Origin of the sequence: Duganella sp. Root1480D1 (genome assembly GCF_001427305.1) — a bacterium.
GTDB lineage: Bacteria > Pseudomonadota > Gammaproteobacteria > Burkholderiales > Burkholderiaceae_D > Rugamonas.
Genome location: NZ_LMFZ01000013.1, coordinates 1 through 91,837, shown reverse-complemented (window position 1 = coordinate 91,837; position 91,837 = coordinate 1). Strand labels below are relative to the sequence as shown.

91 protein-coding genes, 1 tRNA gene and 5 pseudogenes are annotated in these 91,837 nt (G+C 62.0%); 55 read left to right on the top strand and 42 right to left on the bottom strand.

Translation table 11 applies throughout. The annotated features are described in order from the left end of the window. Positions 1-16 precede the first annotated feature (16 nt). From ASD58_RS32775 to ASD58_RS16150, 12 genes and pseudogenes are all read left to right on the top strand, one after another. Positions 17-909, top strand: a pseudogene (locus ASD58_RS32775) (condensation domain-containing protein); the annotation flags it as partial. Between the two features lies 1 nt (position 910). Further along, positions 911-1,783: condensation domain-containing protein (locus ASD58_RS32255; RefSeq protein ID WP_229210002.1), on the top strand; the 873-nt coding region annotated here is incomplete at its 5' end. After that, a pseudogene (locus ASD58_RS32770) lies at positions 1,750-2,449 on the top strand (AMP-binding protein); the annotation flags it as partial. The gene ASD58_RS32255 and the pseudogene ASD58_RS32770, both read left to right, overlap by 34 nt. A 1-nt stretch (position 2,450) precedes the next feature. Then, positions 2,451-3,052: pseudogene (locus ASD58_RS32245) on the top strand (AMP-binding protein); the annotation flags it as partial. 72 nt (positions 3,053-3,124) lie between these two features. Further along, positions 3,125-3,400, top strand: a pseudogene (locus ASD58_RS32240) (hypothetical protein); the annotation flags it as partial. 41 nt (positions 3,401-3,441) lie between these two features. After that, entirely contained in the window at positions 3,442-5,625 is a 2,184-nt protein-coding gene (locus ASD58_RS32710) for a non-ribosomal peptide synthetase (RefSeq protein ID WP_057262203.1), read from the top strand. A 53-nt stretch (positions 5,626-5,678) separates the two neighbouring features. Next, a complete protein-coding gene (locus ASD58_RS16175) occupies positions 5,679-6,257 on the top strand; it encodes a DUF6817 domain-containing protein (protein ID WP_057262202.1) in 579 nt (192 codons plus the stop codon). A 46-nt stretch (positions 6,258-6,303) separates the two neighbouring features. Beyond that, the gene (locus tag ASD58_RS16170; protein ID WP_057262201.1) at positions 6,304-7,950 is read left to right on the top strand and encodes a cyclic peptide export ABC transporter; all 1,647 of its coding nucleotides are present in this window, start codon (positions 6,304-6,306) and stop codon (positions 7,948-7,950) included. Between the two features lie 78 nt (positions 7,951-8,028). Next, complete coding sequence (locus ASD58_RS16165; RefSeq protein ID WP_057262200.1) at positions 8,029-9,669, top strand: tryptophan halogenase family protein; 1,641 nt, start codon at positions 8,029-8,031, stop codon at positions 9,667-9,669. A 4-nt stretch (positions 9,670-9,673) separates the two neighbouring features. Beyond that, complete coding sequence (locus tag ASD58_RS16160; RefSeq protein WP_057262199.1) at positions 9,674-10,954, top strand: cation:proton antiporter; 1,281 nt, start codon at positions 9,674-9,676, stop codon at positions 10,952-10,954. 41 nt (positions 10,955-10,995) lie between these two features. Further along, positions 10,996-13,284 (top strand): M20/M25/M40 family metallo-hydrolase, encoded by a 2,289-nt coding sequence (locus tag ASD58_RS16155; RefSeq protein WP_057262198.1) that lies wholly within the window; start codon positions 10,996-10,998, stop codon positions 13,282-13,284. Between the two features lie 15 nt (positions 13,285-13,299). After that, the gene (locus ASD58_RS16150) at positions 13,300-13,740 is read left to right on the top strand and encodes a ParB N-terminal domain-containing protein (protein ID WP_057262197.1); all 441 of its coding nucleotides are present in this window, start codon (positions 13,300-13,302) and stop codon (positions 13,738-13,740) included. A 10-nt stretch (positions 13,741-13,750) separates the two neighbouring features. Here ASD58_RS16150 and ASD58_RS16145 read toward each other — a convergent pair whose 3' ends face one another. Together ASD58_RS16145 and ASD58_RS16140 are read right to left on the bottom strand one after the other, a co-directional pair. Further along, positions 13,751-14,458, bottom strand: coding sequence for a 4'-phosphopantetheinyl transferase (locus ASD58_RS16145; RefSeq protein WP_057262196.1), 708 nt, complete (start codon positions 14,456-14,458; stop codon positions 13,751-13,753). A 28-nt stretch (positions 14,459-14,486) separates the two neighbouring features. Next, positions 14,487-14,903, bottom strand: coding sequence for a rhodanese-like domain-containing protein (locus tag ASD58_RS16140; protein ID WP_057262195.1), 417 nt, complete (start codon positions 14,901-14,903; stop codon positions 14,487-14,489). 97 nt (positions 14,904-15,000) lie between these two features. Here ASD58_RS16140 and ftrA point away from each other — a divergent pair, with 97 nt between their 5' ends. Together ftrA and ASD58_RS16130 are read left to right on the top strand one after the other, a co-directional pair. Next, entirely contained in the window at positions 15,001-15,975 is a 975-nt protein-coding gene (gene ftrA / locus ASD58_RS16135) for a transcriptional regulator FtrA (RefSeq protein ID WP_057262194.1), read from the top strand. 31 nt (positions 15,976-16,006) lie between these two features. Next, positions 16,007-16,366: a DUF1428 domain-containing protein gene (locus ASD58_RS16130; protein WP_057262193.1), complete on the top strand. Its 360-nt coding sequence runs from the start codon at positions 16,007-16,009 to the stop codon at positions 16,364-16,366. On the opposite strand, the gene pabB is transcribed toward ASD58_RS16130, so the two are convergent. Genes pabB through ASD58_RS16115 form a run of 3 tightly spaced genes read right to left on the bottom strand, consistent with a single transcriptional unit; the run spans position 16,352 to position 19,438 of the window. Beyond that, the gene (gene pabB / locus ASD58_RS16125; protein WP_057262192.1) at positions 16,352-18,169 is read right to left on the bottom strand and encodes an aminodeoxychorismate synthase component I; all 1,818 of its coding nucleotides are present in this window, start codon (positions 18,167-18,169) and stop codon (positions 16,352-16,354) included. The genes ASD58_RS16130 and pabB overlap by 15 nt on opposite strands. Next, on the bottom strand, positions 18,166-18,741 hold the full coding sequence (gene slmA, locus ASD58_RS16120; protein WP_057262191.1) for a nucleoid occlusion factor SlmA: 576 nt from the start codon (positions 18,739-18,741) through the stop codon (positions 18,166-18,168). Before slmA ends, pabB begins: the two co-directional genes overlap by 4 nt. A gap of 19 nt (positions 18,742-18,760) precedes the next feature. Then, positions 18,761-19,438 (bottom strand): pyrimidine 5'-nucleotidase, encoded by a 678-nt coding sequence (locus ASD58_RS16115; RefSeq protein ID WP_057262190.1) that lies wholly within the window; start codon positions 19,436-19,438, stop codon positions 18,761-18,763. 19 nt (positions 19,439-19,457) lie between these two features. Here ASD58_RS16115 and ASD58_RS16110 point away from each other — a divergent pair, with 19 nt between their 5' ends. Next, positions 19,458-20,354, top strand: a complete 897-nt coding sequence (locus ASD58_RS16110; protein WP_057262189.1) for a TraB/GumN family protein — start codon at positions 19,458-19,460, stop codon at positions 20,352-20,354. Positions 20,355-20,360: 6 nt separating this feature from the next. On the opposite strand, the gene ASD58_RS16105 is transcribed toward ASD58_RS16110, so the two are convergent. Together ASD58_RS16105 and argB are read right to left on the bottom strand one after the other, a co-directional pair. Beyond that, positions 20,361-20,435 (bottom strand) — tRNA-Thr (locus tag ASD58_RS16105). Between the two features lie 39 nt (positions 20,436-20,474). Then, positions 20,475-21,368, bottom strand: coding sequence for an acetylglutamate kinase (argB, locus tag ASD58_RS16100; RefSeq protein ID WP_156401310.1), 894 nt, complete (start codon positions 21,366-21,368; stop codon positions 20,475-20,477). A gap of 152 nt (positions 21,369-21,520) precedes the next feature. Between argB and ASD58_RS30565 the strand changes: the two genes are divergently transcribed. Together ASD58_RS30565 and ASD58_RS16095 are read left to right on the top strand one after the other, a co-directional pair. After that, positions 21,521-21,739: a cysteine-rich CWC family protein gene (locus ASD58_RS30565; protein ID WP_082565445.1), complete on the top strand. Its 219-nt coding sequence runs from the start codon at positions 21,521-21,523 to the stop codon at positions 21,737-21,739. Beyond that, positions 21,729-21,992, top strand: coding sequence for a SemiSWEET transporter (locus ASD58_RS16095; protein ID WP_057262187.1), 264 nt, complete (start codon positions 21,729-21,731; stop codon positions 21,990-21,992). Before ASD58_RS30565 ends, ASD58_RS16095 begins: the two co-directional genes overlap by 11 nt. Here the strand turns inward: ASD58_RS16095 and ASD58_RS16090 are convergent. Beyond that, a complete protein-coding gene (locus ASD58_RS16090) occupies positions 21,934-22,902 on the bottom strand; it encodes a PHB depolymerase family esterase (protein ID WP_057262186.1) in 969 nt (322 codons plus the stop codon). The genes ASD58_RS16095 and ASD58_RS16090 overlap by 59 nt on opposite strands. Positions 22,903-23,010: 108 nt before the next feature. Between ASD58_RS16090 and ASD58_RS16085 the strand changes: the two genes are divergently transcribed. The 11 genes from ASD58_RS16085 (at position 23,011) to ASD58_RS16035 (ending at position 37,473) form a co-directional block, all read left to right on the top strand. Further along, positions 23,011-23,235 (top strand): DUF1289 domain-containing protein, encoded by a 225-nt coding sequence (locus ASD58_RS16085; RefSeq protein ID WP_055927230.1) that lies wholly within the window; start codon positions 23,011-23,013, stop codon positions 23,233-23,235. Positions 23,236-23,239: 4 nt separating this feature from the next. Beyond that, positions 23,240-24,148 (top strand): MBL fold metallo-hydrolase, encoded by a 909-nt coding sequence (locus ASD58_RS16080; protein WP_057262185.1) that lies wholly within the window; start codon positions 23,240-23,242, stop codon positions 24,146-24,148. Positions 24,149-24,209: 61 nt separating this feature from the next. Further along, positions 24,210-25,790, top strand: coding sequence for a CorA family divalent cation transporter (locus ASD58_RS16075; RefSeq protein WP_057262184.1), 1,581 nt, complete (start codon positions 24,210-24,212; stop codon positions 25,788-25,790). A gap of 57 nt (positions 25,791-25,847) precedes the next feature. Further along, positions 25,848-27,443: a DUF4139 domain-containing protein gene (locus tag ASD58_RS16070; RefSeq protein ID WP_057262183.1), complete on the top strand. Its 1,596-nt coding sequence runs from the start codon at positions 25,848-25,850 to the stop codon at positions 27,441-27,443. Between the two features lie 10 nt (positions 27,444-27,453). Further along, positions 27,454-28,413, top strand: a complete 960-nt coding sequence (locus tag ASD58_RS16065; RefSeq protein WP_057262182.1) for a nitronate monooxygenase family protein — start codon at positions 27,454-27,456, stop codon at positions 28,411-28,413. Between the two features lie 283 nt (positions 28,414-28,696). Beyond that, positions 28,697-29,902, top strand: a complete 1,206-nt coding sequence (locus ASD58_RS16060; RefSeq protein ID WP_082565452.1) for an ABC transporter substrate-binding protein — start codon at positions 28,697-28,699, stop codon at positions 29,900-29,902. Positions 29,903-29,992: 90 nt separating this feature from the next. Continuing rightward, positions 29,993-32,596, top strand: a complete 2,604-nt coding sequence (locus tag ASD58_RS16055) for a TonB-dependent receptor (protein ID WP_057262180.1) — start codon at positions 29,993-29,995, stop codon at positions 32,594-32,596. A gap of 61 nt (positions 32,597-32,657) precedes the next feature. Next, positions 32,658-33,995 carry a glucose/galactose MFS transporter gene (gene gluP / locus ASD58_RS16050; protein WP_200951614.1) on the top strand — a complete coding sequence of 446 codons (1,338 nt, stop codon included), beginning with the start codon at positions 32,658-32,660 and terminating at the stop codon, positions 33,993-33,995. Between the two features lie 32 nt (positions 33,996-34,027). Further along, positions 34,028-35,356 (top strand): ABC transporter substrate-binding protein, encoded by a 1,329-nt coding sequence (locus tag ASD58_RS16045; RefSeq protein ID WP_229210001.1) that lies wholly within the window; start codon positions 34,028-34,030, stop codon positions 35,354-35,356. Beyond that, the gene (locus tag ASD58_RS16040) at positions 35,328-36,041 is read left to right on the top strand and encodes a response regulator (RefSeq protein WP_057262179.1); all 714 of its coding nucleotides are present in this window, start codon (positions 35,328-35,330) and stop codon (positions 36,039-36,041) included. Before ASD58_RS16045 ends, ASD58_RS16040 begins: the two co-directional genes overlap by 29 nt. Next, positions 36,034-37,473 carry an ATP-binding protein gene (locus ASD58_RS16035; protein WP_057262178.1) on the top strand — a complete coding sequence of 480 codons (1,440 nt, stop codon included), beginning with the start codon at positions 36,034-36,036 and terminating at the stop codon, positions 37,471-37,473. Before ASD58_RS16040 ends, ASD58_RS16035 begins: the two co-directional genes overlap by 8 nt. Here the strand turns inward: ASD58_RS16035 and ASD58_RS16030 are convergent. From ASD58_RS16030 to ASD58_RS15985, 10 genes are all read right to left on the bottom strand, one after another. After that, positions 37,470-37,991, bottom strand: a complete 522-nt coding sequence (locus ASD58_RS16030) for a hypothetical protein (RefSeq protein WP_057262177.1) — start codon at positions 37,989-37,991, stop codon at positions 37,470-37,472. The two genes, ASD58_RS16035 and ASD58_RS16030, sit on opposite strands and share 4 nt — an antisense overlap. 11 nt (positions 37,992-38,002) lie before the next feature. Beyond that, positions 38,003-38,584 carry a hypoxanthine-guanine phosphoribosyltransferase gene (locus tag ASD58_RS16025; protein ID WP_057262176.1) on the bottom strand — a complete coding sequence of 194 codons (582 nt, stop codon included), beginning with the start codon at positions 38,582-38,584 and terminating at the stop codon, positions 38,003-38,005. A 95-nt stretch (positions 38,585-38,679) separates the two neighbouring features. Next, positions 38,680-39,936 carry a phenylacetate--CoA ligase family protein gene (locus tag ASD58_RS16020; protein WP_057262208.1) on the bottom strand — a complete coding sequence of 419 codons (1,257 nt, stop codon included), beginning with the start codon at positions 39,934-39,936 and terminating at the stop codon, positions 38,680-38,682. Continuing rightward, positions 39,936-40,289: an MmcQ/YjbR family DNA-binding protein gene (locus tag ASD58_RS16015; protein ID WP_057262175.1), complete on the bottom strand. Its 354-nt coding sequence runs from the start codon at positions 40,287-40,289 to the stop codon at positions 39,936-39,938. The genes ASD58_RS16020 and ASD58_RS16015 overlap by 1 nt, the downstream gene beginning before the upstream one ends. Before the next feature lie 5 nt (positions 40,290-40,294). Beyond that, a complete protein-coding gene (locus ASD58_RS16010; RefSeq protein WP_028103337.1) occupies positions 40,295-41,095 on the bottom strand; it encodes an ABC transporter ATP-binding protein in 801 nt (266 codons plus the stop codon). Between the two features lie 7 nt (positions 41,096-41,102). Further along, complete coding sequence (locus ASD58_RS16005; RefSeq protein WP_057262174.1) at positions 41,103-42,407, bottom strand: ABC transporter substrate-binding protein; 1,305 nt, start codon at positions 42,405-42,407, stop codon at positions 41,103-41,105. A 29-nt stretch (positions 42,408-42,436) separates the two neighbouring features. Next, positions 42,437-43,495 carry a branched-chain amino acid ABC transporter permease gene (locus ASD58_RS16000; RefSeq protein ID WP_057262173.1) on the bottom strand — a complete coding sequence of 353 codons (1,059 nt, stop codon included), beginning with the start codon at positions 43,493-43,495 and terminating at the stop codon, positions 42,437-42,439. A gap of 3 nt (positions 43,496-43,498) precedes the next feature. Then, entirely contained in the window at positions 43,499-44,395 is an 897-nt protein-coding gene (locus tag ASD58_RS15995; protein WP_200951615.1) for a branched-chain amino acid ABC transporter permease, read from the bottom strand. A 5-nt stretch (positions 44,396-44,400) separates the two neighbouring features. Beyond that, positions 44,401-45,213: an ABC transporter ATP-binding protein gene (locus ASD58_RS15990; protein ID WP_057262171.1), complete on the bottom strand. Its 813-nt coding sequence runs from the start codon at positions 45,211-45,213 to the stop codon at positions 44,401-44,403. Between the two features lie 14 nt (positions 45,214-45,227). Then, on the bottom strand, positions 45,228-47,150 hold the full coding sequence (locus tag ASD58_RS15985) for a long-chain fatty acid--CoA ligase (RefSeq protein WP_057262170.1): 1,923 nt from the start codon (positions 47,148-47,150) through the stop codon (positions 45,228-45,230). A gap of 132 nt (positions 47,151-47,282) precedes the next feature. On the opposite strand from ASD58_RS15985, the gene ASD58_RS15980 reads away from it, so the two are divergent. Further along, on the top strand, positions 47,283-47,966 hold the full coding sequence (locus ASD58_RS15980) for a Crp/Fnr family transcriptional regulator (protein WP_057262169.1): 684 nt from the start codon (positions 47,283-47,285) through the stop codon (positions 47,964-47,966). Positions 47,967-47,976: 10 nt separating this feature from the next. Here ASD58_RS15980 and ASD58_RS15975 read toward each other — a convergent pair whose 3' ends face one another. Both ASD58_RS15975 and ASD58_RS15970 read right to left on the bottom strand, forming a co-directional pair. Continuing rightward, a complete protein-coding gene (locus ASD58_RS15975) occupies positions 47,977-48,582 on the bottom strand; it encodes a hypothetical protein (RefSeq protein WP_057262168.1) in 606 nt (201 codons plus the stop codon). 18 nt (positions 48,583-48,600) lie between these two features. Further along, positions 48,601-49,152, bottom strand: coding sequence for a hypothetical protein (locus ASD58_RS15970; RefSeq protein WP_057262167.1), 552 nt, complete (start codon positions 49,150-49,152; stop codon positions 48,601-48,603). 143 nt (positions 49,153-49,295) lie between these two features. Between ASD58_RS15970 and ASD58_RS15965 the strand changes: the two genes are divergently transcribed. Together ASD58_RS15965 and ASD58_RS32630 are read left to right on the top strand one after the other, a co-directional pair. Further along, positions 49,296-50,294, top strand: a complete 999-nt coding sequence (locus tag ASD58_RS15965; RefSeq protein WP_057262166.1) for a cyanophycinase — start codon at positions 49,296-49,298, stop codon at positions 50,292-50,294. Between the two features lie 77 nt (positions 50,295-50,371). Continuing rightward, positions 50,372-51,178 carry a beta/gamma crystallin-related protein gene (locus ASD58_RS32630; protein ID WP_057262165.1) on the top strand — a complete coding sequence of 269 codons (807 nt, stop codon included), beginning with the start codon at positions 50,372-50,374 and terminating at the stop codon, positions 51,176-51,178. 5 nt (positions 51,179-51,183) lie between these two features. Here ASD58_RS32630 and ASD58_RS15955 read toward each other — a convergent pair whose 3' ends face one another. Beyond that, complete coding sequence (locus ASD58_RS15955) at positions 51,184-51,939, bottom strand: nucleotidyltransferase domain-containing protein (RefSeq protein ID WP_082565449.1); 756 nt, start codon at positions 51,937-51,939, stop codon at positions 51,184-51,186. Positions 51,940-52,039: 100 nt separating this feature from the next. Here ASD58_RS15955 and ASD58_RS15950 point away from each other — a divergent pair, with 100 nt between their 5' ends. From ASD58_RS15950 to ASD58_RS15925, 6 genes are all read left to right on the top strand, one after another. After that, the gene (locus ASD58_RS15950; RefSeq protein WP_200951613.1) at positions 52,040-53,830 is read left to right on the top strand and encodes an aminopeptidase P family protein; all 1,791 of its coding nucleotides are present in this window, start codon (positions 52,040-52,042) and stop codon (positions 53,828-53,830) included. After that, positions 53,827-54,090 carry a hypothetical protein gene (locus ASD58_RS15945; protein WP_057262162.1) on the top strand — a complete coding sequence of 88 codons (264 nt, stop codon included), beginning with the start codon at positions 53,827-53,829 and terminating at the stop codon, positions 54,088-54,090. Before ASD58_RS15950 ends, ASD58_RS15945 begins: the two co-directional genes overlap by 4 nt. Before the next feature lie 12 nt (positions 54,091-54,102). Further along, the gene (locus tag ASD58_RS15940) at positions 54,103-54,846 is read left to right on the top strand and encodes an MgtC/SapB family protein (RefSeq protein ID WP_057262161.1); all 744 of its coding nucleotides are present in this window, start codon (positions 54,103-54,105) and stop codon (positions 54,844-54,846) included. 9 nt (positions 54,847-54,855) lie between these two features. After that, entirely contained in the window at positions 54,856-55,440 is a 585-nt protein-coding gene (locus ASD58_RS15935; protein ID WP_057262160.1) for a DUF924 family protein, read from the top strand. Continuing rightward, a complete protein-coding gene (locus ASD58_RS15930; protein WP_057262159.1) occupies positions 55,440-56,270 on the top strand; it encodes a Rossmann-like and DUF2520 domain-containing protein in 831 nt (276 codons plus the stop codon). The genes ASD58_RS15935 and ASD58_RS15930 overlap by 1 nt, the downstream gene beginning before the upstream one ends. A 173-nt stretch (positions 56,271-56,443) precedes the next feature. Then, complete coding sequence (locus tag ASD58_RS15925) at positions 56,444-56,806, top strand: hypothetical protein (protein ID WP_057262158.1); 363 nt, start codon at positions 56,444-56,446, stop codon at positions 56,804-56,806. Here the strand turns inward: ASD58_RS15925 and ASD58_RS15920 are convergent. Then, complete coding sequence (locus ASD58_RS15920; protein ID WP_057262157.1) at positions 56,797-57,375, bottom strand: hypothetical protein; 579 nt, start codon at positions 57,373-57,375, stop codon at positions 56,797-56,799. The genes ASD58_RS15925 and ASD58_RS15920 overlap by 10 nt on opposite strands. Before the next feature lie 18 nt (positions 57,376-57,393). On the opposite strand from ASD58_RS15920, the gene ASD58_RS15915 reads away from it, so the two are divergent. Further along, positions 57,394-57,987: an alpha-ketoglutarate-dependent dioxygenase AlkB gene (locus ASD58_RS15915; protein ID WP_057262156.1), complete on the top strand. Its 594-nt coding sequence runs from the start codon at positions 57,394-57,396 to the stop codon at positions 57,985-57,987. Positions 57,988-58,171: 184 nt separating this feature from the next. Next, on the top strand, positions 58,172-58,756 hold the full coding sequence (locus tag ASD58_RS15910; protein WP_057262155.1) for a porin family protein: 585 nt from the start codon (positions 58,172-58,174) through the stop codon (positions 58,754-58,756). 101 nt (positions 58,757-58,857) lie between these two features. Here ASD58_RS15910 and ASD58_RS15905 read toward each other — a convergent pair whose 3' ends face one another. The 4 genes from ASD58_RS15905 to rarD all read right to left on the bottom strand — a co-directional run bounded on the left by ASD58_RS15905 (position 58,858) and on the right by rarD (position 63,119). Beyond that, complete coding sequence (locus ASD58_RS15905; protein ID WP_057262154.1) at positions 58,858-59,331, bottom strand: DUF6265 family protein; 474 nt, start codon at positions 59,329-59,331, stop codon at positions 58,858-58,860. Between the two features lie 198 nt (positions 59,332-59,529). Continuing rightward, positions 59,530-61,197, bottom strand: a complete 1,668-nt coding sequence (gene ettA, locus ASD58_RS15900; protein WP_057262153.1) for an energy-dependent translational throttle protein EttA — start codon at positions 61,195-61,197, stop codon at positions 59,530-59,532. A 107-nt stretch (positions 61,198-61,304) separates the two neighbouring features. After that, the gene (locus ASD58_RS15895) at positions 61,305-62,090 is read right to left on the bottom strand and encodes a PEP-CTERM sorting domain-containing protein (RefSeq protein WP_082565443.1); all 786 of its coding nucleotides are present in this window, start codon (positions 62,088-62,090) and stop codon (positions 61,305-61,307) included. 153 nt (positions 62,091-62,243) lie between these two features. Then, complete coding sequence (gene rarD, locus ASD58_RS15890) at positions 62,244-63,119, bottom strand: EamA family transporter RarD (RefSeq protein ID WP_057262151.1); 876 nt, start codon at positions 63,117-63,119, stop codon at positions 62,244-62,246. Positions 63,120-63,251: 132 nt separating this feature from the next. On the opposite strand from rarD, the gene ASD58_RS15885 reads away from it, so the two are divergent. Continuing rightward, complete coding sequence (locus tag ASD58_RS15885; RefSeq protein ID WP_057262207.1) at positions 63,252-65,132, top strand: potassium transporter Kup; 1,881 nt, start codon at positions 63,252-63,254, stop codon at positions 65,130-65,132. A gap of 94 nt (positions 65,133-65,226) precedes the next feature. Further along, complete coding sequence (locus ASD58_RS15880) at positions 65,227-66,462, top strand: FKBP-type peptidyl-prolyl cis-trans isomerase (RefSeq protein WP_057262150.1); 1,236 nt, start codon at positions 65,227-65,229, stop codon at positions 66,460-66,462. Positions 66,463-66,511: 49 nt separating this feature from the next. Here ASD58_RS15880 and ASD58_RS15875 read toward each other — a convergent pair whose 3' ends face one another. From ASD58_RS15875 to ASD58_RS15855, 5 genes are all read right to left on the bottom strand, one after another. Beyond that, the gene (locus ASD58_RS15875) at positions 66,512-66,964 is read right to left on the bottom strand and encodes a GNAT family N-acetyltransferase (RefSeq protein ID WP_057262149.1); all 453 of its coding nucleotides are present in this window, start codon (positions 66,962-66,964) and stop codon (positions 66,512-66,514) included. 41 nt (positions 66,965-67,005) lie between these two features. Continuing rightward, positions 67,006-67,305, bottom strand: a complete 300-nt coding sequence (locus ASD58_RS15870) for a DUF4148 domain-containing protein (RefSeq protein ID WP_057262148.1) — start codon at positions 67,303-67,305, stop codon at positions 67,006-67,008. Between the two features lie 55 nt (positions 67,306-67,360). Continuing rightward, the gene (locus tag ASD58_RS15865) at positions 67,361-67,789 is read right to left on the bottom strand and encodes an organic hydroperoxide resistance protein (RefSeq protein WP_057262147.1); all 429 of its coding nucleotides are present in this window, start codon (positions 67,787-67,789) and stop codon (positions 67,361-67,363) included. 152 nt (positions 67,790-67,941) lie between these two features. Beyond that, entirely contained in the window at positions 67,942-68,460 is a 519-nt protein-coding gene (locus tag ASD58_RS15860; RefSeq protein WP_057262146.1) for a thioredoxin family protein, read from the bottom strand. A 2-nt stretch (positions 68,461-68,462) separates the two neighbouring features. Beyond that, the gene (locus ASD58_RS15855) at positions 68,463-69,164 is read right to left on the bottom strand and encodes a cytochrome c biogenesis CcdA family protein (RefSeq protein ID WP_057262206.1); all 702 of its coding nucleotides are present in this window, start codon (positions 69,162-69,164) and stop codon (positions 68,463-68,465) included. A gap of 153 nt (positions 69,165-69,317) precedes the next feature. Here ASD58_RS15855 and ASD58_RS15850 point away from each other — a divergent pair, with 153 nt between their 5' ends. Together ASD58_RS15850 and ASD58_RS15845 are read left to right on the top strand one after the other, a co-directional pair. After that, positions 69,318-70,058: a response regulator gene (locus ASD58_RS15850; RefSeq protein ID WP_057262145.1), complete on the top strand. Its 741-nt coding sequence runs from the start codon at positions 69,318-69,320 to the stop codon at positions 70,056-70,058. Then, on the top strand, positions 70,055-71,365 hold the full coding sequence (locus ASD58_RS15845) for an ATP-binding protein (RefSeq protein ID WP_057262144.1): 1,311 nt from the start codon (positions 70,055-70,057) through the stop codon (positions 71,363-71,365). The genes ASD58_RS15850 and ASD58_RS15845 overlap by 4 nt, the downstream gene beginning before the upstream one ends. A gap of 2 nt (positions 71,366-71,367) precedes the next feature. On the opposite strand, the gene ASD58_RS15840 is transcribed toward ASD58_RS15845, so the two are convergent. From ASD58_RS15840 to ASD58_RS15810, 7 genes are all read right to left on the bottom strand, one after another. Then, complete coding sequence (locus ASD58_RS15840) at positions 71,368-72,375, bottom strand: histone deacetylase family protein (RefSeq protein WP_057262143.1); 1,008 nt, start codon at positions 72,373-72,375, stop codon at positions 71,368-71,370. Positions 72,376-72,378: 3 nt separating this feature from the next. Continuing rightward, a complete protein-coding gene (gshA, locus tag ASD58_RS15835) occupies positions 72,379-73,971 on the bottom strand; it encodes a glutamate--cysteine ligase (protein WP_057262142.1) in 1,593 nt (530 codons plus the stop codon). Between the two features lie 110 nt (positions 73,972-74,081). Then, positions 74,082-74,912 (bottom strand): peptide chain release factor N(5)-glutamine methyltransferase, encoded by an 831-nt coding sequence (gene prmC / locus ASD58_RS15830; protein WP_057262141.1) that lies wholly within the window; start codon positions 74,910-74,912, stop codon positions 74,082-74,084. Next, on the bottom strand, positions 74,909-75,382 hold the full coding sequence (locus ASD58_RS15825) for a disulfide bond formation protein B (protein WP_082565442.1): 474 nt from the start codon (positions 75,380-75,382) through the stop codon (positions 74,909-74,911). Before ASD58_RS15825 ends, prmC begins: the two co-directional genes overlap by 4 nt. Before the next feature lie 152 nt (positions 75,383-75,534). Further along, positions 75,535-76,611, bottom strand: coding sequence for a peptide chain release factor 1 (gene prfA / locus ASD58_RS15820; protein WP_057262140.1), 1,077 nt, complete (start codon positions 76,609-76,611; stop codon positions 75,535-75,537). Positions 76,612-76,696: 85 nt separating this feature from the next. Further along, entirely contained in the window at positions 76,697-77,971 is a 1,275-nt protein-coding gene (hemA, locus tag ASD58_RS15815) for a glutamyl-tRNA reductase (RefSeq protein ID WP_057262139.1), read from the bottom strand. A 54-nt stretch (positions 77,972-78,025) separates the two neighbouring features. Then, positions 78,026-78,715, bottom strand: a complete 690-nt coding sequence (locus tag ASD58_RS15810; RefSeq protein ID WP_057262138.1) for a response regulator transcription factor — start codon at positions 78,713-78,715, stop codon at positions 78,026-78,028. A gap of 206 nt (positions 78,716-78,921) precedes the next feature. On the opposite strand from ASD58_RS15810, the gene ASD58_RS15805 reads away from it, so the two are divergent. Then, entirely contained in the window at positions 78,922-79,416 is a 495-nt protein-coding gene (locus ASD58_RS15805) for a hypothetical protein (protein ID WP_057262137.1), read from the top strand. A gap of 63 nt (positions 79,417-79,479) precedes the next feature. On the opposite strand, the gene minE is transcribed toward ASD58_RS15805, so the two are convergent. The 3 genes from minE to minC are packed head-to-tail and all read right to left on the bottom strand — an operon-like array spanning position 79,480 to position 81,329. Continuing rightward, positions 79,480-79,731 carry a cell division topological specificity factor MinE gene (gene minE, locus ASD58_RS15800; protein WP_055927094.1) on the bottom strand — a complete coding sequence of 84 codons (252 nt, stop codon included), beginning with the start codon at positions 79,729-79,731 and terminating at the stop codon, positions 79,480-79,482. Next, positions 79,731-80,546, bottom strand: coding sequence for a septum site-determining protein MinD (minD, locus tag ASD58_RS15795; protein WP_057262136.1), 816 nt, complete (start codon positions 80,544-80,546; stop codon positions 79,731-79,733). The genes minE and minD overlap by 1 nt, the downstream gene beginning before the upstream one ends. Before the next feature lie 21 nt (positions 80,547-80,567). Next, positions 80,568-81,329 (bottom strand): septum site-determining protein MinC, encoded by a 762-nt coding sequence (gene minC / locus ASD58_RS15790; RefSeq protein ID WP_057262135.1) that lies wholly within the window; start codon positions 81,327-81,329, stop codon positions 80,568-80,570. A 287-nt stretch (positions 81,330-81,616) separates the two neighbouring features. On the opposite strand from minC, the gene ASD58_RS15785 reads away from it, so the two are divergent. Both ASD58_RS15785 and ASD58_RS15780 read left to right on the top strand, forming a co-directional pair. Further along, the gene (locus tag ASD58_RS15785; protein ID WP_229210000.1) at positions 81,617-81,994 is read left to right on the top strand and encodes a hypothetical protein; all 378 of its coding nucleotides are present in this window, start codon (positions 81,617-81,619) and stop codon (positions 81,992-81,994) included. A gap of 10 nt (positions 81,995-82,004) precedes the next feature. After that, positions 82,005-82,490 (top strand): GNAT family N-acetyltransferase, encoded by a 486-nt coding sequence (locus ASD58_RS15780; RefSeq protein ID WP_057262133.1) that lies wholly within the window; start codon positions 82,005-82,007, stop codon positions 82,488-82,490. On the opposite strand, the gene metE is transcribed toward ASD58_RS15780, so the two are convergent. Next, positions 82,487-84,817 (bottom strand): 5-methyltetrahydropteroyltriglutamate--homocysteine S-methyltransferase, encoded by a 2,331-nt coding sequence (gene metE / locus ASD58_RS15775; RefSeq protein WP_057262132.1) that lies wholly within the window; start codon positions 84,815-84,817, stop codon positions 82,487-82,489. The genes ASD58_RS15780 and metE overlap by 4 nt on opposite strands. A gap of 101 nt (positions 84,818-84,918) precedes the next feature. On the opposite strand from metE, the gene ASD58_RS15770 reads away from it, so the two are divergent. From ASD58_RS15770 to ASD58_RS31270, 9 genes and pseudogenes are all read left to right on the top strand, one after another. Continuing rightward, positions 84,919-85,827, top strand: a complete 909-nt coding sequence (locus ASD58_RS15770; RefSeq protein WP_057262131.1) for a LysR family transcriptional regulator — start codon at positions 84,919-84,921, stop codon at positions 85,825-85,827. 126 nt (positions 85,828-85,953) lie between these two features. Continuing rightward, entirely contained in the window at positions 85,954-86,226 is a 273-nt protein-coding gene (locus tag ASD58_RS15765) for a hypothetical protein (RefSeq protein WP_162253023.1), read from the top strand. Between the two features lie 75 nt (positions 86,227-86,301). Continuing rightward, positions 86,302-87,480: an acetyl-CoA C-acetyltransferase gene (locus ASD58_RS15760; RefSeq protein ID WP_057262129.1), complete on the top strand. Its 1,179-nt coding sequence runs from the start codon at positions 86,302-86,304 to the stop codon at positions 87,478-87,480. Positions 87,481-87,513: 33 nt separating this feature from the next. After that, positions 87,514-88,254 carry an acetoacetyl-CoA reductase gene (gene phbB / locus ASD58_RS15755; RefSeq protein ID WP_057262128.1) on the top strand — a complete coding sequence of 247 codons (741 nt, stop codon included), beginning with the start codon at positions 87,514-87,516 and terminating at the stop codon, positions 88,252-88,254. Between the two features lie 76 nt (positions 88,255-88,330). Continuing rightward, positions 88,331-88,663: a hypothetical protein gene (locus tag ASD58_RS15750; protein WP_057262127.1), complete on the top strand. Its 333-nt coding sequence runs from the start codon at positions 88,331-88,333 to the stop codon at positions 88,661-88,663. A 225-nt stretch (positions 88,664-88,888) separates the two neighbouring features. Beyond that, positions 88,889-89,329: a glutaredoxin family protein gene (locus ASD58_RS15745; RefSeq protein WP_229209999.1), complete on the top strand. Its 441-nt coding sequence runs from the start codon at positions 88,889-88,891 to the stop codon at positions 89,327-89,329. A gap of 553 nt (positions 89,330-89,882) precedes the next feature. Beyond that, on the top strand, positions 89,883-90,278 hold the full coding sequence (locus ASD58_RS15740) for a DUF1761 domain-containing protein (protein ID WP_082565441.1): 396 nt from the start codon (positions 89,883-89,885) through the stop codon (positions 90,276-90,278). Positions 90,279-90,442: 164 nt separating this feature from the next. Continuing rightward, positions 90,443-91,258, top strand: a complete 816-nt coding sequence (locus tag ASD58_RS15735) for an ATP-grasp domain-containing protein (protein ID WP_057262124.1) — start codon at positions 90,443-90,445, stop codon at positions 91,256-91,258. Between the two features lie 390 nt (positions 91,259-91,648). Continuing rightward, positions 91,649-91,741: pseudogene (locus ASD58_RS31270) on the top strand (glutathione S-transferase family protein); the annotation flags it as partial. Positions 91,742-91,837 lie beyond the last annotated feature (96 nt).

The window sequence follows — 91,837 nt, the reverse complement described above, 5'->3', positions numbered from 1 at the left end:
ATGGTTCCTCGAGCAACTGGACCCGGCGGCCGGAGCCGCCTACCGCTACTGGATCGGCCTGCGCCTGCATGGCCAGCTCGATACGGCGGCCTTGCAGGCCACGCTGGACCGCATCGTGGCGCGCCACGAAAACCTGCGCACCTGCTTCGTCAGCGAGGATGGCGAAGTACGCCAGCAGATCGCGCCGGCAGATTGCGGCTTCGAGCTGGCCGAGACCGACCTGAGCGCCTTGCGCGGGCATGAGCGCGAAGCGGCCGTGGCGCGCCACGGCGCCGACGCCGCCCAGCAAGGCTTCGACCTGGCCGCCGGCCCGCTGATCCGCGGCCGCCTGCTGCGCCTGGGCGGGGACGAGTACGTCCTGATCATCACCAAGCACCACATCATTTCCGACGGCTGGTCGACCGGTGTGCTGATCCGCGAAGTGTGCACGCTGTACACGGCGTTCAGCAGCGGCGCACCCGACCCGCTGCCGCCGCTGGCGGTGCAATACGCCGACTATGCCGCCTGGCAGCGCGGCTGGCTGCAGGGCGAGGCGTTGCAGCAGCAACTGGCSTAYTGGTGCGGGCACCTGGCCGGCGCGCCGGCGCTGCTGGAACTGCCGACCGACCGCCCGCGTCCGGCGCAGCAAAGCTATGCCGGCGCCGTGCACACGGTTCATTTGGACAGCACGCTGAGCGCGCAGTTGCGCGAGCTGAGCCAGCGCCATGGCGCCACGTTGTTCATGACCATGCTGGCAGCCTGGGCCAGCCTGCTGGCGCGCCTGAGCGGGCAGGACGAGGTGGTGATCGGCACGCCGGTGGCGAACCGCCAGCGCGCCGAAGTCGAGCCGCTGATCGGCTTCTTCGTCAACACCTTAGCCATGCGCGTCCAGCTGGACGGCGCACCGAGCGTGGCGCAGTTGCTGGAGCGNCGCGCCGAAGTCGAGCCGCTGATCGGCTTCTTCGTCAACACCTTAGCCATGCGCGTCCAGCTGGACGGCGCACCGAGCGTGGCGCAGTTGCTGGAGCGSGTCAAGCAAGTGGCGCTGGGCGCCTACGCCCACCAGGACCTGCCGTTCGAGCAAGTGGTAGAGGCGCTCAAGCCGGTGCGYAGCCTGGCCCATAGCCCGGTATTCCAGGTCATGCTGACCATGAACGTGGCACCGCCCAAGCAGGAACTGGGCTTGTCGGACCTGGACCTGAGCATCATCCACCAGGAACGCCATACGACCCAGTTCGACTTGTCTCTGGCAATCACCGAGAGCGGCCAATCCATTACGTGCAATCTCGATTACGCCAGCGACCTGTTCGACGCTGCCAGCATCGAGCGGCTGGCGGGCCAGTTACAGGCCGTGCTGGCGGCCATGGTGGCCGACGATGCGCAGCCGGTGGCTGCCTTGCCGCTGCTCGACGAAGCGGGGCGCAAGCAAGTGCTGGTCGACTTCAATGCCAATGCCGCCGACTTGCCGCAGGACGTGCTGGTGCACCAGCTGTTCGAAGCGCGCGTGCTGGCCCAGCCCGATGCGGCGGCGCTGCGTTTTGGCGATGAGCTGCTCAGCTACGACGAATTGAACCGGCTCGCCAACCGCGTCGCKCAYCGCCTGCTGGCGCTYGGGGTCAAGCCCGACACGCGGGTGGCGATCTGCATGGAGCGCGGCATCGAGATGGTGGTCGGCCTGCTGGCCATCCTGAAGGCCGGCGGTGCYTATGTAAGGCCGGCGGTGCCTATGTGCCGCTCGATCCAGCCTATCCGGTCGAACGCCTGGCGCATATGTTCGCCGACAGCGCCCCGGCGGCGCTGCTGACGCAAGCCTGGCTGCAGGACGGCTTGCCGCCAGTCGAGGTGCCGGTGCTTGCGCTCGACGCGCAGGCCACGGCCTGCGCCGGCGAAGCCGAAGACAATCCCGATGCGGGYGCCCTCGGCCTTGGCCCGCAGCACCTGGCCTATGTGATCTACACCTCTGGCTCGACCGGCCTGCCCAAGGGSGCGATGAACGAACACCGCGCCGTGGTCAACCGCCTGTGCTGGGGCTGGCGCGAATACGGCATCGGCAGCAGCGACTGCATGATGCAGAAGACGCCATTCGGCTTCGACGTCTCGGTCTGGGAATTCTTCCTGCCGCTGGCGGCGGGCGCGCAACTGGTGCTGGCCCGTCCGGGCGGGCACCAGGATGCGGGCTACCTGGCCGGTTTGGTGCAGGAGGCCGGCATCACGGCCATGCACTTCGTGCCATCGATGCTGCAACTGTTCCTCGAGCATGCCGACCTAGGATGCGGGCTACCTGGCCGGTTTGGTGCAGGAGGCCGGCATCACGGCCATGCACTTCGTGCCATCGATGCTGCAACTGTTCCTCGAGCATGCCGACCTGTCCGGCTGCGGCACGCTGCGCCAGGTGTTCTGCAGCGGCGAGGCCTTGCCCTACGCGCTGCAGCAGCAATTCCTGGCGCGCCTGCCGGCGGTGGCCCTGCATNTGGTGCAGGAGGCCGGCATCACGGCCATGCACTTCGTGCCATCGATGCTGCAACTGTTCCTCGAGCATGCCGACCTCTCGTGCTGCGGCACGCTGCGCCAGGTGTTCTGCAGCGGCGAGGCCTTGCCCTACGCGCTGCAGCAGCAATTCCTGGCGCGCCTGCCGGCGGTGGCCCTGCATAACCTGTACGGCCCGACCGAGACGGCAATCGAAGTGACGGCCTGGCGCTGCACGGCGCGAGGCCCGGCGGGCAAGGTGCCGATCGGTTATCCGATCGCCAACGTGCAGATGTATGTGCTCGACAGCGGCATGGCCCCGGTACCGGTGGGCGTGGCGGGCGAGCTGTACATCGGCGGCGTGGCGGTGGGGCGCGGTTACCTGAACCGTCCGGAACTGACGGCCGAGCGCTTCATGGACAACCCGTTTGCGCCGGGCCGGCTGTACCGTACCGGCGATCTGGCACGCTGGCTGCCCGATGGGGCCATCGAGTACCTGGGCCGCAACGACTTCCAGGTGAAGATCCGCGGCCTGCGCATCGAACTGGGCGAGATCGAGGCGCAGCTGCAGGACTGCGCCGGGGTGCGCGAGGCGGTGGTGGTGGCGNCGCAGCAGTTCGGTCGTGCCGCAGCATCCTCGCGCAGATACATCGAGTACCTGGGCCGCAAYGACTTCCAGGTGAAGATCCGCGGCCTGCGCATCGAACTGGGCGAGATCGAGGCGCAGCTGCAGGACTGCGCCGGGGTGCGCGAGGCGGTGGTGGTGGCGCGCGGCGACGCGGCCGGCGGGCAACGCCTGGTGGCCTACCTGACGGCGCAGGCCGAAGCGCCAGCCGAATTGCTGGAACCGGCGACCTTGCGCCAGGCGCTGGCGCGCCGGCTGGCCGATTACATGATCCCGAGYGCCTTCRTGCTGCTGGAGGCKCTGCCGCTGTCGGCCAACGGCAAGCTCGATNACTGGGCGAGATCGAGGCGCAGCTGCAGGACTGCGCCGGGGTGCGCGAGGCGGTGGTGGTGGCGCGCGGCGACGCGGCCGGCGGGCAACGCCTGGTGGCTTACCTGACGGCGCAGGCCGAAGCGGCCGCCGAATTGCTGGAACCGGCGACCTTGCGCCAGGCGCTGGCGCGCCGGCTAGCCGATTACATGATCCCGAGCGCCTTCGTGCTGCTGGAGGCGCTGCCGCTGTCGGCCAACGGCAAGCTCGATCGCAAGGCCCTGCCGGCGCCGGACGAGGCGGCATTGGCGGCGCGGCCTTATGAAGCACCGCAGGGCGAGGCGGAGCAGGTGCTGGCGCAGGTCTGGCAAGAGCTGCTGGGCGTGGAACGGGTCGGACGCCACGACCACTTCTTCGAACTGGGCGGGCATTCGCTGCTGGCGGTGCAGATGATTGCGATGGCTGCGCAACGCATGGCGGTCGAGGTACCGGTGCGCGAAGTATTCGTTGCGCCCGTCATGGCCGACTTTGCCATGCGCCTGGCCGGAGCACGGGTGGAGCAGGGGCCGTCCGTGCTGGTGCCGATTCGCGCCCAAGGCGACGCCGCGCCGCTGTTCTTCATTCATCCCGGCGAGGGTGAGGTGGGATATGCGCGCGTCCTGGCAGATCACCTGGACCCGGCAATACCAGTCTATGGCCTGGCCGCCTGCGGTTTCGAGCGCGGCGAGGTGCCCAAGGCCACCGTCGAAGAGATGGCGGCCGATTACCTGGCGGCGATCCGGAGCGTGCAGCCGCATGGCCCTTATCGCCTTGTCGGCTGGTCGGCGGGCGGCACCATTGCCTATGAAATTGCGACCCGGCTTAGCGGCAGCGACGAGCAGGTCGCTTTCCTCGGCCTGATCGACACCTGCTGCGATTACCGCGCCGGCGGCGCCATGTTGAAGACGGACGAAGCTTCAGTGATCGGCGAAATGCTGCCGCCGGCTTTGCCGCCGGAACTGCAGCGGCAGCTGGAGGCGGCGTGGCGGGACGGCGATGCCGATACCATGCTGGCGCTGTGTCTCGCGCACCGGGTATTGCCGGAAGAACTGCAACCGGACTTGCTGCGCCGCCACCTGGCGGTACGCGTTGCGATCCGCAAGGCCGTGCTCGGCTACGCCCCGCAGGCCCTGCCGTTCAAGCCGGTGCTGTTCCATGCCAGCGAGGAACGGCGCGCCGACGTATCGCTGGGCTGGCGCGCCCTGCTCGGGGAGCTGGAGCTGCATGCGGTGCCCGGCCACCATTATTCGATGACTGCGGAGCCGCACGCCGCAGCGCTGGCGGCAGCGTTGTCCCAGGCCATGCAAGCGGCCGCGCCGCGGCTGGCGGCGCGCGACGACGCGGCCTATGCGCCGAAGATCAATATCCAGCGCGGCCGGGCCGGGGTGGCGCCGCTGTTCTGCGTGCCTGGCGCCGGGGCATCGATTACGGCGTTTGCCCAGCTTGCGCAGGACCTGGATCCGGACTTGCCGGTGTACGGTTTGCAGCCGCGCGGCCTGTGCGGCGAAATGACGCCGTATGCGGACGTGGAAAGTGCGGCACGCGCCTACCTGCACACCATCCGCCAGGTGGCGCCGCACGGCCCCTACCATCTGCTGGGGCACTCGTTTGGCGGCTGGGTGGCGTTCGAAATGGCGCGCCAACTCGAGTTGGCCGGGGAGCGGGTCGCTACGCTGGTCGCGCTGGACACGCAGGTGCCAGCCGCACAAGGCGCCCCGCTGCGCTTCCATGCCCGCGAACAGATGCTGGAGCAACTGGTCGGCCTGTTCGACCTGAACCTGGAACGCCCGCTGGGGCTGGCGGCGGCCGACTTCGCGCCGCTGGCGCCGGAGGCGCAGCTCGAACTGCTGAAAAGCCGCCTGGTCGGCGCGGGCGTGCTGCCGGCGCGCATGGGCTTGAACGTGCTACGCGGGATCGTGCAGGTGTTCGCCGCCAACCTGAACACCACGTACCGGCCGGCGCCCTACGGCGGCACGCTGCATCTGGCGCTGGCGCCCGATCCTGGCTGCAGCGACAGCGACAACAGTGCCGAGATGGCGCGCCTGGCAGATGGCTGGCGTCGCTTCGCGGCTGCAGTCGAGCCATGGGTCGCGCCTGGCAACCACGTGACCTTGCTGCGCGAGCCGCATGCGGCGCAGGTGGCGGCGTGGCTGGGTCGGCGACTGGCGGCCGCGCCAGCCTGCCTGGCTGCGGACGGAATCAAATAGGCCCGGTGCGGTAGCCGGGAACCGATGACTTACTCAACAAGGAAGCAGTCCCGATGAAGACAACCATTGCGCCGGAACTGATGGCGCTGCTGAAGGACCTGAACGTCGCCAAGTTTCCGCATCTGCACGGCAGTGCGCAAGACCACTTGCTCGGCGTGTACGAAATCCTGGCCAACTGGGGCAACACGGAGGAAGTCTGCCGTGGGGGCTTGTTCCACAATATCTATGGCACGGAAGTCTTCAAGCCGCAGGCGGTCAGCCTGACGCAGCGCCAGGCGATCGCCCAGGTCATCGGCGCCCGCGCCGAAGAGCTGGCCTTCCTGTTCTGCGTGACGCGGCGTGTCGGCTTCTTCGACGACCATGTCGACCCGCAGCGTGCGACGCTGTGGGACGAGGTGCACAAGTGCAAGATCGTGGTCGACGCCGCCACCATTGCCGTCCTGATGGAAATCGAGATCGCCAACGGCATCGAGCAGTTTTCACCCGACTTGCAGCTGGCGGCGGCAGATGCCCGGCAACTGCTGCTGATGTCCGAATGGATGTGCAAGCAATCGGCCGGCCGCGTCAGCGCCGCCGCGCATGAGGACCTGTCGGCCGTGATCGACTATATGCGCGGGGCGCTGGCCGCATGAGGGCTGCCGCCGCCGACCATATCCCTACCTCGTTCCCGGGACTCCTATGCAACTGATTGCTTACCTGTCGCGCAAGTCATGGCAGTCGCTGACGTTCGCTACCGTCGCCGGCCTGGCCAGCGGGCTGAGTGGCGCCGCCCTGGCCGCCCTGATCGGCGATGCCGTGGCCGGCCACGCCCGGGAACACGCCGCCGCCTGGTTTTTTGGCCTGTGCCTGCTGGTGGTTGCCGCCAAATGCGCTTCGGCGATATCCCTGATCCGCCTGGCGCAGTCGATCACCATGCAGATGCGGATCGACTTGAGCCGGCGCCTGCTGGCGACACCGTATTCGCGCCTGACGGAGATCGGCAAGCCGCAGCTGCTGGCCATCGTCACCAACGACATCATGAGTTTCACCCAGGTGTTCCAGAACCTGCCGCTGGCGTTCAGCGATGGCATCCTGATCGTCATGTGCCTGGGTTATATGGCCTGGCTGTCGTGGCAGTTGTTCGTGCTGCTGGTGGTCATCCTGCTGGGCGGCGTGGTGCTCTACCAGCTGGCCGAGCGCATCCCGCTGCGTACCATGCGCCAGATGCGCCAGCAGGTTGACGTACTGTACAAGAACTTCCGCGACCTGATCGACGGCACCAGAGAGCTGCAGCTGAACAAGCGGCGCAGCCACGCCTTCGTCGAGCGCGTCATCCAGCCGGGCGCGGGCGAATTCAACCGTCTGTACACGGCGACCATGACGGGCTTCGCACTGGTCGGGACCCTGGGGTCCACCTTGTTCTTCCTGGCCATCGGCCTGCTGCTGTTCGTGGCGCCCGGCGTGGTGCCGGCCCCGCCCGAGGTGCTGGCGCGCTTCACCCTGATCCTGCTGTATCTGATCGGGCCGATCGCCGCCTTGATGGCGCTGCTGCCCACCTTGCGCCAGGCCGGTGTCGCGATCGAGCGCATCCAGCAGCTGCAGGACAAGCTGGCCGAGGACGCCGCCGCGCCGGCATCACCGGCATCGACGGCCGGCTTCAGTTCCGGCGCGCCGCTGTTCCTGCAGATGCGCGAGGTCTGCCACCGTTATCCGGGCAGTGGCGACGATCAGCCGTTCGCCCTGGGGCCGCTCAACCTCAGCATCGGGCAGGGCGAGATCGTTTTCATCATCGGCGGCAACGGCAGCGGCAAGACCACGCTGGCGATGCTGCTGCTGGGCTTCTACGAGGCCGACAGCGGCGTCATCTCGCTCAACGGCGTGCCGGTCACGCGCGACAACCTGGTGGCATACCGCCAGCACTTCTCGGCAGTGTTTTCGGACTTCCACCTGTTCGAGCAACTGCTCGACGAGGCGCAAGGCGACCTGCAGTCGCGCGCCGCCGGCTACCTGCAGAAGCTGTCGATGGAACACAAGGTCGAGATCAGGGACGGCAAGTTCTCCACCTTGCGCTTGTCGAGCGGTCAGCGCAAGCGCCTGGCGCTGGTCTCGGCCTACCTGGAGGATAGGCCCGTGTATGTGTTTGACGAGTGGGCGGCCGACCAGGATCCGGCGTTCAAGCGCGTGTTTTATACCGAGCTGTTGCCCGACCTGCGTGCGCGCGGCAAAACCGTGATCATCATTTCGCATGACGATGCCTATTTCTCCTGCGCCGACCGGGTCATCAAGCTGGAAGACGGCAGCTTGCGCGAACTGCAGGAGCCAGCACTGGCCGTGGGCGCCAATTGAAGTCCGCGGCCTGCGGCCGTTCAGTCTTTGTTGTAGGTGTTGAAGCTTTTCATTTTATTTTGATAACAAGGGGACATTGTGGAAAATCTGATCAAGAAAGTCGTGATTCTCGGCGGCGGTACCGCCGGCTGGATGACTGCCTCGTATTTGAGCAAGACCTTCGGCGCGAACGTCGCCATCACCTTGATGGAAGCCGATACCATTCCGAAGATCGGCGTGGGCGAAGCCACAGTACCCAACCTGCAACGCGCTTTCTTCGACTTCCTGGGCATCCCCGAAAATGAATGGATGAAGGAGTGCAACGCCTCGTTCAAAGGCGCCGTCAAGTTCGTCAACTGGCGCAAGCATCCGGATGCCCATGGCCGCAACCATTTCTACCATCACTTCGGGCTGATCCCGAATTGCGACAACGTGCCGCTGTCCCAATACTGGACGCTGCGCCGCCATGCCGACCCGACGTACCATGAGGCCATGGATTACGCCTGCTATATGCAATCGTCGATCCTCGACGACAAGCTGTCGCCGCGCATGCTCGACGGCACCCGCACCATGGCTTACGCCTGGCACTTCGATGCCAACCTGGTGGCGGCTTACCTGCGCAAGCTGGCCATCGGCTGGGGCGTGCAGCATGTGGTGGACGAGCTGGAAAACGTCGAACACCATGCAGACGGCCGCATTGCCGCGCTGCTCAGCAAGCGCGGCGAGCGCCTCGAGGGCGACCTGTTCATCGATTGCTCCGGCTTCCGCGGCTTGCTGATCAATAAAGCGATGGGCGAGCCCTTCATTGATATGAAGAACCACCTGTTCTGCGACAGCGCGGTTGCCGCGCAGGTGCCGCACGACGATGCGGCGAATGGCATCGAGCCGTATACCTCGTCCATCGGCATGAAGCACGGCTGGACATGGAAAATCCCGATGCTGGGCCGCTTCGGTTCCGGTTATGTCTACGCCGGCGACTTCGTTTCGCAGGACGAAGCCACCGACGAATTCCTGAAACTCTGGAATCTCAATCCCAACGACGTCAAGCTGAACCACATTCGCTTCCGCACCGGCCGCAACCGCCGCGCCTGGGTGAAGAATTGCGTGTCGATCGGGCTGGCTTCGTGCTTCCTGGAGCCGCTGGAGTCGACCGGCATTTACTTCATCTATGCCGCGATCTACCAGCTGACCAAGCATTTCCCGGACAAGTCCTTCAACCAGACCCTGATCGACCGCTTCAACCAGGAAATCGAAACGATGTTCGACGACTGCCGCGACTTCGTCCAGGCCCACTACTTCACCACGACCCGCGACGACACCCCGTTCTGGCGCGCCAACAAGAACGATATCTACCTGTCGGATAACATCAAGCACAAACTGGCCACCTACAAGGCCGGCCTGCCGGTCAATATGCCGATCACCGACGAAGGGAATTATTACGCCAACTTCGAGGCCGAGTTCCGCAATTTCTGGACCAACAGCAGCTACTACTGCATCTTCGCGGGCATGGGCGTGATCCCCGACGCGCCGATGCCCCAGATCCGCTACAAGCCGCAGGCGATTGCCCGCGCCGACGAGATGTTCAGCGCGCTGCGCCAGCATGCGGCAGAGCTGAAAGCGAAGCTGCCGACCTGCCACGACTACCTGCGCCATTTGCACAGCAAGCCCGATGCGATGCGCAATATCTCGGAGGCGCCGGCGCCGACGCTGGCCATGGCCGCCGACGGTACGCAGGGCTAAAGCGATGCATCCCTTTACCCTGTTTGGCCTCCAGGTCGCGCTGATCGTCCTGTGTGCCCAGGTATTTGGGCTGCTGGCCGAACGCTGCGGGCAAAGCAAGGTGATCGGCGAACTGTTGGGCGGGATCGTGCTCGGTCCGTCGGTGTTTGGCCTGTTCAGTCCCGAGTACCACGGACTGTTGTTCCAGTCAGCGACGGCCAACCTGGGCATGCTGAGCGAGCTGGGGCTGGTGCTGCTGATGTTCCAGATCGGCCTCGACATGGACGGCAAGCATTTCCGGCTGCGCCTGGGCCAGGCAGCGGGCGTCGCCCTCGGCGGCATCCTGCTGCCGGCCTTGCTGGGCGTCGCCCTGGCGTTATGGAGCAAGCCTTACCTGGCGCCGCAGCAGCCGACCGCCGCCTATGTGGTGTTCCTGGCCATTGCGCTGTCGGTGACGGCGGTGCCCGTGCTGGCGCGCATCCTGCTCGACCTGGACGTGGCGCACCACGCGCTGAGCCGGATGGCCATGCTGGCGGCCGCCCTGACCGACGTGCTGGCCTGGCTGTTGCTGGCAGTCGCGGTGGTGCTGGCACGCAGCGGTTCGGCATTGCTGGAATTCCTGACGCAGCTGGGCGTCCTGGGCGGATTCACCCTGGCCTGCTATTGGCTGCTGCGTCCGCTATTGCGGGCTCTGTTGCGCTTCACAGCGCGTGGCCAGGGCCACTTTACGTCCCTGGCGGTGATGCTGGTGGCGGCTTTGCTGTGCGGCCTGACCACGTCCCAGCTGGGCTTTCACAGCGCGTTCGGCGGATTGATCGCCGGCCTGGTGCTGTCGTCCGACCGTGTGCTGGCCGAGCAGTGGAAACGGGAGGTGACCGGCTTCGTCAACCTGCTGCTGGTGCCGATCTTCTTTGCCTACGTCGGCGCACGCACCGATCTCGGCGCGGCGGCATCCTGGCAGATGCTGGCCTGGCTGGGGCTCTTCCTGGCCGCGGCCGTGCTCGGCAAATTCGGCGGCTGCTACCTGGCCGCGCGTGCCGCCGGCACTGCCCACCGCCCGGCTTGCGCCATTGGCGTGATGATGAATACGCGCGGGCTGGTGGAGTTGGTCGTGCTGACGATCGGACTGCAAACCGGAATGATTTCCCAGGAAGTCTATTCGATCCTGGTGGTGGTGGCGATTGTCACGACGCTCATGACCGTGCCCCTGCTTCGGCGCCAGATGGACGTGATCGCGGAAAGCCCTGCGGTGCACGAGCCGGAAGCGGCGCCGCCACGCGCGCTCGCGGCCGACGCCTATCCCTGAGGCCTGTTGCAGGCAAATATCGATAACAATGGAACGAAAGCATGGCAAACCAAGCCGATAAGCAAGCCCATCCTGGTCTCCTGGCGTCGCTGCTGGCACTCGCGATCCTGGTCCTGTGCGCCGTGGCCGGCATCCGCAGTGCGCAGCCGCCGGCGCTGCGCGACGCACAAGCGCCGGCGGGCGAGTTTTCCACCGCGCGCGCGCTGGAGCACCTGAAGTCGATCGCCCGGAAGCCGCATCCGGTCGGCACCGCGCAAAATGCCGAAGTCCGGGCCTACCTGCTGTCGGCGCTCAAGGACCTGGGGCTGGAGCCGCAGGTGCAAAGCAGCTGGTCACTGTCGAGCGAAATGCGCACTGCGGCCCTGGTCAATAACGTGATGGCCCGCCTGCCGGGCCGGCAACGCGGCAAGGCCCTGCTGCTGCTGGCGCACTACGACTCGGTGCCGACCGGACCGGGCGCCGGCGATAATGGCGCGTCGGTCGCCGCCATTCTTGAAACGATCAGGGTCTTGAAGAGCGGTCCGCAGCTGGCGAACGACGTGATCGTCCTGTTCAGCGACGGCGAGGAAGGCGGCCTGCTGGGCAGCCGTGCCTTCGCGCGCGAGCACGCCTGGATGAAAGAGGTCGGGCTGGTATTGAACTTCGAGTTCCGCGGCAATAGCGGGCCGGTCTGGATGTTCGAGACCAGCGCGGGCAATGGCCAGTTGATCGACGGCTTCGCGCGCGCCGCCCAACCGCTTGGCAACTCCCTGATGGGCGAGATCTACCGCCATATGCCGAACGGGACGGACCTGACGGTGTTCAAGGACGCCGGCCTGGCCGGCATGAATTTTGCGGCCGCCGAGAATCACACCAGCTACCATACCCAGCTCGACAGCGTGGAGCACCTCAACCTGCGCACTGTGCAGCAACAGGGCGACATGATGCTGGCAATGGCACGGCATTTCGCCCAGCGCGACCTGGGCCGCCTGGACGGCGCCGACCAGGTGTATTTCAACCTTGCCGGTGTCGGCCTGGTGTCCTATCCGGCAGTCCTGGCCTTGCCGCTATGGAGCGTATGCCTGGCGCTGGCGGCGTTTGCCGTGCGCGCCGGCCTGCGCCGCGGCGCCGCGCGCGGCAGGCGCACGGCAGCCGCCATGGCCGGCCATGTGCTGGTGCTGGCATTGCTCGCGCTGGGTGGCCAGTTGCTGTGGTCGGGGATCCTGATGCTGCATCCCCAGTACCAGCAGATCCTGCAAGGCGATACCTATAACAGCCACTGGTACCTGCTGGCATTTACTGCGCTTGGGGTGGCTGCCTACTGCCTGTGCATGGCCGGCTTGCGGCGCTGGTTCCGCCCGGCCGAACTGGCGCTGGGTGCGATGCTGTGCTGGGTGATCGCGCTGGGCGCGGTGGCGCTTTACCTGCCCGGCGCCAGTTTCCTGCTCACCTGGCCGCTGATCCCTGCCTTGCTGGCGCTGGCATGGCAGTTGCGCCATCCAGACGCCAGCGTGGGGCGGCGCCTGGCGGTCCTGGTGCTGGGGGCGGTTCCGGCAATATTGATCGTGGCGCCAATCGTGCACCTGGTCTTCGTGGCGCTAACGCCGGCGCTCATGGCGGCCACCTTGCTGTTCCTTGGCCTGCTGCTCGGCTTGTTGACGCCGCTACTGCTCCTGCTGATGCGCCCGTTCGCCCTGCCTGCGCTGCCGCTGGCGTTCGCGCTTGGCCTGCTGGGCTGCGGTGCTGCCACTGCCGGTTTCGATCGTGACCATCCAGCCCCCAACAGCGTGTTCTACTTCAAGGAAGGCGGGTCGGACCGGGCGTGGTGGGTATCGCCCGAGCGGACCATCGATGCCTGGACCCGGCAGGTGATGGGCGATAAACCGGCCTGGCAATCCTTGCCCGAGTTGTATGGCCCGGCACCGCGCCCGGTCTGGGTCGCCAGGGCACCCGATCTGGGACTGGCCAGTCCGGCCATCGAGGTACTCGACGACCGCGTCGACGGCCCGGCGCGGCATGTGACCGTGCGTATCAAATCGCAGCGCCAGGCAAGCAGCATGGTGGTGTCGGTGGACGGGGCGGCGGTCGATGCCGCCACGGTCGCTGGCCACGCGTATCTGGAGAAGCCGGCGCCCAAATGGTGGGTCAGCGTCTTCGGCGTCACGGAGCCGGGCCTGACCGTTGCGCTCACGGTCAAGCCGGGCGTGCCCTTCCAGCTGCGCGTCAAAGACATTAGCTATGGCTTGCCGGCGGCCGGCTTGCCGCCGGAATCCGCCAACCAGCTACGGATCGCGCAACCGTTCGGTCCCAGTGACACCCTGCAGGCAGGGCGGGTCCTGCAATTCAACTAGGCGAGAGGACAGCCCATGTCACTCTACGATTACTGCGTATCGGTCAAGCCGATCGACTTCTTCCTGGCATCGGAGGAAGTCGACGAGGCGGCAGTGGCGTCCCTGGTGCATACCATCCTGGAAAGCGGTGTCTGGAAGGCCCCGGTCCCGGTCGAAGCCAGCAGCGGGATCGTCATGGATGGCAATCACCGCGTCCGGGCGGCATTGCTGCTCGGATTGCGCTACTTGCCTTGCGTTCTGCTGAGGTATGACGACAGCCGGGTCACCGTACACGACTGGAAGGCTGGCACGGTTTTCGACGTTGAAGAGATTCGCCGCAAGGTTGGCAACCGGCAATTGCTGGCCTATAAGACCACCCGGCACAGCTTCAATCCTCCACTGCCCCGCAGCGAGATCCCGCTGGCGCTGCTGATCGGCGCCGATGCGCGGCCGCAGGAGGAACTGCTGCGCGCCTGAGCCGCTGTGGTCACCAGACGAAGGCGGTCAGAATGTCTTCCGGTGTCCAGAGTTGATAGTGCACGGTTGCCGTGGCGCCCGGCTGCCACACGTCGCCCAGCGACTCGATTACGGTGAATTCCAGCTGCCGCTGCGCGCCATCGAATCGCTTGAGGCGGATGGCTTCGAAACCGAAGTAGCGCCCCGCCACGGTGTGCACGGCTTTATAGAAGCTTTCCTTGGCGGAAAACACCAGTGTCAGTGCCGTCGGCCGGTCGAGCGCACTGCATTGGCTGGCCAGCACATCCAGTTCCGCCGCATCGAGCGCCATGGCAGCGATACTGGCCTGGGACTGCGCCGTGGCGCGCGATTCAATATCGATGCCGATGCCCCGGCGCAGGCCGGCCGGCAGTACCACCGCGGCCGCCCAATGGGCGTTATGGGTGATGCTGCCGATGACGCCGGGCGGCCAGACTGGTTCGCGCTGCGCACCGGTATCGATGTCGACCTCAGGAAGCCCGGCATGGAGCAGGGCGCTGCGCGCTGCCAGCCGGCCGTAGAAATACTCGGCCTGGCGCTTGCGGACACTGCGCCCGATATGTGGCGGCTGCGCAAGCCGCGCGGCGGCAAAGGCCTTGCCATCGAACTGGGTCGCATCGAAGCGGCAGGCGTGCAGCGTCAGCTGGTTGCCTGCGAACTGCCAGTCGAATGGCGGCGTGTTTTCATTTCTGATAAACATGCCAACATGGTAACAGACTGGGCAGTGTTCAAGCGGCCCGGCCGTCCTGTGCAGCGCTCTCCAGGGCGAAGCCTTCGTCCAGCCAGCCGGTAATCCCGCCGCTCATGATCTTCACCGGGCGGCCAAGCCTGGCCAGCCGGATTGCCGCGCGCGCCGCGCCGTTGCAGTGCGGGCCCGCACAGTAAGTGATGAACACGGTCTCGGGCGGGTACTCAGCCAGCCGGGAGCCGATGATCTTGCGGTGCGCCAGGTCCAGTGCGCCCGGCACGTGGCCGGCCGCATATTTTTCCGTTCCCCGCACGTCGAGCAGCACGAAATCTTGCTGCGCGGTGCCCATCACGCTGTGGACGTCCCAGCAATCCGTCTCAAAACGCAGCGAATCTTCAAAGTGGGCGAGGGCTTCGGCGCTTGGGGCGGCGGCGACTTCGGTGACGATGGATGGCATCTGAATTCTCCAGTGGCGGTTGAAAGTGGCTCCATTGTCGGCCGCGGGCTTCGCCTGTTGCAGTGGCGCGAATGCCAGATTGCGTTAAGATTGCGCCATGGGCGCAAAAAAACACCTGGTGGTGGCGCTGGCCTACGACGGCCTGTGCACCTTTGAATTCGGCTGTACGGTCGAACTGTTCGCCCTCGATCGCCCGGAGCTGGGCGTGGACTGGTATGACTTCGCCGTTTGCGCTGTCGAGCCGGGGCCGATCCGCGCGGCGGGCGGCATCGTGGTGCAGGCGCCTTACGATCCTTCCTTGCTGCAGCGCGCCGACACCATTGTGATCCCCGGCTGGCGCGATGCCGACGAGGAGCCGCCGCAGGCGCTGCTGGCGCAGATCCGCGCCGCCCATGCGCGTGGCGCACGTCTTTGCACCATCTGTTCCGGGGTGTTCATCCTGGCCGCAGCCGGCGTGCTGGATGGCCGGCGCGCCACCACCCACTGGCGCTATGTCGAGCGGCTGGAGCGCCGCTATCCGCGCATCCGCGTGCTGGCGGACGACCTGTACGTCGACGAGGGGCAAATCATCAGCTCGGCCGGTTCGGCGGCGGGCCTGGACATGCTGCTGCACCTGGTGCGCCGCGATTACGGCGCGCGGGTCGGCAATATGGTGGCGCAGCGGCTGGTGGTGGCGCCGCATCGCGAAGGCGGGCAGGCGCAATTCCTGCCGCGTCCCATGGCGCATGATGAACAGGGCAGGTTGTCGCGCCTGATGGACTGGCTGCGCAGCCATCCCGCCGAGCCGCATACGGTGGCCAGCATGGCCGAGCGCGCGGCCATGAGCCCGCGCACGCTGCAGCGCCAATTCCAGGATGCTACCGGCATGGGCCCGGTCGAATGGCTGGCGCGCGAGCGGGTAGCGATTGCGAAGGATTTGCTGGAAGCGCCGGATATCGCGCTGGCCCAGGTAGCCGAACGGGCGGGATTCGGCTCGGAGGAATCGCTGCGCCATCATTTCCGCCGCATTGCCTCAACCACGCCGGGCGCTTATCGTCGCGCTTTCCTTGTCACCGCCAATCGTGCGGCATAAGCTGAGAGCTCCCTTTTAACAGGAGGCTGCGATGGCTTATGTCGATGGATTCATTGTGCCGGTTCCCAGCAAGAAGATGGACGCCTACCTCGAGATGTCGCGCCAGTGCGCAAAAGTGTGGCGCGAGTACGGCGCCATCGAATACCGCGAGACCGTTGCCGACGACGTGAAAGTGGGCGTTCACACTTCCTTCCCGCAAGCGGTCAAGCTGGAAGACGGCGAAGTGGTGGTGTTCTCGTGGATTATCTATCCATCGCGGGAGGTGCGCGATTCCTGCAACGAGAGGGTGATGGCCGACCCGCGCATGAAGGACATGATGGACCCCGCCAAGATGCCGTTCGACGGCAAACGGCTGATCTATGGCGGCTTCGAAATGCTAATCGACCTGTAGGCTTGCCCGCATTGCGCCGCGCAGTGAGTTGCAGACCACGATTTCCTGCGCGGCGAGCAGCATCGCGCGCGTGACGATGCGCTCCTGCGCGCCCCAGGCTTCCAGCAGCACGGCACGCATCACGCCCGGCAGCATGCCAGTGGATAAGGGTGGCGTTATCCACATGCCGTCCATGCGGATGAAGACATTGCTGCGGCCGCCTTCCGTCAACTCGCCACGCTCATTGAAGAACAACTGGTCGAAGGCGCCTTGGGCGTCGGCGGCTTTCCACGCCGCGTCGTAGCGTTCGCGGATAGTCGATTTGTGGCGCAGGAACAGGTCGTCGCTGCTGGTGGCTGCGTCGGCCAGCAGCACGCGCACCGGTTCCTGCAATGGCGTCAAAGGACCGCTTTGCACAGCGAAGGCGCCGGCGCTGTTCATGGCCAGCCGCAGGCGGTGCGGCTGGCCGGCGGGCAGGGCCTGGCAGGCCAGCGTGAGGTAGGCGCGTGCGGCCGCTTCATCCCAGGCGAAACCGAAGTAGCGGGCCGATGCCGCGAGGCGCTGCAGGTGGCGCTCGAGGTGGCGGGCGCCTGTTTCGCGCGTGGCGTACATGGTTTCGAACAGTTCGAAATCGTTCGGCAGGCCGGTGAGGAAGCGGCCCTTCAAGCGGCATTCGGCGAATTCATCCTGCGGCTCGCTGTCGTAGACAATGCCGGCACCGACGCCCATCACGCCTTTGCGGACGCCGTTTTCGGCTGCCTGCAAGGTGAGCGTGCGAATCGGGACATTCAAGCAGAAGTCGCCGCCAGGGGCGAACCAGCCGATGGCGCCGGTGTAGATGCCGCGCGGCTCGGCTTCCAGCTCGGCGATGATTTCCATGGTGCGCTTCTTGGGCGCGCCGGTGATCGAGCCGCAGGGATAGAGCGCGTTGAAGATGTCCTGCAGCGTGGCGCCGTCGCGCAGGCGGGCCTGCACGGTCGAGGTCATCTGCAGCACGCTGCTGAAGCGCGTAACGTCGAACAGTTTCGGGACTTCGACGCTGCCGGTAGCGGCCACGCGGCCGATATCGTTGCGCAGCAAGTCGACGATCATCAGGTTTTCCGCGCGGTTTTTCGGGTCGGCCGCCAGGGCCGCGGCGCGCCGCGCGTTCTCCGTTTCGTCGGCTGCCGCGGGGGCGGTGCCTTTCATCGGGCGCGCGGTCAGCGTGCCGCCTTCCTTGCGCACGAACAGTTCCGGCGACAGCGACAGCACCGCGCGGCCGTCGTCGAAGCCGAGCAGGGCGCCGTAAGGCACCGGCTGGCGGGCGCGCAGACGTTGGTACAGCGCAAACAGCGAGCCGAAGGCGTCGAAATGCAGGCGATAAGTGTAGTTGACCTGGTAGGTATCGCCGGCGGCGATGTAGTCGCGGATGCGCTGGATGGCGTCGACAAACTGCGCCTCGCTGACGTTGGCGCGGATGCCCGCCACGCCGGCGGGAGCGGCGTCGGGGCCAGCCTGCGCGGCCAGCCAGGCGGCGACTTCCACTTGCGACAGCTCGTCGCAGCGCTCGAACAGCAGCACCTGCGCCAGCGGTGGCGCATCCGGCGCAGGCGCGCGCGGCTGCACGCCGACGATATGGTGGCCCAATTCGTAGCTGAGTACCGGCACCGCGTGCAGGCCGCGCGCGAGCGCCTGCTCCATCCCTGCCAGCACGCCGGGCCAGCCGGCGAAATCGCTGCAGGCGAGGGTGGCGTGATGGCCGGTGTAGAGGCGGGAGGTGCGGCCAGCGCCGGTGGCTGGATCGACGCTAGCGTCGTCCAGCAAAGCAAAGGTCAAGCAGTTCAATTCAGCAGCAATGCAATCTGTACGGCGGCGTCCTGCGAGGGATTCGACTTGAAGCCGCTCTTGGCGTATCGGTGCCAGCGGCCCAGCACGAAGCTGACCAGCAGCCCGGCGCGGGCAGTGACGTCAGCCTCATGGGCCTGGCCTTCGGCCGCTGCAGCACGCAGCGCCTGTTTCAGTGCCAGCTCCACGCGGTCGTAGAACTGGTTCATGCGCTGCTGCAGGCGCTCGTCTTCGTTGACCAGCGCATCGCCGATCAGCACCCGGGTCATGCCCGGATTGCTGCTGGCGAAATGCAGCAGCATGCCCAGGATGTCGCGCGCCTGGGCCAGGCCGTCCGCCTGCTTGTCGGCGATCTGGTTGATCAGGCCGAACACGGTGGACTCGATGAATTCAATCAGCCCTTCGAACATCTGGGCCTTGCTGGCGAAATGGCGGTACAGCGCCGCCTCGGATACATCCAGCTTGCGCGCCAGCGCAGCCGTGGTGATCTTTTCTCCTTTTGGATGCTCCAGCATTTCAGCCAGTGCCTGGAGGATTTGCAGCTTGCGCTGTCCGGGCTGTGTACTTGCCATAGGTATTGGACCTGTTTATTTAAATTTCTATCAGCTTTTTAACCGATTTTACTTTGACATCGAGCCACGCCGGTTTTTTGCCCGGTTTCAGCAGGTATTGCGTCACCCACACCGTGCGCATGCCCAGCGCATGCGCAGACCGCAGGTTATCCAGCGTGTCTTCGACAAGGATACACCGGCGCGGGTTCAGACCCTTCCGGCGCATCAGCCGCCGCAGCATGATGCGCGATGGCTTGGGGCGCAATTGGCGATGCACGTGCATCGATTCGATGGTGATCTGCTCGCTGAAATGGCGGCCTATGCCCATGTGCCCCACCACCTTGCGCGCGTAATCGCGCGGCGCATTGGTCAGCAGGATCTTGCGGCCTGGCAGGCGGCGCAGCAGCTGGCCCAGGCCGCGTTCAAAGCGGATCATCGATTCGATTTCCGGCAGGTCGTGCGTCTCGCGCAGGAAGTGGGCCGCATCGACGCCATGGTGGCGCACCAGTCCAAGCAGGGTGGCGCCGTAGCGCTGCCAGTAAAGGGCGCGGGTAGCGCTGATTTCCTCCGGGCTGGCCGGCGTTTCGCCATCGCCCAGCACGCGCGCCATGTATGCGTTCATCTTCTCCACCATGGCAGGGAAGATGGCATGCGATGCATTGTGCAGCGTGTTGTCCAGGTCGAATAACCAGACCGGTGCCAAAGGTTTAATATTCACGTTCTACTTGGAGAGACTAATGCGACGCACGATTATAGTGATGTTTTGCCTGCTGCTTGGATTGAGCTTCCCGGCCACGGCCGCGCCGCCGGTGCGCGGGGCGCTGTACAAGCTGGAATATGCGGGCCATACGTCCTGGTTGTTCGGCACCATCCACGTCGGCCTGCCTGATTTTTATCCGCTCGAACCACGCGTCACGCAGGCCATGGAGAGTGCCTCGGCGATCGCACTGGAAGTCGACCCCGCCGCCGACCCGGCCAAGTCGATGGCCGTGATGCGCGAATACGGCCTGTATGCGCCCGGCGCCGGCGGCGCCATGAGCGACATCCGCCCCGAATACCGCCCGCGCCTGGAAAGCATGTTGAAGAAACACGGCATCGCGCCGGAAATGGTGGCGTCGATGAAGCCCTGGCTGATCGTCATGATGATCACCATCGGCGAATACCGCGCCCTGGGCTACCGTCCGGAACTGGGCATCGACCTGCAACTGGCGCGCGCCGCGCATGGCCGCAAGCAGCGCGTGGTGGAACTGGAATCGGTCGGCGGCCAGGCCGCGCTGTTCGGCCGCCTGACGCCGCAGGAGCAGGCGCGCTTCCTGGAAGACAGCCTGGATACCTTCGAAGACAGCACGCAGGGCGTGCAGCCGCGCGACCTGGTCGACGCCTGGGCCTCCGCCGATGCGGCCAAATTCGAGGCCCTGGCGCGCGAAGTGGAAGAGGACAAGACCTTCTCCGGCAAATTCATGAAGCAGGTGTTGCTGAACGAGCGCAATCCCGTGCTGGCCGACGGCATCGTGGAAATGATGAAAAAAGAACAGCACAGCTTTGCCGCTATCGGCACTCTGCATCTGGTCGGATCGGGGAACGTTGCGGAACTGCTGCGCCAGCGAGGCGTGAAAGTAGAGCGGATCTACTAAGGAGAATGGTGCCCTTGACGTGGATTGAACACGTGGCCTCTCCCTTACCAAGGGAGTGCTCTACCACTGAGCTACAAGGGCATTCACGTTTTCGGCGGCTGTTGAAAACCGCCAAAAATTTTAGTGAGACCGGATCATAGTGCCAAAAGCCTGTTCGGTCAAGACTTCCAGCAACAGGCTGTGTTCAATTCGCCCATCGATGATGTGCACGGTGTTCACGCCCGACTTGGCGGCGTCCAGTGCGGAGGAGATTTTTGGCAGCATGCCGCCGGAAATCGTGCCGTCGGCGAACATTTCGTCGATTTCGCGTGCCGACAGGTCGGTCACCAGGTTGCCGCTCTTGTCCTGCACGCCGGCGATATTGGTCATCATGATCAGCTTTTCGGCTTTCAGGATCTCGGCGATCTTGCCGGCTACGACGTCGGCATTGATGTTGTAAGCCTGGCCATCCTTACCGAAGCCGATCGGGGAAATAATTGGAATAAAGGCATCATCCTGCAGGGCCTTGACCACGGCAGGGTTGATGGCTTCGATCTCGCCAACGAAGCCGATATCCAGGAACTGGCCTGGCTTTTCCTTGTCCGGCATGGCCATCTTGCGGGCGCGGATCAGGCCACCGTCCTTGCCGGTCAGGCCAACCGCCTGGCCGCCGTAATGGTTGATCAGCATCACGATGTCCTGCTGCACTTCGCCGCCCAGCACCCACTCCACCACTTCCATGGTTTCTTCGTCGGTAATACGCATGCCCTGCACGAAGGTTCCCTGCTTGCCGATCTTCTTCAGCGCATTGTCGATCTGCGGGCCGCCGCCGTGCACCACGACCGGGTTCATGCCCACCAGCTTCAGCAGGATCAGGTCGCGCGCGAAGCCGTGCTTCAGGCGCTCTTCGGTCATGGCATTGCCACCGTATTTGATGACGATGGTTTTGCCGTGGTAATTGCGGATGTACGGCAGCGCCTCGGCCAGGATCTGGGCCTTGACCTGGGGCGTAACGCCGCTCAGGTCAGTGGACATATCCGGGTCGCGGGGAGGCAGATTGGTCATGGCGGGGGTTCCAGAAAATAGATTTAAGGTCAATGGTGCGCATTATAGGGCCAATCGAGTTGTAATTTACGGTTTGATCCGCTAGGCTGGCCTTCTCCCTTACGCATGATTGCATTGATGATATGAGCACCTGTGAGCGTTGCGGCGCCGAGTTCCTGTGCGCGATGGCCGATGCGCCGCCAGGCCGGAAGCCGACCGGCGCACCCGGCGAGACGCCGTGCTGGTGCACTTTCCTGCCGCCGGCCATTGCGGTGCCCGGAGCCGAAGCGGTTGGATGCTGGTGTCCTGCATGCCTGCGTGCCCATATCGCCACCCTGGAAACTCCACCTGATGTTGCTTGAACCTGACCTGCTCGGCTTTATCGCTGCCTTCTGCACCACTTTCGCTTTTGTACCCCAAGTACTGCTGGTCTGGCGCCAGCGTAGTGCGGAAGGTATTTCCACCGGCATGTACCTGATCTTCAGCTTTGGCGTGCTTCTGTGGCTGCTATACGGGCTACAGACCAGGGCCTGGCCGGTGATCATCGCCAACGGCATTACCCTTGCGCTGGCCCTGTGCGTGCTAGCGATGAAACTGCACTTTTCGCGGCGCTGAAAAAGCGCATCATCTCGCGGCTGGCATCCGGCCCGCGCGGATCGGTATAGCTGCCTGCCGCGCTGCCGCCGGACCAGGCATGGCCGGCGCCGTGGATCACCCAATGCTCGCCCAGCGGCGAGCCGTCTTCCAGCCAGTGCGCCTTCAGCGTGAAGGCGTGGCCGTCGGGCACCTGGCCGGCCAGCGTGGCAGGACTGGCCTGCTCGCCCAGAGGGTGGCTGCGCAAGCCCTGCGCCAGCACTTCTTCGCCATTGGCCGGATGCACGGTGCGGTCCTGGTCGCCATGGAACACGATGACAGGCTGGCCCGCAGTCAGCGCTGCCTGCGCGCGGGCAGCGCCGCGCCGCATGGCCAGCAAGGCCGATGGCAAGTCGCGCGCTGCGGCAAAAGGCAGGCCGGAATGCACGCCGACGGCGGCAAACAGGTCCGGATACAGGGTACCTACGATGACCGCCATGGCGCCGCCCGCCGACAGTCCCGCGATATACACCTCGCTTTGCAACACGGGATAGCGCGCCATGACGTCGCGCGCCATGGCCGCGATGATGGCTGGTTCGCCCTGGCCGCGCTCCTGGTCCAGGGCACTGAACCAGTTCCAGCATCGGGTATGGTTGGCGTCCGGCGCTTGCGCCGGGTACAGCACCAGACAAGCGCGTTCCTCGGCGACCGCGTTCATTTGCGTGCCGGCGGCGAAATCGTCGGGGTCCTGCAGGCAGCCATGCAGCATCACCAGCAGCGGCATCGGCTGGCCTTCGTAACAGGACGGCACATACAGCTTGTAACTGCGGCTGCCGGCGCGGCAAAGGAAATCGCCGGCGATAAATTGCGGCTGCCCTGGATCCGGGCGGCCCGGGCGGCGGCGTGCGAGCTGGTCCAGCGCGCGGGAAAACCAATGGCGATCGAGCTTCATAGGCACCTCGGAGGCGGGTTGGTCAGGTTGTCTCCTCGCCATTCATTATTGTTCTGGTGCCCCGTCAGTATATGGCCATTCCGGGCATTTTTGCCGCACTGCGGTAAAATGTCGGCCATGAGTACTGAACTGCCGCCAGGCGCGCCGGAACTGGCCACGCCCGTGCCTTCCCCCTGCATCAGCCTGTGCAAGATGAACCAGGACACCGGTTTTTGCGAAGGTTGCCTGCGCACCATCGACGAAATCGTCGCCTGGTCGCGTGCCGACGACGCCTACAAGCGCGCCGTGTGGGCCGAGCTGCGCCGCCGCGAGCAACTGATCGACTTTGACTGACGCAATGACGCTACACCCATCCATCCACGTTTTCGAACGCGGCTGGCTCTCGTCCAATAATGTCCTGCTGTTGGGCCGACACGACGCGGCCATGATCGACAGCGGCTACGTCGCGCACCAGCAGCAGACGCTCGACCTGGTGCGGCACGCCCTGCACGGCCGCCGCCTGGACCGCCTGTACACCACACACCTGCATTCCGACCACTGTGGCGGCAATGCGGCGCTGCAGGCGCATTTCGGCTGCAACACCTATATCCCCGAGCCGGAAGCCGGGAAAGTGCGGCACTGGGACGAGGACGCGCTCAGTTTCAAGGCGACCGGCCAGCAGTGCGAACGATTTTCCATCGACGGCGTGATTACCGCCGGCGAAACGCTGACGCTGGGCGACCTGGAATGGCAGGTGCTGGGCGCACCGGGCCACCATGCCCACTCGGTGATCTTCTACTGCCCGTCGGAGAAGGTGCTGATATCGGCCGACGCGCTGTGGCAAAACGGCTTTGGCGTGATCTTCCCCGAGCTGGAAGGCGATGAAGGCTTTGCCGAAGCGGCAGCCACGCTGGACGTGATCGCCGGCCTGGATGTGAAAGCCGTCATTCCCGGCCATGGCGCCGTGTTCGAAGATGTGGAAGCCGCGCTGTCGCGCGCACGCCGCCGCCTGGACTTCCTGTCGGCAGATCCGAAGCGCAATGCGGAATATGCCGTCAAAGTCTTGCTGAAGTTCCTGCTGCTCGAGCGCCAGAGCATGCCGGTAGCCGACGTGGTGCCGCTGTTCGCCTCAATCCCTCTGATGCAAGCCATCGCCAGCCGCCACCTCGCCATGAGCACCGAGCAACTCGCCGCCTGGGCCATCAAGCAGCTGGTACGCGCCTGCAGCGCCCGCGTCGAGAACGACATCCTCCTGAACGACGGCTGACTTCGTGTCACACCATGGGGTCACACCCTAAGTGTGACACGGGCTCGGCTATACTGGCTGCATGAGCGCCCAATCCCCGCATGTCCAGCATGTAAGGCAGGTTCTTTTATGGCCCTTGCGGTTGATGCCGCCCGATGGGGCCGAGCGTGCGCATGCGCGGCCTTGGGAACTCCTGGGAGCTGATTCGCCGTGGCGCGAGGTCACTTCGGCGCAGGATGCCAGTCCTGCTTTCCAGGAGCGCTATTACACCGAATTCGTCAGCTTCCTGCCCTATGTGCAGCGCTTCCTGTTCGGCGCCGGCCAGCGCCGTATCTTCCGCCGCAAGGATATCGCCAGGGTGCGCGTCACCACCCAGCCCGGCGCCGCGCCGCGTGCGCTGGATGTGCATAACCTCTGCCTGCATTTCTTCTTCGACGTCGATATCGTGCTGCTGGTGATGGAAGTCGGCGCTAGCGACTTGCCCTTCGATGAAGCGCAGGACCTGTTGTACCGCTTCGGCCGCGCTTACCCCGCCGGCTGGGATGACGCGGGCAATGCCCTGCATTGCATGCATGGGGTGGAGTGGCTCGATGCCGACGGCCGCCTGCTGGTGCAATCGGATGCGCAGGAGCGGCAAGCTTTCATCGATCAGGTAGTGCGGCACCAGGCGCCGCGCATTGCCTCCCACTGGCGCTATCTGCTGGAGCCAATGGAGCCTGATGGTCCCGGCGCCAAGGCTGCACTGCGCTACCGGCAGGTGGAGTATTACCGCATGCCGATGATGGCTTATCTTGCCGTCGATCGCCCGAATGAGCTGTCGCCGGCCGATTTCGCGGCCCTGGGCACGATGGCGGGCACGTCATCCGCGCCGGCGGATGCCCAGCGCACGCAGTCGGACGGCGTCGACCGCCGCTATTTCTATGACCGCTTCTGGTGCAACGGCGGCGCCGCGCCTTATACGCGCTACATCTGCAGCGGCTACGCGCTGGTCGTCGTCGGCGATGCGGCTTCGCAATTCTTCTGCTGCAAGGAACGCGGCGTGCTGTCGCAGTTCCGCCACCAGCACTTCCTGCTGTTCATGATCGCCCACCTGCAGAAGTCGTCGCTGCTGATGTTCTCCGACCGGCTGGCGGAGGCGCTGACGGAGCTTCAGGTGACTGACGCGGACAGCGTGCGCTCCTTCAAGCGCCGTATCCGCTATGCATTCGAGAGCTTCCTGCGCTTCACACACCGTTACTGGTTCACCGAAATCTCGGACCAGCAGCAGATCCGTGCGCTATTCCGCATGTGCGCCCAGCACCTCGACATCGAACGCGCCTACGCCGAAGTGAAAACCCGCGTGGCCGACATGAACGGCTATCTGGAAGCCGACAGCCTGCGGCGCCAGGCCAACACCGTCGTGCGCCTGACAGTGGTTACCATCTTCGGCATGATCGGCACCATCACTACCGGTTTCCTCGGCATGAACCTGCTGGCGGAGGCCGATGCGCCGATGTCGCGCAGGGTATGGATCTTCGGAGCGGTATTCGTCATTACCACTGCGTTGACCGTGTACACAATGGCGAAGTCCAAGCGCCTGTCCGACTTCCTCGATGCGCTGTCGGATGAGCGCTTGTCCATCTGGACCAAAGTAAAGGCCCTGGCAGCCGTGTGGCGTTCCTAAATTGACAATATTTTGGGCGCGCTGCAAGATCAGGTTTTCCATCGCCTGTGAAAACACATGAAGCCAAGCCGCATCGCCACCGCAGTAGCTCTTTGTTTCTCCCTGCAGGGATTCGCCTGCGCCAGCAATGCGCCGATCACGCGCGTCACCCTGTATTCCGGGATCGCCACCGTGGAGCGCAGCGCCCAGGTCTCACCCGGCATGAAGGAGCTGGAAATCACCGGCCTGCCGGCCAATTTCGATGCGCAGACGCTGCGCATCCAGGCTTCGCCAGGCGTGCAGGTTGGCCAGGTCCTGACCCGCGACGTGGGTCAGGCCGAAGCGGTCAGCCCGCGCGAAGCGGAGCTGGAAGCCAAACTGCAGGCGCTGGAAGACAGCCGCGATTTGCTGAACGTTGAAATCGAGTCGTCCGTCCTGGTGAAGAATTACCTGTCCAAGCTGAATGGCGGCGAGGGCGTTGCCAGCCCGGTCGACGGCAAGTCGCTCGCTGCCGCCGTCGATACGATCAAGCGTGGCGGGCGCGAGGCCTTGGCGCAGATCCAGCGTACCCAGGTCCAATTGCGCGAGATCGAGAAAAAGATCAAGGCTGCGCAGCGCGAACTGGAGAAGGCGCGCAGCGGCGCGCGCGACCAGCGCAGCATTACCATTGCCGTCGCGGCGCAGCAGGCCGGCAGCCTCCAGCTTTCCTACCAGGTGAACCGCGCGGGCTGGAAGCCTGCTTACCGCGCTTCCCTGAACTCCACCACGTCCACCATTGAACTGGAGCGCATGGCGGTGGTGGCGCAAAAGTCCGGTGAGGATTGGAGCGGAGTCGAGATGCGCTTGTCCACCGGCCAACCGCGCCTGTCGCCGCAGGCGCCTGAACCTGTGCCGCAGCGTTTGACCTATTACCCGCCGCGGCCGCCTCAGGAAGCACGCCCTTTGGCGGAGCCGGTCTACGCAGCGGCACCGCCAGCAGCCCCTGTTGCGTTCACCGGATCGCGCATTGCGTCGGACAACTTCATCCCGCCAGTGCTGGAGACGCAGGGCACCTTCGATACGGAATTCTCGGTGCCGAACCGGGTCACCCTGGCCTCCGACGGCCGAGAAATTACCTTGCCCCTGTCGACCCTGAAAGTCGCCGCCAAGCAGCGCGTGCGCGTCGTACCCCGCCAGGAGAAGTTCGCCGTGATCACGGCGGAAGCGGAGCGTCCCTCCGGCGTCTGGCTGAACGGGAATATCCAGTTGTTCCGCGATGGCGGCTATGTCGGCGCCAGCTACTGGAACACTCACGCCTCGGACAAGCTGGCGCTGTCCTTCGGCCGCGATGAACTGGTGCGCGTCACGGTGGACCGCGCCGACCAGCAGTCCGGCAGCCGCGGTTTCCTGTCGCAACGCGGCGAGCAGCAGGTGGCCGACGTGTTCACCATCAGCAGCTTGCACAAAACGCCGATTGACTTGCTGGTGCTGGAATCCACCCCGGTCAGCGCATCGGAGGAAATCAAGGTGAAGCAGACGTTCTCGCCGCAGCCGGGCATTGCGGCGTGGGAGCAGCGCCAGGGCGTCGTCGGTTGGGAGAAAACCATGGCGCCGAATGAGACCATGAAGATCAACGTCGGCTACAACATCAGCTATCCTAAAGAAGGTACGGTAAGCGGCTTGCAAAATTTCTGAGGACAGATCCATGACACTACCCGCCGTATTACAGAATCTGACGCTTCCTGTCATTGCTTCGCCAATGTTCATCGCCAGCGGCCCTGCGCTGGTGGCAGCCCAGTGCAAGGCCGGCATTGTCGGTTCCTTCCCGGCGCTGAATGCGCGGCCGAAAGAGCTGCTCGATACCTGGCTGACCGACCTGCAGAAGGAACTTGGCGACTACCAGGCCCGGAATCCCGGCGTGCGCGTGGGCCCGATCGCGGTGAACCAGATCGTCCATCATTCGAACGAAAGGCTGGAACACGATGTGGAGGTGTGCGTGCGGCACAAGGTGCCGATCATCATTTCCTCGCTGCGCGCGCCGCCTGTGGAAATGTTGGATGCTATCCACAGCTACGGCGGCATTGTGCTGCATGATGTGGTCAGCATCCGCCATGCGCAGAAGGCGCTGGAAGCAGGCGTCGATGGCCTGATCCTGGTCGCCAGCGGCGCGGGCGGCCATGCGGGAACGCTGTCGCCATTCGCGCTGGTGGGCGAGGTGCGGCGCTTCTTCGACGGTCCGCTGGCGCTGTCCGGATCGATCGCAACCGGCGACGCGGTGCTGGCCGCGCAGGCGATGGGGGCCGACTTTGCCTACATCGGCTCGCGTTTCCTGGCGACGCAGGAGTCCAACGTCACGGAAGACTACCGTGAGGCCATCATCGAATCGTCGGCGGCCGACGTGGTCTACACCAACCTGTTCACGGGCGTGCACGGCAACTACCTGAAGAAATCCATCGTGGCGGCCGGACTCGATCCGGAGAACCTGCCGGAATCGGACAAGTCGAAAATGAGCTTCAATAGCGGCACGGCCAAGGCCTGGCGCGATATCTGGGGCGCTGGCCAGGGTGTCGGCTTGATGCACGATGTGCCGACTACATCGGAATTGGTGGAACGATTGAAGACGGAATACAACGCTGCGCGCGCCCGCCTGCAGCTTCGCACGTAATAAATGCGCGCGTTTCGTAATGTTTTGTAAGCGCTCATGACGAGGCGCGAACGCAATCGCCGGGCTGCGGCCGCTGCTCTGTAAAGTTTTGTAAGCGCTGCCGCAGTCATCCTGCAAAATCCCCATAAGAATCAATGGTTTGCCTTGCGGTGTTTCGCAAGGCGGCGTCGCTGGTGTCACATTTTTCACGGTGTTAGCATGAATTTACTGATCGACAACACCCCGTGGAGAAGCCGCCGTGCCAACCAGCCGTATCCTGCGAGCCGCACTAGTCCTGGCGCTGATGTGCGCCGGCGCCGCACGTGCCGGCACCCTGGTGCTGGAAAGCTGGCGGGTTGACGACAAGGCCTTGTGGGAGACCGTGCTGCTGCCTGCGTTCGAACGCAAGCATCCGGGCATCTCGGTAAAGTTCTCGCCCACCGCTCCTACCGAATACGACACCAGCCTGGCAGCCCGCCTTGGCAACGGCACCGCAGGCGATATGCTGGCCTGCCGTCCCTTCGATACCTCGCTGCTGTTGTACCGCCGCGGCTACCTGGAAAAACTGAATGGCAAGCCTGGCATGGAAAACTTCGCGCCAGGCTCGCTGGTCGCCTGGCAGACGGACGACGGCAAGGACATCTTCTGCATGCCGGTCGCTTCGGTGATCCACGGCTTCCTGTACAACAAGAAGATTTTCCGGAAGCTGGGCCTGCAGCCGCCGGCGACGGAAACCGAATTCTTTAACGTACTCGATGCCGTGCGCAAAAGCCAATACGCGCCGCTGGCGCTGGGCACCGCCGACGAATGGCTGTCCAGCCAGACCGTGTTCACCAATATCGGGCCGAATTACTGGGGCGGGGAGCAGGGCCGGCGTGCGCTGATCGCAGGCAAAGCCAGGTTCACCGATGCGCCCTTCGTGGCGGCCTTCGAGTTCGAGGCGCGCCTTGCCGCGTACTTGCCTAAATCGGCACCGGTTCAGACTTACCGCGATACCCAACTCCTGTTCGCGCAAGGCGGCGCCGCGATCTATCCGGCCGGTTCCTGGGACATCTCCTATTTCAACCAGTTCCCCGATCTTGAACTGGGCGTCTTCGCGCCGCCCCTGCAGCAGGCGGGTGACCGCTGCCAGATTTCCGACCACATGGATATTGGCATCGGCATCAACCGCAAGTCGCGCAACAAAGCCGACGCCTACAAGTTCCTGGCCTGGCTCGGCTCCCAGGAATTCGCCGACCTGTACACCAACCGCGTGATCGGATTTTTCACGCTGTCGAACCACCTGATCGCGGTGCGTGACCCGCTGGCCAAGCAGATGGCGGCCTGGCGCGCGACATGTGATTCGAATTTCCGCCTCAATGCGCTGATCATGAACCGCGGCTTGCCCAATATGGAGAGCGAGCTGTGGTCGGTGAATGCGCAGGTCTTGAACGGAAAGCTGGGCGCGCGCGAAGCGGCGGTGCGCATACAGAACGGTTTTGCCAAGTGGTACTTGCCACAGCAGGAATGATCACACTCCCCCAAGCAGTGTGTTGGCCCCGGCATGGGGAGTATGCCGGGGAATTTTTTGCAGCGCTTTAGAGACGATAAGGAAAAAGAAATGAACGGAGCACCGCTAGGAAGGAAGAAACTACCGCAGTTGATCGCGCTGATGTTCGGCACGCTGGCACTGCATAACGTGCAGGCACAGACAGCAGACGGCAACGAAGCGCTGCAGTCGGTGGAGGTTCGCGGCATTCGCGAAACGCTGAAGCGCAACCTGGCCGAGAAGCGCGACGCGCTGAATGTGGTGGATTCCGTCACGGCGGAGGACCTGGGCAAGTTCCCGGACAAGAACGTGGCCGATTCCCTGCAGCGCATCCCCGGCATTTCGGTCGACCGCACCTGGGGCGAAGGCCGCGATATCTTCGTGCGCGGCACCGACAAGAACCTGAACATGACTCAGTTGAACGGCCAGTCGGTGGCTTCCGCCTACTGGTGGAAGAACGATGCGCAAAGCCGCGGCTTCAACTACGACATCCTGCCGTCCGAACTGGTTGGCAGCCTGGATGTTTTCAAGAGCCCTTCGGCCGATCTGGATGAGGGCAGCATTGGCGGCCTGGTGATCGTGCGTACCCGCAAGCCGCTGCAATTCAAGAAGCCTTTCACTGCGCAGGCTTCGGCCGAAGCGACCTACAGTGACCTGCCGAAGAAAACCGATCCGCAGTTCTCCGGCCTGGTGAACTGGGTCAACGAGGCGAAGACCTTCGGCGTGCTCGTGGCCCTGAGCCGCCAGGAGCGCACCATGCGCCGCGACGGCCTGGAGAATTTCACCGACGCCACCAAGTACAACATCATCGATCAGAATGGCGCGGTCACCCCGAACGCTTATGCGTCCTGGGGCGGCGGCACGCCGATCTTCCGCCAGGACCGCGAGCGCACTACCGGCAACATCACCTTGCAACTGCGCCCGACCCCACAATCGGACATATCGCTGAATTACCTCAATTCCGATATGAAGATGGATAACAGCAACCAGAACTACCTGTGGCAGATTGGCGGCCTGGCGGATGCGGGCAACAATATCCGTGTGGATAACCCGCGCTTTATCAACAACTCGGATGGCGGCAAGTCCGTGGTGGGCGGCACCGTAGGTCCGGCGAACGGCGTGTCGTTCGAGCCGATCTACCGTGAAGCCTATGTGAAGTCGAAAGTGGTGGACCTGGAAGGCAGCTATGATGGCGACAACTGGAAGCTGCACGCGCAGGCCGGCACGACTTCCGGCTCCGGCGGCAGCAAGCATGACCGCAACTTCTGGTTCACCGGTAATACCCGCGCCACCATCAATATCGCGCCCGACACCTACGAGGTGAAATACCTCGACATGAGCCCCCTCGATCCAAGCAAGCTTACGCTGCAAAGCGCGCGCGACTGGATCCGCCGCATGGAGAGCAAGGAAAACTACGGGCAGGCCGACCTGACCATTGACCTGGAAAATCCCTACATCAAGTCGGTCAAGGTGGGCCTGAAGTACCGCGACAACAAGGTGCAGAACCGCCGCACCATCGGTACCGTGGGACCGGGCAGCGTTGGCTGGATTCCATACACGCTGGCCGATCTCTCCACCGGTCCTTCGCCGATTATCAGCCAGGAGGCCGCAACGGCGGGCTCGTTGACCCAGTTCGCCTGGGTGGACGATGGGCTTGCCGCCAGCAAGGGCTTCACCATGTACGACAAAGGCATGGTTTACAAGGAAGCCAAGGGCGAGTACTACCGCATCCAGGAGAAGATTTCGGCAGCCTATGTGCGTGCCGATTACGGTTTCGACAAATGGCGCGGTGACTTCGGCGTGCGCCTGGTGCGAACCAGGCAGACGTCGGATGCGTACCAGGACCTCGATGGCACCGGCAACTACGTGCTGGGCAGCGTCGGCCGCAGCTATACGGATGCTCTGCCGAACATCAACGTGGTGTATGACTTCCGCAAGGACTTGTTGCTGCGTGCGGCCGCTTCGCGTGTCATGGCGCGCAACACCTTCAGCGACCTGAGTGCCAGCACGGAGGTGAGCGGCACCACCAATGCCGCGACGGCAGGCAATCCGCTGCTCAAGCCTTACCACGCCAACCAGTTCGAGATCGGCGCCGAATGGTACTTCGCCGATGCATCGCTGCTGTCGGCTACCGCCTTCGCCAAACAGCTCGATACCTTCATTTACACCTCGACGGCAATGGAGAACGTGGCTGGCGTGCAGCGTCCGGTGACCCGCCCGCACAATGCCGATAACGGCGCCAAAGTGAACGGCCTGGAAATCCAGTGGCAGCAGGCGTTCGGCAGCAGCGGCTTCGGCACGGTGGTCAACTTTACGTACACCGATGCCAAGACCGGCGCGGCGGCGGGCGGCCGCAAGCTGAATGTGATCGGCAACTCGAAGAACCAGATGAATGCCAGCGTGTTCTACGAGAAGAACAGCTACAGCGTGCGCCTGTCGTACAACTACCGCTCCAAGTCCTACGGTGGCCTGGACCAGGGCGGCCAGGATGTGACCAGCGCCTACGGCCAGTGGGACGCCACTGCCAATTGGGATATCACTCCGCAGTTGAGCATCTTCGCCAGCGCCGTCAACATCGGCAATGAGCTGATCCGCACCAACACCACCGACGGCTTGCCGGTTGGCGTGTACGAAAACGGCGCGCGTTACAGCGTCGGCCTGCGCGGCAAGTTCTGACCTGCCGCAACGCCCCTTCCCGCCGGGAGGGGGCTTCCTTATCTTCGCCCTTCGGATTCACATGCACAAAGAACAGACCCTCGAGATGGCCCACGGCCGCACTGCTCCTGGCGCCAGTGTGGCAGTAGCCATGACCTTCATCGGCCTGATGTTTTTCATCCTTGGCTGCGCCACCTGGCTGAATGGATCGCTGATCCCCTTCCTCAAGATTACCTGCGACCTGAACAACTTCCAGTCCTTGTGGGTCACATTTGCCTTCTACATTGCCTATACCCTGATGGCGTTGCCTTCGGCAGCCGTGCTGCGGCGCACTGGCTACCGTGCCGGCATGTCGATCGGCCTGGCCGTGATGGCGTTCGGCGCAGTGCTGTTTATTCCCGCCGCACGCGCCGCTTCCTACCCGCTATTCCTGCTGGCGTTGTTCACGCTGGCCAGCGGCATGACCTTGATGCAGACAGCAATCAATCCCTACATCGTCTGCATTGGAGCGCGCGAGAGCGCAGCCACCCGGATCAGCATCATGGGACTGTTCAACAAGACTGCGGGCGTGCTGGTGCCGTTGGCGTTCAGCGGCATGATGCTGTCCGACTTTGGCCAGTATTCCGATGCCACCTTGGCTGCGATGAGTGCCGCCGACGCCGCTTTGCTGCGCAGCCAGCTCGCACAACGCCTGGTAACGCCGTATGGCCTGATGGCAGCCGGTCTGCTGGCGATGGCGGTGATCGTGCGCTTTGCGCCGCTGAGCGAGATCCCGGGACAGCAGGCTGGCAGCGAGGAGGGTACGTCGCGCTGGGGCGTGCTGCAGTTCCCGCAACTGGTGCTGGGCGCGCTGGCGCTGTTCGTCTATGTCGGTGTGGAAGTGATTGCGGGCGACACCATTGGCCTGTACGGGCATAGCCTGCACGTGGAGAAATTCGGCATTCTCACGTCCTACACCATGGGCTTCATGGTGGCGGGCTATATCGTCGGCATTGTGGCGATTCCGCGCTGGCTGTCGCAGAAACAGGCGCTTTTGCTGTCGGCGTTGAGCGGCATCGTGTTCTCCTTCGGGGTGATCCAGGGTTCGGCGACCGGCAGCGGCCTGTCGCAGGCGATACTGGGCGTGTTCGGCGTGCCGGCGGTGCCGGATACCGTGATGTTCCTGGCGATGCTGGGCTTTGCCAATGCCCTCGTATGGCCGGCAATCTGGCCGCTGGCGCTGGAAGGCCTGGGGCGTTACACCGCCAGCGGCTCGGCCCTGCTGATCATGGGGATCGCAGGCGGTGCATTATTGCCTATGCTGTACGGGCACCTGTCCGACGTCTCGGGATCGCAGGCGGCATACTGGCTGCTGCTGCCTTGCTATGCCCTGATCCTGTTCTATGCCGTAAAAGGACACAAAATGACTTCATGGAGATAGAATTGCCGGATCGTTATCTGCTGGAGTAGTTGGTGCACAAGTCCCACCGGCGTTTGCAGATTGCGCGCCTGGCGCGCCTGCTCCCACTTCCCCTGATGCTGATGTCCATGCCCGCCCAGGCGGCCGCGCCTTCCTTGCAGGTGCTGCACTGGTGGACGTCGGCCGGCGAGCGTCACGCGGCCAATGTGCTGGCGGCACGCCTGGCGGACGAAGGCATTACCTGGCAGGACGCCGCAATTCCCGGCGGGGCAGGGCTCGGTGCCGGCAAGGTGCTGCGCAGCCGCGTCCTGGCGGGCAATGCGCCGGACGCCACGCAGATCATCGGCGTTTCCATCGGCGAGTGGGCAGAGCTTGGCCTGCTGCTGGAACTGGATGGCGTTGCCAACGCCGGCAACTGGAACAAGGCCCTGTTTCCCACCGTGCGCGACCTGGTCCGCCATCGCGGCCATGTGGTTGCGGCTCCACTGGGAATCCACCGCATCAATACCCTGTTCTACAACCGCAAGCTGTTCGAGCGCCTGAACATGGCGCCGCCTGCAAGCTGGCCCGAATTCGAGAAGGCGGCACGCCAGCTTCGCGCGGCCGGCATTGCTCCGCTGGTGCAAAGCAGCGAACCTTGGCAGGTAGCCACGTTGTTCGAAAACCTGCTGCTGGCGACCGGCGGGCCTGAGTATTATCGCGAGCTGTTCGTGCGCCAGAGCCCGCAGGCAGCCGCAGACCCGCGCCTGGCGCAGGCTTTGCAGCGCTTGCGCACCATGAAAGGCTGGATGCTCAATCCGGCCGACGAGCAGCCATGGACGGAGGCGGTCAAACGCTTCTCGCGCGGCGAGGCCGCCATGTTCATCATGGGCGATTGGGCGAAGGCTGAATTGAACGAATTGGGCCAATCGGTCGACACCGACTTTTCCTGTGTTCCGCTGCCCGGCACAGACAACTATCACCTCTACAGCGTGGACACGCTGGCCATGTTCGTCAACGACTACAGCCACCAGGCGGCGCAGGAAAAACTGGCGAAGGCCGTGATGTCGCCGCTCGCGCAGCTGCAATACAGCGCCGCCAAGGGCTCGGTACCGGTGCGCCGCGATGCCAGTCCCGCAGCGATGGATAGCTGCGCGCGTTCCTCCTGGCGCAGTTTTGCACGAGGCACCGCAGCGCAGGCGCCAAGCCTGGTGCACCGCATGGCGGCCGACGAAGAGAGCCGCGATGCCATCATCGCCGAGCTGCACCGCTTCTACATGGACGACACGGTGGCGGCGGCGGAAACGCAGCGCCGGCTCGCCAGCCTCCTGCGCACCCTGACCCTGCGCTCACATAAACAGCAAGGAAGCCAACATGCCACGCAAGATACTGATCGTCGATGACGACCAAAAAACCCGGCTGCTGCTCAAGACCTACCTGGAGAAGAACCAGTATGAGGTGATCCTTGCCCATAACGGCGAGAGCTTCCTGGCCGAACTGCATGCGCACGCCGAACAGTTGTCGCTGGTGATCCTCGATGTGATGCTGCCGGATACCGACGGCTTTGCGCTGTGCCGCATCGTGCGCCAGCGCTCCAACCTGCCGATCATCATGCTGACTGCCAGTTCGGACGAAACCGACCGCGTGGTGGGCCTGGAGCTGGGCGCCGACGATTACATCGCCAAGCCATACAGCCCGCGCGAACTGCTGGCGCGCATCAAGGCAATCCTGCGCCGTGCCGGCGCCGACCCAGCGCCCACAGTGCGTGCCTATCACTTCAACGGCTTCACGCTGGACCTGGCGGAACGCACGGTCGTCGACAGCGAAGGCGTGCCGTTGGCGTTGACCGGGCTTGATTTCCAGCTCCTGAAATATTTCGTCGAGCATCCTGGCACTGTGCTCGACCGCAGCCTGCTGTGCGAAGAGACGCGGGGCCGCGACTCGGGGCCGCTCGATCGATCGCTGGACGTGCAGATCAGCCGCCTGCGCCTGCGTCTCAACGACGATGGCAAACAACCCATGCTGATCAAGACCGTGCGCGGCGCGGGCTACGTGTTCTCCGCCACCGTAGCAGTGACGCATGCGTAGGCTTTGGCCGCAATCGCTGCTGGCGCGCCTGTCGCTGGTGATGGTGGCGGGGCTGCTTCTGACGCAAGTTGCTGTGAGTGTGTTGTGGACCTTGCAGCTTCGCGACAAGACCCAGGCCGATGTGAAATCGGCTGCCGATTACCTGGGACAGGGCGCCGCGAGCTCGATCCGCTTCTTCCGCAGCCTGCCGCCAAGCTACCGCAGCCTGCTGATCCAGCAGTTCCGCGAAATGGGCGGCACGCGCTTCTATGTTGCGCTGAATCGTGCCGAGGTCGCGGTCCAGCAGATTGCGCCGAACGCTTTGGCGCAGACCGCACTTGGCGCCATGGAAAGCACCTTGCGCAAGGGCCTGGCTGGGGACAACCGCCTGCGCCTGGACTTTGCCTGGCCCGACCAGCTGACGGTGTCGCCCGATGGGGTGCGTGTCGGCGATCTGCCGGAGGCCTGGGTGCGCCACATCCTGCTGCTCAAGCCCGATCCCGCGCCGATCCTGGTGATCCAGACCGAACTCGAACCTGGCAACTGGCTGTACCTCGCCACGCTGATGCCCAATCCCTATTTCCTGAACAGCAATGACCCCTTGTCGCCGGACAAGCTGGTAGTGCAAGGCGTATCGCTGGCAGTGCTGCTGCTGCTGTCCTTCCTGGTAGTGCGCTCCATCACGCGCCCGCTGGCGGCGCTATCCGACGCTGCCGAAGCCTTCGGCAAGGACGAACATGCGCCGGCCTTGCCGGAATCCGGCAGCCGCGAATTCGTCAACACGGCGCGCGCCTTCGGCGCCATGCGCGAGCGCATCGCGAAATACATCAAGGACCGCGAGCGCCTGTTCATCTCCATCTCGCACGATTTGCGCACGCCAATCACGCGCCTCAAGCTGCGCGCCGAACTGCTCGATGACGATGCGCTGCGCGGCGAGTTCGAAGAAGACCTGGATGAATTGGACATGATGGTGAAAGGCGCGTTGCAGTGCGTGAAGGACAGCGACATCCATGAGAATCCGACCGAAGTAAAGCTGGACCCGCTGATCCGCCGCCTGGTCCGCAGCGCGGAGTTGGCGGGACACAGCGTGGCATATGAAGATTGCGGGAGCACCGTGCGGGGCAAGCCGCTGGCGCTCAAGCGCGCCGTCGGCAACTTGCTGGACAACGCCCTGTTCTACGGCGAGCGTGCGCAGATCAGTGTGCGTTCAACGGAGGGGTGGACGGAAATCGCGGTACGCGACCATGGCCCCGGCGTGCCGGAGGAGGCCATATCGAGCTTGCTCGAGCCCTATGTCCGCCTGACCCATGGGCGCGAACGCAATGATTCCGGCATGGGACTTGGCCTTGGCATCGCCAAGGGGATCGTGGATAGTCATGGTGGCCAGCTGGTGCTGGCGAATCACCCCGGCGGCGGCTTGAATGCGGTGATCCGCCTGCCTGCGGACGCTTAATCCGTACCAGGCTTCTGCTGGCGTGCTTCGATCAAGCCTTCTTCGGCCAGCCTGAGGACGGTGTCGGCGAGCAGGTTGTAATTGGCATTCAGCGTGTAATCGTAAATGTAGCGCTTGACGACCTTGCCGGACCGGAGGCGAACCGTCAACGTCGACGAAGACAGGTCCATGACGACTTCTTGTGAAGGACGCGTTTCCGCGGCCTGGAAGTCGCGGTGGGCGACAAGCGAGCGAAACTCCTGCAGGCGCGCGCATTGTGAGGCATTGAGCCTGGAGCAATCGAATTCCGTATGATAGCTGGCCCACTCGCCTGCGAAGCCATTTCCCGAGATGAGTTCCACTGCGGCGACTTCGTCATCGGGCGCTACCCAGCGGTACTCCATTGGCATGTCCTGCCAGCGCACAAAGACTGCACTGGCTACCAGCACGCAGAGGCTAAAGCATGCCGCAAGCGAAGCGAAATTTTGCACATGATGCGCCTGGTCGAACGCAGGGCCTTCCTGTTCGACGCTGCGCAATGGGCGCTCGTTCAACGCTGGGTGAGATCCGTTGGGTTGATCGCCCACAGGCCCGGCAGGTTGCGCCAGTAGCCGTAAGCATCCATGCCAAAACCGACCACGAAGCGATTCGGGATGGTCAGGCCGACCAGGTCAGCCTTCACCGGCTTGGTCTTGCCGATGTCCTTGTCGCAGAAGACAGCGATGATGACTTCCTTGGCACCCATTTCCAGCAGGCGCTCCTTGACGTGCGCCAGGGTCTCGCCTTCGTCGAGGATGTCATCCAGCACGATCACGGTGCGGCCGGAGACGGTCGGGCGCGGGACCACTTTCCACACCACCTTGCCGCCCTGGTCTTCGTCGCCGTAACGGCTGACGTGGATGTAGTCGAATTCGAGCGGGAAGGTCAGTTGCGGCAGGATATTGCCGGTAAACACCACGGCACCGCCCATCACTCCCAACACCAGCGGGAATTCCTGTTTGGACGGATCGCCGAAGCGGTCGTTCAGCGTGCCGGCCATGCGGCTGACTGCGGCCTGTACCGTTTCCTTGTCGAAGAGCTCTTCTGCGTTCTGGAGCAGGGCGCGTGCGCGATTGTGGTGAAAGTCTTGCATGATGTTTCTGAGGCAGGTCAAGAATGGTTCAATTATCCCGCCATTCCGCCGCCTGCCCTAGGAACAGTTGGATTTACGCCACACGCTGCGGCATCTCAACTGTAATCGCGTACATCGTCGATGATCTTGCCGTCATTTGGCAAACTGCCGCGCGGTGCAAAGCACACTTCCCCGCGCAGTTTGGTGATGTCGCGGATGGTGGCAACGATGTCGGCAGTCTGCGCCTGCAGGGCCGGGTCGTCGGTTTCGCAATGCAGCGTCATGATTTCGTCCGCAATTTTGCCGGAGACGACCAGGCGCGCCTTTCCCATGCCGGGATGGCGGCGCGCGATTTCGTGCACCTGGGACGGATGGACGAACATGGCGCGCACCTTGGTGGTCTGGTCGGCGCGGCCAAGCCAGCCCTTGATGCGCGTGTTGGTGCGGCCGCAGGGTGACGGCGCGGCATCGAGCAGTACCGCCGACAGATCGCCGGTAGCAAAGCGGATCAACGGGTAGTCCGGGTTGAACAGGGTGACGACCACTTCGCCCACTTCGCCTGGCGCCACAGGGTCGCCGGAACCGGGGCGGACGATTTCCAGCAGCACGTCTTCGTCCAGCACCATGCCAGGATTGAGCTTGCTGCTGCTGCGCGTTTCGTAGGCGATACTGCCGATGTCGGCGGAGGCATAGGTCGAATTCACTTCCGACACGCCGTGCTGGGCGAACCACTGGCGCAGCGATTCAGGCAGCGCTTCGGCTCCCATCATGGCGCGCTTCACGCTGCTGATGTCGGCGCCCATCTCGGCGGCCTTTTCGATGATGATCTTCAGGAAGGAGGGCGTGCCGATATAGGTATCGGGGCGCAGTTCCGCCATCGCCTGCACCTGCAACTCGGTCTGGCCGGCGCCGGCTGGGATTACGGTGCAGCCAATGCGCGCGGCGCCGCCTTCGACCATGAATGCAGCGGGCGTGAAGTGATAGGAGAAACAATTCTGCACCAGGCAGCCCGGCCGCACTCCAGTCGCGAACATGGGCCGCGAGAAGCGCCACCAGTCGGTAGAGCGGCCTTCCGGATCGAAGATCGGTCCCGGGGACATGAAGATGCGTCCCAGCTTGCCGGCCGGCGTGCTGTTCAGGCCACCAAAAGGGCGATCCTGCGCCTGCAGCGCCTTCAAGTCGGATTTGCGGGTAACCGGCAGTTGCGCCAGCGCTTCGCGGCTGTCGATGCGCGAGGCATCGACGCCGGACAGGATGCGCGCCCAACCAGGCGCAGATTGCGCCTGCGCCACCAGAAGCGGCAGGCGCTCCATCAGGTCGCGTTCGCGCTCGGCGTGCGGGCGCGTTTCGAGGCTGTCCAGGGTTTCGGCCATCATGCCGCTCCTTCAATCTCGCGTTGCAGTTTCTTGGTCAATTTCGCAAATACCAGCTCGTGGGAGCGTTTGAGCAGTGCTTTTGCTTCCGCATCCGGCAGTTTGGACAGGTCTTCCACCATCACCCACCTGGCGCGCGCCAGGTAGGGCGCAGGGATGATGCCTTCGCGATCCGTCAGTTCCAGGAAGCGGTCGTCGTCCACTTTGAAACTGATTGCTTTTGCTTTGTCTTTGGCATCCATTGCAGCAAACATCTTTTCGCCAACCGAGAACACCAGGTTGCATTCCCATTTGATGTCTTCGGTGGCGCCGGGCAGGGTTCGGCAGAATTCTTTTGCTTTAGTCAGATTCATATTGATTAAGCTAGCCAGCGTTTGCGGCGTCGGTAAAATTTCATGTCGCGGAAGCTCTTGCGGCCGGCACCGGACATCCCGAGGTAGAACTCCTTGACGTCTTCGTTGTTGGCCAGTTCGCTGGCCTCGCCTTCCATCACCACCCGGCCGTTTTCCAGGATGTAGCCGAAGTCCGCGTAGCGCAGTGCCACATTGGTGTTCTGCTCCGCCAGCAGGAAAGACACGTTCTCTTTCGCGTTCAGGTCTTTGACGATGCCGAAGATCTCTTCCACGATCTGCGGTGCGATGCCCATCGAAGGTTCGTCGAGCAAAATCATGGAAGGCTTGGCCATCAGTGCGCGGCCAATGGCGCACATCTGCTGCTCGCCGCCGGAGGTGTAGCCCGCCTGGCTGTTGCGCCGCTCGCGCAGGCGGGGGAAGTAGTGGTAGACCTTTTCCAGCGATTCCTTCATTTCGCCGCGCGATGCACTGCGCGTATAAGCTCCTGTCAGCAAATTCTCCTCGATGGTCAGGTGGCCGAAGCAGTGACGGCCTTCCATCACCTGCGACAGCCCGCGCTTGACCAGCTCGTTGGGCGTGAGCTGGTCGATGCGTTCACCCTTGAATTGCACCTCGCCCTTGGTGACGTCGCCGCGCTCGCCGCGCAGCAGGGTCGAGATGGTCTTCAGTGTGGTGGACTTGCCGGCGCCGTTGGCGCCCAGCAGGGCAACGATCTTGCCCTGCGGGACCTGCAACGATACGCCTTTCAGCACCAGGATCACGTGGTCGTAAATGACCTCGATGTTATTTACCGACAGGTAGCTCATAAGCGGCTCACTTCATGCAGGCAGGCGTGATCTTCTTCTCTGCGGCGTATTTGCCGGACGACTCATCCACCAGCTTGCGCAGCAGGACTTTATCGCCCACCACCCAGTTTGGCGTGACAGCCTTCCAGGCCTTGCCATCCCATTGCTGCACTTTCACGGCACCTGAACCTTCGTGGTCGTCGCAGGAAGTCTTCACGGTCGGGAACATATTGAACACGCCCAGTGTCTTCTGGCGTGTTTCGTCGATGTTCAGGTTTTCGAAGCCCCAACGCAGTTGCTCGCCGGTGACGGCTTTGCCCTTGCCGAATTTTTCCTGCGCGGCGCGCATGGCTTCTACGTACATCACGCCCGCGGTCAGGCCGCGCATGTGGTAGACGGAGCCAATGCGGGCCTGGTCGGCCAGGTTGCCCTTGCCGCCGGCATAGACCTTCTTGCGCAGTTCATCCAGCAGCGGGTAATTGCCCGGCGTGTTGAAGGTCATCGAGGTGTAGCCCTTGGCTGCATCGCCCGACGGTACGGTATCTTCCTCGGAACCAGCCCACCACACGCCCAGCATTTTCTCGCGCGGGAAACCGTTGCGCTGCGCGGTCTTGATCGCGACCGAATTCATCACGCCCCAGCCCCACAGGATCACGTAGTCAGGCTTGGCCTGGCGGATCTGCAGCCATTGCGATTGCTGTTCGCTGCCTGGCGGCGCAACCGGAATCTTGATCAATTCAAAGCCGTACTGGGCGGACATCGCTTCCAGCACCGGCAGCGGCTCCTTGCCGAAGGCGGAGTCGTGGTAAAGGTGGACGATCTTCTTGCCTTTCAGCTTGTCCATGCCGCCGCTCTTTTCGCCAAGGTATTTCACCATTGCGGCGGCCTGGCTCCAGTAGTTGGAGATCAGCGGGAACACATACGGGAAGACCTTGCCGTTGGCGGCGTCGGAGCGGCCGTAGCCCAGGGTCGTCATCGGGATCTTGTCCTGGGGGATGCGGTCCAGGATGCCGTAGGCAATGCCGGTCGACAGCGGTTCAACCACAGTGGCGCCGCCATTCTTGGTTTTCAGGCGCTCATAGCACTCGACGCCGCGCGACGGGTTGTATTCGGTCTCGCATTCTTCCCAGCTGATTTTCACGCCATTCACGCCGCCGTTGGCATTGACCAGGTTGAAGTAGTCGATGATGCCGCCGTAGAAGCCGGAGCCACCCGCCGCATAAGGACCGACGCGGTAGGAGGGCAGGGCGACGAACTGTTCGGCTGGTTGCGCCCATGCGCTGCTGGCGGCGATGCTGCTTGCTACGGCAATGCCAAGTACGAACGATTTCATGTGATGTCTCCAGGTTTTATAGTTGCCGCTCAGTGCGGGAAAGGCCACAGGCGGAGTTTCTCTTTGCCGATTTGCCACAAACGCGCCAGACCGTGGGGTTCCACGATCAGGAAGAAAATGATCAGGGCGCCGAACACCATCAGCTCCAGGTTCGAAGCCACGGTGGTCGGCAGCGCCAGGCCGTGCGCCACGATGTTCAGGAATACCGGCAACAACACGATGAAGGCGGAGCCGAGGAAGGAGCCCAGCACCGAGCCGACGCCGCCGATGATGATCATGAACAGGATGCGGAAGGACAGGTCGAGGTTATAGGCTTCCGGCTCCACGGTGCCGAGGTAGGCGAAGGCATACAACGCGCCGGCCACCCCGCAGTAGAAGGAGCTGACCGCAAATGCCAGCAGCTTGGTGCGCATCAGGCGGATGCCGATCACTTCCGCTGCCACGTCCATGTCGCGTACTGCCATCCAGGAGCGGCCCACGTTGGAGCGGATCATGTTCTTGGCCAGCAGGGCCATGATTGCCACCACGGCCAGGACCAGCAGGTATTTGCGTTCCGGCGTATCGAAGGCGTAGCCGAAGATTTCCATTTTCTGCGCGGTGATCACGCCGGAGGAGCTGTAATTCGTCAGCCAGCCGATCTTGGTCAGGCACCACACCACGAAGAACTGCGTTGCCAGCGTCGACGCGGCCAGGTAAAAGCCGCGGATGCGCAATGAAGGCAGGCCGAAGGCCATGCCGACCATCGCGGCGCACAGGCCACCGAGCACAAATGCGGCCAGCACGGGGATGCCGGGAATGCGCAGCATGAAGTTATACGCCGCAAACGCGCCGACCGCCATGAAGGCCGCGGTGCCGAGCGACAGCTGGCCGGCATAGCCGGTCAGGATGTTAAGCCCCAGCGCGGCCAGCGCGAAAATCAGGAAAGGGATGAAGATGGCCGACAGCATGTAAGGTGACGACACCAGCGGCAGCACCAGCAGCGCGATGGCAAGGGTGGTGAACAGCGCGATACGGTCCTGGCGGATGGGCAGGATCTGGCCGTCCGCCTCGTAGCTGGTCTTGAATTGTCCTGCTTCGCGGTAGAACATCGCTTAAATCCTCCGGATGATTTTTTCGCCGAACAGCCCTTCCGGGCGCACCAGCAGGAACAACAGGGCCAGCACATAAGGGAACCAGCCTTCGATGCCGCCGCCGACGTGCGGGCCGATATAGACTTCGGCCAGCTTTTCCGATGCGCCGATAATCAGGCCGCCGACAATCGCACCCGGCACCGAAGTGAAGCCGCCCAGGATCAGCACCGGCAGCGCTTTCAGCGCGATGAAGGTGAGTGCGAACTGCACGCCATTGCGCGCGCCCCACAGCATGCCGGCTACCAGTGCAACCATGCCCGCCACTGCCCACAGGATGCCCCAGATGCGCTGCAACGGGATGCCGACTGCCTGGGCCGCCTGGTGGTCGTCGGCCACGGCGCGCAGCGCGCGGCCAACCTTGGTTTTGGCGAACATCAGCGCCAACGCCGCCACCAGGACTGCGCAAATCACAGCGGCGATCAGGTCGAAATTGGAGACGATGATGTTGAACTTCTCCATGAAGTACTCGCTGGGGACGTCCTCGATCGGCAGGTCCAGCTTATGCACCTGCGATCCCCAGATCAGTTGCGCCAGGCCTTCGATGAAAAATGCCAGCCCGATGGTGGCCATGAACAGGGTGATTTCAGGCTGGTTGACCAGTGGCCGCAGCACGATGCGCTCGATGGCAAAGCCGAGGACGACCATCGCCAGTATCGTGGCCGGGATGGCTAGCCATAGCGACATGCCGAATTTGTCCATGAAGCCAACGCAGGTCAACGCAGCAAAGAACACCATCGCGCCCTGGGCGAAATTGAAGACGCCGGAGGCTTTGTAGATCAGCACAAAGCCGATCGCCACCAGCGCATACATGACGCCCGACAGCAGGCCGCCCAACAGCGTCTCGGCGAAGAAAGAGATATCCATTAGTGGGCCACTCCGAGGTAAGCATCGATCACGTCCTGGTTGGTGCGGACTTCATCCGGTGTGCCGTCGCCGATCTTCTTGCCGTAGTCCAGCACCACCACGCGGTCCGAGATATCCATCACCACGCCCATATCGTGCTCGATCAGGACAATGGTGGTGCCGAATTGCTCGTTCACGTCGAGGATGAAGCGGCACATGTCCTGCTTTTCTTCCACATTCATGCCCGCCATCGGCTCGTCCAGCAGCAGGATTTGCGGCTCTGCGGCCAGCGCGCGGCCCAGTTCAACGCGCTTCTGCAGGCCGTATGGCAGGCGGCCCACCGGCGTCTTGCGGATATGCTGGATCTCCAGGAAGTCGATCACCTCTTCGCATTTGCGACGATGTTCGATTTCCTCGCGCCGCGCCGGCCCCCAATACAGGGCCTGCAGCAGGAAGTTCGATTTCATCTTCAGGTTACGGCCGGTCATGATGTTGTCCAGCACCGTCATGCCCTTGAACAGCGCAATGTTCTGGAAGGTACGCGCAATGCCCGACTTGGCGGCGGCATAGCAATCCATGTTCTTGCGTTGCTGGCCGCGGTAAATGATCTCGCCTTGTTGCGGGCGATATACGCCATTGATCACGTTAAGCATCGAACTTTTGCCCGCACCGTTCGGGCCGATGATGGCGCGGATCTCGTGCTCGCGTACATTGAAGGAGATATTGGTCAGCGCCTTTACCCCACCGAACGAGAGCGAGATATTGCGCATGTCCAGGATCACGTCGCCGATCTTGCGGCCGGCCGTGATGGCTTCCGGTTCATTCATTTGCATGGTGGCTTCCCCGCTTATGCTGTCTTGAGGTCCATGATCCGCAGGTCTGCCGCCACCGTGCCGGTGCGGCCGTCCTCGAATTTGACCTGGGTTTCGATGTATTGCGAAGCCTTGCCGCCGTACAGCGCCTCGATCAGCACTGCATATTTCTCGGCGATGAACTTGCGGCGCACCTTGCGGGTGCGGGTCAGTTCATCATCGTCAGGGTCGAGCTCCTTGTGCAGCACGAGGAAACGGTGGACCTGGGTGTCCGCCATCAGCGCCTCCTGCGCCAGGTCGGCGTTGACCTTTTCCACGCACTCCTTGACCAGTGCGTAAGTCTGTTCGTGCGCGGCCAGGTCGGTGTAGCCGGAGTAGGCGATGCCGCGCCGCTCAGCCCAGTTGCCTACGGCCTCCATGTCGATGTTGATGAAGGCGGTCACCTTGTCGCGCTCATGGCCGAAGGCCACGGCTTCCTTGATGAAGGGGAAGAACTTCAGTTTGTTCTCGATGTAGTTCGGCGCGAAGATGGCGCCGTTGATCATCTTGCCCACGTCTGCTGCGCGGTCGATGATGCGCAGGTGGCCGTCGTTGTCGAAGATGCCGGCGTCGCCCGTGTGGAAGTAGCCTTCGCTGTCGATCGCTTCGGCCGTTGCGTCGGGACGCTTGTAATAGCAGTGCATCAGCGTGGGCGACTTGACCAGCACTTCGCCATTGGGTGCCAGCTTCACTTCGACGCCAGGAGCCGGCTTGCCGACGGAGTCAAACTTGATTTCGCCATCCGGCTGCAGGCAGATGTAAGCGCAGGTTTCGGTCGAGCCGTAGAACTGCTTCAGGTTGACGCCGATCGAGCGATAGAAGCGGAACAGGTCCGGTCCGATCGCGGCTCCCGCCGTGTAAGCCACGCGGATGCGCGACATGCCCAGCACATTGCGCAGCGGCCCGTACACCAGCGCATTGCCGACGGCGTAGCTGATGCGGTCGCCCAGCGCTACCTGCTTACCGTCCAGGATGTCGGAACCGACGCGGCGCGCCACGTCCATGAAATGGTGGAACATCTTGCGCTTGATGGTGCCCGCATCTTCCATGCGGATCATCACCTGTGTCAGCATGTTTTCGAAAATGCGCGGCGGCGCGAAATAATAGGACGGGCCGATCTCGCGCAAATCGGTGGTGACCGTGTCCGACGATTCCGGGCAGTTGACCGTGAAACCGGCAGTCAGCGCCTGCGCAAATGAGAACAGGCAATCGCCCACCCAGGCCATCGGCAGGTAGGACAGCACGTTTTCCGAATCGGTCAGCTTGTCGAAACCGATGCCGCCAATGGCTGCCGACAGCAACGCCTTGTGGGTCTGGCATACGCCTTTCGGCTTGCCGGTGGTGCCGGAGGTGTAGAGGATGATGGCGTTATCGCCCTCCTTGCCCTCGGCGATCGACGCTTCGTAGAAACCTGGATGGGCCTTGTCGTATTCGCGCCCCAGCTCCTGCAGGCGGGCATAGGACATCAACTGCTGGTGCGTGTAATTGCGCATGCCCCGCTCATCTTCGTAAGCGATGTGCGCGATCCCAGGACATTGCTCGCAGAGGTCGAGCAGCTTGTCGACCTGCTCCTGGTCCTCCACGATGGCGTACTGGATTTCCGCGTTCTCCAGCACGAAGGCCAGGTCGGCCGCCGGAGCATCCTGGTACATCGGCACCGGCACGCCCCCCAGGCACTGCGCCGCCAGCATCGACCAGTACAGGCGCGGGCGGTTGTCGCCGATGATGGCCAGGTTCATGCCGCGCTGGAAGCCGATCGCCGCCAGCCCGCAAGCCAGCGCGCGCACTTCGGCATTCACTTGCTGCCAGTCCCAGGTCTGCCAGATACCCAGGTCCTTTTCGCGGAACGCAGGCTTATGCGGCCGCTCCTTGCCATGCTGAAGCAGCCTGCGAGGGAAGGTCGTCAGATTATCCTGCACGGTGTCTCCTTGGATTTTTAGTTGCGCTTTTTAGTTGTGGTGCGCTTTTTGTGTGATGATATTAGCGTGAGCTATGTCGCAAAGTTGTCATTTCAAAGACAATTCGTCGACTTTTGATGGTGCGACGCAACAATGAAAACAGAACCGAGCCTGATCGAAGCCATACGCAGTTCCACCTGGGCACCCGTGCTCACAGAGGAGCAATTGGCGCGCGTAGAGGCTAGCTGCTACGAGGAATTTATCCCCAAAGGCGGCTTCGTTTGCCATAAAGGCGAAATTGTCGATAATTGGATCGGCATTATTTCAGGCATGGTGAAAATGAATAATTTTTCGCCAAACGGAAAAAGCGTCACATTTACTGGTGTGCCGCCAGGCGGTTGGTTTGGCGAAGGTTCATTACTCAAAGATGAATGCCGCCGATATGATGCGATGACCCTGCGCGACAGTCGCATCGCACGCATGCCTGCCGTCACCTTTCACTACCTGCTCGAGAATAGCCTACCCTTCACCCGGTTCCTCTTGATGCAGCTCAACGAACGTTTGGGTCAGTTCATCGGCATGGTGGAAAACGAGCGCCTGCTGGACCCCGACACGCGCGTTGCACGCTGCCTGGCGTCACTATTTAATTCCCACCTGTATCCCGGCATCGAGCGGCTGGTGCAGATTTCGCAGGAAGAGGTCGGCCTGCTGTCGGGCTCGTCACGCCAGCGCGCCAACCAGGCCCTGCAGGTTCTCGAAAAACAGGGCCTGTTGCGCGTGGACTACGGCGGCATCCGCATCCTCGACCTGGATGGCCTGCGCCGCTTCGAGGCGTGAGCCGGGCCGCTCAATCGTGCGGGAAGGTTTCTTCGGAGAGGACGATCTTCTTGTTATTGATCGTGAACTGATAGACCGCCTTGTTGTCGTTTTTCGGATACGTGATTTTGAGCCTGGCCTTGGTTGGCCCAAGTTCCAGTTTTTTCAGCTTTTCATCTTCCGCGCCCAAGCGGGCTGAAATGACGGGCGCAGTGTAGGGCGACTGGTCGTCCGGGTCCTTTTCACCGCTCATGACAATGGCCATGAACGGGTTCCACTCGGCCCTGTCCACCGGCACAGCTTCATACATGAACTCGGCGCCCTTGATGTTCTTCATGTGGGAGACGAATTCCTCGTCCACACTGTACTTGGCAATCACCTCCTGGACCTTCAACGGTTTCAGGTTCTTCACCTTGAGGCAGCAAACGACATGCAATGGGTCCGCGCGCGGAACAGCGGAAAACACGGTTTCCCTGGCAAGCGGCTTGTTGGTGAAGATATAGCTGGTCCGGGCTACCAGCCTGAAGCCCTTGTCGCTGACGGCGAGTTTCTGCCAGATCCCGACCACAGGTTCTTCTTGTGCATGGGCCGTGGCGAGGATGCTTGCCAGCCCGAAAAGTGCGGCAATTTTCTTCATTTGCGATTCTCCTCCAGCTTATTTGACGAAAAACTCTTTCTGGAGAGCTTCGTTGGCGTCCATGTAACGCGCTTTGGACTTCATTTCCCCGGCGCTGTTAAACATGGGGACGTCCCAGTTCTGGTTGAACTCGAATACGCGGATTTTTACGTTGGTCTTTTTCATGTTGTTGGCTGGCTCGCGCAGTCCTTCCTTTTCGGCCTGGACCGCGTACAGGGTGCCGCCATCTTTATAGAAGGTGATGGCCCTGCGGTTGGAGTCGCCCGATTCAGAATTCGAAAAATTGAAGTCGTAACCGTCCCCGCTTGGGTTGGTGACGAGCAGCCACTGGGTCTCATTTTTCTCGGGCAGGATGTACACCGTATAGATGTCATGGCTGCTGGCGGTTGCGGTCGAGATGTAGGCCTTCACAATCCGGACCACCATATCGCCGGTTTTGATGTCGTTGATGCCGTCCTTCAGTTTCAGTTCGGTCTTGGCCGGGACTGGGGCGATGGTTGCGGCCCAAGCCGGCGAAGTCATGCATAGTGCCGATACCGCCAAGGCGGCGAGTCTGTTTTTCAGTTTCATTAATTTCCAAGAGGATGGGGTTGTTGTCTTTATTGTATGTTGTTGCGGGGAAATGCTGCGCACGGGACGGAAAGTAGTGCAGCACAGCCAAGCACTGATGAGTATAATCAGTTTGCATATTTACAACTTCAGCGGAGTTTGCCATGCGTTCACTGCCTGCCCTCTTCCTGTTTGTGATGTCCCTATGCGTCTCGGCCTCGGCGCAATCTGCAAAGCAATACCAGTTCTTTGTGGTGGGCGATCCCACCAATGTGACGCGGCCTCAGCCGGCCCAGCCTTCGCTGGTGCTGATGGGCGGGGGAACCGATGTGGACGACGCATTCCGCTGGATGATCCAAAAGGCAGGCGGCGGCAATTTCGTGGTGATCCGCGCTACCGGCACGGATGCCTATAACCCCTACATCTATGCCTTCGGCAATGGCGTAACCTCAGTCGAGACCCTGATCATCCCTAACCGCGCGGCAGCGAATGATCCTTTCGTGCTCGAACGTGTGCGCAACGCCGAAGCGCTGTGGATTGCCGGCGGCGACCAGGCCGATTATTGGGAAGACTGGAAAGGCACGCCGCTGCAAGCCGCTATCCAGGGCCTGGCCAACAAGAATATCCCGATCGGCGGCACCAGTGCCGGCCTGGCCGTGCTGAGCCAGTATGTGTTCAATGCCTTGAACGGTTCGATCACCTCGCCCCAGGCATTGTCCAACCCTTATGACAAATCGGTATCGCTCGGGCGCGACTTCCTAGCGCTGCCCGGCATGGGCAATATGATCTCCGATATGCACCTGGATTCGCGCGACCGCATGGGCCGCCTGGTCACCTTCATGGCGCGCATCGTGAACGACGGCTGGACGCCAATGACGCATGGCATCGGCATCGATGTGGAAACAGCGCTGTTGGTGGAGAACGGCAATGCCACGCGGGTTGGCAACGGTTCAGCCTACTTCCTCAATACTGTCGGGATACCGGAAGTCTGCAAGCCCAAGACTCCGCTCACCTATCGCAATGTCGGCGTGCAGCGCCTGTCCGGCGGCGGCAGCTTCAGCCTGACCAACTGGGCGAGCTACGGCAGCTCTACCGTGAACTACAATATCTCCGCCATCAACGGCGTGCTGAGCTCGACCCAGCAGGGAGGTTCAGTTTACTAAGTAACGCGCGTTCCCGAACAGACCAGCCCACATTGCCGCGGCATGCTGGGCGCACCTGATCTGTATCGGAGGACATCATGAACTTTCCAATCAGAACTGCGCTGGCGGGGCTTATCGCACTCGTCAGCGCGCAAGCCTTTGCACAAATCACGCTTTATCCCCGGGAAGGCTGGCGCGGACGTCCCGTAAACATCACGCGCTCGATCAGCGACTTGCGCACTGCGGGGTTCGACAATCGTGCTTCGTCGGTTGTGGTGGAGCGCGGCCGCTGGGAAGTTTGCCCGTTGCCGAATTTCGAGGGCGAATGCCGGATCTTGCGGCGCGGCAGTTATGAATCGCTGGAAGGCATGGGCCTGAACGACAATATCTCGTCGATTCGCGCCGTGCCGCCGCGCCGGCGCGTTGATGAAATGGCGTATGCGCCTGAGCCGGTGGCCCAGCCAAGTTATGAGTACCGCATGCGGCCGAGCGAACGGACATATGAAGCGCCGATCACTTCCGCCCGCGCCGTGGTGGGGCCGCCCGAACAGCGCTGCTGGGTTGAGCGGCAGCAGGTGGAAGCCTCCGGCGGCAGCGGTACTGCTGGTGCCATTGCAGGCGCTTTGATTGGCGGGGTGCTGGGGCACCAGGTGGGTGGCGGTTCGGGCCGCGACATCGCCACCGTTGGCGGGGCGATTGCAGGTGCTGCAGTCGGCTCTAATGTGGGCCGCAACACGGGCAACCAGTACGCCCAGAATGTCCAGCGTTGCGAGGCGATTCCGAGCCGCACCCCGCAGTACTGGGATGTGACCTACGAGTTCCGCGGCACCGAACATCGCGCTCAGCTTTCATCTGAGCCTGGCCGTACCATTACCGTCAACCGCGAGGGCGTGCCACGCATGTAGCGCAATCAGGCTTGCTCGGCCAGCACGGCGTGGAATAGCTGATTCAGCTCGCCATTGACGTCGCTGCTTCGGAAGCGCACCACGTCTGGCCGTTCAAGCCGCGCGAGTTCTGCTTCAATGAAGCGGTTCAGGCATGGGACTGGCTCGGACAGTCCCATTTCCGGCGCGGCCTTTTTCTTCTCCAGCAGCGTAGCGATTGCGTCCAGCAGTTCCGTCTCGCCTTCCAGCAAATGCAGCAGCTTGTCGAATTCGATCGGGGCAGGAGTGCCATACCGTTCCAGCCAGCGCACCGCCAGCAACGGACGCAGCACGTAGAAATACTTCTTCAAAGGCACCATGTCTGCGCGCAAATAGCCGCGATAGTTGGTCTTTGCCATGCTGCGGTAATGGTAGGTGCCGTTTTCGCAGGAGTACACCTTAGGCAGCAGGGTCCGCGCGCGGTCCGCAAATCCGCCGTGTGAACGGTAAAGTATCGGTGACTGGAGCCACTCGACGAAAGCAGGGTTCGACTTGCGGAACAGGCGCAGGGCCTTGCGGATATCCCAGCCATTGATGTCGATCTCATCGACAATCTTGTATTCGATGACGTCGCGCTTCTCTTCCAGGTCGACCGCGACATACCAGTCGCGCGGGTGGGCGTAAATAAAGCGCACGTCGTAATCGCTGTTCGGCGAGGCAAAGCCCCAGGCGCGGCTGCCCGATTCTACGGCCAGCAGGACGCGCACATTGTGTTCGGCTTCCGCAGCCGCGAGCCGGCGCATGATTTCTGCGCGTACATCTTCAGGTATCAATTCTCTCTCCATTGCCGCCTGAAAGCGGCGGCAGCCAGGCATTATGGCGCAATCGGGGTATGATTGCGCTATGAAAGAATCAATCCGCACCAGACTTGAATCCATGCGCGCGGCGATGCGCCGCCATCAGATTGATGCCTGCATGGTCCCTTCCTCCGATCCCCATTTGTCCGAGTACTTGCCGGCACGCTGGCAAGGGCGGGAATGGCTGTCGGACTTTACCGGCTCGGTCGGCACTTTCATCATCACGCAGGATTTTGCGGGCGTCTGGACTGACGGCCGCTATTGGACGCAAGCGGAAGCGGAGCTGGCCGGCACCGGCGTGAAGCTGATGAAAATTTCATCGGGCGCCAGCTTGCAGTACGTGGATTGGTTGGCCGAGACCCTGAAGCCTGGCCAGGTGCTGGCAGTGGATGGCGCGGTACTTGGCCTGTCGATTGCCCGCCTGCTGCAGGCGCGCGGCATTGCCATGCGCACGGACCTCGACTTGCTGGATGAAGTGTGGACGGATCGTCCCGGCTTGCCGGATGCCCCGGTCTATGAGCACCAGCGCCCTTATGCCGACAAGACCCGCGCTGCCAAGCTGGCAGCGTTGCGGGTCGAAATGGCGCGCCATGGTGCGACCCATCATGTCATTTCGACGCTGGACGATATCGCCTACCTGTTCAACCTGCGCGGATCGGACGTCAATTACAACCCGATCTTCCTGTCGCACGCGCTGGTCGACCAGGAGCGCGCCATGCTGTTCGTCGGCGCCGGCAAAATCGAGCCTGGCCTGGCAGGCCTGCTGGCGGCCGACAATGTCTTCGTCGAACCCTACGAGGAAGCAGCGCAAGCACTGGCCTCAATCCCTGCTGGCAGCACGCTGCTGCTGGACCCACGCCGCATCACTTTCGGCACACGCCAGTCCGTGCCGGACAACGTAACGATCATCGAAGCGGTCAATCCGACCACGTTCGCCAAGTCCCGCAAGACCGCGCACGAAGCCGACCATGTGCGCGCAACCATGGAACAGGACGGCGCCGCTCTGTGCGAGTTCTTCAGCTGGCTCGAGCAAACCCTGGCCGATCCGAAGCGCGAGCCGCTGACCGAGTACGCCATCGGCCAGCACTTGCTGGACGCGCGCCGCCGCCGTCCGGGCTTCGTCAGCCCAAGCTTCGGCACCATTGCAGGCTTCAATGCCAACGGCGCGATCATGCACTACCGCGCACCCTCCGAAGGCAGCGCCGTGGTTGAAGGCGATGGCCTGCTGCTGCTCGATTCGGGCGGCCAGTACACGGGCGGCACCACCGACATCACTCGCGTGGTACCGGTCGGTGCCATCAGCAAGGAGCATAAGCGCGACTTCACCCTGGTCCTGAAAGGCATGATGGCCTTGTCCGTCGCCCAGTTCCCGCGCGGCGTGAAATCGCCGATGCTGGATGCGATCGCACGCGCGCCCCTGTGGGCGGCCGGCATCGATTTCGGCCACGGCACCGGCCATGGCGTCGGCTTCTTCCTCAATGTGCACGAAGGCCCGCAGTCGATTTCGCCATCCACGCCGCCGGACGCGCATACCGCGATGGAGCCGGGCATGATCACCTCCAACGAGCCTGGCATTTACCGTCCCGGCAAGTGGGGCATTCGCATCGAAAACCTGGTGCTGAACGTGCCGGCGCCGGAATCGGAGTTCGGCGAATTCCTGCGCTTTGAAACCCTGACCCTGTGCCCGATCGATACGCGCTGCATCGATCAAACCCTGCTGCGCGCAGATGAAGTGCGCTGGCTGAACGACTACCACGCCACCGTGCGTCAACGACTCGCAAGACATGTCGACGGCGACGCGCTGCGCTGGCTGAACGAAAGGACGGAGGCAATATGAGCCGCTCCACCAAAGCATCCAACGCGCTGGCGCGCCTGAAGGAGCGCTCCGGCAACCAGGCCTATTCGATGACCATGACCGGAGGCGGCCACTTCTTCCTGACGGAAGGGCCAGGCCAGCCGCCGCTGTGCCCGCCGATGGAGCTGGACGATTTCGTTGCCTTCGTCAACGCGCAAGGCCCGCAAAAAGTAAAACGCGTCAGCAAACTCGATGTAGCATTCGAAAAGCAGCTCGCAGCCAAGAAAACACCAAAACCATAAAGTGAGGCAGCTATGCCCAGCATAGATTTCCTGCGTGCTTACTGGTCGTCCGGCGAACTGGCGACCAACCTCGTGATCCTGATGAACATCGCCGGCGCGCTCCTGCTTGGCCTGCTGGTTGGCTATGAGCGTTCCTACCATGGCCGGGCGGCCGGGATGCGCACCTATGGGCTGGTCTGTATGGCATCGGCCGGCCTGACTGTGCTGTGTGGTTACCCGTCGCTGTGGTTTGGCGGCCATATGTCCGAGCTGGTGGGTACCGATCCAACGCGCGTGGTGCAGGGCATCGTGACGGGTATCGGCTTCCTTGGCGCGGGTGTGATCATGCGCGAAGGCTTCAATATTTCAGGCCTGACGACGGCGGCTTCGATCTGGGCTTCCTCGGTGATCGGCGTGGCGGTCGGCCTGGGGTTCTACCTGGGCGCGATGGGCCTTGCCTTCTTGTGCGCTATGTCGATGATCTTCCTGTCCAAGCTGGAGGCGTGGCTGCCATCGCGCCATGCGATCGCGATTACCATGCGCTTCAAGCCAGGCTTCGAGCCGAAAGAAGACCAGCTACGCGCCATGGCACTGGAGCGCGGCTACCAGATCGCGGGCGGCTCGCTGACCATTGGCATGGACCAGGGCAAACTGGAGTGGCGCTTCGTGGCGCTGGCGCTCAGTAAGCGCAGCGGATCGCCGTTGTCGCGCATCGCCGAGGAGATGACGCATTTCGACGGCATCGACAGTTTCCAGGTCACCCACGCACGCAACTAGGAGGCAGGTTTGGTCATTCATCCACAAGACGTTCTCGATTTCTGGTTCCTGCCGATCGGCGCCAAGGGCCACAATATGCAACGCCCCGAGTGGTGGCGCAAGGACGATGCATTCGACCGTGCGATTTTCCAGCAATTCGGCGATGTGATTGAACAAGGGTTGCTGGGCGGCCTGCGGCAGTGGGACGACGAGGGCACGCAAGGTACGCTGGCCCGCATCATCGTGCTGGACCAGTTCACGCGCAATGTTTATCGCGGCACGCCGAAGGCCTTTGCCGGCGACGAGCTGGCGCTGGAGGCAGCCAAGGCGCTGGACGATTCGGGCGCCAACCAGACCCTGCCGCCAGCGCAGCGAGCGTTTTCCTACATGCCGCTTGAGCATTCGGAAAACCTGTCGATGCAGATGCGCTGCGTCGACCTGTTCGAGATGCTGGCTGCGGATTCGCCGGGTTATGCCGGCATGCTGGATTTCGCCAAGAAGCATTACGACGTGATTCGCCGCTTCGGCCGCTTCCCGCATCGCAATGCCATTCTCGGCCGCGAATCGACGCCGGAAGAAGTCGAGTTCCTCAAACAGCCAGGATCGAGCTTCTGATGCGTGGTTTGACAGTGGTGGGCGGCGGCCACGTCGGCTGCGTCCTGGGGCGGCTGTTTTCAAGGGCCGGCGCGTTCACCGTGCAGGACGTACTGGCGCGTTCGGCCGGCAGTGCGGCGCAGGCCGCGGCCTTCATCGGGGCTGGTACGCCTGCCGCCGTGGGCGGCGTCATGCGAACGGCCGATGTCTACATGCTCACCGTCACCGATGACCAGATCGTGCCTGCGTGCGAGGCGCTGGCCGCCGCTGCACCGCTGCAGGGCGCGGTGGTGTTCCATTGCAGCGGTGCGCTGGCGTCGGACCGTTTGCAAGCGGCACGCGCGGCGGGCGCCTTTGTCGCCAGTGTGCATCCGATCCGCAGCTTTGCCGACGTTGACGCGGTGGCGGCGGATTTTGCCGGCACCTTCTGCGGCGTCGAGGGCGACCGGCAAGCGCTGGATGTGCTGCTGCCGGCGTTGGCAGCGATTGGCGCGAGAGCGGTGCAGATCGACCCAGCGGCCAAGACCGTTTATCACGCGGCGGCGGTGTTCGCGAGTAATTACCTGGTCACTGTGATCGATGCTGCCCTGCGCGCCTACCAGGCGGCCGGCATTCCGGAGAACGTGGCGCGCGAGCTCGCGCGGCCGCTTGCGATAGAGTCTATGGAAAATGCATTCCGCCTCGGCACAGCGCCGGCACTGACCGGGCCGGTTGCGCGGGGCGATATGGCAACAGTGTTGCGACAGCAAGATGCAGTCATGGCATGGGATGCGGCGACGGGCCAGTTATACCGGGCCCTGGTGCCGCCAACCATCGCGCTGGCCGAGCGTAAACGGGCGGGCCAGCCCTGACGCTGCCCTTGCAAATCAGCAGTGCAAAAGTATAGTTGAAGAGCAGGTAATGCTTTTTGCTTCGGCTGGTGTTGTGGTCGAACAAAAAGATGGCCCCGACGGGTGACAAAATTGGCGGTTAGCAATAAGCTAGTCCACTTGAGGATAGCCACACACAGTTCTAGGGGAACGCTATGTTATTTTTGAAATCCACGTCTGTCACCAAGGCGCCTGGCATCTACGAAGTTGATATTGCCGCCAAACCGCCTGGCAAGACTTTCGGCGTGTACATGGCAACAGACCCGGATAATCCGCCGACTTCCGTGCTTGAAGCGCTGGCTGCGGGCGGTTTCAAGCAAGTCCATAGCTCCGGCTACACCCACAAGGATCGCGGCAAGGTGCTGGACCTGCACTTCCAGAAAGACGGCACCGACCTGTTCAACGGCTGGAAGGCGGACGAAGCCGAAGCCAATATGGCCATCATCAACAAGATCTTCGGCGACATCGGCGTCGCAATCACGCCGCGCGTCATGTCGCTGGCTGAAGCTTACGCCTGAACCTCGATGTGATACAGGGCCCACGGGCAAGTGGTGAAGCGCTGGCCTACGGGCCTGCTTGCCATGTCGGGCACGCGATCCGCATCGTAGATTGCCCATAGCGGACCGAGCCCGCCCAGCGCCATCGGGGCACCGTCCAGGTGGGTGGCGACGATATAGCGCTGTGCCTTGGCAAGTGCCAGCGCCACGCCCACCGCATAGCCATCTACTGCACGCAGGATCAGCTTGCTGCTGTCGCCAGTTTGCGAGCCGGCAGCTTTCAGCACGTCCACCAGCAGTGGGCCGGACAAGGTATGCGGCCGGCCATCATATTCCAGCGTCGGTTTGATCGTGATCGCCGGCAGCGCGGCCAGTGCGGCAAAATCAAAGGCGAAGGCTTTGTCGAAAGCCAGGCCTTGCTTGTGCATCATCTGGTCCACCACGCGATCGAAAGCGCCGCGGTTCGGCTTGGCAATGGCACCGGTCACGGTCAAGAGCGCGGGACCACGCTCAACCTTGGAAGCAGCGGCACCCAGCGAGGGGAGGGCGCCTGCCGCTGCCACGGCGCCGAGGAATTGACGTTTGTTCATTGCTATATGATAACGCCTATGGACCTGTTTTCTGCTGAAGCCGAGTTATTACCGATCCCGATCGAAGATGGCGAGCTGTATTTCATGCAGCAACTTCCGCTCGCTGTGGATAACGCCGAAGTTATGCAACGCTTGCTTGATGAAACCACGTGGAAAGCGGAAACCATCTTCCTGTTCGGCCGCGAAGTGGCGCAACCGCGCCTGAGTGCCTGGTATGGCGAGCAGCGCTACACCTATTCCGGCCGCACTTTTGAACCGTTGCCGTTCACCCCGCTCCAGCTGGAGATCAAGCGCGCCGTCGAGGCCGCCAGCGGCAAGCGCTTCAACAGCGTGCTGCTGAACTACTACCGCAACGAACAGGACAGCATGGGCTTCCACAGCGACGATGAAGCGGAGTTGGGCCCGCAGCCGGCCATCGCCTCGGTCAGCTTTGGCGCCTGCCGCACCTTCATCCTGAAGCACAAAAAGCAGCCGAAAACCGTCAAGATCGACCTGACCGATGGCAGCCTGCTGCTGATGGCAGGCAAACTCCAGCATTGCTGGCGGCACGGCATCAATAAAGAGCGAAAACCCTGCGGTCCCCGTATCAATCTGACATTTAGGCTTATCTGATGCCAAGTTCGGTCATTTTGGGCTGAACATTGGTAATTCAAGGTTGCTTACAAATTCACACAATTCTTACCAGTTCGTCTCCCCCTTGAACTTTTGGCAGTGTTATCGTGCTTTCCATCGCACTTCCACAGACGAAGCGCGATCCCAAGCAAGTCCGACTTACTCTCGCTGAAAGATCACGAACATGAAAAAAATCGCACTCGCACTCATCACTTCGGCCGTTGCCCTGGGCGCGGCCTCCGTCCAGGCCCAGGAACTGAAGCCTTACATCGGCGCTGGCGTCGTGGCGAACTCGAACAAGTACACCCTGCCCAACGACACCAGCGATGGTGACAAGAAAAGCACCGAATACGGTGGCAAGATCTTCGGTGGCGTACAGATCGACAAGACCTGGGGCGTGGAAGCCGGTTATGTAGATTTCGGCAAACAGTCGTACAACTACACCACTGGCGCCGGCACCGGCAGCATTGAAGGCAAAGCCAAGTCCTTCTACCTGGCCGGCAAAGGCACCTTCCCGATCAACCAGCAGTTTGCGCTGACCGGCAAGCTGGGTGTGTCGCACAACAAGAATGACGTGAATGCCACCGGTTTGGCTTCCGCGTATAACGGCGATAGCAGCCGTAACGCGCTGTACGCCTCGGTTGGCGCCGAATACGCCTTCACCGAGAAAGTGTCGGGCGTGCTGGAGTACGAACACTTCGGCAAGAACGATATTGACCAGGGCCGCCGCAAAGGCGCGTTTAACCTGGGCGTGAAGGCTAGCTTCTGAGTCGAGGGGGAGGGCAGTTCAGCTGCTTCCCCCCGCAAAGTCCTGATCGAGGCCGGGTGCGACAACGGCAGCCTTGCGCTGCCAATGTCCTTGTGCCCGCCTCACCCGCCATTCGGACATTGCGTCCGCTGCATCGGGTAGTCGAAGGCTTTTTCCTTGCCCTTCGAGACACCTTCGATACGCGCCTTGATGCCATCGGCGCCATCGCGTTTGTAAATGATCCGCTGCGGGAAGTCATGTTGCGGGTTTTCAAAGATCACTTCACCATCGCCGACCGACTTGATCGGGAAGGCTGCTTCCAGTTGACGGCTGGGCTTGGCCACATAGGCCCAGATGCCCGGCTCGGTTTCGCGGATCATGGTGTGTTCCCACTCGACCGTCTTGCCGTTTTTTACGGTGCGCGCTACACCCAGCATGGTGCCGCCGGCGGGCAGGGTCCACATTTCCACTGAACCTTTTTCGGCGCCGGTATGCGACCAGCAGCCGGCCAGCCAGGCCAGCTTGTCGATCGGGGCCTCGTGCGCAATGGCGCCTGCGCTGGCCAGGACCAGTCCACATAGGAATTGTTTGCGCATTTGGCTCCCTTCTAAAACCGGTAAACCGGGGTCAGGCACAAGTGCCTGACCCCGAATGATCTTGCAGCCAGCGGAGTTGGTTCCAGGCCTTTGACGTTCGTCGAAAGTCAAAGGCGCACAACCATACCAAAGCTTCGGCATAGACAGCGTCTGACCCTGCGGGTCGGACGGGACGGCCATCCGGCTGGTTTACCGGTTTTAGCCGTGCAGCGGCTTGTAACGAATACGCTTCGGCTTGGCGCCTTCCTCACCCAGGCGCTTCTTCTTGTCGGCTTCGTATTCCTGGTAGTTACCCGCAAAGAAGGTCACCTGGGAGTCGCCTTCGAAGGCCAGGATGTGCGTGGCGATACGGTCCAGGAACCAGCGGTCGTGGGAAATCACCATCACCGAGCCGGCGAATTCCAGCAGCGCATCTTCCAGCGCACGCAGGGTTTCCACGTCCAGGTCGTTGGACGGTTCGTCAAGCAGTAGCACGTTGCCGCCCATCAGCAGGGTCTTGGCCAGGTGCAGTCGGCCACGCTCACCACCGGACAGGTTGCCAACGATTTTCTGCTGGTCCGAGCCCTTGAAGTTGAAGCGACCCACATAAGCGCGCGACGGCATTTCGAAACGGCCCACGCTCAGGATGTCGGCGCCGCCGGACACTGCCTCGAACACGGTCTTCTCGTTGTCCAGCTTGTCGCGGCTCTGGTCCACCAAGGAAATCTTGGCGGTCTTGCCGATGGCCACTTCGCCGCTGTCCGGCTGCTCGATGCCGGCGATCATCTTGAACAGGGTCGATTTACCGGCGCCGTTCGGGCCGATGATGCCGACGATCGCGCCTGGCGGCACGGTGAACGACAGGTTGTCGATCAGCAGGCGGTCGCCAAACGATTTGCTGACGTTCTTGAACTCGATCACGTCATTACCCAGGCGCTCGGCCACAGGGATGAAGATCTCCTGGGTTTCGTTACGCTTCTGGTATTCGTATTCGCTCAGCTCATTGAAGCGCGCCATACGGGCCTTGGATTTGGCCTGGCGTGCTTTCGGATTCTGGCGCGACCATTCCAGTTCTTTCTGCAGCGCTTTCTGGCGCGCGGATTCGGTGGCTTCTTCCTGCTTCAGGCGGTCCTGCTTCTGGTCCAGCCACGAAGAATAGTTGCCCTTCCAAGGGATGCCGTGGCCGCGGTCCAGTTCCAGGATCCATTCGGCCGCGTTGTCCAGGAAGTAGCGATCGTGGGTGATGCCGACCACGGTGCCCGGGAAGCGCACCAGGAACTGCTCCAGCCATTCCACGGATTCAGCATCCAGGTGGTTGGTCGGTTCGTCGAGCAGCAGCATGTCCGGCTTGGACAGCAGCAGCTTGCACAGCGCCACGCGGCGCTTTTCACCGCCGGACAGCACGCCGATCTTCTGGTCCCATGGCGGCAGGCGCAGCGCGTCGGCAGCCATTTCCAGTTGCAGGTTCAGGTTGCCGCCGTCGGCAGCAGCGATGATCGATTCCAGGCGTTCCTGCTCTTTGGCCAGCGCGTCAAAGTCTGCATCTTCTTCTGCATAGGCAGCGTAGACGGCTTCCAGCAACGCTTGTGCGTTGAAGGCTTCGCCCAGGCCGGATTCCACTTCCTGGCGCACGGTTTTTTCCGGATCCAGTTGCGGTTCCTGCGGCAGGTAGCCGATGTTCAGGCCAGGCATTGGGCGTGCTTCGCCCTGGATGTCGGTGTCGATGCCCGCCATGATTTTCAGCAGGGACGATTTGCCGGAGCCGTTCAGGCCCAGCACGCCGATCTTGGCGCCTGGGAAGAAGGACAGGGAAATGTCCTTCAGAATCTGACGTTTCGGTGGGACGATTTTGCCCACGCGGTTCATGGTATAGACGTAATTGGCCACGGTATGTGTTCTTGTCGGTTCGTAAAGGCGCTAGTTTAGCGCATTGTGGTGGCGCATAAAAAAAGACCCGGCAAGTGCCGGGTCCTTTTGGGTGCGGTGGCGACTGCTTATGCTTTGCGGCGGCGCACGGTGGCCAGTGCTGCCAGGCCCAGGCCGGTCAGCAGCAGGCTGGTTGGCACAGGAACCGGGCTGTCGGCCGGTTGTTCCGGCAGGTTGGCCAGCAAATCCAGGCGCAGGCTGTCGATGTTGAATTGACCGTGCATGCCCCAGATGGACAGGCTCAGGATGCCATCTTTCACGATGTCGCCCAGCGCTTTGCTGTCCAGGTTCAGGGTGACGCTCAGGTCGCCGCTGTAGGAACCGTAAAAGTCGTCGGCCGTGGTTTGGTAGGTTTTCCAGCCAAAGCGCGCGCTGCCGTCCTTTTTATCTTCAGTGGTCTTGTAGCCGGCCTGGCTCTGCTGCCACTCGGAAGTGTCGCTGCCGCTCGAGTCGCCGACCGATACCTTCATGGTGTCGGTGACGGTGTCGTAATGGTACGAGTGCCCGCTGCGCGTGTAAGTGTAGTCGGTAACGTTGCAATTGCCGTGGTTGCAGGCGCCCGCGTTGTAGTGGGTGCTGGTGCCGGTCTGCTTGTAATTGCCAAAGTCGCTGAGGTTGAAGTTGTACAAAGCATCCGAATGGCCAAACACAGTCAACTGGCCCAGCGAGATGGCATTGCTGTTCAGGCCGTTGTTTGCCAGCAGGTCGTTGACGTTGATGTCGAAAGTCTTGCTGGCACCGGAGACCAGTTGGTCGCCGGCGGCGACGGTCTTGGTCAGCGGCATTGGGAGGGCGTGAACATTAGCAGCGCAAACCAATGCAGCGATACCTGCCAGAAACTTTTTGCTTACCATTCTTATTCTCCTGTGTTGGAACCAATAATCAAGCAATTACCATGCCTGATCTGCAAGAGTTCCGCGCAGGTTCTTGATTTTTATAGGGTAAGTTTTATTGAGAAAGGGAAAGTCAAGTTATCAAAGACGTAATGGTGTAAAGTTTTCCGACACTCAACTCGCCTTTCTGCTGGTCAACCAGCCCTCCAGCATATAAATCGCCAGCGCGCTCCAGATGAACAGGAAGCCGGCCAGTTTGATCGAGGAAAACGCCTCGTGGAAAACCCAGACGCCCAGCAACATCTGCAGCGACGGCGACATGTATTGCAGCATGCCGAGTACCGACATCGGAATGCGGCGCGCGCCGGCGGCAAACAGCAGCAGCGGGATCGCGGTAGTCGGGCCAGCCGCCGCCAGCAGCCAGCGCGTGCTGTCCGACTCGGCATTCAGGAATACGCTCTGGCCGTGGTACACCAGCCAGCCGAGGTAAGCGACCGCCAGCGGGAACAGGATCAGGGTCTCGAAAGACAAGCCTTCCAGCGCCGCCAGCGCGGCAGTCTTGCGCAGCAAGCCATAAGCGCCGAAGCTCAGGGCCAGCACCAGTGCGATATACGGCACCTGGCCGGCTTGCCAGGTCAGCCAGGCCACGCCGGTGGCCGCGACGCCGATGGCAATCCATTGCCCGCGGCGCAGTTTTTCCTTCAGCACCACCATGCCCAGCAGCACGTTGACCAGCGGATTGATGAAATAGCCGAGGCTGGCGTCCACCACATGGCCGTTGTTGACCGCCCAGATATACACAAACCAGTTCGCACTCAACAAGAAAGCGCTGGCCAGGAAACTGCCCACCACTTTGGGTTGACGCAACACTTGCGGCAGCCATTTCCACTGGCGGCGTACTGCCAGCACCAGCATCAGGAATAGCAGCGACCACGCCATGCGATGCGCCAGGATTTCGGACGCCGGCACATTCTTAATTGCGTGAAAATACAGCGGGAACAGGCCCCAGGACAGGAAAGCGCCTGCGGCGTACAGCATGCCGGTATTCATGAGAGCGATGATTTTCTGTGCGTAAAGGTGGAAAATAGCATACTCGCCAAGTTTTCACCGGCGGCGTAAAAAACTTGCAAAAGGCTTATAACTGGCCTATTGTGCGATGCACCAAAACCAATTTTGGGTGAAATCTTGTCACAACATAAGAAAAGCAGCGTAGCTGCGCTGACGCTGGCCGCCATTGGCATCGTCTACGGCGATATCGGTACCAGCCCTCTCTATACCCTCAAAACCATTTTCGACCCCACCCACGGGCTTCCCCTGAACCAGGAGAATCTGCTCGGCATCGTCTCCCTGATCTTCTGGGGGCTGACGATGATTGTCTCCCTCAAATATGTCAGCCTGATGTTGCGTGCGGATAACCGCGGCGAGGGCGGCATCATGGCCTTGATGGCCCTGGCATTGAATTCGGTGCACAAGGCAGCGCCCAAATGGCACTTCCCTCTGCTGCTGATCGGTACCTTTGGCGCCACCATGTTCTATGGCGACAGCGTGATTACGCCTGCCATTTCGGTGCTGTCGGCCATCGAAGGCCTGGAAGTGGCGGCGCCCGGACTGGAAAAATTCGTGGTTCCGCTCACCATCGTCGTGCTGGTCAGCCTGTACGCGGTGCAGCGCCACGGCACGGCAGGCATCGGGCGCTTCTTCGGCCCGATCATGGCACTCTGGTTTGCTGCGCTGGCAGTGATGGGCGTCCTGAATATCATCAAGGCACCGGCCATTCTGTCAGCCCTGAACCCGGCGCATGCATTCACCTTCCTGTTCTCGCATGGAATGATTGCCTTCGTTGCTCTCGGCGCGGTCGTGCTGGCATTCACCGGCGCGGAAGCGCTGTATGCCGACATGGGCCACTTCGGCAAGAAACCGATCCGCCTGGCCTGGTTCCTGATCTGCTTCCCGGCCCTGGCGCTGAACTACCTCGGCCAGGGCGCTTTGCTGATCAACGATCCGTCTGCGATCTCCAATCCATTCTTCAACCAGCTCGGTAGCTGGAGCGTGATTCCGCTGGTGATCCTGTCGACGGCCGCCACCGTGATCGCGTCGCAAGCGACGATTTCCGGCACCTTCTCGATGACCAAGCAGGCCATCGCGCTGGGCATGCTGCCGCGCATGCGCATTCAGCACACTTCGGAAAGCGAGATGGGCCAGATTTACATCCCGGTGGTGAACTGGCTGCAACTGATCGTGGTGCTGATTGCCGTGATTGGCTTCCAGTCCTCGGATGCGCTGGCCGGTGCCTACGGTATCGCGGTGACCGCGACCATGCTGGCGACCACCATCCTGACTTTCTTCGTCACCCGCTACCGCTGGAACCTGCCGCTGCTGTTGTGCTTTGCCGCGACCGGCTTCTTCATCGTGATCGACATCACGCTGTTCTCGGCCACTTCGCTGAAGCTGTTCCACGGCGGCTGGTTCCCGCTGCTGCTCGGTACCGCGCTGTTCACCACCATGCTGACCTGGCGCACCGGCCGCGAGCTGGTGTTCAAGAACCTGGAAAAGCACGCGATCCCGCTGGAAGACTTCCTGAACTCCCTGTTCATGGCGCCGCCGACCCGCGTGCCGGGCACCGCGGTGTTCCTGCGCGGCGAGAGCGATGGCGTGCCGCACGCGCTGCTGCATAACCTGTCGCACAATAAGGTGCTGCACGAGCGCGTGGTGTTCTTCACCGTGCACATCGTTGAAGAGCCCTATGTGCCGCCTGCGGAGCAGGTGCGCGTGACCGCCTTGGGCCACGAGTGCTACCAGCTGAACATCAATTACGGCTTCAAGGACGAGCCGGACGTGCCGGCCGTCATGGCCCTGTGCGAAGAGAAAGGCCTGAAGTTCGAGATGATGGAAACCTCCTTCTTCATCGCGCGCCAGACCGTGATCTCCTCGCCGGGCGATGGCATGGCGCCCTGGCGCGAGCATCTGTTCGTGGCGATGTCGCGCAACGCGCGCGCCGCGGCGGACTACTATCAGATCCCGCCAAACCGCGTCATCGAGCTCGGCACACAAGTGGAAATTTAATTTGTAACGGATCTTGCCTCTTGTGGAGGGGGCATTAACGGTCTGCTAAACTGCTGCTCCGTTACCCCTCATTTGACGAATAGGCAAGATTGAAATGAAGAACTCGATGTTCAAGGCAATCGCCACCCTGGCATGTGCCGTGGCCCTGACGGCCTGCGGTGGCGGTTCCAACAAAAACGACACCACCCCGCTGCCTCCGCAGCCTGCGTTTGCCATTACCGAGGTCGTGGTGCCGGACAATACAGCCCCGAAAGTGGCGGCCGGCGACCTGGTCACCTTCAGCTATACCGGCTGGCTGTATGACGAAACCAAGGCCGACAAAAAGGGCGACCTGTTCGAATCTTCCACCGTCAATTCGGTCGACAAGCTGTATGTGATGACAGTCGGAGTCGGTGCCCGCATTGCCGGCTGGGACCAGGGCCTGACCGGCATGAAAGCCGGCGGCACGCGCCGGATCATCGTTCCGTCCAATATGGCCTTTGGCCCGACGGACTACAAGGATTTGAGCGGCAAGGTGCTGGTTCCAGCCAATACCTCCGTCGTGTATGAACTGAAGGTAGTCAGCTTCACCACGCTGCCGTCGCCGATCCCGCCGCAGCCGATCTTCACCAAGACCGACACCGTGACCGGCACCGGCACGGCTGCCGCTGCCAAGAACCTGGTGACCATCCACTACACCGGCTACCTGTACGACGACACCAAGGCCGACAAGAAGGGCGTGCAGTTCGAGACGTCGCGCACCGGTTCGCCGTTCTCCTTCCTGCTTGGTGTCGACAGCCGCATTCCTGGCTGGGACCTGGGCATTGTCGGCATGCAAGTGGGCGGCAAGCGCACCTTGCTGATCCCGACCGGCGGGGCGTGGGCCCAGTATGGCCGCAAGGACAGCAACGGCAACGTGCTGGTGCCGGCCAATACCGCCGTGGTGTACGACATCGAACTGACCGCTCTGAATACTTCGCCACCGGCCCAGACCGCACAGCCTGAATTCAAGATCACCAACGAAGTTGTCGGGACTGGCACCCTGGTGTCGGCCAATGGTTACACCCTGACCGTGGAATACTCCGGCTACCTGTACGACGACAGCGTGACCGACAAGCGCGGCCTGCGCTTCGACACCTCGCGCACTACCGGCACCCCGTTGTCCGTCAAGCTGGGCGCCAACGCGGTGATCCAGGGTTGGGAGCAGGGCCTGCAGGGCATGAAGGCGGGCGGCAAACGCACCCTGATCATCCCTGCCAACCTGGCCTACGGTTCCACCGCCAAGACCAATATTCCGGCCAACTCGCCGTTGATTTTTGATGTTGAAGTGACCTCCGTAACCGCTCCTTGAGCGGGCGGAAGCCCAAATAAGAAACGGCCTTCGGGCCGTTTTTTTTTGCTTAGCGCAGCATCTCCAGGTGCGGGATGCCGTCCTCGTCATACGGTTCGCCCACGGCCTTGAAGCCGAAGCTGCCGTAGAACTTTTCCAGATGGGCCTGGGCGCCGATCCGGATGCGGTGGCCGGGATGCAGCGCTTCCGCATGGCGGATGCCTTCCGCAATCAGTTGGCGCCCCGCGCCGCTGCCGCGTGCAGCCTGCGTGGTCAGCACGCGCCCCAGCGACATTTCAGGATATTTGATGCCCGGCGCAATACAGCGCAGGTAGGCAGCCAGCGTGCGCTTGCCGCCCTCCGTTTGCCAGCCGAGCAGGTGGTGGGCGGCTTGATCGCAGCCGTCCATATCGGAGTAAAAACACTGCTGTTCGATCACGAACACTTCTTGCCGCTGCCGCAGCATTTCGTACAGGTCCGTGTTGGGAATGCTGTTGAAGTCCAGCCACTGCCATTCAATCATTAGTCGCCTCGCTTGGTGGGAGGCGACCATTTTATGCCAGCTTATTGTTCCTGGCGGATCTCGCCATTACGGATGGCGGCGGCCAGTTCGGCCTTCACTTGGGCGCGGGTCTTGCCGCGGATGGGGGAGGCAAAATCCAGTGGATACAGTTCGCCGTTCAGGATTTCACCACGCTGCAGGGCGGCGATGGTCTCTGCCTTGACTTGCGCGCGGGTTTTGGTCGACACGAAATGCGTGTCGGACTGGTAGCCTTCGCCGCTGTTGGTGTCAGGTGGCGCTGCCTGGGCGGCAGTGGAGAGGGCCAGGGCGGCGGAAGCGATGATGGTTGCAAGTGCTTTCATGATATTTCTCCTCTTGGGTGGACCCGGCCGCCTGTGCCGCCGGGCCCTTGGTTGCTTATACGATGGTCAGGGTGACGTCGATGTTGCCGCGTGTCGCGTTCGAGTACGGGCAGACGATGTGGGCGGCGTTCACCAGTTTTTCCGCGGTGGCGCGATCCACGCCAGGCAAGGAGATCTTCAGTTCCACTTCGATGCCGAAGCCGGTCTCGATCGGGCCGATGCCGACGGTGGCGTTGATCGAAGCGTCAGCCGGTACGGCGATCTTGTCGCGGCCGCCAACGAACTTCAGGGCACCGATGAAGCAGGCCGAGTAGCCGGCTGCGAACAGTTGCTCCGGGTTGGTGCCGAACGCGCCATTGCCGCCCAGTTCTTTTGGAGTGGTCAGCTTGACGTCCAGGGCGCCGTCGCTGGAGGCGGATTTGCCTTCGCGGCCGCCGGTGGAAGTTGCGTTTGCGCGGTACAGGATGTTGGAGATCTTTGCCATGATGATTTTCCTTTTCGTGAGTAGTGAGCGATTAACTAGCGTGCTATTTGTTTCCGGTTTCCGGGGCCTTGTTTGCTGCCCATGTCGACACTATAGATAGCGTGCGATTTAATTGCAAGCTATTTTTGAAGAATTTTTCGCTCATCTTGAACTCACTCGGTTTGCGCCAGCAGTTGCTGGATCCGCGCTTCGGTTTGCTCGTACTGGCCTTCACCGAAGTGGGTGTACACCACCTGGCCCTTCTTGTTGACAAGATAGAAAGCCGGCCAATAGCGGTTGTTGTACGCGTTCCAGGTTGCGTAGCGGTTATCCTGGGCCACTGGATAGCGTATGTCGAATCGCTTCAAGGCGGTGCGCACGTTCTCGGTCTTGCGCTCGAAAGCGTACTCCGGCGTGTGGACGCCGATCACGACCAAGCCCTTGTCTTTGTACTTGTCGTGCCACTGCACGACATGGGACAGGGTGTTGATACAGTTTATGCAGTCATAGGTCCAGAAATCAACCAGTATCACCTTGCCACGCAGTTGCTTCATCGTCAGCGGCGCGCTGTTCAGCCATTCGGTGATGCTGCTGAATTCGGGGGCTTCGAAGGGGGCCGTTGCTGCATTGGCGCCGGTGCTGGCGCCCACCAGGGTTGCCGCGGCAGCCAGGAATTTCAGGGTGTTCTTCATGTTCACAGTCCTTTCAGGGTTGGGAGGTGTTGAGCGGCCCAGGAATAGGCCAGGGTGTCGTATTGCAGGTAAATCGCAATGGCGGTGGCCACCACCAGCACGCCGAACACTTGCTGCAGGCGCTGAGCGTGGCGGGCCACGGAACGCACGCGCTGGGTGGCATACTGGCCGCCGTAAATAATTCCGAGCATGGGCACGGCAGCGCCGATGGCGTACAGGGTCAGCAGCAGGGCCGACCAGGCCGGGTCCTGTGCCTTCACCACCAGTACCAGGATGGATGCCAGCACCGGCCCGGCGCAGGGCGTCCAGACCGCACCCAGCGATACACCAAGCAGGAAGGCGCCGCCGTTGCTGCCGTCGTCCTGGCGCGGTGCGGCGCTGGCGTCGCGGCCCGGCAAGCGCGCGATCAGCCATTCGTAAGGCGCCGGCCACAGGCGGAACAGACCGGACAGGGCCAGCAGGGCGATGGCAGTATTGCGCAGCACTTCCTGCGCCACGTCGATGGTGGCCGACACCACGCCCAGCAGCATGGCGAAGCTGGCAAAGCTCAGGATGAAGCCTGCCACGATGAACAGCGGGCGGCGGCGGTTGCGCTGGTTGACGCCGGAGCCCAGCAGGATGGGCAGCATCGGCAGCACGCAAGGCGACGCGATGGTCAGCAGGCCGGCCAGAAAGGCCAGCGGAGTGTCGAGCGGGTTGGTCATGGTCAGCTCCGTGTTTTGGAATGACTCCATTGGACCGTCCGCAGGTATCCGGCATATTTCGCCGTACCCCCGCCCGTGCAATGTTTTGTGTACCTGGTCCGGCTGTACACACTGGGATACAAATCTCTGCCGGGCATTGGGTATCATGGCTTCATGGAAAACCAAGACCACATCCTGATCGTTGACGATGACCGCGATATCCGCGAATTGATCGGCGCCTATTTACAGAAAAATGGCTTGCGCACCTCGCTGGCTGCCAATGGCCGCCAGATGCGCGCCGTGATCGAGGAAGACACGCCCGACCTGGTCGTGCTGGACTTGATGCTGCCCGGCGAAGACGGCCTGGCGCTGTGCCGCGACCTGCGCGCCGGCAAGCACAAGACCATTCCGGTGCTGATGCTGACCGCGCGCAATGATGAAACCGACCGCATCATCGGCCTCGAAATGGGTGCCGACGACTACCTGCCCAAGCCGTTTGCCGTGCGCGAACTGCTGGCGCGCATCAACGCCGTGCTGCGCCGCACGCGCATGCTGCCGCCGAATATGCAGGTCAATGAATCGGTGCCGATGCTGGCCTTTGGCGACTGGCGCCTCGACACCGTGGCGCGCCACCTGCTCGATGCCGACGGTACGCAAGTCGCGCTGAGCGGCGCCGAATACCGCCTGCTGCGCGTCTTCCTCGACCATCCGCAGCGCGTGCTGACGCGCGACCAGCTCCTGAACCTGACACAGGGCCGCAATGCCGACCAGTTCGACCGCTCGATCGACCTGCTGGTAAGCCGCGTGCGGCAACGCCTGCGCGATACGGCGCGCGAACCGCGCTATATCAAGACCTTGCGCAGCGAAGGCTATGTGTTCTCGGCTGCGGTAACGCTGGCGGCAGGCGAGCCATGATGCGCCTGCACTGGCCGCGCACGCTGTTTGCGCGTCTCGCCTTGCTGCTGTGCCTTGGCGTGGCGGTGGCGCAGGGCTTGTCGTTCTGGCTCACGGTGCGTGAGCGGAACGAGGCGACCACCAATATGATGATGGGCTATATCGAACGCGAGGTTACCACCTCGGTAGCCCTGCTCGATGCGCTGCCGGCCGCGCAGCGCGCGGATTGGCTGCCCCGCCTGGCGCGCCGCAGTTACGAATTCAGGCTGGAAGAATGCGACGAGTCGTTGCCGCACCTCGAAGTGCTGGAAGCGAATGCCGTGCGTTCGTTCGAGGAAGGCGTCGGCAAGCAATACAAGCTGACCGTGCACCAGATCATCGGCGAACATGAACGCTACCAGGTGCACCTGCGATTGAGCGACGGCATGCCGCTGACGATCGACTTCCGCCCGATGCGCAGCGTGCCAATGTCGCCCTGGTTTGGCGCCTTGATGGCGGCGCAGCTTGCGGTGTTTGCGCTGTGCTGCTGGCTGGCGGTGCGGCTGGCCACGCGGCCGCTGGAACAGCTTGCGCTGGCTGCCGATGCGCTTGGCCCCGACATGCAGGGTGCCCACCTGCCGGAAAGCGGTCCTTCGGAGGTAGCGCGTGCCGCGCGCGCCTTCAACGCCATGCAGGAGCGCATTGCCGGCTATATGGCGGAGCGCATCCAGATCCTGGCCTCGATCTCGCACGATTTGCAGACGCCGATTACCCGCATGCGCTTGCGGGTCGACATGATGGACGACGAGGCGCAGCAGGCGAAATTGCGGCAGGACTTGCAGTCGATGGAGCAGTTGGTCAAGGAGGGCGTGGCGTATGCGCGCACGCTGCACGGCACTTCCGAAGCGCCGACGCGCATTGACCCGGACGCGCTGCTCGACAGCATGGTGCACGACTATACCGACGCCGGCCAGGACGTCACGTTGCACGGCACGGTTGGCCACGCGATGGAACTGCGGCCGCAAGCGCTGCGGCGTGTGCTGGGCAACCTGGTCGACAATGCGCTGAAATTCGGCGGTAGCGCGGAAGTGCATGTGGCGCCGGACGAGCCCCATGGTGGCGGCATCGTGATCCAGGTGCTCGATCGCGGTCCGGGCATTCCGGAAGAATCGTTGCAAGCGGTCTTTGAGCCGTTCGTGCGATTGGAGTCTTCACGCAGCCGCGAGACCGGCGGTACCGGCCTGGGCCTGGCGATTGCCCGCCAGCTCGCAATAGCGATGGGCGGAAGCCTGACGCTGCACCAGCGCGAAGGCGGCGGCCTGGAAGCGCGGCTGGCGCTGCCCGGCTAAGCCTAGACCATCGCGCAGTCGAAGCCTTCCAGCACGTTGACGATATTGGTGCCCAGCTCGCGCAACGGGGTGCCGCCTTCGAGCTGGAACGTGGTCGGGATGCCGAGCCAGGCCAGGCGCTCGCCCAGGCGCAGGAAGTCGGCGGGCGCCAGGCCAAAGCCGCCATGCTGCTCGCCATGGAAGATATTGCCGCCCAAGGCCACAATCAGCGCCTCCGGCCGGTACATCGACAAGCGCACGCACGCCGTCTCCAGCGCAGCAAACCAGGCCTGCGCATTGGCACCCTTTGCCAGTGGCAGGTTGACGTTGTAGCCCTGTCCCGCACCGGCGCCGGTTTCGTCGGCATGGCCGCAGTAGAACGGGAATGTTTGACGCGGATCGGCATGGATCGACAGGCAAAGCACGTCGGCCCGTTCGTAGAAAATGCCCTGCGCCCCGTTGCCGTGCTGGTAGTCGAGGTCGAGGATCGCCACCTTGGCCATTCCGTCATCGCGCAGGTGCTGGGCAGCCAGCGCCGCATTATTCAGGTAGCAGTAGCCGCCGCAAAAATCCGCACCCGCATGGTGGCCTTGCGGCTGCGACAGCACAAAGCTGCCGCGCTCGCCTACCCGCAAGGCATGCGCCGCATTCACCGCGCAATCGGCACCGCCTTTTGCTGCGCTCCAGGTGCCGGCGCCAATGCCGGTGACGGTATCCATCGAATACAGGCCCAGGCGGGCCAGGAAATCCTCCGGTTCGATGTCGGTGCGCATGGTGCGTATCGCAAGCTGCCTGGGGCTGACCACCGGCCAGCCGGCAAATTCCTTCTGCGCCTGCGCTTCGCTCCACGCGTTGCGCAGGAAGGCCAGGTAGCGCGGGCTGTGGGTGCGTTCCAGCGCAGTCAATGGCACGCTTTGCGGGGTAACGATTTCGCCCAGCCCGCGGCGGCCCAATTCGGCTTGCACGGCCTTGACCCGATGGTCCGTGCCGCCGAACTGCTGCGCGTGCTGTTCGTTAAAGAAGGTGAGCAAGGGTCAGGTGCAATGGTTCGGGCACAGGTTGCTGGCGCGGTAGGCTTTGACGTAATCGTCGAAGCTGCCGGTCTGGGTGCGCTCCAGTTCTTCCTGCTCGGCGATGGAGACGCGTGCCATTTCCGTGAAGCGTGCCACGTCTTCCGCGCTGGGCGGATGGCTGCGGAAGTAAGCCGCATGCTTCTCGCTCTGGTGCAGGCCGAACGCGGTGAACGATTTGCCATTCTCGCGCAGCGCCTGCAGCACGCGCGCCGAAGGCGTGAGCTCGGGATCGTGCAGCTTGGCAGCCTGCGCTTCCAGCGCGGCCATGTGTTCGCGGCCGCCATGCTCGCGGTCCAGCAGTTCCGCCACTGGCTTGAAGCGCTCCAGCAAGTCCAGGCCCCACTGCTTGAGCGTGACTTCCTCGCCGGCGCGGGTCAGGGTCAGGCCAGGACGGCGGCCTTCCTTCACCGTGCGCGCGAAATTGCGTGCCAGCAGTTCGCCGTGCTCCGGGGTGATCAGCGGGCTTTCTTCCAGCGCCGTGAACAGCAGGAACACGTCGAGGAAGCGTCCGGTCTGCACGTTGATGCCGACCGGTTCGAACGGATCCACGTCCATGCAGCGAACTTCGATGTATTGCACGCCGCGGTTGCACAGCGCCTGGATCGGGCGTTCGCCGGTATTGATCACGCGTTTCGGGCGGATCGTCGAGTAGTACTCGTTCTCGATCTGGATCACGTTGGTCGATAGCTGGACCCACTCGCCATTGACCTTGGTGCCGATCTTCGCATACGGTTCGTAAGGCTGGTTGACCGCCTTGGTCAGCGTGGCCACATAGGAATCCAGGCTGTTTTCATGCGGATGAAGGCCGGATTGCGCCTCATTCTGGTAACCCAGGTCGCTCATACGCAGGCTGGTTGCATACGGCAGGTACAGCGTATCGCCGGACAGCTTTTCCAGCTTGTGCGGCCGGCCGCGCAGGAAGCCCTCGGCCAGGGCCGGCGAAGCGCCGAACAGGTACATCAGCAGCCAGCTATAGCGGCGGAAATTGCGGATGGTCGCCAGGTAGGCTTCCGACTGGTAGGCCTTTGGCGTGACATTGGTCGCGCCTTCGTTTTCGGCCAGGATGCGCCACATGCGCTCGTCCAGCGAATAGTTGTAGTGGATGCCCGCGATGCACTGCATGGCTTTGCCGTAGCGCAGGGCCAGGCCGCGCCGGTACACGTGCTTCAGCATGCCCAGGTTGGACTTGCCATACCACGCGATCTCGATGTCCTCTTCGGCCGGCAGTTCGCACGGCATGGACTGGCTCCAGATCAGCTCATTGCCCAATTTGGTGTAGCTGAAGCGATGGATCGCATCCAGCTTTTCCAGCGTGGTCTTGATGTCATGTTCCGCCGGCGTGATGAACTCCAGCAGGGTCTCGGCGTAATCGGTGGTGATGTGCGGGTGCGTCAGGGCTGAGCCCAGGGGCAGGGGATGGGGCGTCTGCGCCAGGTGGCCATCCGCTTGAACACGCAAGGTTTCTCGCTCAATGCCGCGCAGGCCGCCGCCCAGCACCGCACGGTGCTGATCATTGGCCAACAAAGCCAGGCGGCGAGTCAATAGATTGGACAATTTGCTTCCTTTCCGATGCAGCAAATCAAATTGGTGCGAGATTAACCGAAAACCGAAAAGCGCGTGCGATGGCCCCCAAAAACGGCCCGGAAGCCGCATGTTGCCGTATTTTACCCGGGGCGACGGCCGCCGCTGACCCGTTCGATGCCAGCCAAATCTTGCCAGCTTTGCACATCAGTGTAACCGGACGATAACAAAAGCTCGCGAACGGCGGCTGACTGGTCATACCCATGTTCCATCAGCAGCCAGCTGCCCGGCGCCAGTTTGGCCGGTGCCCCGGAAATGATGGTACGCAGGGCGCTCAGGCCATCCGCAAAATCGGTCAGCGCGCCGCTTGGCTCGAAGCGCAAGTCGCCTTCCGACAGGTGGCGGTCGCCATCGGCGATGTAGGGAGGGTTGGAGACGATCAGGTCGAACTGTTCGCTTTCCACCGCGCCGTACCAGTCGCTATGCAGGAAGCGCACTGCGGCCTTATTGCGCTGCGCGTTGCGGCTGGCCACGGCCAGTGCTTCCTGGCTCACATCCAGCGCCGTGACGCTGGCATCCGGACGGCTGTGGGCGACGGCGACGGCAATGGCGCCGCTGCCGGTACCCATGTCGAGCATCCTGCCGCGCGGCGGCAGGCGCACCAGTGCCAATTCCACCAGCAGTTCCGTATCGGGACGCGGGATCAACACTGCCGGCGTGGTTTCAAAGTCGAGGCCGAAGAATTCGCGCTGGCCGACGATATAGGCCACAGGCTCGCCATCATGGCGGCGCTGCAGCAGGGCCGCCACGCGCGCCGCTTCCTGCGCGCTCAGCACGCGGTCGGACTGGGTAATCAAGGCCGTGCGGCTGATGCCCAGCGCGTGGCAAATCAGGATGCGCTGGTCGACCGGATCGAGCAGAGGCTTGCGCTGCAAGGCGCCAAGCGTGATCCCGGCCGAGACCTGGTCTTTCATGCGCGCTTGCGCAGCACCAGCCACGCAGAGACGATGGCCAGGGCGCCAAACCAGATGCACGACCACATTGGGATTACCAGGCCAAGGAATTTCTCATTCGCGTCCTGGCACAGGCCTTCTGCGTAGAACAGCCATGGCAGGTATTCGGAGGTCGGGATCTTGTTCAGCATCGTTTCCATTGGATCGATGCCGCAGGACAGGCCAGGGTGCGCCAGGATCCACAGCTGCTTGATCGCCACGCCCATGCCGCCCAGTGCGGCCAGCAGGCCCACACCGGCCGCAATTTTCGGCTTGGAGGTAAAGGCGCCGATCAAGGCCGCCAAACCGATCGCGATGAACAGGTAGCGCTGGATCACGCACAGCGGGCAAGGCATCAGGAACAGGACGTGCTGCAGATACATTGCCGCGCCGATCATGCCAAAACTCACAAAGGCGATCGCCAGCAGTACGTTACGGTTGCTCATCGTCATCAAGTTATCAGGGTTGAAAATCCGCCCAATTCTCGCACAAAGCGCTGAAGGCTACCTTAAACTAAGTCGGGGTCAGCTCCGGCAATCGGACATTTTGCGCTGCGCGAAGCGCAAAGCTTCTCGAGAAGCCGGAGCTGACCCCGACTTCCATCTTAGTCGCCGAGGGCGGCCAGTTGCTCGGCCTGGTGTTCGGTGGTCAGGGCGGTGGTCAGTTCGCTCAGGTCGCCATCCATGATCATGTCCAGCTTGTACAGCGTGAGGTTGATGCGGTGGTCGGTCATGCGGCCTTGCGGGAAGTTGTAGGTGCGGATGCGCTCGCTGCGGTCGCCGGAGCCGATCAGGCTCTTGCGGGTCGCCGCTTCCTTCGATTGCTGCTCGCGCAGTTGCACGTCCTTGATGCGCGCCGCCAGCACCTTCATCGCGGAGGCCTTGTTCTTGTGCTGTGAGCGGTCGTCCTGGCATTCCACCACGATGCCCGAGGGGAGGTGGGTGATACGCACCGCCGAATCGGTCTTGTTGATGTGCTGCCCGCCGGCGCCGGAGGCGCGGTAGGTGTCGATGCGCAGGTCGGCCGGGTTGATATGCACGTCTTCCACTTCATCCGCCTCCGGCATGACCGCTACGGTGCAGGCCGAGGTGTGGATGCGGCCCTGCGTTTCGGTGGCAGGCACGCGCTGCACGCGGTGGCCGCCCGATTCGAACTTCAGCTTGGAGTAGGCGCCGTTGCCGATGATGCGCGCGATCACCTCGCGGTAGCCGCCAAGATCGCTCTCGGAGGCCGACACGATCTCCACCTGCCAGCGCGAACGTTCGGCAAAGCGCGTGTACATGCGCAGCAGGTCGCCCGCAAACAGCGCGGATTCATCGCCGCCGGTACCGGCGCGGATTTCGAGGAAGATGTTGCGCTCGTCGTTTTCATCCTTCGGCAGCAGCATTTTCTGCAAGTCGAGCTCCAGCCCGCCCAGGCGCGCCTTGCCGGCTTCGATTTCTTCTTGCGCGAATTCCTTCATGTCCGGATCGGACAGCATCGCCTGCGCATCGTCGATATCGCCCAGCACTTGCAGGTAATCCTTGTACAGCGCCACCAGCGGCTGCAGCTCGCTGTGCTCGCGCGTCATCTTGCGGTAGCTGTCCATATTCGACGTGGCGCCTTCGGACATCAGCAGTTCGTCCAGTTCGACCAGGCGGTTCGCCAGTTGGTCCAGCTTGGCCAGCATTGATGGTTTCATTCGGGTCCTATGCGGAAGGAGGCGCCAGGCGGCGCGGAAAAAACGGGGGAGGGGCCGCGCATGCGGCAGGCAGCGGGAGGCGCCGCTAACGGCGGCCGCGGAACAATTGTGGCAGCAGCTCGGCCAGTTGGGCGCGCTCGTCGCCCTGGGCGCGGTGCAGCGCCTGCTGCGGACCGTGCATGAACTTTGCGGTCAGGCCTTTGGACAGCGCCTCCAGCACCGCGTCGACCGACTCGCCCTTGGCCAGCAGCTTGCGTGCGCGCTCCAGTTCCAGCAGGCGAATCACTTCGCTGTTTTCCTGCAGACCCTGGATCACGGGCACTACGGCGCGGTCGTCGATCCAGTGCATGAAGGACTGCACACGGGTTTCGATAATCGCTTCGGCCTGCGCCACGGCAGCCTGGCGGTTCTCCATGCCGGTCTGCACCACCTTGCCCAGGTCGTCAACGGTGTACAGGAAGACGTCGTTCAGGCGGCCCACTTCGGGCTCGATATCGCGCGGCACGGCCAGGTCGACCATGAACATCGGCTTGTGGCGGCGCGCCTTGATGGCGCGTTCCACCATGCCCAGCCCGATCAGCGGCAGCGAAGAAGCGGTGCAGGAAATGACGATATCGTATTGCTGCAGCTGGTTGCCCAGTTCGGCCAGGCGCATGGCCTTGCCGTTGAAACGATGCGCCAGTGCTTCGCCGCGCTCCATGGTGCGGTTGGCTACCGTGATCGATTTCGGGTTCTGCGCCGCGAAGTGGGTGGCGCACAATTCGATCATTTCACCGGCGCCGATGAACAGCACATTCTGTTCGGAGATCTTGTCGAAAATGCGCTGCGACAGGCGCACGGCGGCCGCCGCCATCGACACGCTGTGCGCGCCGATCTCGGTGGTGCTGCGCACTTCCTTGGCAACCGAGAAGCTGCGCTGGAAAAGCTGGTGCAGGTAGGTGCCCAGGCCGCCGGCTTCATCGGCGGTGCGGATGGCGTCCTTGATCTGGCCCAGGATCTGGGTTTCGCCCAGCACCATCGAATCCAGGCCGGAGGCGACGCGGAAGGTATGGCGCACCGCATCGTGCTGCGGCAGCATGTACAGGTGCGGGCGCAGCTCGGAGTAGTTCAGTTTGTGGAAATCGGCCAGGAACTGGGCGCCGGCGTCGAGCGGGTTGGCGGCATTGCTGGCCGCGTACAGCTCGGTGCGATTGCAGGTGGACAGGATCGCTGCCTCGTCGCCGCCTTTCGAATCCGCGCAGGCAAACCAGTTGCGCGCGGCAGCCACCGCCGTACCAAGCTGCTCAGGCGCGAACGCCAGCCGTTCGCGCAGCGCGACGGGTGCAGTGGTGTGGTTGAGGCCAACGGCGAGAAGTTGCATCTTGGTCCAGACGGAAGATTCCAGACGCCATTATACCTTGAGCCGGTTTCGCTCTCAGGAGCCCAGCTTTTCCAGCCGGTAACCGTAGCTGTACACCGGCACCAGGCGGAAGCCATTTTCCGGTTTCAACTGCAATTTATTGCGGACGCGGGAAACGTGGGTATCCATTGTCCGCGACGGGACTTCGGTTTCGCGGATCCAGACTGCCTCATGGATGTAGGCGCGCGACAGCGGGCGCCCAATGTTGCGGAAAAACAGCAGAGCCAGGTAGAACTCTTTGTGGGTGACGTCCAGCACTTGCCCGTCCATCAGCAAGCGGCCGGGACGGGTTTCGAAGACGTATTGGCCGAACTGCAACTGCTCGGCGCCGTTCTGGCTCGGGTAGGCCAGGCGCAGTTGCGCCTGGACGCGCGCCACCAATTCGGCACGGCGCAAGGGTTTCACCAGGTAGTCTTCGGCACCGACTGACAGGCCGGCCACGATATCGTCTTCGCCGGAACTGCTGGTCAGGAACATCACAGGGCCGTTTTCAGGCAGCTTTTCGCGGGCCTTGCGAATGACCTCGGCAGGATCCATATCGGTAACCTGCCAGTCAAGAATCAGCATGTCGACGCTGTCCTTGCGCATATTGGCCAGCAAGTCCTTGGCCGTCTGGTAGCCATGGCAGGCATGACCAGCAGAAGTCAGGACCTGGCAGATCAGGTCCGCCTGGCTTCGGTCAGCATCAAGGACAACGATTCTCATGGTTCTTTACAGCAAAATGTTAAGAAGCAGTCACACGAATATAACAGAGATTTACAAGAAATAGTTACCAATTTGATCAAAGATTGCTATGTGGCACTATTTCGCTTGTTGTCGTGCGAAGCTGTCTTCCCATCACACGGTACACTGCTTGGGCGGCTAGCACAATGGATCAGGTTTTATTTGCAAGTCGATTGGGGAGCGAAAACATGAAAAATGACTGGACTGTATTGCCCTCCACCGAGGCTGATATCGATGCGGTGCGCGAGCGTTGCCGGCGCCTCGTGCGGCGCCGCGCCGCCGTTTCAGCCGGGGTGGCGGCAGTGCCGATCCCCGGCATCGACGTGGTGTCGGACCTGCGCCTGTTCACCCAGTTGATCGATGACGTGAACCATGAATTCGGTTTGTCGCCGGCCCAGATCGACCGCATGCAGCCGAAATTGAAGCTGATTGCTTACGAGGCTGTCATCAGCCTGGGCGGGATGCTGGTGGGGAAAGTAGTCACGCGCGAGCTGGTCGCGACGGTGTTGAAGCGCAGCGCCGGCAAGATTGCAGCGAAACAGGCGGGCAAACTGGTGCCTATTGCCGGTCAAATTGCGTCAGCTACTATTGGTTTCTTTGCGTTTCGGCAGATTGGCTACCAGCACGTTGAGGCTTGTGCCAAGGTGGCTCGGCAGGTGCTGGTGGCGGGCCAGACCCGCTAAACAGGTCGATGTCTGCCGCGTGTTGGTGTCAGACCCTGAGGGTCTGACACCGGTTTACCGGTTTTAAGCATCCGGCAGAACCACGTTAACGTCGAGAACTTCCAGATTACCCTGGCGATCCAGCGAAATCTTGATATCGTCCGCCGACACCTTTGTGTACTTCGAAATCACGTCAACCAGCTCTTTGTGCAGCGCCGGCATGAAATCCGGACCTGCGCGGCCATTGCGCTCGCGCGCAATGATGATCTGCAAGCGCTCCTTCGCCGCACTGGCCGTTTTCGGCTTGTTCTGGAACAGGAATGAAAGCAGGGCCATTATTTAGCTCCAAAGATACGCTTCAGGAAACCAGGCTTTTCATAGTCGGTAAACTTCAGCTCAACTTCTTCGCCCAGGAAGCGCGCCACCACGTCGGTGTAGGCTTCGGCCACATCGGTTCCCTTGAAGTGGATTGCCGGGTTACCCTGGTTGGAAGCATGCAGCACTTGCTCCGACTCAGGGATGATGCCGATCAAAGGAATGCGCAGGATCTCTTGCACGTCTTCAAATGACAGCATCTCACCCGCTTCTACGCGCTTCGGCGAGTAACGGGTGATCAACAGGTGTTCCTTGACTGGTTCGCCGCCGGACAGCGCGCGGCGCGACTTGGCCTGGATGATGCCCAGGATGCGGTCCGAGTCACGTACCGACGATACTTCCGGGTTGGTCACGATCAGGGCTTCGTCGGCGAAGGTCAGCGCCATCAGGGCGCCGTGTTCGATACCGGCAGGCGAGTCGCAGATGATGTACTCGAAGTCCATCTTGATCAGCTCAGCAAGCACGGCTTCCACGCCGTCTTCGGTCAGCGCATCCTTGTCGCGGGTCTGGGAGGCCGGCAGGATGTACAGGTTCTCGCAGTGTTTGTCCTTGATCAGGGCCTGGTTCAGGGTTGCTTCTTTATGCACCACGTTGATCAGGTCATACACAACGCGTCGTTCGCAACCCATGATCAGGTCCAGGTTGCGCAGGCCGACGTCAAAATCGATGACGACGGTTTTGTGGCCGCGCATGGCGAGGCCGGTGGAGAAGCTGGCGCTGGAAGTCGTTTTGCCGACACCGCCCTTGCCGGACGTAACTACAATAATTCGTGCCACAAAGAATCCTTTACTGAACTGTTATTTTGCGGAATTGACAGATTGTATATCCAGACTCTCGCCGTTCAGCCGGATTTGTACCGGTTTGCGTGCGTTTTCGGTCGGGAAACCATCTTCAAAAGTACGATAAACACCTGCGATCGAGACCAGTTCCGGGCTCATCGACATAGCGAAAATACGGGCCGAAGCGTCGCCGGAGGCGCCCGCCAGGGCACGGCCATTCAAAGTGTTGTAAACGTGGATACTGCCATCCGCGATGATCTCGGCGCCGTTGTTGACGACGGCCATCACGATCAGGTCGCCGCCGCGCGCATAGATGCGCTGGCCAGCCCGGACCGGGGTGTCGATGATCATGGTACCGCTGAAAGCTGGTGCCGCCGGCGCCGCCACTGGGGCAGGAACCGGGGCCGGCGCGGGGGCCGGAGCTGGCGCAGGCTTGGCGGCGACCGGCGCTTCTTCGCGCTTGCCGCTGTCCAGTTGCAGTCCGTGTTGCTGGATTTCTTCCACCATGTCCGGCTTGGCGTTGCGCACAGCCACCGGGTTCAGGCGGTATTTTTTCAGGAGGGCGATGGTTGCCGCCCAGTCGATCCGTTCGCAGCCTGGCGCCAGGTCGCCGACGTCGATGACGGCCAGGTCGCCTTCGAAGAAGTCGGAAACGCCGCCAGTCATCTCATGCATGGCGGCGTCGAGGGCGACCAAATCGCTCGTGTACATGATGGCGGACACGGCGACGACGGTGGAAATCTTGATTTCGATAGGCTTTTGGAACGTGCTCTTCGGCATAACAAATCTAAAGTAACGGGCATGGCCCAGGCTGGGTGCATTGTACTTTGCTTAAGCTTGCTTGGGGAAGGTGAGCTCCAGTGTTTATGCGGCTTGCGAGCCCAAATGTTTCACAAATGGATCAAGATCCCATGGCTTGCGCCGCTCCGGATGCAAACGATAGAATTTGCAAAATAAATAACTCCCAGCGGACCAAGATGACCAATTCTCCATACGCCCCCCAAGTTCCGAAAGCAAGGACGCTCCGCAAGAAGCGGGGGTCTCCCGTCAAGGCGATAGTCCTGGGATTGCTGACCGATATCGGCGGAACCATGGCGACGAGTTTCTTGCTGAGCATTGTCTTCGCGGTGGTCTGGGCGAATCAAGGCATGAGTAATGAGCAAGTGGTGGCATTGATGAGCGATAGAGCGCTCAGCAATCCGTTTACGCTCACGGCAACCATCTTCGGTACAGTGTGCTCGTACCTGGGCGGATTCATCTGCGCCCGTATCGTGCGTAGGTCGGAGATACGCTACGGTGCGGTCCTGGCGGCCATCTCAGTGCTGGTCGGCTTTGCATTCTCGATCGGAGATTCGTCGCCAGCCCGCATCTCCGGTCTGGCCATCCTCAGCGTCGTGGTCGTCATGCTGGGCACCGCGCACGGACGCGCTATCAACCGTGGCTGAAACACCAGCCATGCATATCACGCTGGTGCAGTTGTCGATCGAGGAGCTGCGTGGCTTGGCGGCAGGAAAACCAGCAGGCCATTTTGCCGGCGCATCAGAAGGCGCCTTGCCGCCGCCACACGTTGCGGCACGCGCCTTGAGGCAAGTGGAGGAAGGCATGGCTGCATTCTGGTGCGTGCCTTTCCTGGTCGTTGCTGAAGCCGAAGGTACTGTCCTTGGTGGATGCACATTCAAAGGCACACCATCACATGGCGAGGTTGAGATCGCATATGGTGTCGCCAAGTCAGCACGAGGCCGCGGGGTTGCGACCGCTGCCGTCAGCCAGCTGGTGCAGCTGGCGGCAACGGATCGCTCGGTGTCGCGGGTTGTGGCGGAAATCCTTCCTGCCAACCTTGCCTCGTCCAAAGTCGTTTCACGCGTTGGCTTCACCGAGGGTGAAACCTTCGTCGACGCGGAAGGGGACAGCGTCGTGCGCTGGACTCTGCTTCTGGATTAGTTAAGTGACACTTCTGCGCGAAGTTTTTTCGCGGCGGCGACCATGTTTTGCAGGGCAGCGGCGGTCTCTGGCCAGGCGCGGGTTTTCAGGCCGCAGTCGGGGTTGACCCAGAGCTGTGCCGGCGGTACGACGCGGGCGGCTTTGCGCAGCAGGTCAGCCATTTCCTCGCTGCCGGGCACACGCGGTGAGTGGATGTCGTACACGCCGGGGCCAATCTCGTTCGGGTAGCGGAAGCTGGCGAAACCTCCCAGCAGCTCCATCGCGGAGCGGCTCGATTCGATCGTGATCACGTCGGCATCCAGGGCTGCAATCGCCGGCAGGATGTCGTTGAACTCGGCGTAGCACATATGGGTGTGGATCTGCGTAGCATCGCCGGCGACCGCGGCGCTGATGCGGAAGGCCTTACTTGCCCAGGCGAGATAGGCATCCCAACGGCTGCGGCGCAGTGGCAGGCCTTCACGCAAAGCCGGTTCATCGATCTGGATGATGGCGATGCCGGCGGCCTCAAGATCATGCACTTCATCGCGGATGGCGGCGGCGATTTGCTGCGCGGTATCGGCGCGCGGCTGGTCGTCGCGCACGAAAGACCATTGCAGGATCGTGACCGGACCGGTCAGCATGCCTTTCACCGGCTTGGCGGTCAGGCCTTGCGCATACCCGGCCCATTGCACAGTCATTGCTTGCGGGCGCTGTACGTCACCGTAAATGATTGGCGGCTTGACGCAGCGGGAACCGTAGGACTGCACCCAAGCGTTGCTGGTGAAGGTGAAGCCGTCGAGTTGCTCGCCGAAATATTCGACCATGTCGTTACGCTCGGCTTCGCCATGCACCAGCACATCCAGGCCAAGTTCTTCCTGTCGGCGGATGGCGTGTTCGATCTCCTCGCGCATCGCTTGCTGGTATTCCTGCTCGGCCAGCTCACCGCGCTTGAAGGCTGCGCGTGCAGCGCGGATTTGCGGCGTCTGCGGGAAGGAGCCGATGGTCGTGGTCGGGAACGCTGGCAACGCCAGGCGTTCGCGCTGCAACTGCTGGCGTTTTGCGAATGGCGAATTGCGACGCGAGCTCGACGCATCGGCAGCGAATGCGGCGATCCGCGCCGCGACTTCGGCCTTATGGACACGGCCGCTGGAACGGCGGCTGGCCAGCGCTGCGCGCGCTTCGGCAAAGCCCCGCGCCACCTGGCCCGATACTCTTTCATCGGCAGACAAGGCGGCTTTGAGCAAGGCCAGTTCGCCCAGCTTTTCTTCCGCGAAGGCCAGCCACGGCCGTACCTCCTCGTCCAGTGACGGTTCGCCAGCCAGGCTGTATGGCACGTGCAGCAAGGAGCAGGAAGTGGACAGCCAGACCGGGCCGCTGCGCTTGGCGAGCACCGGCAACAGCGTCGCCAGCGCGGCGTCGACGTCGGTACGCCAGATGTTGCGGCCATCGACGATGCCGATCGACAGCACCTTATGCGCGGGCAGCCAGTCTGCAACGCTGGTCAGTTCACTTGCCGCGCGCACGGCATCCACATGCAGGCCGGCAACTGGCAAACGGCAGGCCAGGCTGACGTTTTCTTCCAGTGGCGAGAAATAAGTGGCAACGATCAGTTGCGCGCCGGCCTGGTTGAGCAGCCAGTAAGCCGGTTCGAAAGCATTGCGCCAGGCGTTCGGCAAGTCGAGTCCCAGGATAGGCTCGTCAAGTTGCACCCAGTCGGCGCCGGCGGCGCGCAATTGCATCAGGAGCCGGCTGTATTGCGGCAGCAGGCGGTCGAGCAGGTCGAGGCGATTGAAGCCGGCGGCCGCGTCGCGCTCCTTGCCGAGCCAAAGGAAAGTCAGGGGACCGAGCAGGACTGCCTTGACTGGGTGCCCGGCGGCGCGCGCCTCGGCCACTTCATCCAGCAAGCGCTGGCTATGCAGCTCGAACGCGGTGGTCGCGTTGAACTCCGGCACCAGGTAGTGGTAGTTGGTGTCGAACCATTTGGTCATCTCCAGCGCCGCACCATTGTGGCCACAGCCGCACGCGTCCTGTGCACTGTCGCCGCGCGCCATGGCGAAGTAGCGCGCTAGCGGCGCGTCGCTGTCCGTGAAGCCAAAGCGTGCCGGTTCGCAACCGAATAGCTGGATATGGTTTGCCACATGGTCGTACAAGGCGAAGTCGCCGGCCGTCACGAAATCCAGGCCATGCTGGCGCTGGGTTGCCCAGTGCCGGGCACGGAGATTGCTCGCGGTTTCTTGCAGCACTGTTTCGGGCAGCTCGCCGCGCCAGAAGCGCTCCAAAGCGAACTTCAGCTCGCGTTGGGCACCGATGCGTGGAAAGCCAGGGACGTGGGTTTGTACGAGTTTCATTTTTGTCATGCTTAAGAAATATTGGTGAAGTACAGTTTGCGGCATGACGGCATATAATAAAAACGAAACTTTTTATGCATTAACTTGAAAACTTTTCATACATGCTCGAGATTCGTCACCTGCGCACGCTGTCTGCGCTCCGCTCCTCCGGTAGCCTGGTCAAGGCAGCCCAACTGCTGAACCTGACGCAGTCGGCTTTGTCGCATCAAATCAAGTTGCTGGAAGATCGCTACGGTACGCCGCTGTTTGAGCGTAAATCGATACCAATCGGCTTTACGGCCACTGGTGAGCGACTGCTGAAACTGGCCGATACCTTGCTGCCTGAAGTCGAGCGGGCAGAGCGCGACGTGCTGCGCCTGTCGCAAGGCGACACCGGCCAGTTGCGCGTGGCGCTTGAATGCCATACATGTTTCGATTGGCTGATGCCCGTGATGGATGCCTTCCGCACCCGTTGGCCGGAAGTGGAAATCGACCTGGTCTCCGGCTTCCACAGCGAACCGGCAGAACTGCTGTGCAATGGACACGCCGACCTGGTGATCGGTTCCGATTACAGTGCCGAGTACTCCACGTTCCCGCTGTTCCGCTTCGAGATCCTGACCGTGATGGCGCAAAAGCATCGCCTCGCCGCACAGCGCCGCCTGTCGGCCCAGGATTTTCAAGGCGAGACCCTGATTACCTACCCGGTGCCTGAAACGCGCATCGACCTGATCCGCGAAGTGCTGCGCCCGGCCGGCATCGAATTCCAGCGCCGCACCGCTGAACTCACGGTCGCCATTCTGCAACTGGTTGCAAGCCGGCGCGGTGTGGCGGCACTGCCGAATTGGGCGATCAAGAATTATGTGGACTACGACTACGTCATCGCTCGCCCCATCGGCGAGACGGGTTTGTGGAGCGACCTGTTTGTCTCCGTGCCGCCAGCCTTGCAGCACAAGGCTTTCGTGGCCGACTTCGTCAATGTGATACGCGAGCAATGCGCCGCTACGCTGGACGGTATCAAGTTATTGTCGTGACATCGCCAAGGGTTTTATGCAAAATGAAAGCAGCCTTGATGTTTATCAAACGTTTGTCAGGAATCGCGCACTAACATGAGAAGTCTTGCGGTATCTCAGCCATCGATCAACTGAAGGAGCATGGGCATGTACGCGTTCAACGACGAATTTTCCCGCGCCGCACAAGCGGCTTTTGACGCGCAACTTGCCAGCTTCGCCAGCATTTGTGACTGGCATCGCGATACCGCCTTGGCTTCTCTTGCTGCCATGACCGCAGCCTCCAACGAGTTCCTGGCCATCCAGCATCCACAAGACCTGCTGCAGGTGGCAACCGACCAGGGCAAGCACGCTATTGACCGTGCGCAAGCATATGGACGCGAGGCAACTGAAGTGGCTTTAAATAAGCCACTGTTCCGGTAGGCCATAGCTGGCCGCCGGCATGGCACTTAGCTAGAATGCATTGAAAGATTTTCATACCACTCCCGGAGAAGCAGAATGGATGATGTAGTAATTGTTGCAGCAGGCCGTACCGCAGTAGGCAAGTTCGGCGGTTCCTTGGCCAAGACCCCGGCAGCAGAGCTGGGCGCCCATGTCATCAAGGGCCTGTTGGCCCAGACCGGCATCGACCCTAACCTGGTCAGCGAAGTCATCATGGGCCAGGTACTGACCGCTGGCGTCGGCCAGAACCCGGCACGCCAAGCCGTGATCAAGTCCGGCCTGCCAAGCGCCATTCCGGGCTACACCATCAACAAGGTCTGCGGCAGCGGCCTGAAGGCAACCCACCTGGCGGCGCAAGCGATCAAGTGCGGCGACGCCAACATCATCATCGCCGGCGGCCAGGAAAACATGAGTGCCTCGCCACACGTGTTGAACGGCTCGCGCGACGGCTTCCGCATGGGAGACGTCAAGATGACCGACACCATGATCGTGGACGGCCTGTGGGATGTGTACAACCAGTACCACATGGGCATCACCGCCGAGAACGTCGCCAAGAAATACGATATCTCGCGCAGCCAGCAGGATGAATTCGCGCTGCAGTCGCAGCTGAAAGCGGAAGCCGCGCAAAAGGCCGGCAAGTTCAAGGACGAAATCCTGCCGCTGGAAATCGTGCAGAAGAAAGGCAGCATCTTCTTCGACCAGGACGAATACGTGAAGCCAGGCTCGACGCTGGAAGCGCTGTCCGGCCTGCGTCCAGCCTTCGACAAGGCAGGCACTGTCACCGCCGGCAATGCTTCCGGCATCAATGATGGCGCGGCAGCCGTGGTCATGATGTCCGCCAAGCAGGCCAAGGAACTGGGCCTGACGCCGCTGGCGCGCATCAAGGCCTACGCCTCGTCCGGCCTGGATCCTGCCTACATGGGCATGGGCCCGGTCACCGCCTCGCAACTGTGCCTGAAAAAGGCCGGCTGGTCGCCACAGGACCTGGACCTGATGGAAATCAATGAAGCGTTTGCCGCGCAAGCCTGCGCCGTGAACAAGGAAATGGGCTGGGACACCAGCAAGATCAACGTCAACGGCGGCGCGATTGCGATCGGCCACCCGATCGGCGCTTCCGGCGCCCGCATCCTGGTGACCCTGCTGCATGAAATGGTTCGCCGTGACGCTAAGAAGGGCCTGGCCTCGCTGTGCATCGGCGGCGGCATGGGCGTAGCACTGGCAGTTGAGAGGGAATGAGCTTTCGTTTAGATAAAAATAGGGGAACATTAAATGGCACGAGTTGCATTAGTAACGGGCGGCATGGGTGGTCTGGGCGAAGCGATCTGCATCAAGATGGTCGCACTGGGCTACAAAGTGGTAACCACGTATTCCCCGAGCAATAAGACGCATGAGTCGTGGCTGGCCACGATGAAGGACCAGGGCTATAACTTCAGCGCCTACCCTTGCGATGTGTCGGACTATGATTCGGCGGCAACCTGCATCGCAGCGATCGAGCGCGAAATCGGCCCGGTTGACGTGCTGGTGAATAACGCCGGTATCACGCGCGACATGACCTTCAAGAAAATGGACAAGGTCAATTGGGATGCCGTGATGAAGACCAACCTGGACTCCGTGTTCAACATGACCAAGCCGGTAACGGATGGCATGGTGGACCGTGGTTGGGGCCGCGTCATCAACATCTCCTCGGTGAACGGCCAGAAGGGCGCTTTCGGCCAGACTAACTACTCGGCGGCCAAGGCCGGCGTGCACGGCTTCACCAAGGCGCTGGCGCTGGAAGTGGCGCGCAAGGGCGTGACCGTCAACACCATTTCGCCAGGCTATATCGGCACCAAGATGGTGATGGAGATCCCGAAAGACGTGCTGGATTCGAAGATCATCCCGCAAATCCCGATGGCCCGCCTGGGCAAGCCGGAAGAAGTGGCAGGCCTGGTGGCCTACCTGGCTTCCGACGAAGCAGCGTTCCTGACCGGTGCCAACATCGCCATTAACGGCGGCCAGCACATGTCCTGATCGCAGTAAAGAGCAACGCAACACCCAAACGCCTACCGGCCCTCGTGCCGGTAGGCGTTTGTTCTTTGGAGGCCCTATGAAGAAACTGCTGCCCTTGCTGCTGCTGGCGGCCTGCAGCCGCGACATCCCGCAGGACAAGCTGCTCGACATCATGAACCAGCGCGCACCGCTGGTGGCGCATATCGGCCACGTGACCAAGGTCGACGTGTTGAGCACGGCCATGGCTGCTGCTGGCGGCCGCAGTTGTGAAGTGCGCCTGATGCACGTTTTCGGCAAAAAAGGCTCGACCTACGTCAGCTTCCTGCGCCGCGAAGAAGCAGGCGGCACCGAATCCGCCCTGACCTGGGCCGATGACCGTCAAGCCGCCAGCGGCAAGATGGGTGAGATGCTTTCGGAACACTGCAAGTAATTGACGGCTGAGGCTTGATAGCCCATTAATTCCGAGCTGCCATTTATGTTGAGTATTTTTGGGTTTGTCTTTCCCTAAAAATAAAATGGCCGCAATGTTTGAAAGAATGAGATATGTATTTCGAGATAAAAATACACCGATTATCACAATTGTTGCGTGCGGTCTAAAAAGATAAATCTTATTGAGTTGGTCGGTCGAATTAAATTGACAATAAAGAAAGCAGATGTGAGTATTCTTTCAATATTTCTTTTTGGAGGTTTTTTTTTGGCACTTTCAAAATATCTGAAACTGGCGGCTAGTTACGGCGCAATTCTTGCTGCTGGTTTAGCGATCGGGTGGGGAGCTCCACGCGTGTACCAGAAGTTGAAGCCTGCCTACAGCGAAGGGGACTACAGCGCTTATTACGCGGGCGTTGCCACCAACGTCATCGTGTACGGTACGCCGACATGCCCATATTGCGCAAAAACGCGGGCTTATTTGCGCGAACACAAAATTCAATATGCCGACATGGATATCACAAAGAACGAAAAGGCCAAGAGCGATTTTGCGAAACTTGGTTCGGTTGCCGTTCCCGTTATTCTGGTCGGCACCCGTCGCATTGATGGGTTCAACTCGACAGCCCTGCGTGATGCTCTCGAAGTAGCAGGACATCCAATTTCGCGCTGACCTCGCAGTCGGTTTGCGACGCCCGGACATACTTGAGTATGTGGCCCAGGCGCGGGGGATGGCCCGCCTTGGGTATGACCAGCCATTCGATTTTAGGAGACGCTATGAACAAGAAGCTCGCTACATTTCTTTTCGCCATCGGACTCGGCGTAACTGCCGGACCGGCTCTCGCAAGTTGCATGTATTACTGCTCTGCTAACTATAATAATTGCATGCACCTCGGCAAACCGGCCGAACAGTGTGAGGCTGCGCGAGAAGCGTGCGAGGACGCCTGCGGTTGTCAGGAAGAATGCTGCAACCCAGGATCGTGCCGTCCGATGTACGACGATTAATCCTTTTTACGGCCCGGTTTTCAGATTGAGTTAATTTAATACTCGACAAGTCATGTATGCGTCTTATACATGACTTTCAACAGGCATCTGGACCTGATGCACGGCCTGCCCATCCGATGTAGAACTATCTCGTTTGACGCGCTCCAGGTAACAAGTGATTGACGCTTGCTACCCAGCTCACATATCGTTCTCTCTCAACAATAATTCATTGGGGGACAACGATGCAATTCTGGACGATGAACTACTGGGCCGTCCTGCTGGCGGCCGTTTCGAGCTTCATGTTGGGCGGGCTGTGGTACTCGCAGGCCCTGTTCGGCAAGATCTGGAATGACGAAAACGGAGGCGTCAAGCATGATGGCCATCCCGCCAAGGTCTTCGGCGTGGCTTTCGTCTTCTCCCTGCTGGCGGCCTTCGCTTTTGCCCGCTGGGTCGGACCGGCGCCGTCGCTGGAATACGCAATCAAGCACGCCTTACTGGCCGGCTTCGGCATGGTGGCAGCCTGCTTCGGCATCAACTACCAGTTCGCCCAGCGCAGCTTCAAGCTGCTGCTGATCGATGGCGGCTACCACACGGCGCAATTCCTGGTGTTCGGGCTGATCCTCGGCCTGTGGCACTAGGCCGAGCCCGCAACGGAAATAAATATAGCGCTAAACCCTCAGCTCGATGAGCTAATCCACCGTGTGCAGCAAAGGTCTTTCTGCCAAAGTTCACCCCAGCCGCGAAGCCGTGGTGGAAATTCTGGTGCGTTTGCAAAAATTAAAACTGCTTAGGCATTACGCTCATGAACGTTGCTCGGATTGAGAGAAAGCTTTTCGTTGTCAGCGATGTGGTTGGCGTATCCGCATACGACTTCAACTTCGATTTGCACTTTGCATGCGATCACCCCTACCAGATCGAGGGCGAGTTCCCATGTATTCTGAGGGTTGGTCCCATCAAGGATTATCCAGCCGAATTCAAGGAAAAGTTGGAAATGGGATTGCGCCTCGTGAACTCGCCAGAAGAGCACTCGCGTGCCAGTGAACTCGAACACTGGTACCCCTACCTCGAAGGGCTCACACCACGAACACAGATCTTTGACGAATTGCCTCGTGTAGAAGAAATCGAGAGCAGCTTCCAGTGGCCAATCTTCATGAAAGGCTCAAGGCAGACCAGCAAGCACAACCCTGACTTATCGATCATTCAAAGCCGGGAGCACTATGCATTGGCCTCAGAGAAGTATCGCAACGATCCAATTCTCCACTGGCAGAAACCTGTCATTCGCGAATTTGTTCCATTGATGCCGGTGGCTGGCAGCGTCCCGGGTAAGGTCAATCCATCGGTTGAATTTCGATCGTTCTGGTGGCACGGCAAGTGTGTTGGCTGGGGCCGGTACTGGTATCAGCTTCCGCCATATCAATGTGCCGATGTCGAGGCAGGCTTGGCTGTCGCAAAGCAGGCCGCAGATCGTCTAGCGGTTCCGTTCCTCGTCGTGGACTTCGCAAAAACCGCCGATGGCCGCTGGATCGTAATTGAGTGCAATGATGCGCAGGAATCAGGCTATGCCGGCACCCCACCTCAGGCGCTTTGGCAGCAGATCCTGGCCCAAGTGGTTGACTAACCCCAGGTCGCACGGCCCTTGTTTTTGGTCTGAATTTGAGCGTTTTGTTGGTGCGGAGCGCTTCGGCAAGTTTGTTACGACAGTGAGAGGTCAGGCGCGGGTCGAGAATCGGCTCATGTACTGGCAAGAAGCTTTGCTGCGGGAGTTTTGCGCAACAAGCGAGCTGCCTGTGCCCTAGAACCTCACTGGCCGAACTGTACTCGTCTTATAGAGGATTTCCAGGAAGATGAATTGACGAGAGAAATCCAATCAGTCCGCAAGCAAACGACCAAGCCAAAGCAGAGATAGCGCCCAAAATTTTGCTCTATGGACAAACTTGGTTTGTCGATTTGGCCGTTAGTCATTCGTCGTCATTGCTGACGGAGCTACCATCTACAACAGGAGATCACGATGACTCATACCATTACCGCATTTGAACGTTCGCCCGATGGCGGCATGGGGCTGGCTCGCGATACGCGCGTTCGCTGGGCGTTTGAGGAAGTAGTCCGGTCTGAATAATTCAAATTCCGTTGGCGCGTAGCCGGCATGGTGCGAAGGCCAAGGCAGCGCATTCGCGGGCTTGATCCCATCCAGGCCACA

Bases quoted from the DNA above. Each gene is read 5' to 3' on its own strand.
- ASD58_RS30565 (WP_082565445.1), top strand. From the start codon at position 21,521: ATGAGCACCTGTGAGCGTTGCGGCGCCGAGTTCCTGTGCGCGATGGCC.
- ASD58_RS15770 (WP_057262131.1), top strand. From the start codon at position 84,919: ATGCTCGAGATTCGTCACCTGCGCACGCTGTCTGCGCTCCGCTCCTCC.
- ASD58_RS16150 (WP_057262197.1), top strand. From the start codon at position 13,300: ATGTCACTCTACGATTACTGCGTATCGGTCAAGCCGATCGACTTCTTC.
- ASD58_RS16170 (WP_057262201.1), top strand. From the start codon at position 6,304: ATGCAACTGATTGCTTACCTGTCGCGCAAGTCATGGCAGTCGCTGACG.
- ASD58_RS16155 (WP_057262198.1), top strand. From the start codon at position 10,996: ATGGCAAACCAAGCCGATAAGCAAGCCCATCCTGGTCTCCTGGCGTCG.
- ASD58_RS16065 (WP_057262182.1), top strand. From the start codon at position 27,454: ATGACACTACCCGCCGTATTACAGAATCTGACGCTTCCTGTCATTGCT.
- rarD (WP_057262151.1), bottom strand. From the start codon at position 63,119: ATGAATACCGGCATGCTGTACGCCGCAGGCGCTTTCCTGTCCTGGGGC.
- ASD58_RS15980 (WP_057262169.1), top strand. From the start codon at position 47,283: ATGAAAACAGAACCGAGCCTGATCGAAGCCATACGCAGTTCCACCTGG.
- ASD58_RS15920 (WP_057262157.1), bottom strand. From the start codon at position 57,375: ATGAACAAACGTCAATTCCTCGGCGCCGTGGCAGCGGCAGGCGCCCTC.
- ASD58_RS16020 (WP_057262208.1), bottom strand. From the start codon at position 39,936: ATGGCCGAAACCCTGGACAGCCTCGAAACGCGCCCGCACGCCGAGCGC.
- ASD58_RS16175 (WP_057262202.1), top strand. From the start codon at position 5,679: ATGAAGACAACCATTGCGCCGGAACTGATGGCGCTGCTGAAGGACCTG.
- ASD58_RS16025 (WP_057262176.1), bottom strand. From the start codon at position 38,584: ATGCAAGACTTTCACCACAATCGCGCACGCGCCCTGCTCCAGAACGCA.
- ASD58_RS15875 (WP_057262149.1), bottom strand. From the start codon at position 66,964: ATGATTGAATGGCAGTGGCTGGACTTCAACAGCATTCCCAACACGGAC.
- ASD58_RS15955 (WP_082565449.1), bottom strand. From the start codon at position 51,939: ATGCGCCGGCTCGCGGCTGCGGAAGCCGAACACAATGTGCGCGTCCTG.
- minC (WP_057262135.1), bottom strand. From the start codon at position 81,329: ATGCCGAAGAGCACGTTCCAAAAGCCTATCGAAATCAAGATTTCCACC.
- slmA (WP_057262191.1), bottom strand. From the start codon at position 18,741: ATGGCAAGTACACAGCCCGGACAGCGCAAGCTGCAAATCCTCCAGGCA.
- ASD58_RS15940 (WP_057262161.1), top strand. From the start codon at position 54,103: ATGCCCAGCATAGATTTCCTGCGTGCTTACTGGTCGTCCGGCGAACTG.
- ASD58_RS15850 (WP_057262145.1), top strand. From the start codon at position 69,318: ATGGAAAACCAAGACCACATCCTGATCGTTGACGATGACCGCGATATC.
- ASD58_RS16145 (WP_057262196.1), bottom strand. From the start codon at position 14,458: ATGTTTATCAGAAATGAAAACACGCCGCCATTCGACTGGCAGTTCGCA.
- ASD58_RS15825 (WP_082565442.1), bottom strand. From the start codon at position 75,382: ATGACGATGAGCAACCGTAACGTACTGCTGGCGATCGCCTTTGTGAGT.
- ASD58_RS16035 (WP_057262178.1), top strand. From the start codon at position 36,034: ATGCGTAGGCTTTGGCCGCAATCGCTGCTGGCGCGCCTGTCGCTGGTG.
- ASD58_RS16000 (WP_057262173.1), bottom strand. From the start codon at position 43,495: ATGTTCTACCGCGAAGCAGGACAATTCAAGACCAGCTACGAGGCGGAC.
- ASD58_RS16070 (WP_057262183.1), top strand. From the start codon at position 25,848: ATGAAGCCAAGCCGCATCGCCACCGCAGTAGCTCTTTGTTTCTCCCTG.
- ASD58_RS15845 (WP_057262144.1), top strand. From the start codon at position 70,055: ATGATGCGCCTGCACTGGCCGCGCACGCTGTTTGCGCGTCTCGCCTTG.
- phbB (WP_057262128.1), top strand. From the start codon at position 87,514: ATGGCACGAGTTGCATTAGTAACGGGCGGCATGGGTGGTCTGGGCGAA.
- hemA (WP_057262139.1), bottom strand. From the start codon at position 77,971: ATGCAACTTCTCGCCGTTGGCCTCAACCACACCACTGCACCCGTCGCG.
- argB (WP_156401310.1), bottom strand. From the start codon at position 21,368: ATGTCCACTGACCTGAGCGGCGTTACGCCCCAGGTCAAGGCCCAGATC.
- ASD58_RS15905 (WP_057262154.1), bottom strand. From the start codon at position 59,331: ATGCGCAAACAATTCCTATGTGGACTGGTCCTGGCCAGCGCAGGCGCC.
- ASD58_RS16040 (WP_057262179.1), top strand. From the start codon at position 35,328: ATGCCACGCAAGATACTGATCGTCGATGACGACCAAAAAACCCGGCTG.
- ASD58_RS16160 (WP_057262199.1), top strand. From the start codon at position 9,674: ATGCATCCCTTTACCCTGTTTGGCCTCCAGGTCGCGCTGATCGTCCTG.
- ASD58_RS15880 (WP_057262150.1), top strand. From the start codon at position 65,227: ATGAAGAACTCGATGTTCAAGGCAATCGCCACCCTGGCATGTGCCGTG.
- ASD58_RS16075 (WP_057262184.1), top strand. From the start codon at position 24,210: ATGAGCGCCCAATCCCCGCATGTCCAGCATGTAAGGCAGGTTCTTTTA.
- minE (WP_055927094.1), bottom strand. From the start codon at position 79,731: ATGGCCCTGCTTTCATTCCTGTTCCAGAACAAGCCGAAAACGGCCAGT.
- ASD58_RS15975 (WP_057262168.1), bottom strand. From the start codon at position 48,582: ATGAAGAAAATTGCCGCACTTTTCGGGCTGGCAAGCATCCTCGCCACG.
- ASD58_RS15765 (WP_162253023.1), top strand. From the start codon at position 85,954: ATGTACGCGTTCAACGACGAATTTTCCCGCGCCGCACAAGCGGCTTTT.
- metE (WP_057262132.1), bottom strand. From the start codon at position 84,817: ATGAAACTCGTACAAACCCACGTCCCTGGCTTTCCACGCATCGGTGCC.
- ASD58_RS15760 (WP_057262129.1), top strand. From the start codon at position 86,302: ATGGATGATGTAGTAATTGTTGCAGCAGGCCGTACCGCAGTAGGCAAG.
- ASD58_RS15915 (WP_057262156.1), top strand. From the start codon at position 57,394: ATGGACCTGTTTTCTGCTGAAGCCGAGTTATTACCGATCCCGATCGAA.
- ASD58_RS15965 (WP_057262166.1), top strand. From the start codon at position 49,296: ATGCGTTCACTGCCTGCCCTCTTCCTGTTTGTGATGTCCCTATGCGTC.
- ASD58_RS15740 (WP_082565441.1), top strand. From the start codon at position 89,883: ATGCAATTCTGGACGATGAACTACTGGGCCGTCCTGCTGGCGGCCGTT.
- ASD58_RS15895 (WP_082565443.1), bottom strand. From the start codon at position 62,090: ATGGTAAGCAAAAAGTTTCTGGCAGGTATCGCTGCATTGGTTTGCGCT.
- ASD58_RS15910 (WP_057262155.1), top strand. From the start codon at position 58,172: ATGAAAAAAATCGCACTCGCACTCATCACTTCGGCCGTTGCCCTGGGC.
- ASD58_RS32630 (WP_057262165.1), top strand. From the start codon at position 50,372: ATGAACTTTCCAATCAGAACTGCGCTGGCGGGGCTTATCGCACTCGTC.
- ASD58_RS15780 (WP_057262133.1), top strand. From the start codon at position 82,005: ATGCATATCACGCTGGTGCAGTTGTCGATCGAGGAGCTGCGTGGCTTG.
- ASD58_RS16130 (WP_057262193.1), top strand. From the start codon at position 16,007: ATGGCTTATGTCGATGGATTCATTGTGCCGGTTCCCAGCAAGAAGATG.
- ASD58_RS16085 (WP_055927230.1), top strand. From the start codon at position 23,011: ATGTCGGCCATGAGTACTGAACTGCCGCCAGGCGCGCCGGAACTGGCC.
- prfA (WP_057262140.1), bottom strand. From the start codon at position 76,611: ATGAAACCATCAATGCTGGCCAAGCTGGACCAACTGGCGAACCGCCTG.
- ASD58_RS15990 (WP_057262171.1), bottom strand. From the start codon at position 45,213: ATGCAAATGAATGAACCGGAAGCCATCACGGCCGGCCGCAAGATCGGC.
- ASD58_RS15930 (WP_057262159.1), top strand. From the start codon at position 55,440: ATGCGTGGTTTGACAGTGGTGGGCGGCGGCCACGTCGGCTGCGTCCTG.
- ASD58_RS16005 (WP_057262174.1), bottom strand. From the start codon at position 42,407: ATGAAATCGTTCGTACTTGGCATTGCCGTAGCAAGCAGCATCGCCGCC.
- ASD58_RS15860 (WP_057262146.1), bottom strand. From the start codon at position 68,460: ATGAAGAACACCCTGAAATTCCTGGCTGCCGCGGCAACCCTGGTGGGC.
- ASD58_RS15750 (WP_057262127.1), top strand. From the start codon at position 88,331: ATGAAGAAACTGCTGCCCTTGCTGCTGCTGGCGGCCTGCAGCCGCGAC.
- ASD58_RS15810 (WP_057262138.1), bottom strand. From the start codon at position 78,715: ATGAGAATCGTTGTCCTTGATGCTGACCGAAGCCAGGCGGACCTGATC.
- ASD58_RS16095 (WP_057262187.1), top strand. From the start codon at position 21,729: ATGTTGCTTGAACCTGACCTGCTCGGCTTTATCGCTGCCTTCTGCACC.
- ASD58_RS15870 (WP_057262148.1), bottom strand. From the start codon at position 67,305: ATGAAAGCACTTGCAACCATCATCGCTTCCGCCGCCCTGGCCCTCTCC.
- ASD58_RS16090 (WP_057262186.1), bottom strand. From the start codon at position 22,902: ATGAAGCTCGATCGCCATTGGTTTTCCCGCGCGCTGGACCAGCTCGCA.
- ASD58_RS16140 (WP_057262195.1), bottom strand. From the start codon at position 14,903: ATGCCATCCATCGTCACCGAAGTCGCCGCCGCCCCAAGCGCCGAAGCC.
- prmC (WP_057262141.1), bottom strand. From the start codon at position 74,912: ATGAAAGACCAGGTCTCGGCCGGGATCACGCTTGGCGCCTTGCAGCGC.
- ASD58_RS15970 (WP_057262167.1), bottom strand. From the start codon at position 49,152: ATGAAACTGAAAAACAGACTCGCCGCCTTGGCGGTATCGGCACTATGC.
- ASD58_RS15855 (WP_057262206.1), bottom strand. From the start codon at position 69,164: ATGACCAACCCGCTCGACACTCCGCTGGCCTTTCTGGCCGGCCTGCTG.
- ASD58_RS16080 (WP_057262185.1), top strand. From the start codon at position 23,240: ATGACGCTACACCCATCCATCCACGTTTTCGAACGCGGCTGGCTCTCG.
- ASD58_RS15950 (WP_200951613.1), top strand. From the start codon at position 52,040: ATGAAAGAATCAATCCGCACCAGACTTGAATCCATGCGCGCGGCGATG.
- gluP (WP_200951614.1), top strand. From the start codon at position 32,658: ATGCACAAAGAACAGACCCTCGAGATGGCCCACGGCCGCACTGCTCCT.
- ASD58_RS16010 (WP_028103337.1), bottom strand. From the start codon at position 41,095: ATGAGCTACCTGTCGGTAAATAACATCGAGGTCATTTACGACCACGTG.
- ASD58_RS15865 (WP_057262147.1), bottom strand. From the start codon at position 67,789: ATGGCAAAGATCTCCAACATCCTGTACCGCGCAAACGCAACTTCCACC.
- ASD58_RS16060 (WP_082565452.1), top strand. From the start codon at position 28,697: ATGTGCGCCGGCGCCGCACGTGCCGGCACCCTGGTGCTGGAAAGCTGG.
- ASD58_RS16015 (WP_057262175.1), bottom strand. From the start codon at position 40,289: ATGAATCTGACTAAAGCAAAAGAATTCTGCCGAACCCTGCCCGGCGCC.
- ASD58_RS16110 (WP_057262189.1), top strand. From the start codon at position 19,458: ATGCGACGCACGATTATAGTGATGTTTTGCCTGCTGCTTGGATTGAGC.
- ASD58_RS15945 (WP_057262162.1), top strand. From the start codon at position 53,827: ATGAGCCGCTCCACCAAAGCATCCAACGCGCTGGCGCGCCTGAAGGAG.
- ftrA (WP_057262194.1), top strand. From the start codon at position 15,001: ATGGGCGCAAAAAAACACCTGGTGGTGGCGCTGGCCTACGACGGCCTG.
- ASD58_RS15805 (WP_057262137.1), top strand. From the start codon at position 78,922: ATGAAAAATGACTGGACTGTATTGCCCTCCACCGAGGCTGATATCGAT.
- ASD58_RS16055 (WP_057262180.1), top strand. From the start codon at position 29,993: ATGAACGGAGCACCGCTAGGAAGGAAGAAACTACCGCAGTTGATCGCG.
- ASD58_RS15735 (WP_057262124.1), top strand. From the start codon at position 90,443: ATGAACGTTGCTCGGATTGAGAGAAAGCTTTTCGTTGTCAGCGATGTG.
- ASD58_RS15925 (WP_057262158.1), top strand. From the start codon at position 56,444: ATGTTATTTTTGAAATCCACGTCTGTCACCAAGGCGCCTGGCATCTAC.